Source organism: Micromonospora sp. WMMD1120 (assembly GCF_029626235.1).
In the GTDB taxonomy this organism is placed as follows: domain Bacteria; phylum Actinomycetota; class Actinomycetes; order Mycobacteriales; family Micromonosporaceae; genus Micromonospora.
Window position 1 is genome coordinate 5698285 of sequence record NZ_JARUBO010000005.1, and the last position, 115343, is coordinate 5813627.

General features: G+C 73.8%; 111 protein-coding genes and 1 riboswitch (2 of these 112 only partly in view). Of the genes, 60 read left to right on the top strand and 51 right to left on the bottom strand.

What is annotated here, in order from left to right:
* Positions 1-1389, top strand: partial view of an adenylate/guanylate cyclase domain-containing protein gene (locus O7634_RS26375; RefSeq protein ID WP_278152815.1) — the 3' portion only. It extends 582 nt beyond the left edge of the window; 1389 of the gene's 1971 nt are visible here — the last part of the coding sequence; its start codon lies off the left edge, out of view; it ends in the stop codon at positions 1387-1389.
* A 49-nt stretch (positions 1390-1438) separates the two neighbouring features.
* On the opposite strand, the gene O7634_RS26380 is transcribed toward O7634_RS26375, so the two are convergent.
* Entirely contained in the window at positions 1439-2005 is a 567-nt protein-coding gene (locus O7634_RS26380) for a dienelactone hydrolase family protein (RefSeq protein WP_278152816.1), read from the bottom strand.
* A gap of 357 nt (positions 2006-2362) precedes the next feature.
* Between O7634_RS26380 and O7634_RS26385 the strand changes: the two genes are divergently transcribed.
* The 6 genes from O7634_RS26385 (at position 2363) to O7634_RS26410 (ending at position 7499) form a co-directional block, all read left to right on the top strand.
* Positions 2363-3121, top strand: a complete 759-nt coding sequence (locus tag O7634_RS26385; protein WP_278152817.1) for a class I SAM-dependent methyltransferase — start codon at positions 2363-2365, stop codon at positions 3119-3121.
* Positions 3122-3207: 86 nt separating this feature from the next.
* Positions 3208-3681 carry a CrcB family protein gene (locus O7634_RS26390; RefSeq protein ID WP_278152818.1) on the top strand — a complete coding sequence of 158 codons (474 nt, stop codon included), beginning with the start codon at positions 3208-3210 and terminating at the stop codon, positions 3679-3681.
* Positions 3678-4040 (top strand): fluoride efflux transporter CrcB, encoded by a 363-nt coding sequence (gene crcB, locus O7634_RS26395; protein WP_278152819.1) that lies wholly within the window; start codon positions 3678-3680, stop codon positions 4038-4040. Before O7634_RS26390 ends, crcB begins: the two co-directional genes overlap by 4 nt.
* Positions 4041-4147: 107 nt before the next feature.
* A complete protein-coding gene (locus O7634_RS26400; protein ID WP_278152820.1) occupies positions 4148-4672 on the top strand; it encodes a PadR family transcriptional regulator in 525 nt (174 codons plus the stop codon).
* Entirely contained in the window at positions 4669-5349 is a 681-nt protein-coding gene (locus O7634_RS26405) for an ABC transporter ATP-binding protein (protein WP_278152821.1), read from the top strand. Before O7634_RS26400 ends, O7634_RS26405 begins: the two co-directional genes overlap by 4 nt.
* A complete protein-coding gene (locus tag O7634_RS26410) occupies positions 5346-7499 on the top strand; it encodes an FtsX-like permease family protein (RefSeq protein WP_278152822.1) in 2154 nt (717 codons plus the stop codon). Before O7634_RS26405 ends, O7634_RS26410 begins: the two co-directional genes overlap by 4 nt.
* Before the next feature lie 4 nt (positions 7500-7503).
* Here the strand turns inward: O7634_RS26410 and cobA are convergent, their stop codons facing one another.
* The 13 genes from cobA to O7634_RS26475 form a co-directional block, all read right to left on the bottom strand.
* On the bottom strand, positions 7504-9204 hold the full coding sequence (gene cobA, locus O7634_RS26415; protein WP_278152823.1) for a uroporphyrinogen-III C-methyltransferase: 1701 nt from the start codon (positions 9202-9204) through the stop codon (positions 7504-7506).
* Positions 9201-9797: a precorrin-8X methylmutase gene (locus tag O7634_RS26420; protein WP_278152824.1), complete on the bottom strand. Its 597-nt coding sequence runs from the start codon at positions 9795-9797 to the stop codon at positions 9201-9203. The genes cobA and O7634_RS26420 overlap by 4 nt, the downstream gene beginning before the upstream one ends.
* Positions 9794-9997 carry a 4Fe-4S binding protein gene (locus O7634_RS26425; protein WP_278152825.1) on the bottom strand — a complete coding sequence of 68 codons (204 nt, stop codon included), beginning with the start codon at positions 9995-9997 and terminating at the stop codon, positions 9794-9796. The genes O7634_RS26420 and O7634_RS26425 overlap by 4 nt, the downstream gene beginning before the upstream one ends.
* Positions 9985-11709, bottom strand: coding sequence for a precorrin-3B C(17)-methyltransferase (gene cobJ / locus O7634_RS26430; RefSeq protein ID WP_278152826.1), 1725 nt, complete (start codon positions 11707-11709; stop codon positions 9985-9987). The genes O7634_RS26425 and cobJ overlap by 13 nt, the downstream gene beginning before the upstream one ends.
* Positions 11697-12989: a precorrin-6y C5,15-methyltransferase (decarboxylating) subunit CbiE gene (gene cbiE / locus O7634_RS26435; protein ID WP_278152827.1), complete on the bottom strand. Its 1293-nt coding sequence runs from the start codon at positions 12987-12989 to the stop codon at positions 11697-11699. The genes cobJ and cbiE overlap by 13 nt, the downstream gene beginning before the upstream one ends.
* Positions 12977-14128, bottom strand: a complete 1152-nt coding sequence (locus O7634_RS26440) for a cobalt-precorrin-5B (C(1))-methyltransferase (protein ID WP_278152828.1) — start codon at positions 14126-14128, stop codon at positions 12977-12979. The genes cbiE and O7634_RS26440 overlap by 13 nt, the downstream gene beginning before the upstream one ends.
* Positions 14125-14970 (bottom strand): precorrin-4 C(11)-methyltransferase, encoded by an 846-nt coding sequence (cobM, locus tag O7634_RS26445; RefSeq protein ID WP_278152829.1) that lies wholly within the window; start codon positions 14968-14970, stop codon positions 14125-14127. The genes O7634_RS26440 and cobM overlap by 4 nt, the downstream gene beginning before the upstream one ends.
* On the bottom strand, positions 14967-15740 hold the full coding sequence (gene cobI, locus O7634_RS26450; protein ID WP_278152830.1) for a precorrin-2 C(20)-methyltransferase: 774 nt from the start codon (positions 15738-15740) through the stop codon (positions 14967-14969). Before cobI ends, cobM begins: the two co-directional genes overlap by 4 nt.
* The gene (locus O7634_RS26455; protein ID WP_278154086.1) at positions 15737-17110 is read right to left on the bottom strand and encodes a cobyrinate a,c-diamide synthase; all 1374 of its coding nucleotides are present in this window, start codon (positions 17108-17110) and stop codon (positions 15737-15739) included. The genes cobI and O7634_RS26455 overlap by 4 nt, the downstream gene beginning before the upstream one ends.
* Before the next feature lie 17 nt (positions 17111-17127).
* Entirely contained in the window at positions 17128-17739 is a 612-nt protein-coding gene (gene cobO, locus O7634_RS26460; protein ID WP_278152831.1) for a cob(I)yrinic acid a,c-diamide adenosyltransferase, read from the bottom strand.
* 100 nt (positions 17740-17839) lie between these two features.
* A complete protein-coding gene (locus O7634_RS26465) occupies positions 17840-20056 on the bottom strand; it encodes a magnesium chelatase subunit D family protein (protein WP_278152832.1) in 2217 nt (738 codons plus the stop codon).
* Positions 20053-23721 (bottom strand): cobaltochelatase subunit CobN, encoded by a 3669-nt coding sequence (gene cobN, locus O7634_RS26470; RefSeq protein WP_278152833.1) that lies wholly within the window; start codon positions 23719-23721, stop codon positions 20053-20055. Before cobN ends, O7634_RS26465 begins: the two co-directional genes overlap by 4 nt.
* A gap of 229 nt (positions 23722-23950) precedes the next feature.
* Positions 23951-24080: riboswitch (cobalamin riboswitch) on the bottom strand.
* A 549-nt stretch (positions 24081-24629) separates the two neighbouring features.
* Positions 24630-24965: a hypothetical protein gene (locus O7634_RS26475; protein WP_278152834.1), complete on the bottom strand. Its 336-nt coding sequence runs from the start codon at positions 24963-24965 to the stop codon at positions 24630-24632.
* A gap of 118 nt (positions 24966-25083) precedes the next feature.
* On the opposite strand from O7634_RS26475, the gene O7634_RS26480 reads away from it, so the two are divergent.
* From O7634_RS26480 to O7634_RS26490, 3 genes are all read left to right on the top strand, one after another.
* Complete coding sequence (locus tag O7634_RS26480) at positions 25084-25665, top strand: RNA polymerase sigma factor (RefSeq protein ID WP_278152835.1); 582 nt, start codon at positions 25084-25086, stop codon at positions 25663-25665.
* Positions 25658-26374: a hypothetical protein gene (locus tag O7634_RS26485; RefSeq protein ID WP_278152836.1), complete on the top strand. Its 717-nt coding sequence runs from the start codon at positions 25658-25660 to the stop codon at positions 26372-26374. Before O7634_RS26480 ends, O7634_RS26485 begins: the two co-directional genes overlap by 8 nt.
* Positions 26375-26441: 67 nt before the next feature.
* Positions 26442-26942: a hypothetical protein gene (locus O7634_RS26490; RefSeq protein WP_278152837.1), complete on the top strand. Its 501-nt coding sequence runs from the start codon at positions 26442-26444 to the stop codon at positions 26940-26942.
* Between the two features lie 194 nt (positions 26943-27136).
* On the opposite strand, the gene O7634_RS26495 is transcribed toward O7634_RS26490, so the two are convergent.
* Complete coding sequence (locus O7634_RS26495) at positions 27137-28036, bottom strand: aldo/keto reductase (RefSeq protein ID WP_278152838.1); 900 nt, start codon at positions 28034-28036, stop codon at positions 27137-27139.
* A gap of 73 nt (positions 28037-28109) precedes the next feature.
* A complete protein-coding gene (locus tag O7634_RS26500) occupies positions 28110-29354 on the bottom strand; it encodes an MFS transporter (RefSeq protein ID WP_278152839.1) in 1245 nt (414 codons plus the stop codon).
* A 159-nt stretch (positions 29355-29513) separates the two neighbouring features.
* Between O7634_RS26500 and O7634_RS26505 the strand changes: the two genes are divergently transcribed.
* Positions 29514-30503 (top strand): LacI family DNA-binding transcriptional regulator, encoded by a 990-nt coding sequence (locus O7634_RS26505; RefSeq protein WP_278152840.1) that lies wholly within the window; start codon positions 29514-29516, stop codon positions 30501-30503.
* A gap of 111 nt (positions 30504-30614) precedes the next feature.
* On the opposite strand, the gene O7634_RS26510 is transcribed toward O7634_RS26505, so the two are convergent.
* Together O7634_RS26510 and O7634_RS26515 are read right to left on the bottom strand one after the other, a co-directional pair.
* Positions 30615-31766: an FUSC family protein gene (locus O7634_RS26510; protein ID WP_278152841.1), complete on the bottom strand. Its 1152-nt coding sequence runs from the start codon at positions 31764-31766 to the stop codon at positions 30615-30617.
* Complete coding sequence (locus O7634_RS26515; RefSeq protein ID WP_278152842.1) at positions 31763-32392, bottom strand: TetR/AcrR family transcriptional regulator; 630 nt, start codon at positions 32390-32392, stop codon at positions 31763-31765. The genes O7634_RS26510 and O7634_RS26515 overlap by 4 nt, the downstream gene beginning before the upstream one ends.
* Before the next feature lie 68 nt (positions 32393-32460).
* On the opposite strand from O7634_RS26515, the gene O7634_RS26520 reads away from it, so the two are divergent.
* The gene (locus O7634_RS26520; protein ID WP_278152843.1) at positions 32461-33624 is read left to right on the top strand and encodes an FAD-dependent oxidoreductase; all 1164 of its coding nucleotides are present in this window, start codon (positions 32461-32463) and stop codon (positions 33622-33624) included.
* Here the strand turns inward: O7634_RS26520 and O7634_RS26525 are convergent.
* A complete protein-coding gene (locus tag O7634_RS26525; protein ID WP_278152844.1) occupies positions 33594-34058 on the bottom strand; it encodes an NUDIX domain-containing protein in 465 nt (154 codons plus the stop codon). The two genes, O7634_RS26520 and O7634_RS26525, sit on opposite strands and share 31 nt — an antisense overlap.
* A gap of 169 nt (positions 34059-34227) precedes the next feature.
* On the opposite strand from O7634_RS26525, the gene O7634_RS26530 reads away from it, so the two are divergent.
* From O7634_RS26530 to O7634_RS26605, 16 genes are all read left to right on the top strand, one after another.
* Entirely contained in the window at positions 34228-35019 is a 792-nt protein-coding gene (locus O7634_RS26530) for a DUF3153 domain-containing protein (RefSeq protein ID WP_278152845.1), read from the top strand.
* Positions 35020-35160: 141 nt separating this feature from the next.
* On the top strand, positions 35161-35505 hold the full coding sequence (locus tag O7634_RS26535; protein ID WP_278152846.1) for a hypothetical protein: 345 nt from the start codon (positions 35161-35163) through the stop codon (positions 35503-35505).
* Between the two features lie 13 nt (positions 35506-35518).
* On the top strand, positions 35519-36127 hold the full coding sequence (locus tag O7634_RS26540; RefSeq protein WP_278152847.1) for a glycine zipper family protein: 609 nt from the start codon (positions 35519-35521) through the stop codon (positions 36125-36127).
* Positions 36124-36822, top strand: a complete 699-nt coding sequence (locus O7634_RS26545; protein ID WP_278152848.1) for a carboxypeptidase-like regulatory domain-containing protein — start codon at positions 36124-36126, stop codon at positions 36820-36822. The genes O7634_RS26540 and O7634_RS26545 overlap by 4 nt, the downstream gene beginning before the upstream one ends.
* Positions 36823-36845: 23 nt before the next feature.
* Complete coding sequence (locus tag O7634_RS26550) at positions 36846-38084, top strand: phage tail sheath subtilisin-like domain-containing protein (protein ID WP_278152849.1); 1239 nt, start codon at positions 36846-36848, stop codon at positions 38082-38084.
* 1 nt (position 38085) lies between these two features.
* The gene (locus O7634_RS26555) at positions 38086-38571 is read left to right on the top strand and encodes a phage tail protein (RefSeq protein WP_278152850.1); all 486 of its coding nucleotides are present in this window, start codon (positions 38086-38088) and stop codon (positions 38569-38571) included.
* Positions 38546-39910 (top strand): hypothetical protein, encoded by a 1365-nt coding sequence (locus O7634_RS26560; protein WP_278152851.1) that lies wholly within the window; start codon positions 38546-38548, stop codon positions 39908-39910. The genes O7634_RS26555 and O7634_RS26560 overlap by 26 nt, the downstream gene beginning before the upstream one ends.
* Positions 39910-40752: a hypothetical protein gene (locus O7634_RS26565; protein ID WP_278152852.1), complete on the top strand. Its 843-nt coding sequence runs from the start codon at positions 39910-39912 to the stop codon at positions 40750-40752. The genes O7634_RS26560 and O7634_RS26565 overlap by 1 nt, the downstream gene beginning before the upstream one ends.
* On the top strand, positions 40749-42341 hold the full coding sequence (locus tag O7634_RS26570) for a phage baseplate assembly protein V (RefSeq protein ID WP_278152853.1): 1593 nt from the start codon (positions 40749-40751) through the stop codon (positions 42339-42341). Before O7634_RS26565 ends, O7634_RS26570 begins: the two co-directional genes overlap by 4 nt.
* Entirely contained in the window at positions 42341-42679 is a 339-nt protein-coding gene (locus tag O7634_RS26575) for a hypothetical protein (protein ID WP_278152854.1), read from the top strand. Before O7634_RS26570 ends, O7634_RS26575 begins: the two co-directional genes overlap by 1 nt.
* Positions 42676-43110: a GPW/gp25 family protein gene (locus O7634_RS26580; RefSeq protein ID WP_278152855.1), complete on the top strand. Its 435-nt coding sequence runs from the start codon at positions 42676-42678 to the stop codon at positions 43108-43110. The genes O7634_RS26575 and O7634_RS26580 overlap by 4 nt, the downstream gene beginning before the upstream one ends.
* Positions 43107-45785 carry a putative baseplate assembly protein gene (locus tag O7634_RS26585; RefSeq protein WP_278152856.1) on the top strand — a complete coding sequence of 893 codons (2679 nt, stop codon included), beginning with the start codon at positions 43107-43109 and terminating at the stop codon, positions 45783-45785. The genes O7634_RS26580 and O7634_RS26585 overlap by 4 nt, the downstream gene beginning before the upstream one ends.
* The gene (locus O7634_RS26590; protein WP_278152857.1) at positions 45766-46281 is read left to right on the top strand and encodes a phage tail protein; all 516 of its coding nucleotides are present in this window, start codon (positions 45766-45768) and stop codon (positions 46279-46281) included. The genes O7634_RS26585 and O7634_RS26590 overlap by 20 nt, the downstream gene beginning before the upstream one ends.
* Complete coding sequence (locus O7634_RS26595) at positions 46278-47207, top strand: hypothetical protein (protein WP_278152858.1); 930 nt, start codon at positions 46278-46280, stop codon at positions 47205-47207. Before O7634_RS26590 ends, O7634_RS26595 begins: the two co-directional genes overlap by 4 nt.
* The gene (locus O7634_RS26600; RefSeq protein WP_278152859.1) at positions 47204-47665 is read left to right on the top strand and encodes a hypothetical protein; all 462 of its coding nucleotides are present in this window, start codon (positions 47204-47206) and stop codon (positions 47663-47665) included. Before O7634_RS26595 ends, O7634_RS26600 begins: the two co-directional genes overlap by 4 nt.
* Before the next feature lie 30 nt (positions 47666-47695).
* On the top strand, positions 47696-48466 hold the full coding sequence (locus O7634_RS26605) for a hypothetical protein (protein ID WP_278152860.1): 771 nt from the start codon (positions 47696-47698) through the stop codon (positions 48464-48466).
* 65 nt (positions 48467-48531) lie between these two features.
* Here O7634_RS26605 and O7634_RS26610 read toward each other — a convergent pair whose 3' ends face one another.
* From O7634_RS26610 to O7634_RS26640, 7 genes are read right to left on the bottom strand one after another with little or no spacing between them, the layout of a single operon-like run.
* Positions 48532-49635, bottom strand: a complete 1104-nt coding sequence (locus O7634_RS26610; RefSeq protein WP_347404239.1) for an IS30 family transposase — start codon at positions 49633-49635, stop codon at positions 48532-48534.
* 45 nt (positions 49636-49680) lie between these two features.
* Positions 49681-50526: a PmoA family protein gene (locus tag O7634_RS26615; protein WP_278152861.1), complete on the bottom strand. Its 846-nt coding sequence runs from the start codon at positions 50524-50526 to the stop codon at positions 49681-49683.
* On the bottom strand, positions 50523-51227 hold the full coding sequence (locus O7634_RS26620) for a hypothetical protein (protein ID WP_278152862.1): 705 nt from the start codon (positions 51225-51227) through the stop codon (positions 50523-50525). The genes O7634_RS26615 and O7634_RS26620 overlap by 4 nt, the downstream gene beginning before the upstream one ends.
* Complete coding sequence (locus O7634_RS26625; protein WP_278154087.1) at positions 51211-52068, bottom strand: carbohydrate ABC transporter permease; 858 nt, start codon at positions 52066-52068, stop codon at positions 51211-51213. Before O7634_RS26625 ends, O7634_RS26620 begins: the two co-directional genes overlap by 17 nt.
* 14 nt (positions 52069-52082) lie before the next feature.
* On the bottom strand, positions 52083-53060 hold the full coding sequence (locus O7634_RS26630) for a sugar ABC transporter permease (protein WP_278152863.1): 978 nt from the start codon (positions 53058-53060) through the stop codon (positions 52083-52085).
* Positions 53061-53091: 31 nt separating this feature from the next.
* A complete protein-coding gene (locus O7634_RS26635) occupies positions 53092-54444 on the bottom strand; it encodes an extracellular solute-binding protein (RefSeq protein ID WP_278152864.1) in 1353 nt (450 codons plus the stop codon).
* A 19-nt stretch (positions 54445-54463) separates the two neighbouring features.
* A complete protein-coding gene (locus O7634_RS26640) occupies positions 54464-55594 on the bottom strand; it encodes a LacI family DNA-binding transcriptional regulator (RefSeq protein ID WP_278152865.1) in 1131 nt (376 codons plus the stop codon).
* Positions 55595-55830: 236 nt separating this feature from the next.
* Here O7634_RS26640 and O7634_RS26645 point away from each other — a divergent pair, with 236 nt between their 5' ends.
* The 7 genes from O7634_RS26645 (at position 55831) to O7634_RS26675 (ending at position 64084) form a co-directional block, all read left to right on the top strand.
* Entirely contained in the window at positions 55831-57162 is a 1332-nt protein-coding gene (locus O7634_RS26645; RefSeq protein WP_278152866.1) for a Gfo/Idh/MocA family oxidoreductase, read from the top strand.
* A gap of 25 nt (positions 57163-57187) precedes the next feature.
* Positions 57188-58621: a glucuronate isomerase gene (uxaC, locus tag O7634_RS26650; RefSeq protein WP_278152867.1), complete on the top strand. Its 1434-nt coding sequence runs from the start codon at positions 57188-57190 to the stop codon at positions 58619-58621.
* Positions 58618-59922: an enolase C-terminal domain-like protein gene (locus tag O7634_RS26655; protein ID WP_278152868.1), complete on the top strand. Its 1305-nt coding sequence runs from the start codon at positions 58618-58620 to the stop codon at positions 59920-59922. Before uxaC ends, O7634_RS26655 begins: the two co-directional genes overlap by 4 nt.
* A complete protein-coding gene (locus O7634_RS26660) occupies positions 59913-61409 on the top strand; it encodes a mannitol dehydrogenase family protein (protein ID WP_278152869.1) in 1497 nt (498 codons plus the stop codon). Before O7634_RS26655 ends, O7634_RS26660 begins: the two co-directional genes overlap by 10 nt.
* The gene (locus O7634_RS26665; RefSeq protein ID WP_278152870.1) at positions 61399-62667 is read left to right on the top strand and encodes a Gfo/Idh/MocA family oxidoreductase; all 1269 of its coding nucleotides are present in this window, start codon (positions 61399-61401) and stop codon (positions 62665-62667) included. Before O7634_RS26660 ends, O7634_RS26665 begins: the two co-directional genes overlap by 11 nt.
* A 7-nt stretch (positions 62668-62674) precedes the next feature.
* Positions 62675-63397, top strand: coding sequence for an HD domain-containing protein (locus tag O7634_RS26670; protein WP_278152871.1), 723 nt, complete (start codon positions 62675-62677; stop codon positions 63395-63397).
* A gap of 297 nt (positions 63398-63694) precedes the next feature.
* On the top strand, positions 63695-64084 hold the full coding sequence (locus tag O7634_RS26675; protein WP_278152872.1) for a BBE domain-containing protein: 390 nt from the start codon (positions 63695-63697) through the stop codon (positions 64082-64084).
* A 272-nt stretch (positions 64085-64356) separates the two neighbouring features.
* Here O7634_RS26675 and O7634_RS26680 read toward each other — a convergent pair whose 3' ends face one another.
* Positions 64357-64677: a barstar family protein gene (locus O7634_RS26680; protein ID WP_278152873.1), complete on the bottom strand. Its 321-nt coding sequence runs from the start codon at positions 64675-64677 to the stop codon at positions 64357-64359.
* A gap of 31 nt (positions 64678-64708) precedes the next feature.
* Positions 64709-65080: a ribonuclease domain-containing protein gene (locus tag O7634_RS26685; protein WP_278154088.1), complete on the bottom strand. Its 372-nt coding sequence runs from the start codon at positions 65078-65080 to the stop codon at positions 64709-64711.
* 294 nt (positions 65081-65374) lie between these two features.
* On the opposite strand from O7634_RS26685, the gene O7634_RS26690 reads away from it, so the two are divergent.
* On the top strand, positions 65375-66217 hold the full coding sequence (locus O7634_RS26690) for a hypothetical protein (RefSeq protein ID WP_278152874.1): 843 nt from the start codon (positions 65375-65377) through the stop codon (positions 66215-66217).
* Positions 66218-66255: 38 nt separating this feature from the next.
* Here the strand turns inward: O7634_RS26690 and O7634_RS26695 are convergent, their stop codons facing one another.
* Complete coding sequence (locus O7634_RS26695; RefSeq protein ID WP_278152875.1) at positions 66256-67206, bottom strand: DUF559 domain-containing protein; 951 nt, start codon at positions 67204-67206, stop codon at positions 66256-66258.
* 111 nt (positions 67207-67317) lie between these two features.
* Positions 67318-67461, bottom strand: coding sequence for a hypothetical protein (locus O7634_RS26700; RefSeq protein WP_278152876.1), 144 nt, complete (start codon positions 67459-67461; stop codon positions 67318-67320).
* A gap of 143 nt (positions 67462-67604) precedes the next feature.
* On the opposite strand from O7634_RS26700, the gene O7634_RS26705 reads away from it, so the two are divergent.
* A complete protein-coding gene (locus O7634_RS26705) occupies positions 67605-67844 on the top strand; it encodes a DivIVA domain-containing protein (protein WP_347404317.1) in 240 nt (79 codons plus the stop codon).
* Positions 67845-67890: 46 nt separating this feature from the next.
* Here O7634_RS26705 and O7634_RS26710 read toward each other — a convergent pair whose 3' ends face one another.
* The 6 genes from O7634_RS26710 to O7634_RS26735 all read right to left on the bottom strand — a co-directional run bounded on the left by O7634_RS26710 (position 67891) and on the right by O7634_RS26735 (position 73017).
* Entirely contained in the window at positions 67891-68457 is a 567-nt protein-coding gene (locus tag O7634_RS26710) for a hypothetical protein (RefSeq protein ID WP_278152878.1), read from the bottom strand.
* 44 nt (positions 68458-68501) lie between these two features.
* Positions 68502-69233, bottom strand: a complete 732-nt coding sequence (locus O7634_RS26715) for a restriction endonuclease (RefSeq protein ID WP_278152879.1) — start codon at positions 69231-69233, stop codon at positions 68502-68504.
* 100 nt (positions 69234-69333) lie between these two features.
* A complete protein-coding gene (locus tag O7634_RS26720; RefSeq protein ID WP_278152880.1) occupies positions 69334-69726 on the bottom strand; it encodes a DUF559 domain-containing protein in 393 nt (130 codons plus the stop codon).
* A gap of 12 nt (positions 69727-69738) precedes the next feature.
* Positions 69739-70287, bottom strand: coding sequence for a hypothetical protein (locus O7634_RS26725; RefSeq protein ID WP_278152881.1), 549 nt, complete (start codon positions 70285-70287; stop codon positions 69739-69741).
* Between the two features lie 184 nt (positions 70288-70471).
* On the bottom strand, positions 70472-72097 hold the full coding sequence (locus tag O7634_RS26730; RefSeq protein WP_278152882.1) for an anibiotic ABC transporter: 1626 nt from the start codon (positions 72095-72097) through the stop codon (positions 70472-70474).
* Positions 72094-73017, bottom strand: a complete 924-nt coding sequence (locus O7634_RS26735) for an ABC transporter ATP-binding protein (protein ID WP_278152883.1) — start codon at positions 73015-73017, stop codon at positions 72094-72096. The genes O7634_RS26730 and O7634_RS26735 overlap by 4 nt, the downstream gene beginning before the upstream one ends.
* 108 nt (positions 73018-73125) lie before the next feature.
* Here O7634_RS26735 and O7634_RS26740 point away from each other — a divergent pair, with 108 nt between their 5' ends.
* Positions 73126-73953, top strand: a complete 828-nt coding sequence (locus tag O7634_RS26740; RefSeq protein ID WP_278152884.1) for a TetR family transcriptional regulator — start codon at positions 73126-73128, stop codon at positions 73951-73953.
* 43 nt (positions 73954-73996) lie between these two features.
* On the opposite strand, the gene O7634_RS26745 is transcribed toward O7634_RS26740, so the two are convergent.
* A complete protein-coding gene (locus O7634_RS26745) occupies positions 73997-75790 on the bottom strand; it encodes an ABC transporter ATP-binding protein (protein WP_278152885.1) in 1794 nt (597 codons plus the stop codon).
* Positions 75791-75871: 81 nt separating this feature from the next.
* Here O7634_RS26745 and O7634_RS26750 point away from each other — a divergent pair, with 81 nt between their 5' ends.
* A complete protein-coding gene (locus O7634_RS26750) occupies positions 75872-76303 on the top strand; it encodes a MarR family winged helix-turn-helix transcriptional regulator (RefSeq protein WP_278152886.1) in 432 nt (143 codons plus the stop codon).
* Between the two features lie 111 nt (positions 76304-76414).
* Entirely contained in the window at positions 76415-78199 is a 1785-nt protein-coding gene (locus tag O7634_RS26755) for an N-acetylglutaminylglutamine amidotransferase (RefSeq protein ID WP_278152887.1), read from the top strand.
* Between the two features lie 12 nt (positions 78200-78211).
* On the opposite strand, the gene O7634_RS26760 is transcribed toward O7634_RS26755, so the two are convergent.
* Positions 78212-79348 (bottom strand): glutamate--cysteine ligase, encoded by a 1137-nt coding sequence (locus O7634_RS26760; RefSeq protein ID WP_278152888.1) that lies wholly within the window; start codon positions 79346-79348, stop codon positions 78212-78214.
* Positions 79349-79540: 192 nt separating this feature from the next.
* On the opposite strand from O7634_RS26760, the gene O7634_RS26765 reads away from it, so the two are divergent.
* Positions 79541-80269 (top strand): hypothetical protein, encoded by a 729-nt coding sequence (locus tag O7634_RS26765; RefSeq protein ID WP_278152889.1) that lies wholly within the window; start codon positions 79541-79543, stop codon positions 80267-80269.
* Positions 80270-80282: 13 nt separating this feature from the next.
* On the opposite strand, the gene O7634_RS26770 is transcribed toward O7634_RS26765, so the two are convergent.
* The 4 genes from O7634_RS26770 to O7634_RS26785 form a co-directional block, all read right to left on the bottom strand.
* The gene (locus O7634_RS26770) at positions 80283-81491 is read right to left on the bottom strand and encodes a sigma-70 family RNA polymerase sigma factor (protein ID WP_278152890.1); all 1209 of its coding nucleotides are present in this window, start codon (positions 81489-81491) and stop codon (positions 80283-80285) included.
* A gap of 2 nt (positions 81492-81493) precedes the next feature.
* Positions 81494-81853 (bottom strand): YciI family protein, encoded by a 360-nt coding sequence (locus O7634_RS26775; protein ID WP_278152891.1) that lies wholly within the window; start codon positions 81851-81853, stop codon positions 81494-81496.
* Between the two features lie 467 nt (positions 81854-82320).
* Entirely contained in the window at positions 82321-84546 is a 2226-nt protein-coding gene (locus tag O7634_RS26780; protein WP_278152892.1) for a discoidin domain-containing protein, read from the bottom strand.
* Between the two features lie 250 nt (positions 84547-84796).
* On the bottom strand, positions 84797-85996 hold the full coding sequence (locus O7634_RS26785; RefSeq protein ID WP_278152893.1) for an ROK family transcriptional regulator: 1200 nt from the start codon (positions 85994-85996) through the stop codon (positions 84797-84799).
* A gap of 235 nt (positions 85997-86231) precedes the next feature.
* Between O7634_RS26785 and O7634_RS26790 the strand changes: the two genes are divergently transcribed.
* The 5 genes from O7634_RS26790 to O7634_RS26810 all read left to right on the top strand — a co-directional run bounded on the left by O7634_RS26790 (position 86232) and on the right by O7634_RS26810 (position 91610).
* On the top strand, positions 86232-87530 hold the full coding sequence (locus O7634_RS26790) for a sugar ABC transporter substrate-binding protein (RefSeq protein WP_278152894.1): 1299 nt from the start codon (positions 86232-86234) through the stop codon (positions 87528-87530).
* Between the two features lie 70 nt (positions 87531-87600).
* Positions 87601-88593 carry a sugar ABC transporter permease gene (locus O7634_RS26795; protein ID WP_278152895.1) on the top strand — a complete coding sequence of 331 codons (993 nt, stop codon included), beginning with the start codon at positions 87601-87603 and terminating at the stop codon, positions 88591-88593.
* Positions 88586-89425, top strand: coding sequence for a carbohydrate ABC transporter permease (locus tag O7634_RS26800; RefSeq protein ID WP_278152896.1), 840 nt, complete (start codon positions 88586-88588; stop codon positions 89423-89425). The genes O7634_RS26795 and O7634_RS26800 overlap by 8 nt, the downstream gene beginning before the upstream one ends.
* 29 nt (positions 89426-89454) lie before the next feature.
* Positions 89455-90831: a GH1 family beta-glucosidase gene (locus O7634_RS26805; RefSeq protein WP_278152897.1), complete on the top strand. Its 1377-nt coding sequence runs from the start codon at positions 89455-89457 to the stop codon at positions 90829-90831.
* 110 nt (positions 90832-90941) lie between these two features.
* Positions 90942-91610, top strand: a complete 669-nt coding sequence (locus O7634_RS26810; RefSeq protein WP_278152898.1) for a TMEM175 family protein — start codon at positions 90942-90944, stop codon at positions 91608-91610.
* Here the strand turns inward: O7634_RS26810 and O7634_RS26815 are convergent.
* Positions 91597-92217, bottom strand: coding sequence for a nucleotidyltransferase family protein (locus tag O7634_RS26815; RefSeq protein WP_278152899.1), 621 nt, complete (start codon positions 92215-92217; stop codon positions 91597-91599). The genes O7634_RS26810 and O7634_RS26815 overlap by 14 nt on opposite strands.
* A gap of 115 nt (positions 92218-92332) precedes the next feature.
* Here O7634_RS26815 and O7634_RS26820 point away from each other — a divergent pair, with 115 nt between their 5' ends.
* The 6 genes from O7634_RS26820 to O7634_RS26845 are packed head-to-tail and all read left to right on the top strand — an operon-like array spanning position 92333 to position 97493.
* On the top strand, positions 92333-92848 hold the full coding sequence (locus tag O7634_RS26820; RefSeq protein ID WP_278154089.1) for a 2Fe-2S iron-sulfur cluster-binding protein: 516 nt from the start codon (positions 92333-92335) through the stop codon (positions 92846-92848).
* Positions 92845-93828, top strand: coding sequence for a xanthine dehydrogenase family protein subunit M (locus O7634_RS26825; protein ID WP_278152900.1), 984 nt, complete (start codon positions 92845-92847; stop codon positions 93826-93828). Before O7634_RS26820 ends, O7634_RS26825 begins: the two co-directional genes overlap by 4 nt.
* On the top strand, positions 93825-95906 hold the full coding sequence (locus tag O7634_RS26830) for a xanthine dehydrogenase family protein molybdopterin-binding subunit (RefSeq protein WP_278152901.1): 2082 nt from the start codon (positions 93825-93827) through the stop codon (positions 95904-95906). The genes O7634_RS26825 and O7634_RS26830 overlap by 4 nt, the downstream gene beginning before the upstream one ends.
* A 28-nt stretch (positions 95907-95934) precedes the next feature.
* On the top strand, positions 95935-96300 hold the full coding sequence (locus tag O7634_RS26835; RefSeq protein WP_278152902.1) for a metalloregulator ArsR/SmtB family transcription factor: 366 nt from the start codon (positions 95935-95937) through the stop codon (positions 96298-96300).
* Entirely contained in the window at positions 96300-96941 is a 642-nt protein-coding gene (locus O7634_RS26840) for an SRPBCC domain-containing protein (protein ID WP_278152903.1), read from the top strand. The genes O7634_RS26835 and O7634_RS26840 overlap by 1 nt, the downstream gene beginning before the upstream one ends.
* A gap of 36 nt (positions 96942-96977) precedes the next feature.
* On the top strand, positions 96978-97493 hold the full coding sequence (locus tag O7634_RS26845; RefSeq protein WP_278152904.1) for an NUDIX domain-containing protein: 516 nt from the start codon (positions 96978-96980) through the stop codon (positions 97491-97493).
* Positions 97494-97970: 477 nt separating this feature from the next.
* Here O7634_RS26845 and O7634_RS26850 read toward each other — a convergent pair whose 3' ends face one another.
* From O7634_RS26850 to O7634_RS26860, 3 genes are all read right to left on the bottom strand, one after another.
* A complete protein-coding gene (locus O7634_RS26850) occupies positions 97971-99914 on the bottom strand; it encodes an ABC transporter ATP-binding protein (protein WP_278154090.1) in 1944 nt (647 codons plus the stop codon).
* 75 nt (positions 99915-99989) lie between these two features.
* Positions 99990-101438, bottom strand: a complete 1449-nt coding sequence (locus O7634_RS26855) for an ATP-binding protein (RefSeq protein ID WP_278152905.1) — start codon at positions 101436-101438, stop codon at positions 99990-99992.
* Positions 101435-103093, bottom strand: a complete 1659-nt coding sequence (locus tag O7634_RS26860) for an FAD-dependent oxidoreductase (protein WP_278152906.1) — start codon at positions 103091-103093, stop codon at positions 101435-101437. Before O7634_RS26860 ends, O7634_RS26855 begins: the two co-directional genes overlap by 4 nt.
* Before the next feature lie 152 nt (positions 103094-103245).
* Between O7634_RS26860 and O7634_RS26865 the strand changes: the two genes are divergently transcribed.
* The 3 genes from O7634_RS26865 (at position 103246) to O7634_RS26875 (ending at position 106548) form a co-directional block, all read left to right on the top strand.
* On the top strand, positions 103246-105456 hold the full coding sequence (locus tag O7634_RS26865; protein WP_278152907.1) for a hypothetical protein: 2211 nt from the start codon (positions 103246-103248) through the stop codon (positions 105454-105456).
* 53 nt (positions 105457-105509) lie between these two features.
* Positions 105510-106001, top strand: a complete 492-nt coding sequence (gene smpB, locus O7634_RS26870; RefSeq protein WP_278152908.1) for an SsrA-binding protein SmpB — start codon at positions 105510-105512, stop codon at positions 105999-106001.
* A 154-nt stretch (positions 106002-106155) separates the two neighbouring features.
* Complete coding sequence (locus tag O7634_RS26875; protein ID WP_278154091.1) at positions 106156-106548, top strand: SCO5389 family protein; 393 nt, start codon at positions 106156-106158, stop codon at positions 106546-106548.
* A 190-nt stretch (positions 106549-106738) separates the two neighbouring features.
* On the opposite strand, the gene O7634_RS26880 is transcribed toward O7634_RS26875, so the two are convergent.
* Positions 106739-108145, bottom strand: coding sequence for an IS4 family transposase (locus O7634_RS26880; protein WP_278150502.1), 1407 nt, complete (start codon positions 108143-108145; stop codon positions 106739-106741).
* A gap of 370 nt (positions 108146-108515) precedes the next feature.
* Between O7634_RS26880 and O7634_RS26885 the strand changes: the two genes are divergently transcribed.
* From O7634_RS26885 to O7634_RS26900, 4 genes are read left to right on the top strand one after another with little or no spacing between them, the layout of a single operon-like run.
* On the top strand, positions 108516-108938 hold the full coding sequence (locus tag O7634_RS26885) for a TOBE domain-containing protein (protein WP_278152909.1): 423 nt from the start codon (positions 108516-108518) through the stop codon (positions 108936-108938).
* Positions 108935-109717 (top strand): molybdate ABC transporter substrate-binding protein, encoded by a 783-nt coding sequence (gene modA / locus O7634_RS26890; protein ID WP_278152910.1) that lies wholly within the window; start codon positions 108935-108937, stop codon positions 109715-109717. Before O7634_RS26885 ends, modA begins: the two co-directional genes overlap by 4 nt.
* Positions 109714-110529: an ABC transporter permease gene (locus O7634_RS26895; protein ID WP_278152911.1), complete on the top strand. Its 816-nt coding sequence runs from the start codon at positions 109714-109716 to the stop codon at positions 110527-110529. Before modA ends, O7634_RS26895 begins: the two co-directional genes overlap by 4 nt.
* Positions 110526-111593 carry an ABC transporter ATP-binding protein gene (locus tag O7634_RS26900; RefSeq protein ID WP_278152912.1) on the top strand — a complete coding sequence of 356 codons (1068 nt, stop codon included), beginning with the start codon at positions 110526-110528 and terminating at the stop codon, positions 111591-111593. The genes O7634_RS26895 and O7634_RS26900 overlap by 4 nt, the downstream gene beginning before the upstream one ends.
* Positions 111594-111653: 60 nt before the next feature.
* On the opposite strand, the gene O7634_RS26905 is transcribed toward O7634_RS26900, so the two are convergent.
* The 4 genes from O7634_RS26905 to O7634_RS26920 all read right to left on the bottom strand — a co-directional run bounded on the left by O7634_RS26905 (position 111654) and on the right by O7634_RS26920 (position 114188).
* Positions 111654-112067: a type II toxin-antitoxin system prevent-host-death family antitoxin gene (locus O7634_RS26905; RefSeq protein WP_278152913.1), complete on the bottom strand. Its 414-nt coding sequence runs from the start codon at positions 112065-112067 to the stop codon at positions 111654-111656.
* Between the two features lie 60 nt (positions 112068-112127).
* Positions 112128-112682 (bottom strand): GNAT family protein, encoded by a 555-nt coding sequence (locus O7634_RS26910; protein ID WP_278152914.1) that lies wholly within the window; start codon positions 112680-112682, stop codon positions 112128-112130.
* 81 nt (positions 112683-112763) lie between these two features.
* Complete coding sequence (locus O7634_RS26915) at positions 112764-112949, bottom strand: hypothetical protein (protein WP_278152915.1); 186 nt, start codon at positions 112947-112949, stop codon at positions 112764-112766.
* A 33-nt stretch (positions 112950-112982) separates the two neighbouring features.
* Positions 112983-114188, bottom strand: a complete 1206-nt coding sequence (locus tag O7634_RS26920) for a mannosyltransferase family protein (protein ID WP_278152916.1) — start codon at positions 114186-114188, stop codon at positions 112983-112985.
* Positions 114189-114347: 159 nt separating this feature from the next.
* On the opposite strand from O7634_RS26920, the gene O7634_RS26925 reads away from it, so the two are divergent.
* A protein-coding gene (locus O7634_RS26925) for an NAD(P)/FAD-dependent oxidoreductase (RefSeq protein ID WP_278152917.1) crosses the window boundary here: on the top strand, positions 114348-115343 show its 5' portion. It continues 552 nt past the right edge of the window; the window shows 996 of its 1548 coding nt (coding positions 1-996); its start codon is at positions 114348-114350; its stop codon lies off the right edge, out of view.

A 115343-nucleotide genomic window follows, 5' to 3' on the forward strand; every position in this document is an offset into this window, starting at 1 on the left:
CACGCCATCGGTCCGGTACGCCGGGACGCCGACCGGCACGACGGCCGGCTGATCGGTCGCCGCCGCGAGCTGGCCACCATCCGCGACCAGCTCGGCGCGGCCGTGCGGGAGCGCAGGCCCGGCTGGGTCTCCCTGGTCGGCCCCAGCGGCAGTGGCCGCAGCCGACTGCTGCACGAGGCGTCCGACGCGCTGACCACTGTGGATGGAGAGCCGGTCCGCTGGTGCGCGGCGGCCTGCCAGCCGTACCCCGATCAGGTGGTGGCGCCGGTCGCCGCGCTGCTGCGCGACGTCGCCGGGATTCGGCACGGCGACGGCCCGGCGGCGATCCACAGTCGGCTCGTCGACGCGCTGACGCCGCTGCTCCCGCCGGCCCGGGTCGCCACCGCCGTGCCGACGCTCGCGCGGATGCTGGCCACCCCGGACGGCTCGGCCCCGGCGCTGGCGGGCGCGGCCCTCTGCCGGGAGTTCCTGCTGCGGCTGGCCGCCGAGCGGCCGCTGGTCGTCGCCGTCGACGACGTGGACCGGGCCGCGCCGGCCGTGGGCCGGTTCCTGCACGCGCTGCTCGGCGCGGCGGCGGAGCGCGGGCTACCCCTGGCCGTGCTCACCGCGCACCAGCCGCGGTGGGCCGACAGCGCACCCCGGACGACCCGGCAGGTGCCGGTGCGACCGCTGACCGCGGTGCAGTCGGGGCGACTGCTCCGCCAGATGCTGCGCCGCGCCGGGCAGCCGGTGACCCTCGTCGACCGGCTGCTGCCCCTGGTGGGCGGCCGTCCCGGGCACGCGGCGGCCTACGTCACGTCGGTCGCGGACGGCGCCGACGCGGCCACGCTCGTCCTGCCCGAGGCCGTCCGCCGGGCGGTCGGCGCGGAACTGGACCACCTCGACGGAGAGCGGCGGGCGGTGCTGATGGCCGCCGGCACCCTCGGCGCTGTCTTCTCCGGCCCGTCCGTGGACCGGGCCCTCGGCTGGGCGCCCGGCCGGTCCGCGCCGGCCCTGCGTGGCCTGGTGGCCGCCGGGTTGCTGCTCCCCCACCGCAACGACGGGTACGCGTTCGCCGCGCCCGCGTTGCGACAGGTCGCCACCGAACGGCTGCCCCGCACGCTGCGGGCCGTCTTCAACCGGCGGGCGGCCGACGGCACGCGCCCGGACGCCGCCGATCCCACCGGCGGCACGGCGGCCGGAACCAACCACTCCCGCCGGCACCGGGCCGCCGCCGACGTGCCGCCGGGCCAGGCTCTGCCGTACCCCAACTCGGGCGGTCGCTGGTCGACGGACGCCAACCGGTCGGCGGCGGTGGCCCGTGCGACGCCGGCCGGGTCGCGGACGGCCGACCGTGTCCCGCTCCCCCGCGTCGTCGCCTGGACGCCGGGGCCAGCGGCGCCGCGGTGAGCAGGATTGGCCCGGTCATGCTGCTCCAGGCGACGCGTCGAGGGGTTGGTCAGCGGGCGGCCAGGAACGCCAGCACGCGGGGCCAGGCCGCCGCGCTGGCCTCCGGGGAGTGTTCGGCCAGGTCCGGATCGGTGAACAGGTGGCCCACGCCGGGGTAGCGGTGGACCGTCAGGTCGGCCCCGGCGTCGGTCATCGCCTGCCGCCACTCGTCGACCTCGTCCGGCGCGTCGTACGGGTCGGGGTCGGCGAGGTGCAGTTGCACGGGCAACCCCTGGCGGACCGCGTCCGGCGACCCACCGGTGCCGTGCAGCAGGAGCAGGCCGGCGGTGTCGGGGCGCTCGGCCAGCAGCGCCCCGGCCACGCCGGCGCCCATCGAGAAGCCGGCCAGCACCGTCTCGGGCGGCAGGTCACGCAGGGCGGCGCGGGCCCGGTCCAGCACCACCTCCTGGCCGATCTTGTCGAGCACCGCGAAGCCGTCCTCGACGGTGTCGGTGGGCGGGACACCGTACAGGTCGGGGGTGCTGACCCGGTGCCCGGCGGCGCGGAGCCGGTCGGCGGCGGCGCGCACGGCGGGCCGCAGGCCGTACACGGAGTGGAACAGCACGACGTGTCGCATCGGGTCATCCTGCCGCAGCCGAGCGTCGCCACGGTGCGGCCACGCGGGGAGCGTTCAGACCAGCGCCGTCAGCCGCGGGACGAGGTCGGCCGGTGGCGGCATCTCGGCGATCTCCCGGCTGACCTGCGCGGCGGCGGCGCGGAGACGGCCGTCGGTGAGCAACCGGGTCAACGCCCCCGGGGTGATGTCGCGGGGACTCGACGCCAGCCCACGATCGGCACCGGACGAGGACGCCGGGCCGGGCGGGAGCCCGACCCCGGCGTCACCCTGATCATCGCCCTGCCATCTTCTCGCAATTGCAAATTATGTGCAACAGGTTCTGGACAGCCCACCGCCGACGTAACTAGCCTGACTGCTATGAGTCCTTACATCGCGGATCCGTGGGCCTGGCAGGAGAGCTGGGACCGCCAGCAGGAGGCCTACCTCCCGGACCGGGAGCACCGGTTCGCCGCCATGCTCGACACCGTCGACGCGGTCCTCGACGGTCGACCGCCACGCGTGCTCGATCTGGCCGGCGGCACCGGCACCATCTCCCTGCGCGCGCTGGCGCGCTTCCCCGACGCCGAGGCGACACTCGTCGACCTCGACCCGGCGCTGCTCGCCATCGCCGGCGCCTCGCTGGCCGGCCGGGCCACCATCGTCACGGCCGACCTCAACACCCCCGACTGGCTCGCGACGCTCCCCCACCGGGAGTACGACGCGGTGCTCACCGCCACCGCCCTGCACTGGCTGCCGGCCGACCGGCTCACGCGGCTCTACGCCGAACTGCGCGACGTGCTCCGCCCGGGCGGGGTGTTCGTCAACGCCGACCACATGCCCGACGACACGGTGCCGGAGCTGACCAAACGACTGATGGACCGGGCGCGCGAGCGGCGCGACGCCCGGTACGCCACCGGCTCGGTGCTGTCCTGGTCGGACTGGTGGGAGCGGGCCGGGTCCGACCCCGCGCTCGCCCCGTTCGTCGCCGAGCGGCACGCCATCTACCCCACCGGGCACAGCCCCGAGTGGAACCCGCCGGTCTCCTGGCACCTGGCCACGCTCACCGCGGCCGGCTTCAGCGAGGTCGGCACGATCTGGCGAGGTGGCCCCGACGCCGCGGTCGCGGCGGTGCGCTGACGCCACCGTCACCGACAGCGCGTCAACGCCGGGGCCGTCGCCGGGCGCGGACGCCGCCGCCGTCGACGGCACTACGCTCGGAAGCCGTGCCAGAGCCGTTCGAGCCGCGTACCGATCCCGACGTCGACCTGCGCGTCCCCGCCGACCGCCGGGAGCTGACCGCGCGTCCGGCGACACTGCTCGCCGCGATCGCGGCCGGCGGGGTGGTCGGCGCGCTGGCCCGCGCCGGCCTGCAACACGTCGCACCGCACGGGCCCACCGACTTCCCGTGGGCGACGTTCGGCGTCAACCTGTCCGGCTGCCTGCTGATCGGCGTGCTGATGGCGACTCTCGGGCACCTCGGCGGCGGGCACCCGCTGGTCCGCCCGTTCCTCGGGGTCGGAGTGCTCGGCGGCTTCACCACCTTCTCCACCTACGCGGTCGACATCCAGCAGGCTCTCGTCAACGGCGCGCCGGGCACCGCGCTGGCCGGTCTGGCCGCCACGGTGCTCGGGGCGCTCGTCGCGGTCGGGCTGGGCGACGCGGTCACCGCCGGGCTGTTGCGGCGGGCGACCCGGTGACCGTCCTGCTCATCGCCCTGGGCGCGGCCGTCGGCGCGCCGCTGCGCTACCTCACCGACCGGGCCGTGCAGTCCCGACACGACTCGGCGTTCCCGTTCGGCACGCTCACCGTCAACGTGCTCGGGTCACTGCTGCTCGGTTTCCTCGTCGGGTGGCCGGTCGGCCCGGCGGTCAGCGCGCTGCTGGGCACCGGGTTCTGCGGCGCGCTGACCACCTACTCCACCTTCAGCTACGAGACGCTGCGGTTGACGCGGGGCGGCCATCGGCTCCTCGCGCTGGCCAACGTGCTGGTCAGCGTGGCCGCCGGGCTCGCCGCGGCCACCGCCGGGTACGCCCTGGCCCGCGTCCTCCCCGGCTGACCGCGTCCGCGCGCTACCACCCCTCGGAAGGTTCCGGAGCCATCCGGCGGCAGCGAACACACCGAGCGTATATACGCGAGGTATACACCCGGTGTAGCCTCGTCCACATGAGCGTTCCACTGACCCTCCTCGGCCTCCTCGAGCGGGAGCCCAGCCACGGGTACGACCTCAAGCGCGACTACGACACCTTCTTCGGGCGGGGCAAGCCGCTGCCGTTCGGCCAGGTCTACTCCACCCTCAGCCGGCTGGCCCGGGACGGCAAGGTGGTGATCAGCGACGTCGCGCCCGGCGCCGGCCCGGACCGCAAGCGCTACGTCATCACCGACGTCGGCGCGACCGAGGTGGAGCAGTGGTTGACCCAGCCGGTCGAACCGGAGCCGCACCTGCAGACGGTGCTCTTCGCCAAGGTGGTGCTCGCGCTGATGCTGGACCGTCCGGCGGCCGACTACCTCGACAGCCAGCGCGCCGCGCACCTGCGGCGGATGCGGGAACTCACCGAGATCAAGCGCGCCGGCAGCCTGGTCGACGCGCTGCTCGCCGACCACGGGCTGTACCACCTGGAGGCGGACCTCCGCTGGATCGAGATGACCGGTGCCCGGCTGGACGCCCTCCGGAAGGAGGTGCGGCCATGAGCGTCGTGATCGAGGCCCGCGACGTGGCGTTCGCCTTCGGCCAGACCCCCGCCCTGCGCGGCGCCAGCGTCGCCGTGGAGGCGGGCGAGATCCTCGCCATCATGGGCCCGAGCGGCTCGGGCAAGTCCACCCTGTTGCACTGCCTGGCCGGCATCCTGGTGCCCGACTCCGGTCAGGTCCTCTTCGACGGGGCGCGGATCGACACCATGGCCGAGACCCAGCGCAGCAGCCTGCGCCGGGACCGCTTCGGCTTCGTGTTCCAGTTCGGGCAACTCGTCCCCGAGCTGACCGCCGTGGAGAACGTGGCCCTACCGCTGCTGCTCAGCGGCGTACACCGCAAGCAGGCGCTGCCGAGGGCGCGGGGCTGGTTCGCGCGCCTCGGCCTCGACGGGTTGGAGCAGCGCCGCTCGGGTGAGCTGTCCGGCGGGCAGGCGCAGCGCGTCGCGCTGGCCCGCGGCCTGGTCGCCGAGCCACGGGTCCTCTTCGCCGACGAGCCGACCGGCGCGCTCGACTCGCTCACCGGTGAGCAGGTCATGGACCTGTTGGTGGGCGCCGCCCGCGAGCAGGGCACGACAGTCATCCTGGTCACCCACGAGGCCCGGATCGCCGCGTACGCCGATCGCGAGGTCATGGTCCGCGACGGGCGCGTCAACGCGCCGGAACGGATTCCCTCGTGATCCGCTTCGGGCTCCGCCTCGCGGTGGCCGGCGGCCGGGAGGCCCTCACCCGCCTGGTCGTCATCGCCGCCGCCGTGGCGGTCGGCAGCGGGGTGCTGCTGACCACCCTGGCCGGCGTCAACGCCACGAACGCGCAGCTCACCCGGTACGCGTCGATGTATCCCAACGCCTCGACCGGTGACGCCGACCCGCTGTGGTGGTCGACCCGGCAGGACTACTTCCAGGGTAGGCAGATCATCCGGATCGACGTCGCCGCGACCGGTCCGAGCGCGCCCACCCCGGTCGGTGTCCCGGCCATTCCGGGCCCGGGCGAGTACTACGCCTCGCCCGCGTTGCGGGACCTGCTGGCCGGCCACCCGGCCGACCAACTGGGTGACCGCTACCCGGGGCGGGACCTCGGCACCGTCGGCCCAGCCGCGCTGACCTCACCGGACACCCTGCTCGTCATCGCGGGCGGCTCCCCCGACCAGGTAGCCGAGCTCCCCGCCGCGAAGCAGGTCACCACCGTCGGCGACACCCCCGCCCTCCCCGAGACCACGGTGAACCTCATCCTGGGCGTGGTCGCCGGTGGGCTGCTCTTCCCGCTGCTGATCTTCATCGGCACCGCCACCCGGCTCAGCGCCGCCCGCCGGGAGCAGCGGTTCGCCGCGCTGCGGCTGGTCGGCGCGACACCGAGGCAGATCGCGGTGGTCGCCGCGGTGGAGGCGACCGCCGCCGCCGTCGCCGGGGTCGCCGTCGGCTTCGGCCTCTTCTACGCCTTCCGCGATCCGCTGGCCGGCATCCCGTTCACCGGCATGCCGTTCTTCCCCGGCGACATGTCGCTGGGTGTCCTGGACGTCCTGCTCGTCGCCCTCGGCGTTCCGGCCGGCGCGGCGGTGGCCGCCCAGGTATCGCTGCGCCGCGTGCGGATCTCGCCGCTGGGCGTCACCCGGCGGGTCACGCCCCGCCCGCCACGGGCGTACCGGCTGGTCCCGATGGCGCTCGGCGTGGCGGTGCTGTTCCTCGCGATCGGCTTCCGGCCACAGACGTCGGACGGGCAGACGGCGGTGTTCCTGCCCGCCCTGCTGCTCGTCATGGCCGGTCTGGTCTACGCCGGCCCGTGGTTGACGATGGTCGGCGCCCGGGTCATGGCCCGGTACGCCAGTCGCCCGGCCACGCTCATCGCCGCGCGCCGCCTGGCCGACAACCCGAAGGCCGGCTTCCGGGCGATCAGCGGGATCATGCTCGCGCTCTTCGTGACGAGCGTCGCCGTCGGGGTGATCACCACGATCGTGGCGAACCGCGGCCCGGCGCCGGTCGGGTCGACCGACGCGGGCACGGTGACCACCGTCTTCGACGAGAAGGCGGCCTCGGTGCCGGAGACGCTCTTCGCCGACCTGCGCGCCGTCAGCGGCGTCCGGTCCGCGACCGCGATCCGGGAGAACCCGCACGTCACCGCGTCGGGAGAGGTCGGGGTGATCGCGTGCGTCGAGCTTCCCGACGCGTACGGCAGGTGCGCCGACGGCGCGAGCGTCGTCGAGGTGCCGCTCGGCCTCAGCCGCTGGCGGGAGTCCGCGTCGTCGCAGACGGTCTGGCCCGCCTCGGCACTCACCCTCGACGAGCTCCACCGGCTGCCGGTGGTGTCGATCGTCGTCGGCACGGACGGCTCCGCCGCCGCCATCGAGCGCACCCGAACCGTGCTGGAGATCGCGTACCCGACCTTCTGGGTGGGGCCGAACGTGCCCGGCGACTTCGAGTCGGACTTCGCCGACACGCTGCGCGGCTGGGAACAACTCGCCAACGTCGTCATCATCGCCAGCCTGGCGCTCGGCGGATGCAGCCTGGCGGTGAGCGTGATCGGCGGCCTCACCGAACGCCGACGCCCGTTCAGCCTGCTGCGCCTCAGCGGCGCGCCGGTGCGGGTCCTGCGTCGGGTGGTGGCGTTGGAGAGCGCCGTACCGATGCTCACCGTCGCCGCCGTCGCCATCGGGATGGGTCTGCTCGCCGCGCACCTGTTCCTGCGGGCCCAGATGGATTACACGCTCGACGCTCCCGAGCCACGTTTCTACGTGATCGTCGTCCTGGGGTTGGTCACCTGCCTCGGCGTCATCGCCTCGACGCTGCCGCTGCTGGAACGCGTCACCGGTCCGGAGACGGCCCGCAGCGAGTAGTGGTTCAGTCCGCCGGCCCGGTGGTGGCGAGGGCGACCACCGGGCCGAGGACGAACACCGCCGGCGGACCGATGCCCTCCCGGGCGGCGAGCGCGCCGATCTCGTCCAGCCGGGCGGGCACCGCGCGTTGGTCGGGCAGCCCGGCGTCCTGCACGGCGAGCACCGGGGTCTCCGGCGCGCGGCCGTGCTCGATCAGCGCCGCGGCGATCTTGGCGATGGTGTCGACGGCCATCAGCAGGACGACGGTGCCCCGGGCCCGGGCCAGCGCCGCCCAGTCGACGAGCGAGTCGGGGTGCCCGGGCGGCAGGTGCCCGGAGACCACCGTGACGTCGTGCGCCACCCCCCGGTGGGTCACCGGGACGCCGGCCAGGGCCGGCGCGGCGATCGCGCTGCTCACCCCGGGCACCACGGTGACCGGCACACCGGCCGCCCGGCACGCCTGCACCTCCTCGTGGCCGCGTCCGAAGACGTACGGGTCGCCACCCTTGAGCCGGACCACCCGGCGGCCCGCCTTGGCGTGCGAGACCAGGGCCGCGTTGATCGCCTCCTGGGCCATCGACGGGCCACGGGGCACCTTGGCGGCGTCGACCACCAGCACGTCGGGCCGTAGATCGGCGAGCAGTCCCTGCGGGGCGAGCCGGTCGACCACCACCACGTCCGCGGCGTCGAGGAGCGCCCTCGCGCGTACCGTGATCAGGTCGTCGGGCCCCGGCCCGCCACCGACCACCGCCACCGAACCGGGCTCGGACCCGTGGTGGTGATGGTCGTGCCCGTGGTGGTGATGGTGGTGGTGGCCGACCGGGTCGTCGGGGTGGTCGTGTGGTTGTTGCGGGCGGCCGACCTTGTCGGCGAAGCCCGGCATCAGCACCCGGTACGCGCAGGTGTCGCAGTTCATCCGGATGTCCCCGCCCAGCGCCTCGGCGTAGCGCTCGCGCACCAGGTCGGCGAGGGCGTCGCAGTCGCCGATCACCTCGGCGACGCGGACGTCCAGCTCGGGGTGGGCGGCGGCGTACTCGGCCGACTGGGCCGCGATGCGGTCCGGCAGCACGCCGGCGAACAGGAAGTACGGCGCGACCACGATGCGTCGCGCGCCGAGGCGGCGCAACCGCTCCAGCACCGCCGGGACCGACGGTTCGGCGAGCGAGATGAACCCCGGCTCGACGCCGGCGTAGCCGCGTCCCTCCCAGAGCAGCCGGGCGACCTTGGCGACCTCGGCGTTGGCGTCCGGGTCGGTGGACCCCCGCCCGATCAACGCGACCCACGTGCCGGCCCGGCCGGCGTCCGCCAGCTCCGTGCCGGCTCGGTCGGCGTCCGCCAGCTCCGTGCCGGCCCGGTCGGCGCCGGCCAGGGCGGCGTCGATGCGCTCCTCCAGGGCCGTGTGCAGCAGCGGGTGCGGGCCGAGCGGGCGGCCGTAGCGGTAGGTCAGCCCGGGGTGGCGCTGCTGCTCCCGAGCCATCGCGGCGGGGATGTCGCCCTTGCCGTGCCCGGCGCCGGTGAGCACCAGCGGCAACGCCACCAGCGCCCGGTGTCCGCGTCCGACGAGCGCGCCGACCGCGTCGGTCAGCGGCGGACGGGACAGCTCGATGAAGCCGCCCTCGACGTCGCCGACGTCCGCGCGGCGGCGTACCCGGTCGACGAGGGCGGCGAACTGGTCGACCCCGGCCGCGCTGCGCGTGCCGTGCCCGACGATGACCAACGCGGTCATGACTTCTCCTCGACGTAGAGCAGGGCGTTGAGGGCGGCGGCGGCGACCGCCGAGCCACCCTTCTCCCCTACGTTGGACACGGCGGGCAGGCCGCTGGCCCGTAGCGCCGCCTTCGACTCGGCCGCGCCGACGAAACCGACCGGCAGACCGACGACGAGCGCCGGCGCGGCGTCGAGCGTGAGCAGTTCGACGAGCGCGGTCGGGGCGCAGCCGACGACCCAGACCGCGCCGGGACCGACCCGGTCCAGGGCGATCCGCACGGCCGCCGCCGAGCGGGTGATGCCGGCCGAGCGGCCCAGCTCGGCCGCGGCCGGCTCGGCGACCGGGCAGACCAGTTCCAGGCCGGCGCGGGTGATGCCGGCGGCCACCATCGCCACGTCGGTGACCACCGGCGCGCCGGCGCGCAGCGCGGCCAGCCCCGACTCCAGGGCGGCCTCGTCGCAGACGAGCTCGTCGACGTACGCGAGGTCGGCGCTGGCGTGCACCACCCGCTCGGTCACCGCCCGGCTCAGCGGCGGCAGGTGCGACAGGTCGACCCGCTCGCGCAGGATGCGGTACGACTCGACCTCGATCGGGTGCGCCACCCGGCTCATCGGTTTCCTCCACTGTCGACGTCGACGGGGTCGAGCACGCGGATCGCGTCGACCGGGCAGATCTCCAGGCACTCCAGGCAGCCGGTGCAGCGGTCGGCGCGCACGGTCAGGCCCCCGGCGACCGGCCGGATGGCGTGCGTGGGGCAGGTCCGCAGGCAGGCGCCGCAGCCCTGGCAGGCGTCGATCCTCACGAGCGCCACCGGTACCCCCGGGGTGTCACCATCCGGCCGGCGACCAACCGGGTGTCGCTGTTGCCGACCACCACGACGCTGTACATGTCGACCACCGCCGGGTCGAGGGTGGCCAGTGTCGCCAGGTGCACCCGCTCGCCGGGGCGGCTGGCGTTGCGCACCACCCCGACCGGGGTGTCCGGCGGCCGGTACGCGCCGAGGATGCCGAGCGCCTTGCCGAGCTGCCAGTCCCGGACCCGGCTGCGCGGGTTGTAGAACAGCGTCACGAAGTCGCCCTCGGCGGCGGCGGTCACCCGCCGCTCGATGACCTCCCACGGGGTGTGCAGGTCGGACAGGCTGACGTAGGCGTGGTCGTGCCCGAGCGGCGCGCCGAGCAGCGCCCCGGCCGCGAGGGCGGCGGTCACCCCGGGCACGCCCACCACGTCGATCCGGTCGTCGGCGTACTCCAGGGCGGGGCTGGCCATCGCGTACACCCCGGCGTCACCGGAGCCGATCAGCGCGACCGCCCGGCCGGCGGTGGCCTCGGCGACGGCGGCGCGGGCCCGCGCCTCCTCCGCGCCCAGTCCGCTGGCGAGCACCCGGGTGCCGGGGCGCAGCACGTCGCGCACCTGGTCGAGGTACTGGTCCAGGCCGACCACCACTGCGGCGCGGCGCAGCTCGGCCACCGCGCGGGGGGCGCGCAGGTCGGGGGCTCCCGGGCCGAGGCCGACCACGGCCAGCCGGCCGCGCGGCGCGTGCCGGGCCACGGCCACCGTGGCCATGGCCGTCGCGGTCTTGCCCACCAGCAGCGTCGCGTCGCCCGACCGGCCGTCCGGGCCGAGCAGCGCCGCGGCCTCCGCCACGCTCGGCGTGCCGACCGCGGCGCGGACCACCTCGCTGGGATGCGGCACGTCGACCGCCGCCAGCCGCGTCGCCGGCCAGGTCACCAGGGGTACGCCGAGCGCGTCGGCGGTGTCGCGGATGCCCTCCTCGTCGGCCTTGATGTCGGCGCTGGCCAGGCAGCGCAGGCTCGCCGGGTCGAGGCCGGCCTCGGCGAGCACCCGGTGCAGCAGCCCGGCCACCTCCTCGGCGGGTACGCCCCGACTCGCGCCCACCCCGGCCACCAGCGACGGCGGGCGCAGCACCGCGGTCCGCCCGTCGAGCGGCACCACCCGGTCGGTGACCAGCAGCCGGTACCCACCACCGGACCCGGCGGGCGTTGCGGGTCGGACGTTCGGTGGCAGGGCCGGCAGCGGCCAGTCGGCGTCCGCGACCAGCTCGACCGGCTCGCCGTCGAGGATGGCGCGGGAGACCGCGGCGACCGCGCCCCGCACCGGCCAGCCGAGGGTGTCCAGACCCGGCAGGCCCACGGCGTCGGTGGCGGTGGTGATCACCGGCCGGGCGTCCAGCAGGGCGCCGACCCGCTCGGCGAGGTCGTTGCCGCCGCCGGCGTGCCCGCCGAGCAGCGCCACCGCGTGCCGGGCCGCCTCGTCGACCACCACCACCGCCGGATCGGTGCGCTTGTCGTCGAGCAGCGGCGCGAGGACGCGTACCACAGCGCCGGTGGCCAGGAACGCGATCACCGCGTCGCAGCGCGCCCAGGCGGCGCGCAGCGCGTCGGCGGCGGTGTCCGCCTCGACCAGGCGGGCGTGCGGCCAGGCGCTGGCCACCGTGTCGGCGTGCCGCCGGCCGGCGGCGGTGGCCGCCACCAGGCCGATGCGGGTCGGGGTCAGGTCGGGCACTGGCGCTCCCCGGTCAGGACGACCACCGGGTTGGTGGCCGCGAGGCGAATGGAACCGCCGGGCAGGTCGGCGAGGCGCGCGGCGGAGAGTTGGCTGCCCTCGACGGTGTAGCCGGCGGCGCGCAGCAGCCCCACGGCCGGCGCGACCCGGTCCAGCGCGGCCAGGGTGAGCACCACCCGCTCGGGCCGGCGGGCCAGCACGGCGGCCAGGACGTCGGGCCCACCCCCGCCGACGAAGACCGCGTCCGGCTCGGGCAGGTCGGCCAGCGCCGCCGGGGCGCGCCCGACGACGAGCCGGACGGTGACCGCGTGCGCGGCGGCGTTGGCGCGGATGGTCGCGCCGGCCGCCGGGTCGTGGTCGACGGCGAGCACCGCCGCGCCGAGCAGCGCGCACTCGATGCCGACCGACCCGCTGCCCGCGCCGACGTCCCAGACCAGCCGGCCCAGCCGGGGGCGCAGCCGGGCGACGACGAGGGCGCGCACCTCCGACTTGGTGATCATGGAGTCGCGGTGGACGTACCGGTCCTCCGCCAGCGCCCAGCCGCCAGCCGGCGCGGCGGCGGGCTGGTTGTCCGCGCGCATTCCGCCGGGCGCGACCCGATCGGGCGCGGCGTCGTTGGACACCGCCCCGGCGGACCCGGCCTCCGTGGGCCCGGCGTCCGCGACGCTGAGCACGACGTGCGGGTCGGCCCAGGTCGCGGCGGCGGCCTGCGCGGCTGTCACCTCCCGGACCCGCTCGGCCTCGGTGCCCAGGTGCTCGGCGACCACGAGGCGGCGGGGCCAGCCGACCAGGCCGGCCCCCAGCTCGGCGGCGCCCACCCCGGGCGCGGTGAGCACCGCGACCAGCGGCAGCGCCCGGCAGGCGTTCACCGCCGGGCGCGGGTCGCGCCCGTGCGCGGTGACCACCGCGGCGCCGTCCCAGGGCAGACCGGCGCGGGCGAACGCGGCGGCCACACTGGACACCGCCGGCACCACCCGCAGCGGCAGCCCGGCCGCGCGCAGCCGCCGGACGATGCCGAACAGGCCGGGGTCCCCGCTGGCCAGCACCACGGCCGGCACTCCGGCGGCGACGGCCTCGGTCAGCCGGCGCAGGGCGGGGGCGAGCGGCCCGAGCGCGACGGTGTCCGCGCCCGCCGGCACCGCGACCGCGTTCAGGTGCCGGGCCGCACCCACCACCAGCCCGGCGGCGGCCAGCACCGGGGCGAGCGCGGGGTGCGGCGGCGCGCCTGCCGCGTCCAGGCCGACCACCGTCACCAGCTCGGCCCCGGTCACCCGGACCACCGGCCGGACGAGGCGACCACCTGGGAGCCGGCGAAGTCGACCATCGCCACGTCCACGGTGACGGTCGGCCCGGCGAAGCGGCGCAACACCTGGCGGACCCGCCGGCAGAGCAGGTCGCCGGCCGGGGCGAGCAGCCCGGCGGCCTCCCACAGCTCGTACGCGTGCCGCCCGGTGTTCGCCTCGGTCACGGCGGCGACGAGCGCCGGGTCACCGCCGGCCTCGGCGGTCACCGCGCCGAGCAGGGACAGGTCCACCTTCGAACGGGTGTAGTGGGTCATCAGGATGCCGGCGGCGAGTTTCGCCAGCTTGCCGGCCATGCCGACGAAGACCACACCGGTCATCGCGTCCTCGACGGCGGCGGTGACCGCCGCGCCGGTGAAGTCGCCGACCTCGACGAAGCACACCTCGGGCAGCTCGGGCAGCAGCGCGCGGGCGGCCCGCTCGGTACGCCCACCGGTGCACAGCACCACCGTCCGCTCGCCCTGGGCGGCCATGACGTGCACGGCCTGCACCACGCTGGCCCGCCAGGAGGCGGTGGAGAACGGTCGGACGATCCCTGTGGTGCCGAGGATCGAGATGCCGCCGAGGATGCCGAGCCGGCGGTTGGTGGTCTTGCGGGCCATGATCTCGCCCCGAGGCACGCTGATCACGACGCGGACGCCGACCTCGCCGAGGTCGACCACCTCGGCCACCGCCTCGCCGATCATCCGACGCGGGGTGTCGTTGATCGCCGGCCCGCCGACGGCGAGCCCGAGGCCGGGTTTGGTGACGGTGCCGACGCCGGCGCCGCCGGCCAGCCGCAGCCCGGGGGTGTCGGTCCAGTCCACCGTGGCGGTCAGCTCGGCGCCGTGGGTGACGTCCGGGTCGTCCCCGGCGTCCTTGACCACCACCGCCTCGGCGCGGCTCGGTGGGGTGCCGGTCACCTCGCAGCGTTCGACGGGGAAACGGACCCGCCGTCCGGCGGGCAGTCCGATCTCCACCTCCGGCTGGGTTTCCCCGGTGACCAGCGCGGTGACGGCGGCCTTCGCCGCCGCCGTCGCGCACGCGCCGGTGGTCCAGCCGGTACGCAGCGCGGTGGGCCGGACCTTCGCGGTCCGTGGCAGGTCCGGCTCGCGCAGCGGTGGCTCGGGGTACGTCATGGTGTGTGCCCCGGTGTGGCGGTCCCCCCGGTGCGGGCGCCGGTCTGGCGGCGCAGCTCGGCGCGGGCGGCCGGCTCGGCCCGGCGGAACGTGTGGAAGTGCCCGGGGTGGTAGAGGTGCGAGCGGGTGCCCTCGGCGGCGAGAGCCGGCCCGACCAGGAACAGGGTGTGCTTCCACAGTTTGTGCTGCTTGACGGTGGCCTCCAGGGTGCCGACCGTGCAGCGCGCCACCAGCTCGTCCGGCCAGGTCGCCTGGTACGCCACCACGGCCGGGGTGTCCTCGGGGTAGCCCCCGGCCAGCAGCTCGGCCTGCACCTGCCCGGAGCGGGCGGCGGAGAGGAACAGCGCCATCGTGGTGCCGTGCCGGGCGAAGTCGCGGACCCGCTCGCCGGGCGGCATCGGGGTCTTGCCGCCCTCCAGGCGGGTGAGGATCACCGACTGGGCCACCTCGGGCACCGTCAGCTCCCGTCCGACGATCGCCGCGACGGCGGTGAACGAGGAGACCCCGGGCACGATCTCGACGGCCAGGCCGAGCGCCCGGCACAGGTCCAGTTGCTCCTGCACCGCGCCCCACAGCGCCGGGTCGCCGGAGTGGATCCGGGCCACCGTCAGGCCCCGGGCGGCGGCCCGCCGGTAGAGCGGGAGCACCCCCTCGATGGGCAGTTGCGACGAGTCGACGACCTCCGCGTCCGGGCGGGCGTGGCCGAGCACGTCTTCGTGCACCAGGCTGGCCGCCCAGATCACGATGTCCGCGTCGGCGATCACCCTGGCGGCCCGCAGGGTCAGCAGGTCCGCCGCTCCCGGGCCGGCCCCGACGAACCACACCTTGCCGTCGCTGGTCACAGCTTTCCTCCTCGGTGTTCGCGGCGGGCCGGGACCAGCAGCGTCGACAGGTACGGCAGGTCGGCTCCGGTGTCGTCGACCGGGCCGATGTGTTCGCCGGGCAACCCCAGGGCGCGTCCGAGGACCGCGTCGGAGATCCGACCCTGCCGGCGCAGCTCGGCCAGCAGCTCCGGGTGCCGCCGCCACCCCTTGTAGACGACGACGGTGCCCGGCCCGGCGAGCGCGTCGGCGAACAGGGCCGGGCCGGCGGTGGCGGGCAGCAGGGTGAGCGGCTCGCGTCCCTCGCAGAGCGGGGTGCCGCTGCGCGCCGCCAGCTCCTGCATCGCGGTGACGCCGGGCACCGTCGCCACCCGTACCGCCGGGCGCAGCGCCCGCACGCTCTGCGCCAGGTAGCCGAAGGTGGAGTAGACGTTCGGGTCGCCGATGGTGGCGAACGCCAGGGACCGCGCGCCCGCGTCGACCGACTCGACGACCACCCGGGCCGCGTCGTCCCAGGCCGCCGTGCGTCGGGCGGTCACCCCACCCCTGTCGTCCAGGGCGAACGGCAGCCGGCGCAGCCGGTCCGCCGGGACGTGCGCGCGTACCGTCGCCTCGGCCCGCCCGGCGTCCGCGCCCGGCGGCGTCGGACCGGCGGTCGCCGGGGGTTCGGGCCGGTCCGCCATCACGGGTACGAAGACCAGGTCGGCCTCGCGCAGCAGCCGCACCGCCTTGACGGTGAGCAGTTCCGGGTCGCCGGGGCCGACCCCGATCCCGGTGAGCGTGGCGGTCATCGGCACGCCTCGACCAGGCGGCGGGCCGCGTCGGGGTGCCCGGCCCAGTGGGTGTGCAGGTAGGAGGCGTGCACCCGGCCGGCGACGAAGCCGTGCGCGGTGTCGTTCCAGCGCCACGCCGGCGCGTCGCCGTGCCCGGGGTCGGTGCTGGTGCGGTGGAACTCGTGGCCGCGTACCGCCTCACCGGCGTGGGCCACCGGTGAGCCGGTGACGGCCACCGCCTCCCGGTAGCCGAGGGTGAGCCGGTCGGTCATCCGGGCGGTCGAGGCCAGCCGGCCGCACATCGGCACGCCGTCCAGGGACCGCCCGAGATAGAGCAGCCCGGCGCACTCGGCGACGATCGGTCCGTCGAAGTCGGCCACCTCGGCGCGCAGCGTGGCGTTGTCGGCGAGCGCCTGCGCGTACGCCTCGGGGAAGCCGCCGCCGATCACCAGCGCGCGGGCGTCGGCGGGCAGCGTCGGGTCGCGCAGCGGGTCGACGGTGACGACGTCCGCGCCGGCGGCGGTGAGCAGTTCGGCGGTCTCGGCGTACGAGAAGGTGAAGGCCGGACCACCGGTGAGCGCGACGCGCGGTCGCCCGACGCCGGCCGGCCCGCCGACGGCCGCGACCGGGTCCCACGCGGGGGTGGTCAGCGGTCCGGCGGTGCGGGCCAGGTCGAGCACGGCGTCGAGATCCACGGTGGCCTCGACCAGTTCGGCGAGGGCGGTGACGATGGCCAGGGACTCGGGCGCCCGTTCGGCGACCGGCACCAGCCCGAGGTGCCGGGACGGCGCGGCCACCTCGGCGGCGCGGGTGACCGCCCCGAGCACCGGCACGCCCACCTCGGCGAGGGCGTCACGCAGCAGCGTCTCGTGTCGGGCCGAGCCGACCCGGTTGAGGATCACCCCGCCGACACGCACCGCCGGGTCGAACGCGGCCATACCCATCGTCAGCGCGGCGGCGGAGCGGCCCTGCGCGGTGGTGTCCAGCACCAGCAGCACGGGCGCCCCGACGAGCCGGGCGACGTGCGCGGTGGAGGCGAAGTCGCGCCGGCCCACCGCGCCGTCGTGCAGGCCCATGACGCCCTCCACCACGGCGATGTCGGCGGGCGTGGGAACGCTCGCGCCGTGCCGCAGCAGGGCGGCGATCCGGTCCGCGCCGACCAGGAACGGGTCGAGGTTGCGCCCGGGTCGCCCGGCGGCGAGGGCGTGGTAGCCGGGATCGATGTAGTCCGGCCCGACCTTGTGCGGGCTGACCGTCAGGCCCCGGCGACGCAGCGCGGCGAGCAGCCCGGTGGCCACCGTCGTCTTGCCGTGCCCGCTGGCCGGCGCGGCGACCACCACCCGGGGCAGCGCCCACGGCGCGGCGGGCTCGGCTGCCGCCCGGGGCAGCGCCCACGGCGCGGCGCTCACCACTCGATGCCCTTCTGGCCCTTCTGGCCGGCGTCCATCGGGTGCTTGACCTTGGTCAGCTCGGCGACCAGGTCGGCGGCGGCGACCAGGCGCGGGTCGGCGTCCCGGCCGGTGATCACGACGTGCTGGAAGCCGGGCCGGTCGGCGAGCGTGGCGACCACCTCGTCGACGTCCACCCAGCCCCACTTCATCGGGTAGGTGAACTCGTCCAACACGTACAGGCCGTAGCGCTCGGCGGCCAGGTCGCGCTGGATCTGCCGCCAACCCTCCAGGGCGTCGGCGGCGTGGTCGGCCTGGCCGCCGCGCTGGATCCAGGACCAGCCCTCGCCCATCTTGTGCCAGGCCACCGGCGCGCCCTGCCCGGTGCGCTCGTGCACCTCGCCGAGCGCCCGGAAGGCGTTCTCCTCGCCCACCCGCCACTTGGCGCTCTTGACGAACTGGAACACACCGACCGGCAGGCCGGCCGTCCAGGCCCGCAGCGCCAGGCCGAAGGCCGCCGTCGACTTGCCCTTCATCTGTCCGGTGTGGACCATCAGCAGTGGCCGGTGCCGCCGCTGCCGGGTGGTCAACCCGTCGGCGGGCACGTGGCTCGGCTGTCCCTGCGGCATCAGCCCTCCCCCGCCCCGGTCCCACCCACACCTACGCCTCCCGCGCCCACGCCTCCCGCGATCTTGCGGTTCCTGTTGCTCATTTGTGCTCTCACGTCCTTTATGCCGGGACAGAAACTGCAAGATCGCGGGGGTTTGGGTGGGGGGTCGGGTGGGTGAGGGTGGTCAGGGGGTGTACCGGGGCGTTCAGCTGGGTCGCCAGGCGGTTTGCCAGGTTCAGGCGGACCGGTCCGGTCTCGCAGTCGACGACCACGCAGGCCGCGCTCGTCGCGGCCAGGACCTGTGCCGCTGCCGCCGCCCGATCCAGGGGGCGGGGGCCGGCGGTGGCCCTACCGTCGGTGACGATCAGCACCAGGGGGCGGCGCTTCGGGTCGCGCAGCCGCTCCACCCGCAGCAGGTCGACGGCGGCGAGCAAACCCTCGGCCAGCGGCGTACGCCCGCCGGTGGGCAGTTCGGCCAGCCGGGTCGAGGCGGCCAGCACGGACGAGGTGGCCGGCAGCAGCGTCCGCGCGTCGGCGCCCCGGAACGCGATCACCGCGACCTTGTCCCGCCGCTGGTACGCGTCGGTGAGCAGGGCGAGCACGGCGTCCTTCACGGTGACCATCCGCTGCCGGGCGCCCATCGAGCCGCTGGCGTCCACCACGAACAGCACCAGGTTGCCCTCGCGCCCCTCCCGCACCGCCTCCCGGAGGTCCTCCGGGCGCAGCCACAGCGGGCCGGCGAGCCGACCCCGGGTCACCTGGTGCGGCGCGGCGGCGCGCACCGTCGCCGGCAGGTGCAGCGCGTCGACCCGCCCCGCCGGCAGCCGCGCTCCGGTGGTGCGGCCCCGCCCGGTCCGGGCCCGCGAGCGCCGGCCGGGCACCCCGTCACCCAGGCCGGGCGCGGTCAGCGTCCGCGCCCGCAACCCACCCCGGGGTACGGCCACCGGCTGCGACTCCCCGCCCCGGACCTGGTCGTCGGCGCCGTCCGCCTGGCCACCTGCCGTGCCCGCGTCCCGCCCGTCGCCCCGGTCGTCCACCGGACGCTGCGGACGGTTGTCGGCTGCGGCCGGGCCGTCGGGCGTCGTCGAGTGTTCGCCCGTCCCGGATTCACCCTGGTCCAGGCTGTCACCACCATCGCCGCCCCGCGGACCGCCGACCGGGCCGTCGTCACGGATCGGGCCACCACCGGTCGGGCCGCCACCGGTCGGACCACCGCCGTCGGGGCCACTGTCGTCCGGGCCGCCGTCGTCCGGGTCGTCGGGGTGGGCGTCCTCGGCGCGTCGCAACGCCTCGTCGAGGCGCTTCTCGTCCAACCCGGGGGTGTCGAACGGGTCACGACGGCGACGGTGCGGCAGGGCCAGCCGAGCGGCCACCCGGACGTCGTCGACGGTGACGCGGTCCCGGCCGTGCCAGGCCGCGTGCGCGAGGGCGGTACGGGCGGTGACGATGTCGGCGCGCATCCCGTCCACGTCGAACGCCGCGCACACCTCCGCGATCTGCCGCAGCGCGGCGTCCGGGAGCCGTACCCCGGGCAGCCGCTCGCGGGCGGCGGCCACCTGGGCGGCGATCTCCGCGTCGGCGTCCGCCCAGCGGGCGGCGAAGCCGACCGGATCGGCGTCGGCGGCGAGCCGGCGCCGGACCACCTCGACCCGGATCTCCGGGTCCCGGCTGGCGTTCACCTCGACTGTCAACCCGAACCGGTCGAGCAGCTGCGGGCGCAGCTCCCCCTCCTCCGGGTTCATCGTGCCGACCAGCAGGAACCGGGCCGCGTGGCTGACCGAGACGCCCTCACGCTCGACGTGGCTGCGACCCATCGCCGCGGCGTCGAGCAGCAGGTCGACGAGGTGGTCGTGCAGCAGGTTGACCTCGTCGACGTAGAGCACGCCCCGGTGCGCGGCGGCGAGCAGGCCCGGTTCGAAGGCGCGTACCCCCTCGCCAATCGCCTTCTCCAGGTCCAGCGCGCCGACCACCCGGTCCTCGGCGGCGCCGACCGGCAGCTCCACCAGCCGCGCCGGGCGGGTCTCGGCGGTCGCCCCGGCGGGATGAGGGCCGTCCGGGCAGGCCGGGTCGGGCTCGGCCGGGTCACAGCCGAAGCGGCAGTCGACCACCCGGCGCACCGGTGGCAGCAGCGCGGCGAGCGCCCGCACGGCGGTGGACTTGGCGGTGCCCTTCTCGCCCCGGACCAGCACCCCGCCGATCGCCGGCGAGACCGCGTTGAGCAGCAGCGCCAACCGCATGTCGGCCATGCCGAGCACCGCGCTGAAGGGGTACGTCACTGGGCCCTCTTTCGTTCGCGACTGCGGGGCTCGCAAGACCGGCTCACTCCTCGCGCTCACACCCGGTCCTCCAGGTCGCCCTCGCTGGCCAGGTACGTGTCGCGCAACCGGTCCAGGGTGGCCGGCTCGGGTTTGGCCCACAGCCCTCGGTCGGCGGCCTCCAACAGCCGTTCGGTGATGCCGCGCAGCGCCCACGGGTTGGACTGCTCCAGGAACTCCCGGGTGGTGTCGTCGAAGAGGTACGCGGCGGCCAGGTGCTCGTACATCCAGTCGTCCACGACACCGGCGGTGGCGTCGTAGCCGAACAGGTAGTCCACGGTGGCCGCCAGCTCGAACGCGCCCTTGTAACCGTGCCGGCGCATCGCGGCGATCCACTTGGGGTTGACCACCCGGGCGCGGAACACCCGCCGGGTCTCCTCGCCCAGCGTGCGGGTCCGCACGTCGTGCGGCATCGCCGAGTCGCCCACGTACGCCGCCGGTGACGTGCCGGTGAGGTGACGGACCATCGCCACCATTCCACCGTGGTACTGGAAGTAGTCGTCGGAGTCGACGATGTCGTGCTCGCGGGTGTCCTGGTTCTTCACCGCCACCGCGATCCGGGCGAAGGAGCGTTCCATGTCGGCGCGCGCCTCCCGCCCGTCCAGGCCCCGGCCGTAGGCGTAGCCGCCCCACACCGCGTACACCTCGGCGAGGTCGGCATCGCTGCGCCAGGTCCGGGCGTCGATCAGCGGCAGCAGGCCCGCGCCGTACGCCCCGGGCTTGGAGCCGAAGATCCGGGCGGTGGCCCGCCGCTCGTCGCCGTGCTCGGCGAGGTCGGCGGCGACGTGCGCGCGCAGGTAGTTCCGCTCGTCCGGCTCGTCGAGCGCGGCGACCCGCCGGACGGCGTCGTCGAGCAGCGCCACCACGTGCGGGAACGCGTCGCGGAAGAAGCCGGAGATGCGTACCGTGACGTCGACCCGGGGCCGGCCCAGCTCGGCGGTGGGCACCACCTCGATGCCGGTGACCCGGCGGGACCGGTCGTCCCAGACCGGCCGGCAGCCGAGCAGCGCCAGCACCTCGGCGATGTCGTCGCCCTGGGTCCGCATCGCGCTGGTGCCCCACACGGTCAACCCCACCGAGCGGGGGTACGCCCCGGTGTCGGCGAGGTGCCGGGCCAGCAGCGAGTCGGCCAGGGCCACCCCGACGTCCCACGCGTTGCGGCTGGGGATGGCCTTCGGGTCGACGGAGTAGAAGTTGCGCCCGGTGGGCAGCACGTTGACCAGGCCACGGGTGGGTGAGCCGGACGGGCCGGGCGGCACGAACCGCCCGTCCAGCGCGCCGAGGGTGTGGCGCAGCTCGTCGGTGGTCCGGTCCAGTCGGGGCACCAGTTCGGTGGCGGCGAAGCGCAGCACCGCTGCGGCGTCCGGGATCGGGCGGCCGGTCACCTCGAGCACCACGGCGTCGACCGCGTCCACCGCCCAGTTGAGGGTCTCCATGCCGACCACCAGCCGCCGGGCGACGGCCTCGATCAGGTCGATCGCGTCGGCGGCGGTGCCGGCCGGCCCGTCCACCACGTCGGTCAACGCGGCGGGCAGCGCGAGCCGCTGCCCCGGGGACGCCAGCAGTTCCTGCTCGTCGAGGGCGTACGCGGCGGCGAGGGCCTGCCGCAGGCCGGGCAGGGCGCGGGTCCCACCCCAGATCTGTGGGGCGCGCAGCACCGCGAGGACCAGGTTGACGCGCGGCTCGCCGGTGGGCGCGTCGGCGAGGATGTGCAGCCCGTCGCGGATCTGCACGTCCTTGACCTCGCAGAGGTAGCCGTCGAGGTGCAGCACGAAGTCGTCGAAGTCGTCGGCGTCGGGCATCGCCTCGGCGTGCAGGTCGTGGTGCAGCTCGGCGGCGCGCACCAGGTCCCAGATCTGCGCCCGCACGGTCGGCACCTTCGCCGGGTCGAGGGCCTGCACTGTCGCGTACTCGTCCAGCAGTTGCTCCAGTTTGGCCAGGTCGCCGTAGGTCTCGGCGCGGGCCATCGGTGGCACCAGGTGGTCGATCACCACGGCGTGCGCCCGGCGCTTGGCCTGGGTGCCCTCGCCGGGGTCGTTGACGATGAACGGGTAGACCAGCGGCAGGTCGGCCAGGACCGCGTCGGGCGCGCAGTCGGCGGCCAGGCCGAGCCCCTTGCCGGGCAGCCACTCCAGGGTGCCGTGCTTGCCCAGGTGCACCACGGCGTCCGCGCCGAAGCCGCCGTCGGCGACCGGGGCGGCCAGCCAGCGGTACGCGGCCAGGTAGTGGTGACTGGGCGGCAGGTCCGGGTCGTGGTAGATCGCGATCGGGTTCTCCCCGAATCCACGCGGCGGTTGGATCAGCAGCGCCACGTTGCCGAAGCGCAGCCCGGCGAGCACGATGTCCCCGTCGTCGGTGTACAGCTCGCCCGGCGGGTCACCCCAGTGCTCCCGCATCCGCTCGCGCAGCTCGGCCGGGACCTGCTCGAACCAGCGCCGGTACGTCGGACCCGGTATCCGGGCCTCGGCGGCGGCCAGTTGCTCCGGGGTGAGCCACTCCACGTCGTGACCACCGGCGGCGATCAGCGCGTGGATCAGCGCGTCGCCGTCCGCCGGTGGCGGCGCGTCGCCCAGGTCGTAGCCGGCCTCGGCGAGCGCGGCGAACAGCCGGACCGCCGAGACCGGGGTGTCCAGCCCGACCGCGTTGCCGACCCGGGAGTGCTTGGTGGGGTACGAGCTGAGCACCACGGCGACCCGCTTGTCGGCGTTGGGCACGTACCGCAGCCGGGCGTGGCGCACCGCGATCCCGGCGACCCGGGCGGCCCGCTCGGTGTCGGCGGCGTACACCGAGAGACCGTCCGGGTCGATCTGCTTGAACGAGAACGGCACGGTGACGATCCGGCCGTCGAACTCGGGGATCGCCACCTGCATCGCCGCGTCCAGTGGGGACAGGCCGGCGTCGCTGCCGGCCCACTGCGCGTGGGTGCTGGTCAGGCAGAGCGCCTGGATGACAGGCACGTCCAGGGCGGCCAGGGCGCCGACGTCCCAGGCGTCCTCGTCGCCGCCGCCGGAGGCGTCCGCGGCGACCGCGCCGCCGGCGGCCAGGACGGTGACCAGCAGCGCGTCGCAGCGGGCGAAGAGCCCGAGCGGGCCGGCCCCGGCGGTGAGCCCGCGCAGCGATCCGCAGAAGATCGGCAGCGGGTTGCCGCCGGCCGCGCGTACCGCGTCGGCGAGCACGTCGACGAAGGCGGTGTTGCCGGCCAGGGCGTGCGCCCGGTAGAAGACGATGCCCACCGTGGGCCGCTCCGGGTCGCTCGGGTGGTCGCCGTGCACGCCGTACGCCGGGGTCGGCGTGGGCGGGGTGAACCCCTCGCCGGTGAGCAGCACCGTGTCGGACAGGAACCGGGCGAGTTGCCGGAGGTTGTCCGGTCCGCCCTCGACGAGGTACGCCAGCGCCTGCGTGACCACTCCGGACGGCACCGTGGAGATGGCCATCAGCTCCGCGTCGGGCAGCGCCTCGCCGCCGAGCACCACCGTCGGCAGGCCGCTGGCGAGCACCGCGTCGAGGCCGTCCGGCCACGCCTGCCGACCGCCGAGCAGGCGTACGACGACGAGGGCGACCCCGTCGAGCAGGGCGGGCACCTCCTCGGCGGCGACCCGGGCGGGGTTGGCCAGCCGGTAGTCCGCGCCGCTGGCGCGGGCGGCGAGCAGGTCGGTGTCGGCGGTGGACAGTAGCAGGACGCGCACGGTGGGCTCCGGAGGGTGACGACCCGGCCGCCACGCGGGCGACAGGGACGATGCGGGTGGGTGCGACGAGCCGGGAGGGTGGCGGATTACCGCTGCCGGGCGCGCGCGTCCTCGGGTCCGCCGGAGCGGCGGCTGCGCTGATGACGACGATGTTCGTCGATGAATGAGACGCTGTGCGTCATCCGGTCCTCCTCGGGTGTCCACGCCCTGGGGCACATCCCGACGGCCGAAGTATCCTGGCTTCCGGATCGACGCTCTCCCCCGGCCTTCCAACCGCAGACACACGGTCGTGACTCACGAGGGGGGATCACTCCCCGGTGACAGTGGCGGGACCGCGTCGGAATCGCACCGACTTCCTTCACTGCCGTCAGGCCGCGAATGCTGCCACACCCGCGCGCCGCCGGTCAACGCCGGCCCGGGCCCTGCCAGGCGGGCGCCAACCATCGCCAGTTGTCGATCGGCCTGCGCGTCGACGCCTGCCACGCAGCGCCCCGGATCGATCCCCCACGCCCTTTGCTCTGCCTACCCGGACGCACCGGTGACCGACCGTCACCGGTGCGTCGGGATAAGCAGAGCAAAGGACGCGCATGGCTGTTCGGGGCCGCGCGAGCGCCCCTTCTGGCCTGCGCCGACGATCCCGCCGGGCGGGCGCGCGACGGCCCGGTCACCTCGGATCGGCGCGGGCCGGGCCACCGTCCGCCGTCGATCCCGGAGGTCGATCATCATCGTCGCCGTGCGAATCCGGCACCTCGCCGGTCGGGTCCGACGCTGTCCGGGCGACCCGGGCCGGGAGGCGGTTCCGACCGGCTCGCCATGGTCACCGACGGACCGGGCAGTGTGATGATCGACGCTGGGCAGAGCCCGCCGGTCCCGGTCAGCCGTCCAGGCCACCCCCGGGCCGTCCGGTCTCAGCGGGCGCGCCGCTCCGGGTGCGCGCGGTTCCACACCCGCATCCGCTCCGGATAGCCGGTGCGCGCCGCCTCGTACAGCGGCACCGCGTGCTTTCGGGCGATGCTCCCCGCCGCGCGCGGCGTGCCGGTCCGGCGACGGATCCACTCGCCGTCGTGGGCGATCGCCACCACGGTGGTGTCCGTGGCCGTCGTCTCCGGCTCCAGGTAGAACTCCACCCCACGCCGGGTGGTGACGAACGTCTCCAGCGCCGCGAGGTCGTCGCGGGTCGCCTCCCGATCCAGCTTCGTCGGGGTCGCCTCGACGCCCCGTGACCGGCGACTGAACCAGCCCATGACCCGCCCCTCTCCTCGACGCCCTCCAGTTCAGCACCGCAACCTGGCAATACGCTGCGTGCCGGATGGGAGCAGGCTGACCCACGGCGGATGGAACCACCGGCGGGTGACCGGTGTCATGAGGGTGCTGCGAACGGAGGTCGCCCTGGACGACGACGCGCTCGTCACCCGCGCTCAGGCCGGTGACCTGGAGGCCTACGACCTCCTGGTCGCTCGGCACACCGCGTCCGCGTACCGGACGGCGGTGCTGCTCGGTGCCGGCGCGGACTCCGAGGACGTCGTCCAGGAGGCGTTCGTGAAGGCGTACCGCACGCTGGCCCGGTATCGCGGCGACGGGTCCTTCCGGTCCTGGCTGCTCGCGATCGTCGCCAACGAGACCCGCAACCTGCACCGCTCCCGTGGCCGGCGCGACGGGCTCGTCCTACGGGCCGCGGCGGCGCGCCCGGACGCCGATGTCGCCGGGGACGGGGCCTTCGACGCCGTCCTGGCCGGGGAGCGCCGGGCCGCGCTGGTGGAGGCCCTGCGACAACTGCCGGTACGCGACCGCGAGGTGATCGTCTGCCGGTTCTTCCTCGACCTCACCGAGGAGGAGACAGCGCGGATGCTCGGCTGGCCCCGGGGCACCGTGAAGTCGCGCACCTCCCGGGCGCTGACGAAACTCCGCGGCCTGCTCGACCGGGAGGGGATCCGGCATGGGTGAGCTCGAACGGGAGCTGCGCGAGCTGGCCGGCTGGCTGGACACGCCCGATCCGCCCGACGTGCGGGCCCGGGTCCGCGTACGCCTCGGGAAGCCGGCGCCCCGGCGGCGGTGGCGTCCGGTGGCAGCGGCGGCGGTCGTCGCCCTGGTGGTGGCCGTGACGCCGCCGACCCGGGCGGCCGTCGCCGACGCCGTCACCGGGCTGCTGCGCTTCGCCGGCGTGCGCGTCGCCGTCGGGCCCGCCCCGACGCCACCCGACGCCACCCCGTCGCCGCTACCCGGGCAACGGGCCGTCACCCTGGACGAGGCGCGACGGATGGTGCGGTTCCCGATCCGGGTGCCGGCGGTGCTGGGCCCGCCCGAGCGGGTGCTGGTCGCCGACCCGGACGCCGACGGCCGCTACCGGGTGGCGACGCTGCTCTACGACCGGGGCGCGGTACGCGTCGACGCGTTCGACGGGCGTCTCGACCTGTCCTTCCACAAGAAGGTGTCGCCACCGGGGGTGGACTGGACCCAGGTCCACGGCGACTTCGCCATCTGGGTCGACGGCCCGCACGTGCTCTCCTACGTGGACCGGGCGGGTGACGTCCGCCGGGAGACCGCCCGGCTGGCCGGCTCGACGCTGATCTGGCAGGACGACGACGTCAGCTACCGGCTGGAGGGCGCCCTGACCAAGGCCGGGGCGATCGAGATCGCCCAATCGCTGCGGTGAGCGGGAACCCGGCCGCCCCGGGCGGTGTCGACAGAGCAGATTCGTCGACACGTACCGGAGGGGTGAGATGGGTTTGTGGAGCAGGGCGCTGGCCGCGTCCACGGCGGTCCTGATCGCGGGCTGCACCACCGCGAACAGCGACGCCGCGACGCCGTCGTCGGGCGCTACCGCCAGCCCGGCGGGCTGCGCGACCCGGGTGGAGACCGGCGCGCTGCCGGACTGGGCGGACGCCGGGTTCCACGGGGACACCCGCCCGCCGCACGTCTTCGGGGCGAAGGGTGACATCGTGGCGGTGCTGTTCGCCCATCCGCTGCGGGTGACCCGCACGGACGGGTCGAACAACAAGATCCTGTGGGTGGCCCGCGCCACCACGGCGTCGTCCGACCCGGCGGCACCGGCGACCCTGGTGATCACGGCGACGCGGGACGGCACCGACACCACGGTGACCCGGGAGGTGGCCGGCGGCCCCGGCCCCTCGATCATCGACCTACCCGAAGCCGGCTGCTGGCGCCTGAACCTACGCTGGTCCGGCCACACCGACACCATAAACCTGACCTACGCCCCATAACCCCCCACCCCGACCTCGCCACCCTGCCCGCGTCCCCCGCGCCCACCGTTGATCATGAAGTTATCGCCGCGACACGCCGACGTCCGTGGCAACAACTTCATGATCAACCGGGGACAGGGACAGGGACAGGGACAGGGACAGGGACAGGGACAGGCGCGGGACAGGGCCGGGGGTGGGGGCGGGGGGCGGGGGGGTTAGCTGAGGGTCGTCAGGTCTTTGGGGGTCAGGCGGAGGGAGGCGGCGGCGATGTTCTCGGTGAGGTGGGCCGGGTCGCCGGTGCCGGGGATGGCCAACACGTGCGGGCCCTGGTGCAGGGTCCAGGCCAGGCGTACCTGCTGCGGGGTGGCGTCGTGGGCGCGGGCGACCGCCTCGACCGCCGCGTTCCGCGCGGCGCCCGCGCCCGCCTCGCGGGCGGTGCCGGCCAGCGCGAAGAACGGCACGTACGCGATGCCCCGCGCGCCGCAGAGCCGGACGACGGCATCCTGCTGCTCCCGGTAGGCGTCCACGCCGTAGTTGTTCTGCACGCAGACCACCGGCGCGACGGCCGCCACCTCGTCCAGGTGCTCGGCGCGGACATTGGAGAGGCCGAGGTGCCGGATGAGGCCGGCGTCGCGCAGCTCGGCGAGCGCGCCGAACCGGTCGACGAGCGGCGCCGCGCCCGCTTCCCGGCCGAGGCGCAGGTTCACCACGTCGAGGTGGTCGCGGCCGAGCCGGCGCAGGTTCTCCTCGACCTGGGCCCGTAGTTGCGCGGGGGTGCGTGCCTCGGTGAAGCCCTGCTGTCGGTCGTACCCGAAACCGACCTTGGTGGCGATCACCAGATCCTCCGGGTACGGCCTGAGCGCCGCGCGGATCAGCTCGGTGGCGTAGCGGGCCGGGCCGGTGCCCACTCTCAGGGTGCCGCCGGGCGAGACGTAGAACGCGGCGGTGTCGATGTGGTTGACGCCCAGCTCGACGGCGCGCCGCAGCACCGCGACGGCCCGGTCGCGGTCCGGGTTCGCGGTGATCCGCATGGACCCGAAGCCCATCCGGCGCACGGTGCGGTCGCCCAGGGTCCAGGTGCCCGCCGCGGCGGCGGTGATCTCGTCGGTTGGCATCGGGCGACGGTAACGAGCCCTGGTGCGCGGCGCAGTCGGCCGCGCGCCCGATACCGCTCGGCACCGGTATGGGTTAGTTTTTCTCCGTAGACGCCACCGGGCGCAGCACCGGCACCAGCAGCAGGGTCGGCAGCAGCAGGACCGGCACGACCAGCAGGGCGCGCAGAGTGCCGACCTGGTCGCCGAGCAGACCCAGCAGCGGCGGGCCGCCCAGGAACGCGGTATAGCCGATGACCGCGACGACGCTCACCCGCACCGCCGCGTGCGCCTCCTCGTCGGCGGCCGCGCTCATCCCGACGGGGAAGCCCAGCGACGCGCCGAGCCCCCACAGCGCCACGCCGACGATGGCCACCGGCCCGGACCCGGCGAGCACGGCCAGGCCGGCGCCGACCACGGCGAGCCCGATGGTGGCGCTCAGCACCGGCACCCGGCCCCACCGGTCCAGCGCGACGGTGCCGACCGTGCGCCCGAGGGTCATGCCCACGACGAAGACACCGAAGACCGCCGCGCCGGCTGCCTCGCTCATCTCCCGGCCGTCCACGAACGCGACGGCCAGCCAGTCGTTCGCCGCGCCCTCGGTGAACGCCGCCACCAGCACGAACAGACCGATCAGCAGGGTACGGGGCTCGCGCCAGGCGGCGAGCTGGGCGCGGCGGCGGGCCGCCGGGGTGGCGTCTGCCGGGTCGCCGGTGTGGTCGCTCCCCTGTGGCAGGTACGTCCGGGCGGCGAGGACCGTGCCGGCGAGCACGACCACCGCCACCGCGACGAGGTGACCGCCGACCGGCACGTCGAGCCGTGCCGCGCCGGCGCCGAGTCCCGCTCCGGCGACCGAGCCGAGGCTCCACCCGGCGTGGAAGCGGGGCATGATCGTCCGGCCCAGCCGCCGCTCCACGGCCGCCGCCTCGACGTTCATGGCCACGTCGCACGCGCCGGAGCCGTACCCGAAGGTGACCAGGCCCAGGGCGACGACGGCGAACGACCCAGTCTGGGTCGCGCCCACCCCGGCCACGGTCAGGCCGAGCGCCACCAGGATGGTCGCCACAGTGACGGTGCGGGCCGCGCCGAGTCGTTGCGCGAGCAGACCGGAGGTGGGCATGGCGAGCAGCGCGCCGACGCTCATCGCCAGCAGGAGCAGCCCGAGCTGGCCGGCGGTGAGGTTCAACGCGTCGCGGACCGCCGGGACCCGGGAGAACCAGCTGCCGACGGCGAGCCCGTTGAGGGTGAAGGTGACGGCGACGGCGTTGCGGGCCAGCCGAACCGCGCGCGGGGACGGCGATTCGCCGTGCGGGGCTTCGGGCCGGGTGGTGGGGGCGCTCACTGGGGTGTTCCTCTTTCTCGGGGTGATCTCCTGGCACGATCGCACACCTGAGAGCGCTACCACCACAACCCGCGACCGCCCCTCACCGGCGCTGGTCCGGGCGGGGCATGATGGGCGCAGCGTTTTGTCCGACCGGACGGGCCGCGGCAGGAGGCGACGATGACGGCAGCGGCACACCGGCCGGCCACCCTCGAGGACGTGGCGCGGGTCGCCGGGGTGTCCCGGTCCACGGCGTCGCGGGTGATCGCCGGCACCGGTTTCGCCTCGCCGGCCGCGCGGCAACAGGTCACGGCCGCTGTCGACCAACTCGGCTACGTGCCCAACCCGGCCGCCCGGGCGCTGGTCCGGGGCAACGGCGTACGCCTGGTGGTGGCCGTCCTGGGCACCAGCGAGGCGGTGCTGGACGACCCGTACGTGCACCAGGTGGTCGGGTCGGCCGCCCGGGTCTGCACGCCGGCCGGCGTCGGGGTGGCGCTGCACTGGCTGCCGTTCGGCGACCCGCGTGCCCTCCACCAGCTCGACGGGGACCGCAGCGTGTGCGGGGTGATCCTGGTCAACACCACCGAGGAGCTGCTGGCGGCAGTGCCGAGGTCGCTGACCGGCCGGGTGGTGTCGATCGGCGTCGGCTCGGCGAGCGTGCCGTCGTTCGACGTGGACAACGCCGCCGGCGCGGAGGCGGTGCTGCGGCACCTGTACGCGACGGGTCGCCGCCGCATCGCCATGGTGACCGGCCCCCGGTGGCTGCCCTGCGCGCAGCGGCCGGTGCGGGCGTTCCGCCGGTTGATGAGCGAGGCCGGCCTGCCGGAGCGGGTGCTGACCGGCGACTTCACCGCGGCCCGTGGCCGGGTCGCGGCCGGCGAGGCGCTGCTCCGCTGGCCGGACCTCGACGCGATCTACGCGATCAGCGACGACACGGCGCTGGGGGTGATAGCGGGCCTGCGGGACGCCGGCGCGCGGGTGCCCGGGGATGTCGCGGTGGCCGGCTTCGACGACATCCCGTTGGCGGGGTTGACCACCCCGGCGCTGACCACGGCCAGTCACCCGGTGGGGCGGATCGCCATGGCCGCGGCCAGCGCGCTGCTCGACGGGCGTCCGGCCGCCCGGGTGACGCTCTTCCCGTCCACGCTGGTGGCGAGGGCCAGCGCCTGAGGCGGGGGCGACCGGCAGCCCGCCGTCCACCGCCGGGCGTGCGTCGTCGTGGGCGCGACGACGCGAACCGCGCGCCCGCCGCACGCCCGCCGCCCGCCGCGCCGCGCGGGATCAGAGCGGGGGCAGGCCGAGGGCGTCGTCGACGCGGGCGAGGACGGCGACGTCGTCCTCGGGGTTGACGCCGCGCAGCAGGTCGATGGCGGTGGCCCGGACCTGACCGATGATCATCGCCAGCGGCAGGGCCTGGGTGGCGCCGAAGAGCTGCCCGGCGGTGTGCACGGCGGCCAGCGCCGACTCGTCGGCCCGGCGGGCGTGCTCGTCGGCGGTCTCGTCGTGACCGTCGAGGTCGGCGGCGAGGGCGGCGCCGGCCTGCCGGACGGCCTCGGCCAGGCAGCGCAGCGCGACGCCCAGCTCGGGCGGTGTCGACGTGTGCAGCCGGCTGAGGGTGACGCCCGCGCGGGCCAGCACGCGCACGTTGCGCACCGCGTAGTCGATCTGGCGGATCGACTCGTCCACCGACCGCAGCCGGCCGATGTGCCGGCGTCGGCGCACGTGCAGGCGCAGCGCCTCACCGGCGGCGAGCACGCCGTCGCGCAGCCCGTCCACCCGGGCGTCCATCCCCCGGGCCTGCCGCAACGCGGCGAGCGCGGCCGCCTCGTCACCCTGGTCCAGGGCTGCGGCGATGCTTCCCAGCAACCCGGCCAACTCGTCGAACGTGCGGCGCACCTCGGCGACCAGCGGGGCGAGCGGGTGCCGGGCGTCGACGAGCAGGCTGACCGCCAGCGCGACAGCGCCGCCGACCAGCGCGTCGACGAACCGGAACGGCACCAGCGACCCGTCCGGCGGCGCGACCACGACCAGGTAGAGCGCGGAGACCGCGGCCTGCACCAGCGTCACGCCGGTGGCGCCGAACGCCACAGCGAGCAGGACGGTGAGCAGGATGACGGTGCCCACGGTCCAGGTGCTGCCCGGTCCGAGGGCCTGCACCACCAGGTCCGCGACGAGCACCCCGGCGGCGACGCCCAGGATGACCTCGACGGCGCGGTGGACCCGCTGCCCCCGCGCCTGACCGAGGACGATCAGCGCGGCGGCCGGCGCGAAGAACGGCTGGGGATGCCCGAGCAGCCGGGTGGCCAGCAGCCACGCCGCTGTCGCCGCGCCGGTCGCCTCCAGCACCGGCCGCCAACCGTGCCGCAGCCGCCCGGCGGCCGTGCGCAGGCCCCCGAACCGGGCCGTGCCGATCCTCCGCGGCATCCGGCTCATGTCCCGCTCAGGGCGCGCAGCAGGGTACGGACGGCGGCGCCCAGGTCGGCGCGGCTGGCCGCGCTGCCGGGCTCGGGGGCGGTGAGCGCGCCCGCGCCGACCAGCCGGTCGAAGAGCAGGCCGTCCACGAACGCGACGAACTGGTCGCCCTGCCGCTCGGGGTCGGTGGCGCCGGCCCGGCTCAGCAGGTCCCGCGCCTGCTCCCGCTGGCCGGTGCCGTGGTGCAGGATGCCCCGCAGCTCGGGCCGGTGCACCGCCTCCAGCAGGCACGCGTACCGGGCCAGGGTCCGGCTCCGGCCGACGGTCAGCCACCGGTCGAGCACCTCGGCCACGCCGGCCGCGAGCGCGTCGAGGGCGGCGCTGTCGAGCCGGGGTCCCGGCGTCGGGGGCGGCGGTTCGGTGGGCAGGTCGTACGCCTCCAGATCGGCCCGGTCCCGCTCGGCCAGCCGCCCCACCACCGCCTCGATCAGCGCCTGTCGCGTCCGCAGGTAGGCCGAGGTGGTGCCGGGTGGCATCCCGGCGCGGCTGTCGACCGCGCGGTGGGTCAACGCCCGCATGCCGCCGTCGGCGATCAGCTCGATGGCCGCGTCGGTGAGCAACGCGATCCGGTTGGTGCGGGCCGTCACAGTGCTTCTCCTTGCTCCTGGTCCGCAGGTAGTATCCCGCTTCTACAGGTGTAGAAGGGTGGATGGAGATGAACGACTCACACGCGGTCGTGGTGGGCGGCGGCATCGGTGGGCTGAGCGCGGCGCTCGCTCTGCACCGGCACGGGTGGCGGGTCACCGTGCTGGAGCGCGCCGCCGAGCTGCGCGAGGTGGGGGCGGGGCTGAGCCTGATGGCCAACGCGGTGCGCGCCCTTGACGCCCTCGGCCTCGGCCCGGCCCTGCGCGACGGCGGGCACGGCGAGGCGCCCGGCGGGATCCGCGACCGGCACGGGCGGTGGCTGTCCCGGGTGGACGCCGCCGACATGGTCCGGCAGCTCGGCACCACGGCGCTCGGCGTGCACCGGGCCACCCTGCACCGCACGCTGCGCGAGGCCCTGCCCGCCTCGTCGGTGCACACCGACGCCACCGTCGAGCACGTCGAGCCCGGCCCGGACCGGGCCGAGGTGCGCTACCGGGGGACCGACGGGGGCCACACCCTCGCCGCCGACCTGGTGGTCGGCGCCGACGGCCTGCGCAGCCGGGTCCGCGCCCAGCTCTGGCCGCGACACCCCGACCCGGTGTACGCGGGCTCGACGACGTGGCGGGCGGCCATCGCGTTTCCCGACCCGGTCCCGGCCGCCATCACCTGGGGACCGGGGGCCGAGTTCGGCATGGTGCCGATCGGCGCCGGCCAGCTCTACTGGTACGCCGCGGTGAACACCCCGCCCGGCGGGCACGCCCCGGACGAGCTGGCGGCCGTGCGCGAGCGCTTCGGCGACTGGCACGACCCGATCCCGGCGCTGCTCACGGCCACCCCACCGGAGGTCGTGCTCCGCCACGACATCTACCACCTGGCCGAGCCGCTGCCCTCGTACGTGCGGGGACGGGTGGCGCTGCTCGGCGACGCCGCGCACCCGATGACACCCAACCTCGGGCAGGGCGCCGGGCAGGCGATCGAGGACGCGGTGGTGCTCGGGGCGGTCTGCGCCGGCGGCGCCGCCGACGTGCCCGGCGCGCTGGCCGCGTACGACGCGCAGCGCCGACCGCGGAGCCAGTCCGTCGCCCGGGCCTCCTTCACCGCCGGGCGGTTCGGACAGCAGTTGCGCAACCCGGTCGCCCTCGCTCTGCGCGACATCGCGCTGCGGCTCACCCCGGGCCGGGCCACCCTGCGCGGCATGGCCCGCTACGCGGACTGGAGCCCCCCGGCGGGCTGAGTCGGCCCGCCGGCCGCCCGGCGCATCGACGCCGGATAGTCAGGCGAGGCGAGGAAACTGGTCAGCACCTCCACGGTGCCCGGCGTCCACGGACGGCCGTCGAGCACCTCGGCGCCGCTGACGAAGACCATCGCCGCGCCCTCACCGAGCACCACGTCCTCCTGCCGTGCCCGGGTGGTGCCGAGGAAGTAGTGCTTCACCCGGGCCACCTCGGGCAACTCCTGCACGGCGAGCGGACGCAGCGGGCCGTCGGGGCGCAGGCCGGTCTCCTCCCACAGCTCCCGCTCGGCGGCCTGCTCCGGCGTCTCCCCCGGCTCGCCGTGACCGCCCGGCAGCCCCCACATGTTCGGGTGGTACGTCGCCTGCGCGTCACGCAGTTGCAGCAGCAACCGGCCCTCGGGATCCACCAGCACCACGCACGCGATCATCTCCATCCGGTCAGCCTACGACCCGGGCAGAACCAGCGTGGCGGCAATATTCCAGCCTACTCATTTGGGTCCCACCGACAGTGAGCAGAGGGGACAGCCCGTCGGTACAATCGGCGACTTCGTTGTGACCGATCGCTGACTGCCGATGGTGAAATGGATCACACACACTGAGCGCATGAACAGGAGAGTCAACCGCGGTACGGCCCTCCGCGTCGCGGTGTGCCTCGTCCTTCTCGCCGCGCTGAGCGGCTGCATGCAACTCAACATGGGCCTCACCGTCAACGCCGACGACACTGTCGACGGACAGCTGCTGCTGACCGCCCAGAAGTCCGTGCTGACGTCGCAGAAGAAGACCGTCCCGGTGGCCTTCGCGGAGCTGCGGCAGAACATCCCGGCGCTGCCCGCCGGCGAGGAGACCCTTTATCAGGACGACACCTACTACGGTTCCCAGATCAGTTACCGGAAGGCGCCGCTCGCCGGTTTCGACACGGACAGCGTGAAACTCGTCCGGGACGGCGACCTCTACCGGTTCACCCTGCCTCTGGACCCGAAGAAATACGGCGGAAAGGTCGCCGAACAGAATCCGCAGAACCAGCAGAATTTCCTCAAGTTGATGTCGTTCGAGATCTCGGTGACATTTCCCGGCCGGGTGATCGACAGCAACGGCACCGTCAACGGCCGGTCGGTCAGCTGGAAGGTCGACGCCAACCAGGACAAGCCGGCCGAGTTGCGCGCCGTGGCCGAGGCGCCACCCCGGCCCTCCGCCCCGCCGGCCGCCGCCACCGACGACGCGGGCGGGTTCCCCTGGCTGCTCGTTGTCGGCGGTGTGCTCCTCCTGCTGCTGCTCGCCGCTGTGGGCGTACTCCTGGTGCGTCGCCGACACCCGGCGGCGCCGGCCGCGCCCGGCGCGACCCCGCCCGGCCCGACCGCGCCGGGCCCACCCGCCGGCGCCCCGGGGCCCGGCTGATCCACCCGGTGGCCGGCGCGGCCGGCCACGCCCGGCCCCGGCCGCCCCCGAGACGACGGCGACCGGCACCGGTGCTCCCCGTCGGGAGCGCCGCACCTCACCACCACATCCCGGTCGCACCATCGCAGAAGGGGGATCGCCGTGAACGATCTCTTCACCTGGGCCGCCCTGGGGACCATCGCCGGCGCGAGCGCCGCGACCCTGCTGGCCACCAACGTCATCGGCGGGCTGATCGGCCCGAGCGGCGACAAGCTCCGCAAGTGGATCGCCATCGCCATCGCGCTGCTGCTGTCCTACGGGACGGCGGCGTTCGCCGACGACGCCGGCGGCGAGAAGTGGGTCATCGCGTTCTTCAACGCGCTCGTCATCTTCTCCGCCGCGCTCGGCGTCAACCAGTTCCCGCCCGGCAACCGGCAGGCGACCCAGCCGTCGCCGACGCAGGTCGCCCAGGGGCGCGAGCCCCGCATCTTCCGCTCCTGGGTCTGAGGGGGGTGCCGTCATGGTCTTCGGAATCCTCAGCGCGGCGGTCCAGGTCGGCCTCGGCGCCCTGCTCGGCTTCCTCGTCGGCGGCCCGGTCGGCCTGCTGATCGGCGCCGCCGTGGGCCTGGTCGTCGGCGCGGTCTTCGGCTGGTCGGTGGCGTCCGCCGGGGTGTACGCCCCGGACGCCCGCGGCGTCTTCCTGTTCGTCGTCGACCACACCTGGAGCCTGCTCAACACGGTGGCCGGCGCGGTCTACCTGACCGTGCACCTCGTCTTCGGGCACTCGCTGGACCGGCCCACCTCGCTGGGCAGCGGCCGGGTCTGCGTGGTGGAGGGGGTCTCGCCCCGCTACGCCACCACCATCGGCACCGTCTGCGCCGGCGCCAGCTCGGGCATCCAGCGGCACGAGGACGTGCACATCTTCCAGGGTCGCCTGCTCGGCCCGCTCTACATCCCGCTGGTGCTGGCGAACTACGTGCTGTTCACCATCGCCCCGGTGTGGCTGCTCTACCACGACCACACCAACGCCCCGATCAACCGCTTCACCAGGTACTTCGAGATCGGGGTGTACCCGCACGTGTGGAACGAGGCCATCGCGTACCGGATCCAGGGAACGCCGCCGCGATGACCCACCCCGACAGCGGACCGATCGAGACGGCAACGACCGAGCTGGTCGCCTGGTTGACCGGCGCGGCGGGGGAAGCCGTCCCGATCGGTCCGCCCCGGGCATGCGACGACACGGGCGGACTCACCCTCTGGCCGATGGAGCTGCGCCCGACCCGACAGACCCGCTCCAGCGGGGCGGTCCGCGAACCGTACCGGTTCACCATCCGCTACCTGCTCTGCGTGACCGGACCGGCCGGACTGGCCCGGCTGGACCGGGTACTCACCGCCGCGACCCGCGAGGGCGTCTACCCGGTCACCCTGGACGCGGGCGACCCACCGCTGTGGACGGCCTTCGGCGCGACGCCCCGACCGGCGCTGCTGATCGACGTGCCCGCGCAGGTGGACCACCCGACCCCGGCCGCGCCGCCGGTGCTGCGACCGCTGCGGCTGCGGCACCTCACCGTCCGCAGCCTGAGTGGCCGGGTGGTCGGCCCCGAGGAGCAGCCCCTCGCCGCGATGCGGGTCGAGCTTCCCGCCACCGGCGCCGCCACCCGCACCGACCCGCAGGGCCGGTTCCGGATCGCCGGCGTCCCGGACGACCCCGAGCACCCGGGCCCGGTGCGGCTGCGGCTGACCGGGCGCGGGCTCGTCCTCACCGCCGACGTCGACCCCGCCGAGCCCGACATCGTCATCGTCTGCGCGCCCCCGAACCACTGACACCCACAGGCACAGGAGGCCCGATGCCCAGCTACTTCTCCCCCGGCATCTATGTCGAGGAGGTCCCCAGCGGCGCCCGACCGATCGGCCCGGTGAGCACCAGCATCGCCGCCTTCGTCGGCGTCGCGCCGAACCGCGGCGCCCACCTGGGCAGGGCGGTGCCGGTCAACAACTGGACGGAGTTCCTGCGGCTCTTCGCCGACGGCGAACGGGTGGAGAGCACCCCGCTGGCCCGGGCGGTGTTCGGCTTCCTGGACAACGGAGGCGCGCGCTGCTGGGTGGTGAACGTCGGCGAGGGCGGCGCGATCACCGGCACCGGGCAGCGCCGCGGCGGCCTGCAACTGCTGGAGGCGGTGGACGAGATCTCCATCCTCGCCGCCCCCGGCTTCCACGACCCGGTGTCGCACGAGGCGCTGCTCAGCATGGCCGAGCGCACCCGCACCATGGTCGCGATCTGCGACCCGGCGCCGGACATCGACGACATCTCCGCGTTGACCCGGGTCGCCACCCCGTCCTCCGGCAAACCCCCCAAACCCGCCGAGGGTACGGGCGGCGGTTCCGGGCAGCCGGGCGGCTCCGGCGGACACGAGGGGGCCGCGTACCGGCCGCGGCAGTCCGAGTTCGGCGCGTTCTACTACCCCTGGCTACGGGTCCGCGACCCGATCAGCGGCGAGTTGGAGCTGACCCCGCCGAGCGGGCACCTGGCCGGCATCTGGGCCCGCACCGACGCCCTGCGGGGCGTGCACAAGGCGCCGGCCAACGAGCCCGTGCGCGGCGCCGTCGACCTCGGCTACCTGGTCACCCGCCCGGAGCACGACGTGCTCAACCCCAAGGGCGTCAACGTGATCCGCTACTTCGCCGGCGAGGGCATCCGGGTCTGGGGCGCCCGTACGCTCGCCGCCGAGGCCAGCGAGTGGCGCTACCTCAACGTCCGGCGGCTGAGCATCGCCATCGAGCAGGCCATCGCCAACGGCACCCGGTGGATGGTCTTCGAGCCCAACGACTTCACCCTCTGGCGCTCGATCCGGCGTGACATCGGGGCGTTCCTGACCCGGGTGTGGCGCGACGGGGCGCTGCTCGGGCGCAGCCCGGAGGAGGCGTTCTTCGTCAAGTGCGACGAGGAGACCAACCCGCCCGACGTCCGCGACGCGGGCATGGTGATCGCCCACATCGGCATCGCCGTCGTCAAGCCCGCCGAGTTCGTGGTGTTCAAGCTCAGCCAGTGGGCCGGCGGCACCGAGACCGAGACGATCGGAGGCTGACATGACATCCCCAGCCACCCCGCAGCAGCCCGGCGCACCGGTCGACCCGTACCGGGCGTACAACTTCCGGCTGCTGATCAACGGCGTCACCAACGGCCACTTCACCGAGATGACCGGGTTGGAGGTGAACATCCCCGGGCAGCTGTACCGGGAGCACGGCCCCGGACCGACGCGGATCGTCCCCGGCCAGGCCGAGTACGAGCCGGTGACCCTGCACTTCGGCCTCACCGCGTCCCGCGAGGTGTGGGACTGGGTGAACGCCACCGCCCGCGGCACCCTCAACCGGCGCAACGTCTCGGTGGTGCTGCTCGACTCGGTGGGAACCGCCGAGGTGCTGCGCTGGAACCTGATCGACGCGTGGCCGACCCGGTGGCGCGGCGCGCACCTCAACACCCTCAGCCACGAGATCGCCATCGCGTCGTTGACCCTGCGCTACGAGGGCCTGGAGCTGGAGACCGGCGGTGCCGCCGCGCCGGCACCCGCGTAGCTGGCTGGCCGGCCGGCTACGCTCGGCGGCCGCGGCGGTGCAGCGCCTCGCCGGGCGGGTCGAACCCGCCGACCACCCCCTGCCAGCGCCGACCGACCCGCCCCCCGGCAGACCACGGCGCTTCGGGGAGCCGCCACAGCACTGGCTGGACCTGGTCGCCGCCCACGCGCCCGGTCTGCTCCGCGACCTGCGCCTCGACCAGGCGGCGGCCGACGCGGCGGACCCGCACGGCTGGCCGGACCCGGGCGGGCCGGCGGACCCGGGCGGTCACCGGCCGGCGCCCGGTGACGCAGTCGGGCCGACAGACCCGGCTGGGGACGGGTCGGCGGGTGCGGGCCGCACACCGCGGCACCCGGTCGACGCCCGCGACCAGGTCGGCGCGCCCACCGCCAGCGGATCGCACGCCGCCGACGCCGGCCGGCACGTCGGCGCGCCCGAGGGGGCGGCCGGGCCGGGCCGCTCCCCCGGGGTGAGCCGGCCGCCGGTCGCTCGGCCCACGCGACCGCGGGGCCGCCGGTTCGACAGCACCGGCGCGAGAGCCACGCCCACCGGCCCGGACGACCCGAGGCGGCCCGCCCCTTCCGGTTCGGCCGGCTCGCCCCGGCCACGGCCGCCGTCCGATCCGGACGGATCACACCATCCGAACCCGTCCTCCGGTACGGATGCCACACGCCGGCCGGGCCCTTTCAGCGCGCCGCACGAGCCCCCGCGCCCGAGCGGCTCGGCGACGTCGCGACCGGATACCGGTGACGCCGCCGTCGAGGGCGCGCCGGACCGGCCCGTGGTCCGCGCGATGGTCTTCGCGCCGTACGCCGTCCGGGCCGACCAGTCCCGGTCCCGGACGTCGTACTCCGGTGAGCTGGTGGTCGACGGCGGTCCGGCCCGCTCCGGGCCCACCGTCGACCCGGTTCCCGGCGGGCGGCACGGGTTCCGCGACGGCCCGGAGCGGGCAGCGGCCCGTCCGCACGATCCCGGCGACACCGCCGGTCGGCAGCGCAAACGGCCGCCCGACCGGCGCGGCGCTCCGTACCCGGACGGGGCCGACCCGCTGGCGGCTCTGCGGGCCGGACCGACCACCGGCCGGGGTGAGCTGACACGCCACCCGGCCGGACCCTGGCCGGCCCTGGCCGACGAACCGGCGGCGACCGGGCGGCGGGCCGGCGCGGCCGGCGCGGCCGAGCACGGGTGGTGGCACGGCGACACGCCACCGGCGGCCGAGGCACGGGCCGTGGACAGGTGGCCGGCGCTGCCCGACGACGCCATCCTCTGGACGACGCCGGGCAGCGTCCCGGACGCCGCCCGGTCGAGCCGGCTGGACGAGGAACAGGCGGCCGGCTGATGGAACGCGTCGCCTTCCTCATCGACACTTCCGGCGTGCGGGTGGACTGCCTGCTCAACCCGGAGACGGTGCAGGTGACCCGGCTGGCCGGCGTACGCCAGCGGGGTGCCGCCGGCGGTCAGCTCACCGGGGCCGGGCTGGCCGACGACCCGCTGGTCTTCACCGGCGGCGGCCGCACCGAACTGGTCCTCGACCTGCTCTTCGACGTCGACTTCGTGGAGGCGCAGATCCGACCGGCCGACGTCCGGGTGCTGACCCGTCCGCTGTGGATGCTGGCGGAGAACTCGACGGCCGAACACGGTTGGCTGCGCCCGCCACTGGTCCGGCTGGTCTGGGGCAAGACCTGGAACGTGCCCGGCGTGATCGTCGCGGTGGCGGAACGGTTCGACGCGTTCACCGGCACCGGGTCACCCCGGCGGTCCTGGCTGCGGCTCAAACTGGTCCGCGTCGCCGAGACGGCCGACCAGGCGGAGGCCGGCTTCGCCGAGGAGCTGGCGGCGGCGAACACCCCGACCGCCGCGCCGGGCAGCGCGGTGGTCGCCGCCGGGGACGGCGCGGCCGAGCCGGGCCGGTCCGGTGTGCGCTTCGACCTGCTGGCCAACGACGCGCTCGGTTCGCCGCTGCGCTGGCGGCTGCTGGCCGAACACAACCGGATCACCGATCCCCTGGCGGTGCCGGCGGGCACCACCCTCGCGGTCCCACCCGCCGCCGGTCCGACGGTCGCCGGAGCGGCGCGGGCGGTGGCCGGCGCGGTGAGCGCGTCGACATCGGCCGTCGGCGGGGTGTGGAGCGCCGTCGCCGCGAACCCGACCGGAGCCGGCGACCCGGCCGGTACGCCGTGACCGGCGTCGCGCCCCGGGCGCTGCTGGTCCAGCTCGACGGCGTCGAGCTGGACGGCGCGGCACGGGCACGGATCAGGTCGCTGCGGGTGGCGGCGCGCCTCGACCAGCCCACCCAGGCCGAGCTGGTGCTCGCCACCGCCGCCGGTCCCGGCGCGCTGGACCCGGCGGTACGCCCCGGCGCCACGCTCGACATCGCGCTCACCGATCACGCGGAGGCCCTGTTCACCGGTGAGGTCACCTGCGTGGAGGTGGAGTACGCCGCCGACGGCGCGGCGGTCCTGCGGCTGCGGGCGTACGACCTGCTGCACCGGTTGCGCAAGCGGCAGGGGCTCCGGGTCTTCACGTCGGTGACGACCGCCGAGCTGGCCCGGGAGCTGTGCGACGCGGTGGGGCTGGCGGTGACGGCGGAGGTGGACGGTCCCCGGATCGAGCGGCTGTCGCAGCACCGGCACAGCGACCTGGAGCTGCTGCGCGAGGTGGCCGGCCGGGCCGGGCTGCACATGGCCGCCGACGGCGCCGGGGTGCGGCTGGTCACCCTCGCCGGGTACGGGGAGCCGGTCGGGCTGACCCTCGGCGCGGATGTGCACAGCCTGCGGCTGTCCACGAACACCGACCGGGCCAGCGGGGCGAGCGCGGCGTTGGGCTGGCACCCGCAGCGGGCCGAGGTGATCAGTCAGCGGGCTGACGAGGCGCGTTGCGGCCGGCCGGCCGGTGACCGCCCGGACCCGGCCGACGTGGGCGCCGACGGGGTGCGCACCGCGGTGGACCAGCCCGGCCGCAGCGACGACGAGTTGGCGGCGTTGGCCCAGGCGCGGCTGGACACCCGGGCGGCGGCGCTGGTCACCGCCGAGGGGGTGGCCGAGGGCGACCCGGCGCTGCGGCCGGGCCGGCGGATCGACCTGGGCGGCGTGCCCGACCCGGTCTCCGGGGCGTACGTGTTGACCGAGGTCGTGCACACAGTGGACGGTGACGGGCACCTGACCCGCTTCTCCACGGTGCCGCCGCCCACCCCGCCCCCGGCGACCGCCGGCGCGGTGGTCACCCTGGGCACCGTCACCGACGTCGCCGACCCGGACGGGCTGGGCCGGGTCCGGCTGACCCTGCCCGCGTACGGGGACCTGGACGCCGGTTGGCTCGCCGTGCTCTGCCCCGGCGCGGGGCGGGGCAAGGGCCTGGTGGCGCTGCCCGACCCGGACGACACCGTGCTGGTGGCGCTGCCCGGCGGCGAACCGGCGGCGGGCGTCGTGCTCGGCTCGCTGTTCGGCGCTGTCGAGCCGTACGACGCGGGCATCGACGACGGCCGGGCGCGCCGCTGGACCATGCGCACCTCCGGCGGGCAGTCGATAGTCGTCGACGACGCGCGGCGCAGCCTGCGGTTGGCCACCGAGGGTGGCAGCTTCCTGGAGTTGACCCCCGACCTGGCCACCCTGCACGCGGCGTCCGACCTGGTGCTCTCCGCGCCCGGCCGGGCCCTCGTGGTCCGCGCCCGCAGCGTGGACTTCCTGCACGCCGAGGCGACCGAAGATCCGACGACAGCGGCGCGGCAGGCGGGTTCGCTCGCCCGCGCCGCGCACCAGGGAGGCGGCTGATGCGCTGGATCCATCGTGACTCCGTGATCACCTGCGACCACGACGGCCGGGTGGAGAACCGACCCGGGCAGCGGTGGGTGACAGTCACCGGGGTGCCGGTGCTCGTCGACGACGACCCGCAGGGCCGCTCCATCGTGGCCTGCCCGAACTACGGCCCGACCATCAAGCCGTGCACGAAGACGCTGACCGTGCGGGTGGGCTACAGCGACTGGGTCCGCGTCGACGGGCGCCGGGTGGTGCTGTCGCACCTGGAGGGGTTCACCAACGGCACCCCACCGGGCCTGGTGAAGCACCTCGTGCGCGACCCGGGGCAGGAGTTCCTGGGGGCGGACCGGTGAGGGCGTTCCGCTTCGTCGGGGCCGGTTTCGACGCCGGGCGTACCGGCGGGTTGGCGTTGACAGCGGCCGGCGGCCTGGCGATGACCGAGGGCGACGAGAGCGTACGGCAGGCGCTGTTTCTGCTGTTGTCCACCACCCCGGGCGAGCGGCTGATGCGACCCGGCTACGGCTCCCGGCTGCACCGGCTGGTCTTCGCGCCCAACGACGACACCACCGCCGGCCTGGCCATCCACTACGTCCGGCAGGCCATCGCCCGGTGGGAGCCCCGGGTCGAGGTGATCGACGTGGACGCCGGGCCGGACCCGGACGACGCGTGGCGGTTGGTGATCCGCCTGGACTACCGGGTCCGGGCCAGCCTGACCCCCGGGCAGTTGGTCTTCTCCGTGGACCTGCTCCCCGCCGACGAGCCCGCCGAGGAGGGACAGTCATGACCCTGCCCGTGCCGCATCTGGACGACCGCGGCTTTCTCGACCTGGTCACCGAGGCCCGGGAGCGGATCAGGCTGTCCTGCCCGGCGTGGACCGACCTGTCGGCGCACGACCCCGGGATGGCGTTGGTGGAGACGTTCGCGCACCTGACCGAGGTGATGATCTACCGGTTGAACCAGTTGCCGGACAAGGCGTACGTCTCGTTCCTGAACCTGCTCGGCGCGACCCGGCACGCCCCCACCGCGGCCTGGGCGGACGTCCGGTTCACCCGCACCGGCGCCGACCGGGCGGCGATCCGGATCCCGGCCGGGCTGCGGGTCGCGGCGGCCCGGGGCGCGGATCCCCGGCCGGTCGTCTTCGTCACCACCGAGCCGGCGTCGCTGCCCGCCGACGAGACGTCGGTGACGGTACGCCTGCACCACTGCGAACCGGTCGAGGCGGAGCTGCTCGGTGTCGGCACCGGCCAACCGGGGCAGGTGCTGCGGGCCGCCCACGCGCCGCTGACGCACACCGCCGAGGCGCTGGACCTGATGCTCGGGGTGGAGGTGCCGGCCGGCACCGTCGAGTTGGGAGCGGCGGCCCGGGAGCACGACGGCCGCACGTTCGAGATCTGGCAGCCGGTGCGCAGCTTCGCCAGGCTCGGCCCGCAGGCCAAGGCGTACCTCGTCGACCGCTGCTCGGGCACCGTCACGTTCGCCCCGGCCCTGGACCTGCGCTCCCCCACCGCGCCGGACGGAGCGGGCGCACTGGACGGAGCAGGCGCACTGGACGGAGCCCCGGCGAGCGGGCCGGGGCCGGTGACCGTGGCGGCAGTGCCTCCGGCCGGGCGGCAGATCCGGCTCTGGTACCGCACCGGTGGCGGGCCGGCCGGCAACGTGGCGGCGGGCACCCTGACCAGCCTGCGCGACCCGCTGCCCGGGGTCCGCGTCGACAACCCCGCCCCGGCGGCCGGGGGCCGGGACATGGAGGCGCTGGAGTCGGTGCTGCTGCGCGGCCCGTACGAGTTCTTCGCCCAGCAGCGGGCGGTCACCGCCCGCGACTTCGAGGTCCTCGCGACCAGCTCCGGCGCGGTGGCGAGAGCCCGCGCGTTCACCCGCGCCGCGGTGTACAGCTTCGCCCGTCCGGGCGAGGTCGAGGTGGTGCTGGTGCCGTACGTGCCAGAGTCGGCCCGACCGGGCGGCCGGCTGCCGGTGGCGGTGCTCCGTGAACACGAGGTGCCCGAGGCGCGCCGACGGGTCGAGGCGGACCTGGCGGAACGTCGGATGGTCGGCACCCGGTCGCGGGCCACCTGGGCCCGGTTCAAGGCGGTGTCGGTACGCGCCCGGGTGGTGGTACGGCGCGAGGAGGACGTGGACGCGGTCCGCCGCCGGATCCACGACCGGCTGCACCAGACGTTGAGCCCGCTGCCCACCGCGCTCAACCCGACCGGCTGGCCGTTCGGCGAGCCGCTGCGGGCGTCGAACGTGTACCGGCTGCTGGAACACGCCGAACCGGGGGTGCGCTACGTCGAGTCGGTGCGGTTCGTCGTCGACGAGGCGCCCGACGCCGACGTCCGCGCGCTCGCCGTCGACCAGTACCAGCCGCGCACCTGGTACGCCGGACGCGGGCCGGTGGTGTTCCGGTCCAGCAACGGCGGCGCGGGCTGGGAGCCGGCCGGACGTTTCGACGACGAGACGGTGCTGCGGGTGGCGCCCGCGCCCGCGCCGGCACGACCCGGCATCGTGGCACGTCCCGGCTCGGTGGCGGTGGTCACCCTGCGCGCCTCCGGCGGCTCACGGGTGCACCTCAGCACCGACCTGGGCGAGACGTGGTCGCTGCTCACCGACCTGGACTCTCGGATCTCCGACGTGGCGTGGCTGGACCGCGACGGCGCGGGCGCGCTGCTGGTCGCCACCGACACCGGCCTGTACGAGGTGTCGCTGCTGGCCGGGGCGGTGCCGCTGCCGATCCTGGTGGACCCGTCCGACGCCGACCGGGGCTTCTACGCGGTGCGCGCCTTCGTCAACGAGCGGGGCGCGCCGGGGGTGGCGGTGGCCGCGCAGGCCGGGTTCGGGGTGTACCTGTCGACGGCCGGTGGCCGGCCCGGCACGTTCACCCACGTCGGGCTGGCCAACGTGGACAACCGGGTGCTCGCCGTGCAGTACGACGGCCCGGCCACCCTGCTGTGGAGCGGCGCCGGCGAGCCCGACCCGAAGAAGCCCGGCCAGGGCTGCCACCGCACCCGGCTGTTCGAGTCCGACGTGAAGTGGCAGTCGGTGCAGGCCGGGTGGATCGGCGGCACCTGCCGAGGGCTGGCGTTCTCCGGCCAGCAGGCGCTGGCGGCCACGCAGAGCGGCGGGGTGCTGCGGCTGGACACCCTGGCCACCCAACCGCAGTGGCAGCCGGTGTCGGTCAACTGCGGGTTGCCGCTGCGGGACCGGACCCGGTTCGTGCCCGTCGACGCGATAGCGGTCAGCGCTCCGGCGGCCGGCGCGGGCGCGGCGGGTTCCGGCGCGGCGGAGCGGCTGGTCCTGGCCGGCGGCGAACGCGGCGTGCACCGCAGCGTCGACGCCGTCGACTGGACGCCGAGCGCGAATCAGGCCACCGCCGACGTCGTGACAGTCCCGGACACCTGGCTGCTCTGCTCCGGCGAGCACGACATCGAGGTGGTGCGCCAGGATGCGGCGCTCGGCGATTGAACGGCTGTTGCCCGCCGCGTACCAGCGGGCCTGCGTCCCGGGCAGCGTGCTCTGGGCGCTGCTGGACGTCATGGAGGGGCTGCACGCCCCCGACGAGGCGGTGCTGGCCGAGGTGGACGCCCTGTTCGACCCGTACCGCGCGCCGGACGGGCTGGTGGTGCGGCTGACCCGCTGGGTGGCGATGGACCACGTGGTGGCCTCGCCCCGACCGGACGCCCCGCTGCCCCTGCCGGTCGGGCGGTTGCGGGACCTGGTCGCCAACGCCGCGCTGCTGGCCCGCTGGCGCGGCACCCCGTACGGCCTGCGCACCGCGCTGGAACTGGCCACCGGGACGCCGGGCTTCACCATCGACGAACCCGCCGAGCAGCCCTTTCACGTCGTGGTGCGGGTGCCGGTCGCCGTCGCCGACCAGCTCGCCGTGATCACCCGCATCGTCGAGGCGGAGAAACCGGCCTCGACCACCGCCGAGATCGTCCTTCAGGAGGAGTCGTCATGACCACCGAGTGGGCGGTCGTCGCCGCCGCCGAGCAGTTCACCCTCGATCCGCGCAACAGCGGCGAGTTGACCTTCACCGTCTCCAACCCGGGCAACGCGCCGGACACCGTGGTGTTCGACGTCGCCCCCGGCGACGGCTCCCAGCGGGCCTGGTTCAGCGTCGCCGAGCCGCAGCGGGTGGTCCCCGGCCAGGGCTCGGTGTCGTTCCTGGTCAAGCTCGCCGTGCCGGCGGGCACCGCGCCCCGCCGGTACGACATGACGGGGTTCGCGTACTCGGCGAACACCGCGCCGGAGGAGAGTTCCCGCTCCAGCGGCCGGGTCACCTACGAGGTGCGGGCGGTGGCGCCGCCACGGCGTACCCCATGGTTGTGGATCGCCGCCGCGGCGGCGCTGGTGCTCGTGGTGGTCGCCGTGGGGGTGGTGTTGCTGACCCGCGACGGCGACCCGGGCCCCGGCGAGCCGCGGGTGGTCACCGTCGAGGCGGAGAGTCTGGTGCCGGGCGCGGTGGTGGAGTCTCCGCGCAAGAGCGCGGCGAAGGTGGAGGAGCAACCCGACTGCTGCGGGGTGACCTGGTCCGGGGGGAAGCAGCTGTTCTTCCAGGGGTTGGCCATCGGCGACAGGGTCACCGTGACGGTGCAGATCCCGGCCGACGGCACCTGGCGTTTCGCGGCGGTACGCACCACCTCCCTCGACTACGCCAACACCGTCTTCACCATCGACGGCGTCCAGGTCGGCGGCACGTTCCTCGGCTTCACGCCGACGGTGCGCAAGACGGAGTTCCTGGATGTCGGCACGGTTCAGCTGACCAAGGGCCCACACCAGGTGGCGTTGCTGGTGGTCGGCAAGACGCAGGGCACGAACCGCTACTTCGCCGGTGTCGACGAGATCCGGTTCACCGAGCTCGTGGCGCAGGCCGTGGCGCGATGAGTGGTCGGCAGAAGGCGCTGCTGGGGCTCCTCGCCGTCCTGCTGGTGGGGCTCTTCGTGGTCGCGGTCGGCGCGGGCCGCGACGACCGGGGCGACCCGGGTGCCCGGCACGGGTTCGTCGACAGGTTGGGCGCGCTCGGCGGGGAACGCTCGGCGGTGGACCCGGCGACGGTCAGCGCCGACTGCGCCGACGAGACGGGCCGGCTGGAGTTCAGCGGCACCTGCGTGCTGCGGGTCGCGGACCCCGGCGGGTTGCGCACCCTGGTGCTGCGCAGCGCGGCCCGGTTCACCGTCGTCGCCCCGGCGCCCGGCGACGCCGACCTCACCATCCGCGACGAGGTCGAGCCGGCCGAGGACGGCACCGGCGCGGTGGCGAAGGTCGCCGTGGACCAGGCCACCGAAGTCGGCCTCACCTGCCCCGGCCTGGGCGGCTGCACGGTCGTCGTGGCCACCTCCTGAATCGACGGGGACCGAGAGGAAGGTGCCGCCGTGGGGGATCTGCGCAAGCCGTTCCTGCTGCTGGCCATGCTGGCGATCGTCCTGGCGATCGGTGTGGAGCTGGGCGCCGGGCTGCTGCTGGGCGGCGCCGACGCCGGCGCGGCCCTCGCGGACAGCGCCGGGGCGCTCGACGTGGAGATCGACGACGTGTCCGGGGTCAGCGAGCCGTCCGGACGGGGCACCGGCTACCTGGCGTTGATCGACGCGGTGGCGGTCTGGAGCACAGGGCTGTTCTGCCTGGGGCTGCTGCTGCCCGAACGCGTGCAGGGCCGGGTCCAGGGCGTCGCCAGCCTGATCTTCTCGATCATCCTGCTCATCGTCGGGCTGGTGGCGCTCGTCGTGGCGTTCGTGGAGCTGATGATCATGGTGTCGCTGTTCCTGGCCGTCCCGTTCGGCACGCTGGCGTACCTGGCCCTGTGGGGTTTCTTCCCGGTCGGCGAGGCAGCCGTGCTGCTCGGGCTGGTGCTGCTGCTCAAGCTCGTGTGGGCGGGGCTGCTGGTGCTGGCCCAGCCCCGCTTCCTGCAGAACAAGGGCCTGGTCCTGCTGATCCTCACCACGCTGCTGTGCACCGTCGTGCTGGAGTTCCTGCACAACCTGGTGCCGGTGATCCTGGTCAGCATCGTCGACGAGATCGCGGCGCTGCTCTTCGCGGTGATCGCGATCATCTGGGGGCTGGTCCTGCTGGTCGGCTCGATCCCCGCGATAGTCAAGGCCGTCCGCGTAACCGCCACCCTCCCCACCACCCGCCGCAGCCCCCGCTGACGCCTTGTTGATCATGAAGTTGTTGCCGTGGCGCCCGGCTTGGGGTCAAGGGGTGAGTGCAATCGTTAGGCGGCGATGAGGTGGTCTAGGCGTTCGGCTGGGGTTGCCCAGTCGAGTGTTTGGCGGGGGCGGGTGTTCAGTTCGTGGGCGATCTCGTCGAGGCCGCTCTGGTTGATGCTGCGGAAGTCGTAGCTGCCTTTGGGGAAGTACTGGCGTAGCAGGCCGTTGGTGTTCTCGTTGCTGCCGCGTTGCCAGGGGCTGTGGGGGTCGCAGAAGTAGACCGGGCAGCCGGTGGCGACGGTGAAGACCGCGTGGGCGGCCATCTCGCTGCCTTGGTCCCAGGTCAGTGAGCGGCGTAGGTGCGTCGGTAGTCGGGCGGTGAGGTCGGTGAGCACGCCGATGACGGCTTCGGTGTCACGCCCGTGCGGCAGCGCGCCGAGCATCACGTAGCGGGTGGCGCGTTCGACCAGTGTCACGATCGCCGAGCGGCCGCCCTTGCCGATGACCAGATCACCTTCCCAGTGACCCGGCACGGCCCGGTCGGTGGCCTCGGCGGGCCGGTTACTGATGTGCAGGTCCCCGATCCAGGGGCGGCGGCCCCGATCCGCTGCCGCCAGCCGCGACTGGGCACGCCGGTCGGCGCGTCCCGAGCGCAGAGCGACCTGCCGAGTCAACTCCTCCCGCAGGCTGCCCCGCGACTGAACGTAGATCGCCTGGTAGATCGTCTCGTGAGACACCTGCAACTCCGGCCGGTCAGCGAACATGGCCCGCAGCCACGCGGCGATCTGCGTCGGAGACCACCTACGCGCCAGTCTGCCCCGCACCACCTGCCGCAGCCGCGTCCCGGCCCCCAACTTCGTCGCCTTCGGCCGACGCCGCGCCGCGTCAGCACGCCGCTGCGCCCACTGCGCCTGATACCCCCACCGATACGGCGCCCGAGCCCGCCCCGACGGCAACGACCGCCCCAACGGGTTCTTCGTCCCATGCCGGGCACTGTGATACCGGCCCACCTCCCGCGAGACCGTGCTCACCGACACCCCGAGCACACCCGCGATCTGCGAAATCGTCCGCCCTGCCCCCCACAGATGCTCCAACACCTGCCGATGCCCAAACGTCACCACACCCGGCCTCGCCACCAGCACCCCCAGCCCAACCAAGATCAGTTGCACTGAAGCCTAGAAACCACCCGGCGTGTCGTGACCACAACCTCATGATCAACCGGTGGCGGCGAGGGTGGCCGCCTGGGACCTGTCGAGGGCCCCGTCGGCCACCACCACCCGGTAGCGGCCGTGCCGGCTCCCGCCGGCCGGCACCACCGCCGGGCGTTCGAACGCGAACGCGACACCGACCCCCGGATACATCCCGGTCCGCACGAACCACCTGTCGTCCCGGCCGAGGCCCGTGAAGACCAGGGTGTACGCCCCACCGCCCGACCCGACGCCGCTCAGCGCGAGCCACGGCGCGGCGCTGCCGTTGACCGTCTCCTCCCCGTCGGCGTCGGCGGTGAACACCACCGGCTCACCGTCGGCGACGGCCCGCCAGAAGAACCCGCCGTAGCCGGCGCCCCCGGGACGGCCGTTGGTGGCCGGGCTGCCCAGGCGCACCTCCCGGTCGTTCGGGGCCACGAGGACGGATTCCAGGTCGAGCCGCCAGGCGTCCGGCGCGAGCATCGCCGCGGCGAGCCAGCGCCGTTCGCCCAGCAGCACCTCGCCGGCCGGAGAACGCCACTGGAGGTCGTGGACGTACCGGCCCGGGGACCGTTCGACCGCGCCGGTGTGCGCGATGACGCCGTGGTCGTCGCGCCAGGTGTAGCCGACGTCGCGTACGTAGGTGCGCCCGCCCCAGAGGTTGACGCCGTTGACGTCCTGCACGGCGAGCGAGACGCCGAGGTGCCACACGTGGTCGGCGGGGAACGCGTCGGTGACCACGGTGCCGCCGAGGGTGCGCACCGGGTGCAGGTACGGCCGGGGCCCGTGCCGCGCGTCCACCGCCGGGTCCACCTCGTACCGGGCCACCTCGGTCGCGCCGACCAGCAGCGCAGCGTGCTCCCCGCTGCTCACGACACCTCCGGACGGACAGCGGTCGACCGGGCACCGGCCGAGAGCGACAGCGAGCCGGCAGCACCGGCCGACACCGGCCCCGGCCCGGCAGCACCGGCCGGGCGGCGGTGGGTGACGGCGTGCAGGGCGGCCACCGTGTAGCCGGCGAGGATCGGCACCGCGACCGGGGTGACCAGCACGGCGAGCACGCCGGCCAGCGCGACGACGCCGGTGGGCGCGGCCCAGCGGGCGGGCGTGTCCAGGCCGCCACGGGCGGCGCGACGGGCCGCCGCCCGCCAGCGCGCTCCCCCGGTGCCGCCCACCTCGACGACGACCAGCCCGGCGTACCCGGCCAGGCCGGCGGCGACCAGGCCGGTCACCAGCAGCCCCACCGGGCCACCCGGCACCCGGCCGGTGGCCAGCGCCGCCAGGTCGGCGGCGAGCAGCCCGGCCACGGTGAACGCGAGCAGGCTGACCGGTACGCCGGGCAGCGCCCCACGACCGAACCGGCGCGCCGTCGTCCGCGCCGACGGCCAACTGCCGGTCCGCGTCCGGTCGTGCACCGCCGCGCTGGCCGTGCCGAGCGCGGCGGCGGCGGTGAGCAGCGGCGCCGCCGCGAGGGTCAGCAGGATGCCGAGCAGCGCCAGGTCGGCGGCGTCGCGGGCGACGTCGCGCCAGTCCCGTCGCCCGCCGACGTCGATCGGGTCAGCCCTTGATGCCACTGGTGTTGATCCCCTCGACGAGCATGCGCTGGAACGCGACGAAGAACAGGAAGACCGGCAGCAGCGACAGCACCGACATGGCGAACATCGGCCCGACGGCGCTCTGGCCGGTCGAGTCGATGAACAGGGTCAGCGCCACCGGCACCGTGTAGTCCTCCAGTTGGGACAGGAAGACCAACTGCCGGAAGAAGTCGTTCCAGGTCCAGATGAACGAGAAGATGGCGGTGGTGACCAGCGCGGGACGGCTCAGCGGCAGGATGATGTGCCGGAAGATGCCGTACGGGCCCGCCCCGTCGATCCGCGCCGCCTCGTCCAGCTCGCGTGGGACGCCCCGCATGAACTGCACCATCAGGAAGACGAAGAACGCCTCGGTGGCGAGGAACTGCGGGATGAGCAGCGGCAGGTAGGGCCAGTCCCCACCGACCAGGCCCAGCGTCCGGAACAGGATGTACTGCGGCACGATCAGCACGTGCGACGGCAGCAGCAGCGTGCCGATCATGACGGCGAACCACATCCCGCGCAGCCGGAACCGCAGCCGGGCGAAGGCGTACGCGGCCAGCAGGCAGGACAGCGCGTTGCCGACGACGGTGAGCAGGCTGACCAGGGCGCTGTTCAGGAAGAACCGGCCGAAGCCGACGTCGAAGTTGGACCATCCGGCGGTGTAGTTGCCCGGGGTGAACCGCTCGGGCAGCAGCCCGACGTTGTTGACGATCTCCTCCGGGGACTTCACCGACGTCCCGACCATCCAGACCAGCGGATAGAGCACCACGGCCACGATGACCAGCAGGATCAGCAGCCGCAGCACGGACCGGCCACCGGGGCGTCGGCGTGCGGTCGGCATGGCGGCCGTCGAGGTCACCGGTCCTCCCCGTCGGAATAGTGCACCCAGAACCGCCCGGTGCTGAAGAGAATCGCGGTGATGACCGCGATGGCGAGCAGGAACACCCAGGCCATCGCCGACGCGTAGCCCATCTCCAGGTCGGTGAAGCCGGTGATGTAGAGGTTGAGCGTGTACATCAGGGTGGAGTCGACCGGGCCGCCGGTGCCGTTGCTGAGCACGAACGCGGCGGTGAAGCCCTGGAACCCGTTGATCGTCTCCAGCACCAGGTTGAAGAAGATGACCGGGGAGAGCATCGGCAGGGTGACGTCGCGGAACTGCCGGAACCGGCCGGCCCCGTCCACCGAGGCGGCCTCGTACAGCTCGGTGGGCACCTGCTTGAGCCCGGCCAGGAAGATCACCATGGGCGCGCCGAACTGCCAGATCGCCAGCACCATGAGCGTCTGCAGGGCCCAGTCCGGGTCGTTGACCCACGGCCTGCCCTCGATGCCGAAGAGGCTCAGCAGCGAGTTGAACGCGCCGTCGCGGTTGAACATGTTGACCCAGACGATGGCCAGCGCGACGCTGCCGCCGAGCAGCGACGGCAGATAGAACAGCCCACGGAACAGCCCGACGCCGCGCCACGCGCGGTTGAGCAGCATCGCCACCCCGAGGGCGGCGGCCAGCTTCAACGGTACGGCGACGAGCGCGAAGGTCAGCGTCACCCGCACCGCGTGCCAGTACGACGGGTCGGCGGTGAGCATCCGCTCGTAGTTGGCCAGCCCCACCCACTCCACCTCGGAGAAGGGGGTGAGGACGTCGTAGTTGGTGAAGCTCAGGTAGAGCGACAGCAGCATCGGGACCGCCGTGACGCCCATCAGGCCGATGAGCCACGGCGACAGGAAGACGTACCCCGCCAGACCCTCGCGGTGCCGGATCCGTCCGGGACCGCGCCGCTCGGCACGGGCCCGGACGGGGCCGCGTCGGGTCGGGTCGGGCGCCGTGGTCAGTGCCACGAGCGGCTCCTCTCCTCGCCGGTCGGACAGGTCAGGCGATGGCCGACCGGCACGCCTCGACGAACTGGGCGGCGGCCTCGGCGGGGGTGGCGCGGCCGTACTGCGCGTTCTCGGCGGCCTTGATCAGCTCGGACTTGACCTTGCTGTGCCCCTTGATCGGCACCTGCGGCGACGGGCCGAACCTCTGGGTCAGCTCCGCCTCCACGGCGATGGACTGCTTCATCGCCGGGTCGGTGGTGTCGTCGCTGACCACCCGGCGCAGGTCCAGGTTGGACGGCAGCCCCCGGTCGGTGCCGAGCAGCGTGACCGCCTCCCGGTCGTTGGTCAGGAAGTTGATCACGTCGACCGCGACGTCCCGGTTCTTGCTGCCCCGGAAGACCGACCAGTACATCGACGCGCGGGCCCACTGGGCGCTGGGGTCACCGGGGTAGGCGACCACACCCAGCTCGTCCTTGGTGTTCTTCTTCAGGTCGGGCATCTGGTTGGCCCAGACCCAGGAGGTCGCCGACTTGCCGGTGACCACCAACTGCTTGGTGACGTCGCTGGAGTTGCCCTCGTGGATGACGTCGGCGGTCGGCGTGGCCTTGCGGTCCCGGGCGCCCTTCCACAGCTCGAACCACGCTGTCACGTCCTCGGCGGCGAAGCCCAGCTCCGTACCCTTGTAGAGGTCCTTGCCCTGCTGGCGCAACCAGACCCAGAACGCCTTGTAGTCGGCGCTCGGGTCCTGGGTGCCGGGCACGCCGGTCTTCTTCGACACCTCCTCGGCCCAGGCGATGTGCTGCTCCCAGCTCATCCCGGTGGTCGGCTCGGGCAGGTTGTGCTTGGTCAGCAGCGTCTTGTTGTAGACCAGGCCCTGGGTGTTCTCCCCGGCGGCGATGCCGGCGAGCTTGCCGTCGACCACGCCGTACTGCCACAGGCTCTCCGGGAACTTGGAGGTGTCCAGGTCGCCGGACTTCTGGTAGGAGCCCAGGTCCAGTGTGGTGTTGCGGGCCGCGTACTCGGCCAGGTAGTTGTCGTCGATCTGGAACAGGTCCGGCGGGTTGCCGCCGGCGGTGAGGGTGGCCAGCTTGTCGAAGTAGCCCTGGTTGGCCTGCCAGGTCTTCTCGAAGGTCACGTTCGGGTGTTTCTTCGTGTAGAGGGCCAGCGCGTCCTCGGTCAGCTTGGCCCGGGCGTCGCCGCCCCACCAGAAGACGGAGAGCTTGACCGGGGCGTTCGGGTCGGCGGAGCCGCTGCCCTCGTCGTCGCCGCAGGCGGCGGCGCCGAACAGCAGCGGCGCGGCGACCGTCACGGCGAGCAGGCCGCGCAGCAGGCGTCGCCGGGGCAGCGGGGTACGGTGGGCGCGCCCGACGGGCGCGGCGGCGGTGGGGGGCGTTGCGGGGTGCATGTGCGCTCACTCCTCGGCATTAGGAGGCGACGGCGTCACCGGTGGCCGTGGTCGGGTCGCCCGGGCCCGCAGGGCAGTGCGGGTCCGGGCCAGGCGGTGCGGCCGGGGGACGTGCCGGACGGGCGTACGGGCCCGGGCCGGTCGAGTCGCGGATGACCAGGTCGGTCTGGAGCATTACCTGTGCTGTGGTACGACGGATGCCGAGCGCCGTGCCGGCACCGGGCCCCCGCGCGCCGCGCGGTGACTCGATGTCCTGTTGCAGCAGCATGTCGACGGCCGTCCGGCCGGCGGCCCCGGTGGGCGTGGCCACCGTCGTCAGTTTGGGGCGGGTGAGCCGGCTCAGGGTGATGTCGTCGACCCCGACGACGCTCACCTCCCCCGGCACCCGGACCCCGAGCGCGTCCAGCCCCTCGATGAGGCCGATCGCCATCAGGTCGTTGTAGGCGAGCACCGCCGACACCCCGCTGCGCCGCACCTGCTCGGCGACGGCGGAGCCGCCGATCTCGGTGGGCGCGTTCGGCCCGAGCACCGTCAACTCCGCCGCCGCGGCACGGGCGGCGGCGCCGGCGGCCCGGCGCATCTCCCGGTTGGTCCACGAGGCGCGCGGGCCACCGAGCAACGCGATGCGGCGGTGACCCAGGCCGACCAGGTGCTCGACGGCCGACCGGGCGCCCTGCCCGACGTCCATCAGCACGCAGGGCAGCCCGGTCACCTGGCGGTTCACCACCACCAGCGGCACCTCGCGGCTGAGCTGCTCGATCAGGCTGTTGCTCATCCGGGGGCTGCACAGCAGCACCCCGTCGACCTGCTTGGCCAGCGCGTGGACCAGTTCTTCCTCGGCGGTCGGGTCCTCGTTGGTGTCGGCCACGAAGACGTGGTAGTCGCGGTGCCGCGCCTGGCTCTCCGCCGCCTTGATCAGGGGCGGGAAGAACGGGTTCGCGATGTCCGCGATGATCAGCCCGATGTTGTGCGTCCGCCCGGTGATCAGAGCCCGCGCGGCGCGGTTCGGGCGGTAGCCCAGGTCCTCCGCGCAGGCCAGCACCCGTACCCGGGTCTCCGGGTTGACCAGGTGCGGGGCGGAGAAGGTGCGGGACACGGTCGAGATGTGCACACCGGACGCCCGGGCGACGTCCCGGATGGTGACTGGCACGGCGGCCCCTTCGTCCGATGTGGCGGCGGTCACGCGGGTGTGGCCCATTAATGCAAACGGTTGCGCCAGTGTCAACGGTCAATGGCTACAGCCTTGTGTCCGACAGACTTCCCCTGGTGATCGGAGGCCCGACAAAGACGGACATTCACCGCCGCTTGTGTCGTCGTCGTTGACGTAAACACATCGATCGTGATTACTTCATTGCAAACCTTTGCAGGAGCACGGGAGGCGACCGCATGGCACCGAGAGCCACCGGCCGGGCCCGCTACGCCGTCGTGGGCACCGGCGCGCGGGCGGAGATGTTCGTCCGGGCGCTGGTGCGCGACCACCCCGACACCGCCGAGCTGGTCGCCTTCGCCGACGTCAACCAGGCTCGGATGGACGCGCACAACCGCTGGCTGGTCGAGTTGGGTCACCGCCCGGTGCCCACCTACCCGGCCGGCGACTTCACCGCGATGCTCGACAAGGAACACGTCGACGTCGTCCTGGTCACCAGCGTGGACGTCACCCACGACGAGTACGTGGTGGCCGCGCTGCGCGCCGGCCGGGAGGTGGTCACCGAGAAGCCGATGACGGTCGACGCGCCCCGCTGCCGGCGGATCCTGGACGCGGTGGCGGAGACCGGCGGCCGGGTGACGGTGGCCTTCAACTACCGCTACAACCCGCTGCACGAACAGGTCCGCCGGCTGCTCGCCGAGGGCGCGGTCGGCGAGATCGGCTCGGTGCACTTCGAGTGGCTGCTCGACGTCCGGCACGGCGCCGACTACTTCCGCCGCTGGCACCGCGACAAGGCCACCTCCGGCGGGCTCATGGTGCACAAGGCCAGCCACCACTTCGACCTGGTCAACTGGTGGCTGGACGCCACCCCGATCGAGGTGTACGCGGCCGGGCGGCTCTTCTTCTACGGCGCGGAGAACGGCCGCCGGCACGGGTACGCCCGCGACTACGACCGGGCACACGGCGCCCCCGCCGCCGCCGACGACCCGTTCGCCCTGCGGCTCGACGCGCACCCCCGGCTGCGGGAGCTGTATCTCGACGCCGAGGCCGAGGACGGCTACCAGCGCGACCGCAACGTCTTCGCGCCCGGCGTGAGCATCGAGGACGACATGGCGGTGCTCGCCCGCTACTCCACCGGCGCGACGATGACCTACCACCTCACCGCGTACGCCCCCTGGGAGGGTTACCGGGTGATGGTCAACGGCAGCCGGGGCCGGCTGGAGTTGGAGGTCACCGAGAACGACTTCGTCGACCGGGGCGCCGCCGGCGCGGTCAAGGGCGCCGCCCTGCACGGCGCCGAGGCCCCGGACGAGGGTGGCGGCGCGACGCTCACCGTGCGCCCGTTCTGGGCCCCACCCCGGCAGATCCCCGTCGAGGGTCGCAGCCGGCACGGGCACGGCGGCGCGGACGCCCGGATGACAGCCGTGCTCCTCGGCGGGCAACCGGACCCGTTGGGCCGCGCCGCGACCGCCGACGACGGCGCGTCGGCCCTGCTCACCGGCCTGGCCGCGAACCGGTCCTTCGCGACCGGTCAGCCCGTCCGCGTCGCCGACCTGCTCACCCCCCGCTGACACCGCAGACGAGGAGCCCCACCCCGTGCCGACGCCCGACCAGTCCGACCTTCTCCTGCCTGCCGAACCGGGACAGCGCGCGCTGGCCCGGGAGCTGTACGCCCTCGCGGCGGCGCAACCCATCATCTCGCCGCACGGGCACGTCGACCCGGCCCTGCTCGCCGAGGACAACCCCTTCCCGGACCCGGCGCGGCTGCTCATCGTCCCCGACCACTACCTGACCCGGATGCTGCTCAGTCAGGGCGTACCCCCGGCGGATCTGGGGGTGCCCACCCGCGACGGCAGCCCGGTGGAGACCGACGGGCGGGTGATCTGGCGGCGCTTCGCCGCGCACTGGCACCTGTTCCGGGGCACCCCGTCGCGACTCTGGCTGGAGCAGACCTTCCGCACCGTGTTCGGGGTGCGCACACCGTTCGGCCCGGCCACCGCCGACGCCGTGTACGACGAGATCGCGGCCCGGCTCGCCGAGCCGGAGTTCCGGCCCCGGGCGCTGTTCGAGCGGTTCGGCATCGAGGTGCTCGCCACCACCGAGTCACCGCTGGACGACCTCGGCCGGCACGCCAAGCTCGCCGCCGACGGGTGGGGCGGACCGGGCGGCCGGGTGGTCACCACGTTCCGCCCGGACGACGTGGTGGACATGGAGTTCGAGGGCTGGTCGACGAACCTGGACCGGCTCGGCGAGCGGGCCGGCGAGGACACCAGCACGTACACCGGTTATCTGGCCGCCCTGCGGGCGCGGAGGGCGGCGTTCGTCGCCGCCGGGGCCACCTCCTCCGACCACGGCCATCCCACCGCGCGCACGCTCGACCTCAGCCCGGCGGAGGCCGGGCGGCTGTACGACAGGGGCCGGCGCGGCGTGGCCGACCCCGCCGACGCGGAGGCGTTCCGGGCGCACATGCTCGTGGAGTTCGCCCGGATGTCGCTCGACGACGGCCTGGTGATGCAGCTGCACGCGGGCGCGGTGCGCAACCACAACCGCTGGCTGCACACCCGGCACGGCCGCGACGTCGGCGGCGACGTCCCGCAGGCCACCGAGTACGTGCACGCGCTCGCCCCGCTGCTGGAGCGCTACGGCAACGACAGTCGGCTGACCGTCGTGCTCTACACACTCGACGAGGACACCTTCACCCGCGAGCTGGCGCCCCTCGCGGGCGGGTACGCCGCGCTGCTGCTCGGCGCGCCCTGGTGGTTCCTGGACTCCCCGGAGGTGCTGCGCCGCTTCCGGGAGACCGTCACCGAGAGCGCCGGCTTCTACAACACCGCCGGGTTCGTCGACGACACCCGGGCGTTCTGCTCGATCCCGGTCCGCCACGACGTGGCCCGCCGGGTGGACGCCGGCTTCCTGGCCCGGTTGGTCGCCGAGCACCGGCTGCCCCTGGACGAGGCCGCCGAGACCATCGTCGACCTGGCGTACCGGCTGCCCAAGCGGGTCTTCAAGTTCGGAGGCGACAACCAGTGAGCGTCACCATCACCTCGGTCGAGGTGCACGACGTACGGTTCCCGACCGCGGCGCGGGGCGACGGCTCCGACGCGATCAACCGCGGCGACTACTCGGCGACGTACGTCGAGCTGGGCACCGACGCCGGGCCGGTCGGCGCGGGGTTCACCTTCACCAACGGCCGGGGCAACGAGATCACCTGCGCGGCGGTCCGGGCGCTGGCCCACCACGTGCGGGGACGGACGATCGAGGAGATCGTGGCCGAGCCGGTGGCGTTCTGGCGCTCGCTCAGCGCCGACGCACAGCTGCGCTGGCTGGGCCCGGAGAAGGGCGTCATCCACATGGCGACCGGCGCGCTGGTCAACGCGGTGTGGGACCTGCGGGCCACCCTCGCCGGCAAGCCGATGTGGCGCTTCCTCGCCGAGCTGCCCAGCGCCGAGCTGGTCGCCAGCGTCGACTTCCGGCACATCCGCGACGCGCTCACGCCGGACGAGGCGGTGACCATCCTCGACAAGGGACGTGACGGCCTGACCGACCGGTTGGCGACGCTCGAGCGCGACGGCTTCCCGTCGTACACCACCTCGGTCGGGTGGCTCGGCTACCCCGACGACAAGGTGCGGGCGCTGACCCGCCAGGCGTACGCCGACGGGTGGCGGGCGATGAAGATGAAGGTCGGCGGCCCGCTCGACGACGACCTGCGCCGGGCCCGGATCATCCGGTCCGAGATCGGCCCGGACGCGCTGCTGATGATGGACGCCAACCAGGTCTGGGACGTCGACGAGGCGATCACCGCGATGACCGTGTTGGCCGAGGTCGACCCGTACTGGATCGAGGAGCCCACGCACGCCGACGACATCCTCGGGCACGCCCGGATCGCGCGCGCGGTGGCCGGGGTGACCGGCGGCCGGTGCCGGGTGGCCACCGGTGAGGTGGCCGCCAACCGGGTCATCTTCAAGCAGTTGTTGCAGGCCGAGGCGATCGGGGTGATGCAGATCGACGCGTGCCGGGTCGGCGGCGTCAACGAGGTTCTCGCCGAGCTGCTGCTGGCGGCGAAGTTCGGGGTGCCGGTCTGCCCACACGCCGGCGGCGTCGGTCTCTGCGAGTACGTCCAGCACCTGGCGATCTTCGACTACCTGCGGGTCGGCACGAGCCTGGACGGCCGGATGATCGAATACGTCGACCATCTGCACGAGCACTTCGTCGACCCGGTGCGCACCCGCGACGGCCGCTACCTGCTGCCCGAGCGGCCCGGCTACAGCGCCACGATGAGGTCGGCGTCGATCGCCGAGTACCGGTTCCCGGACGGCCCGGCATGGCGGTGACCGTGAGCGCCGCCTCCCGGCTCGGCCTGGGCATGCTGCGCCGGCTGCCCGCCGACGCCCGTCCGCTGATCCGGCCGGGCACCGTGCCGACCGGCGTCGTACACCTCGGGTTGGGCGCCTTCCACCGGGCCCACCAGGCCGTCTACACCGAGGCGGCGGTCGGCGCGGCCGGCGGTGACTGGGGCATCGTCGGCGTCGCCCCGCGCAGCACCGCCGTCGTCGACGCGCTCGCCGCGCAGGACAACCTGTTCAGCGTCAGCACGCTCTGCGCCGACGGCAGCGCCACCCGGGTGGTGGGGGCGCTGAGCGGCGTCCGGCACGCCCCGCGCGACCCGGACGCCGTGGTGGCGCTGCTCGCCGATCCGGCCGTGCGGGTGGTGACCCTGACCGTCACCGAGAAGGCGTACCAGCTCGACCCGGTGACCGGCGAGCTGTCCCCGGACGCGGCGCTCGCCGCGGACCTGGCCGGCGGCGCGCCACCGCGCACGGTGCCGGGGTTGCTGCTGCGCGGGCTGGCCGCGCGGGCCGCCGCGGACGCCGGCCCGGTGGCGGTGGTGAGCTGCGACAACCTGCCGGCGAACGGCCGTCGGCTGCGCGGCATGCTGGACCAGGCGGTCGGCCGGGCCGGTCAGGTGCCCGCCGGGCTCGTCGACTGGGTGGCCGCCAACGTCACCTGCCCGGGGACCATGGTGGACCGGATCGTGCCGGCCAGCACCCCGGAGACGATCGAGGCGGCCCGCCGGGCGCTCGGGGTGACCGACCTGGCCGCGGTGGCCGCCGAACCGTACGCCCAGTGGGTGATCGAGGACGACTTCCCCGGCGGCCGGCCGGGCTGGGAACACGCCGGGGCGGTGCTCACCGACGACGCCGGCCCGTGGGAGCGGTTGAAGCTGCGCACCCTCAACGGGGTGCACTCGGCCATCGCGTACCTGGGGGCGTTGGCCGGCCGGGACACCATCGCCGACGCGCTGGAGATCCCGCACCTGGCGACCGTGCTGCGCCGCCTGATCGCCGAGGACGTGGCAGCCAGCTTCACCCCGCCGGACGGGGTGCGGGTGGTCGACTACGGCGAGCAGGCGCTCGCCCGGTTCGGCAACCCGGCGATGCGCCACCGTACCCTCCAGGTGGCGTTGGACGGTTCGCAGAAGTTGCCCCAGCGGGTGCTGCACACCATCACCGACCTGCGCGCGGGCGGCCGGTCCGCGCGCTGGGGCGCGCTGGTCGTGGCGTCCTGGTTGCGCTTCGCGCTGGGGTACGCCGACGACGGCCGGCCGTTGCCGTTGCAGGACCCCCTCGCCGGGCCGATCCGGGCCGCGCTGGAGCAGGGCGCGCAGACCCCGGCCGGCGCGGTCGACGCGGTGTTCGCGCTACGCGAGATCATCCCGGCGGAGGTGGCCGAGGACGAGGAGGTCCGGGCCGACGTCGTCGCCTGGTTGACGGCGCTGCAACGGCACGGCGTCGAGGCCACGTTGGCCGGTGCCCGGTGAGCGGGTCGACAGCGGCCGGCCTGCGGTGACCGGGGCGACCGCGCCGCCGCGGGTGGCGGTGATCGGCGCGAACGGGCACGGTCGCTGGCACCGGCGGGTGATCGCGCCGCTGCACGCCGCCGGCCGGGTGCGACTGGTCGCCCTGGTCGACGTACGCCCGGTGGAGGACGACCCGGCCGCGCCGGTGCCGCCCGGCGTCGAGGTGTTCACCGACCACCGGGCGATGCTCGCCGCCACCCGCCCGGACGTGGTGGTGATCTGCACGCCGCCGCACACCCACCTGACGATCGCCCGCGACGCCCTGGCCACCGGCGCCGACCTGCTGCTGGAGAAGCCGCCGGTGCTGTCGCTGGCCGAACACGAGGAGCTGACCTGGGCGCTGGCCGCCGCCGGCCGGGTGGCCCAGGTCGGCTTCCAGGCGCTCGGTTCGGCGGCGCTCACCGCGCTGACCGACGCGCTGGCCGCGGGCCGGCTCGGCACCGTCACCGCGATCACCACAGTGGCCGCCTGGCAGCGGCCGGACGCCTACTACGCCCGCTCCCCCTGGGCGGGGCGACGGAGTCTGCACGGCCGGCCGGTGCTGGACGGGGCACTGGCCAACCCGCTCGCGCACGCGGTGATGCAGTGCCTGGCCGTCGTCGAGGCGCTGGGCGGCGCGCCGCCCTGGCCGGTGTCGATCGACGTCGAGCGCTACCGGGTCCGGCCGATCGAGGTGGAGGACACGGCGGTGCTGCGGGTCCGCTTCCGGGCCGGCCCGCCAGTGCTGGTGGCGGTGACCCTCGCCGCCGAGGAGTTCGTCGCCGGTGAGGTCGTGGTGACCGGGACGACCGGGCAGGCGGTGCTGGAGTACCCGACCGACCGGCTGCGGCTGCCCGGGGACGTGGTGACCCGCCGGGTCCCGGGGCGGCAGGGACTGCTCGAGAACCTGCTCGCCCACCGGCAGGACCCGGGCGGCGTGCCGTTGCTCGCGCCGCTGGCCCGGACCGCGCCGTTCACCGCGCTACTGGACGCGCTGCGCTACGCGCCGGAGCCCCGGCTGATCGACGGCGACCTGGTGACCGCCGTGGGCACGGGCGGGGAACGGGTCCGTCACCTGCGGGGGGTCGTCGACGTGCTGCGTCGGGCGGCCGAGCGGGTCGCGCTGCCGAGCGAGCTGGCGGTGCCGTGGGCGGTCGCCGCCTACCGCGCCGAGGTGACCGAAACTCGCCGTCGGGTCGGCGACGCTAAGGCTCATCGATGCGGGGAAGATCGGCTATAAGTGACGCATGGACTTCCCACCGCACCTGGGCAGCATGCCGATGCACGCGATCACCGAGATCCACGGTGAGCCGGGGCTGCTGGAACGCTTCCGGCTGGAGGTCCAGCGGTTCGACGACGAGGCGCGGGCCCGGTTGACCGCCGCGCTCGATCTCGCCGCCGAGCTGCACCGCGACGATCGGCGGGTTCGCGAGCCGTACCTCAACCACCTGCTGCGGGTCGCGATCCGGCTGATGCACCACTATCAGGTGCGGGACGTGGACGTGGTCGTCGCCGGCCTGCTGCACGACGCGGTCGAGGACCACCCCGCCGAGTTGGCCGGCGACACCGACGGCGATCGCACCGACGCCGCGCTCGCCGTGCTGGCGGCGCGGTTCGGGCCGCGCGTCGCCAGGCTCGTCGCGGCCGTCACCAATCCGGTGTACGACCCGCGGCGCGACCGCAACGAGCAGTACCGGGAGCACCTGGCGGTCAGCCTGGAGCGGGAGCCCTGGGCGCGGGTGATCAAGGTGTCGGACTTCACCGACAACGGCGTGGGCGTGATCCACACGGTCGGTTCGAAGGTCGTCTCGTCGGCCCGCAAGTACCGACCGCTGGTGCCGCTGTTCCGGGAGTTGGTCGGCCGGCCGGACACTCCGCTGTCGGCGGAGGTGAAGCGGCACATCTTCGGCCAGCTCGACCTCGCCGAGGAGCGCTTCAGCGCCATCCTGGACGTGCCCGCCCCGAACTGACCCGTCCCCCGGATCACCCGACCGGGTTCCGTGACAGGTTCTCGGATTCGCGTCACATATCGGGCACTTACGGTGGGTTTGCGCCAAATGAGATCCGAGTCCCCTTCTTGGTTCATTTTCAGGGCGCCCCACCAATCGAGAGGACTCGGATGGCACGGCGGGCCTGTCCGGGGCGACCCTCGGCGGTGGCTTCGGCTTCTTCACCCGCTACCTCGGGATGGCCTGCGACAATCTGATCGGCGCGGGGATCGTCGTCGCGGCGGGCGCCGACGGCGCGAAGGTGCTCGAGGTGGACCAGTGGGACCACCCGGACCTGCTCTGTGCGCTTGGGGCGACGTCTACGCCGGTTTCCAGATCCCGAACGAGGACGAGCCCGCGAACTGGAAGTTCTTCTCCCAGTTCACCCGCGAGCCGTTCCTGGCGAAGGCGGTCAGCATCGTCCGCGGGTTCATGGAGAAGGCCCCCTCGCCCGACAGCAACTTCTTCACCCAGGCGTTCGGCAGGGGCGCGCAACAACAGGAGCCGTTCGGTGGCTCGGCCTTCCGCAACGTGCCGAACATCGGCACGGCCGAGTGGGAGACCGCCTACCGGGGACGCAGTGTCCCACGACTGCGCAGGATCAAGGCGAGGTACGACCCGCGCAACGTCTTCCAGTACGAGCAGAGCATCCCGCCCGCGACGGTCTGATCCGGCGAGGCCCGACAGAGGCACCCACCCCCCTTTGCTCTGCACCTGCGGAGGCACCGGCCACCGACGGTGACTGTCGCCTCCGTGGGTGCAGAGCAAAGGGGCCCAGGGAGGGGTTGGGGGTGGGGTGGTGGGCCGGTCCGCGCGGGGAGGGCGGGCCGGTCCACCGCCCAGGTCGGTGCGGAACAGCCCGAAGCGCCGTACCGCCTCGGCGAACGCCTTCAACGCCTCCAGCGCGTACAGCCTGGTCTGCCGCCTTCGGCGGGACGGGTTCAGGACGGCGGAGTGTCGCGCGAGACCACGCGCAACGGGTGCGGGGCGGTGGCGGCGAGATCGTCGAGCAGGGCGCGCAGCAGAGCCCGCTGGTCGGCCGGCTCGTCGGCGAGCAGCTGCCCGGCGTCGCTGACCAGCACTGTGAGCGGGCCGGCGTCCAGCCGGTCCCGGAGCACGTCGGCGAGGGCGTCCCAGGTGCCGCCCAGGTATTCCGGCAGCGCCAACGCCTCGGTCAACGCGGCGAACAGCGCGGCCCGGGTCCGGGTCGTCGCCCCGGCCAGCACCACCGCGCCGGTCCCACCCGCGTCATCGACCATCATGTGCCTCCCGGGCCGGCCGGCCACCCGTCGTTCAGAGCCGGTAGAAGTCGGTGTAGTGGTTGGGTGAGAACCAGGTGACCCCGGTGCTGCGGTTCACCACGATCCGGTACGCGTCGCGGGCCGCCCCCTGGGTGCGCGGGTAGACGTCGTACTCATAGTAGGTGGCGTTGGCGGGCAGTTGACCCTCGTAGTTGTAGAACCGGCCGCCGGCGAAGTTGGACAGGCCGCCGCTCCAGGAATACCACCCGCGGCTGGTCGGGAAGCCCTTGGCGGACCATCCCGAGCGGGCGGTACGCGCGTCGGCACAGCGGCTGATGGTGCACGAGCCGTAGACCGCCGCCGACGCCGGGTCGGTCAACCGGGGAGCCACCACGGACGGGCCGACCAGCGCGGCGGCGACCATGGCGACGAGCAGGGCGAGGGTGGTGGTACGCCGGCGGATCGCGCCGAGCGTGGCCAGCGGGGACACGAGGGTGGACACAGGCTGCCTCCAGACCATCCGATCCATCGATCCGAATCGTTGTCGGATCGGACCCAGTCTCACCGCTGCGGCCCGGCGGCGACACCCCTCGGCACCTCAACTGCTCCACAATGCTCGGTTAACCCCGGATGATCCGCTTCGGCGACGGCGTGGCTACGGGCATATCGGGCACTGGTTGTTAGCGTGGGACGCCGATCCGTGACCGTGGAGGGTGCCATGACGGACGCCCCCGACGGGAGGCCGACACCCGCGGACCAGTGGCGGCACCGGGGCATCCGCGGGCTGACCGTCGCCTGGGAGGTGAGTGTCCGCGGCTGGCGGTGGTGGGCGCGCAGCTGGGATCGGCTGGTCGCCGCGCTGCAGGACGAGGCGCCGGTCGGCGCCGGTGCCGCGCCGTCGCCGTCCGGTCCGCTCGTCGAACAACGCGACGCGCCCCGACTGATCGCCGTCCCCGCCCGGGGTTACGTGTACTCGTTCTACATCCGCGCCACCTTCGCCTGGTCGTCGCCGGCGAGCCTCCGATCCGAGGTGCTGAGCTGGTACGTGCAGTACTTCCAGGCCAACGCCGTCCAACGACTGACCCGCCTCGCGGCCGACGCCGCCCGCAACCTGCCGCCGCACCGGGCCGGGGACCTGGAGGTGGCGTTGCAGCAGGCGCTGGCCGAGGACCCAATGTGGCACTACCAGCGGGGCGAGGTCACCCTCACCTGCCGCCCCGACGCCGCCGTACGCCTCGACGAGCGGATCATGCCGGCCCTGCAACCGCACGTCGACCGGCTGGTGCAGCTCGAATACCAGTTCGAGGAGCAGATCCGCAGAGCCCGGTACGCCGAGGAGCTGTGCCGACGCTGGGTGGCCCTGCTCGGCGACGACGCCGACGACCAGGAGATAGCCGACGCCCGCGACCAACTCCTGACGGCGCAGAAGGAAGCCACCCGCTGGATCACCGACCTCCTCCACCGCCACGGCAACTCCGCCGCCAACCCCCCACCCACTCCCCCGCCCGCGCCGTCCCCCCGCCCCGCACCCCGCCCCTCGAGATCACTTGATGGTGAGTAGCGATCAACGCCCACAGACAGCTACAGAGCATCAAGTGATCATGGGCGTTGGCGGCGACTGGCGAGGATGGTCAGGGTCTCCTGGCGGACCTGGGCCGGATCGGCGATGAGACGGCGATGGCTGAAGCGCACGACGACGATGCCGGCGGTGGCGAGCAGCGCGTCGCGGCGGAGATCGATCTCGCGTTCGGCCGGGTCACCGTGGCTGGTCGCGCCGTCCAACTCGATGTTGACGCGTTCCGCCTCGGCGAACATGTCGAGGTAGATGGTCCGGGTGCCGACGCGTACCCGCGCCTGCCGGGCGAAGATCGGCATGCCCGGACCGGTGAAGACGTGATCGTGGCCCCAGATCTCCAGAGGGCTGCGGCAGCCAGCCGCAAGTCGAGCCACCAGCCGGCGTAGCGCCCAGCGGTCGGGCAACCTGGGCACCTCGTGGAGAGCGGCGACCAACCGCTGCGGGGTGGTACGCCGATCGTTGACCGCGCGGATGAGCACGCTCGGCCGGTCGCCCATCGGCAGCAGCGGCCAACAGTCCACCAGAGTCCGATCGAGTCGAGTGACACGTGACCCGCCTCGGATCACGACGTGTGGAGCCTCGGCCACGAAGCCGGCTCGGTGCCGCACGACGAGATGCGGCCAGGCACGCCGGCCCGAGTTGGCGGGCAGGTCGAGATGGACCGGCTCACCGGGTGGTTGACGCCGCAGGCCCCACACGTCGAGCGCGGTCAGGCGGCTGAGCGCGGCACGGTCACCTCCGTACGCCAGCGCGGCTCGGCGAGCCAGTTCCGGCTCCATCCGCGCGAGAACCGGCAGTTCGGGTGGGGTGCCCCGAAGGAGCGCGGTGTCGACGTACACCTCCGGCAGGACCCGGGCCAGCCGACCGGTTCGGCAGGCACCCTGGAGCGTCCAGGGCGGCGCCACGCTGAGCACCTCGTGCCGGGTGGCCAGGCCACCACGTCGATCGAGCAGGGCTCGCAGGCGCGCGTCCACCAGCCCACAGTGCCCCCGATCGCCGCTGGGGCGCGGGGCGCTGTGGACAGTGAACGCACCTGTGGACACCCACCCAGGCCGGCGTCGGTTGTGGTAAGGGGCCCGCGCCGGCTACGGCTCCCGCATCCAGGTCTTCGGGTCGGTCACGAAGACACCCTTGCCCTGCTGCCGCCGAATCACCCGCAGCGCTTCGAGTCGGACATAGGCCAGTTGGACAGTGCCGATGTTGAACCGGAGCTGCTGCTCGCGTGGCAACGAGTTCGGCTCATCCCCTGGTCGGGGCGGGCGCGTGTGCCCGTCCCGACCCACTCGCACTCCTCTGACCCAGCCCGGGAGGGATCGTCGTGGCTCAGGTGTATCGAGGTGGTCAGCCCCGTCCCGCCGGCTATCCGGCGCGGTTGACGCCGCACGAGGTGCGGACCCGCGAGTTCGCCGCGCGACGGCGCGGCGTCGACCTCGATGAGGTACGCGACTTCCAGGCCCGGGTGGCCGACGAGCTGGCCATGCTCAACGAGACGGTACGGCTGCTCAGCCAGGAGAACGATCGGATTCGACGGGCGCTGCGCGACTGGCAGACCATGCACGCGCGCCGGTGCTCGTCGGCGCAGGAGCAGGACCGAAATGCCGGCCACTGGTGACCGCGCGTGCTCACCGGGACGCGCCGCCCGGGGTGCCGTTCCCCGTTCACCGGCTGCCCGGCGCGGAGGCGGGACGGTCGAGCAGCGCCTGCCGCAACACCGCTGACTGCTCCACCGACCCGCCCCGCACGCCGAGACTCTGCCGGGCCGCCCGGTAGTAGCCGTCGCGGGCCTCGTTGACCCGCATCAACACCTCGGCGATGTCCGGCGGCGCGGGCACCACCCGTCGGGCGAGCCGTTCCACCTGCCAGACCCCGTCGCGCCAGGCTGCGGCGGCGGCGACCGTCGCCTCGTCGCCGAGCAGCAGCAGGTTCTCCCAGGCGATGGTGCGGCGGGCGTCCGCCTCGGCCAGCCGGGTCAGCCCCTCGTCGTGGTCGATGGGGTGGCTGTGCGATCCCGGTCGCAGGTCGGCCGTCATCCGTAACGCCACCGCGTGGCTCTCCTTCAGGGCGTGCGCGTAGTCGACGTACGCGTCGAGCCGCCGCTCGTCCCAGCGGACGTTCTGGCCGCGCCGCCACCGGGCGCGGTCGGCGAGGGATGTGGCGAGGATGGTGCCCAGGGTGCCGAGCAACACGCCGAGGAGTGCCGGAAGCTGCGTCAGAAGGGTCCCCACGCCGCCGAGATTGCCAGCACCGGGCAAGCGACGCCAAGGACGACTCAGCGCGTGACGCCGCTTCTGACGCCCAGCGCCGGCGGCTGCCCCGTCGACGCCCACATCTCCAACGCCTCCCGGTCCACGAGCGTGATGCCGAGTTGCCGCGCCAACCGCACGCCGTCGCCAGCGGTGAAGGAGCTGTTCGTCACGAGCAGGCAGATCTCGCCACGATGGATGTCCCGGCAGGTGCCGGCGAACCGCTGGATCGCGGCGCTGCCCACCCGGTTGCCGATGCTCTGCCGCTTGCACTGCACCACGACGCGTCGACCGTCGGGAGCCACTGCCAGAACGTCCGCTCCCCGGTCCCGGGCGCCCCCGCACACAGTGACGTCGCGGAAGCCGGACCCGATGAGGATGCGTGCGAACCACTGCTCGAACTCGGCCCCGCTCATCGTGTCGGTGACCGCGATCAACCTGTCCCGTTGGACCTGGTCGAACCGCTCGCGGGCGCGCTGCCGCGACACGAGGATCGCCACCGTGACCGCCCCGCCGACGACGAGGAGCACCACGAAACTGGACCAGTAGGGATGCCGCCGCACGACGTCGACGACCGTGCGCAGGAGCACGAAGCCGATGACCGCGCCCAGCGCCAGCAACCAGCCGTTGGCCGAGCTGCCGCCTGCGGACACCCGGCGGACCGTCGACCTACGGCGCACGCGTCCGGAGCGCCGCCTGCGGTAGTGCGCCCGCACCCGCGCGCCGTTCCTCCTGGTGTGCGCTCTGACGAACGGCACGAGTCGCCTCCCCGGTCGCGAAAGCCCAGTGTCGCGCCCCCGGTCAACACATCGGCCGATCGCGGTGGCCCAGCTCGCAGCGGCGTGCGCCGGCACCGCGTCAGGTCCGGCGGGCGGCGAGAATGGCCAGGGTTTCGCGGCGTACCTCGTCAGCCTCGTGCGTCAGGCGCCGGTGGGCGAAGCGAACTACAACGATTCCCATGGTCGCGAGCAGGGCGTCCCGCCGCAGGTCGATCTCGCGCCGACGTGGGTCGCCGTGGGTGGTGGCGCCGTCGAGTTCGATGTTGACCCGCTCGCGCTCGGCGAACATGTCGAGGTAAACCGTTCGACGCCCGACGGAGATCGGCACCTGCCGACGAAACCTCGGCATTCCGGCACCGACGAAGACGTGCTCGTGCCCCCAAATTTCCAGAGGGCTGCGGCAGCCGTCGGCGAGCCGGCTCAGCAGCGTTCGCAGAGCGGCGCGGTCCGTCAGCTTGGGCACCTTCTCCACGGCCTCGGTCAGTCACTCGACGGTTGTCAGCCGCTCGTTGACGGCCCGGATCACGGGAACGCGTCGCTCGGCGGGTGGCAACGCCGGCCATGAATCGACAAGTGCTTGCTCCAGGCGGCTGATCCTGAGCCCTCGCCGGACGACGACGTGCGGTGGTTCGATGAGCAGGTTGCGGCGGCGATGCACGACCAGCCCAGGTCGCGAACGCAGACCCGTGCTCGCCGGTGTGCTCAGGTGCAGCAGGTCACCGCTACTCTGCGCGCGCAGTCCCCACGCGTGCAGCGCACTGAGGTGGCTGAGCGCGCCGCCGCCGTCCGCCCAGGTGAGCGCGGCTCGGTGGCCCAGCGCCGGGTCCAGTCGACTGATCACCGGAGCACCCGGCCGCTCACCGACCAGGTGCGCCGCCACGAACACCTCGGGCAGAACCCGTAGCAGCTCACCCGTACGGCAGGCCTGCTGAAGCGTCCACGACGGCACGACCTGCGTGGCCGTCGGGAGGGTCACCAGCCCTCCGCCGAGCGCCACCAGTTTCCCGAGCACCGCGTTCACACCGGGAACCATGGCGTCCCACCCGAGCCCTCGCAAGCAGCTGCGCGAGCTCCTGTGGACAACAGCCGCGCTGTGGATGACGCCCGCCGCGCTGTGCTTCCTGGTATGCGCTCCGATCGGTGGCAACTGAGCAGTTCGACACGCCGACGTCTGCGCTGCTCAGCTGCCACCGATCGGCGAGTCGGCTGCGGGAGCCTCAGCTCGGCACGTCGCGGCGGCGGAACGCCACCGCGCCGGCGGCCAGCAGCAGCGCGGCCACAGTGGTCAGCACGACCACCGGCAGCGCCGCCGGGTCCGTCGCGGGCACCGCGGGCACATGGGTGTACGGCGACAGGTCCAGCGCGGCCTGCGGCAGCTCCAGCACAGCGCCGAGTTGCCCGAGCAGGAGGAAGACCAGCAGAGCCGTCCAGGACAGCACCACCGAGAGGCGGGGCAGCAGTCCGAACAGGGCGGTGACCACCCCGGCCACCACCAGCAGGGCGGGCAGGCGCAGCAGCGCGGCGCCGCCCAGCGCGACGGTCTGGCCGAGCGGGTCGCCGGTGACCAGGCCGTACCCGAGCCCGGTGGTCAGGCCGGCGAGCAGCAGCAGGGCGGCAGCGCCGAGGATCGCGGCGAGCACCTGGGTGCCGAGCCAACGGGTACGACTCACGGCGGTGGCCAGGGCGGCCTCCAGCACCCCGTCGGCCTCGTCGGCGCGGACGCGCAGCAGGGCCTGCACCACGTACGCGCCGAGGGTCAGCGCGAAGAGGCCGAGCATCGCGGAGAGGTAGGCGTCGATCAGCTCGCCACCGCCACCCATCGCGTTGATCGCCTCGGCGGCGGCCGGGTTCTGGTCGATCATCGCGTTGAACTCGTCACCGGCGACGCCCATGCAGAGGCCGAACACCGCCACCCCGACGGCCCAGCCGAGCAGCGTGCCGCGTTGCGTACGCCAGGCCAGCCCGGCGGGGCTGAGCAGCCGTGGCGTCCCGGTCGCCGGCCCGCGCCGGGGGGCGATCAGCCCGGCGCCGAGGTCGCGTCGCTCGGCGAGGGCGTACGCCACGGCCACCCCGACGAGCAGCAGCGCGACGGGGAGGGCGAGCACCCACCAGCGGTCGCCGGCGTAGGCGTGCACCTGGTTGCCCCAGCCGAGCGGGGAGAGCCAGGACGGCCAGGCGCTGCGGACCCGGGTCCCGTCGGCGCTCTGCTCACCGAGCACGTCCCCGGCGGCGCGCAGGGCGAAGAAGAGCCCGACGGCGGCGGCGGCGAGCGCGTTGGCGCCACGCGCGGTGACGGAGAGCTGGGCGGTGACCGCGGCGACCGCCGTGCAGGAGATGCCGACGCCACCGATCGCGGCGGCTGCCGCCACCGACCCGGCGACCGGCAGGTCGGCGCCGATCAGGGCGAGCGCGAGCAGCGCGGCGGCCAACACGTTCGCCGCGACGATGACGGTCAGCGCGGCGGTCAGCGGCGCGTACCGGCCGACGACGGAGGCACCGAGCAGTTCGGCCCGGCCGGTCTCCTCGTTCTGCCGGGTGTGCCGGACCACAGCGAAGGTGCTCAGCAGCGCGACGATCAGCGCCAGCGTCACGTACGTCTCGGCGACCACCACCGCGCCGAGGTCGGTGCCGGCGATCGGGCCGTTGAACGCCCGGGCGACCAGGCTGGACGCCGACGTGGTGGCGTACACCTGGCGGGCCGCCTGGTCGGGGTAGACGCCGGTGACGCTGCCGGCGAGGGCGTAGCCGAGCAGTGGCGTGCCGAGAATCCAGATCGCGAGGCGGACCCGGTCGCGGCGCAGCACCAGCCGGGCGAGCCGGGGCGCGCCGGTGAGGGCGCTCATCGGACGCCCGCCCGCGGGCTCCGCGCGCTCGGGGCGGCGGGGTCGTCGCCGTAGTGACGCAGGAAGAGCTGCTCCAGGGTGGGTGGCGTGCTGGTCAGCGCGCGCACGCCGAAGCGGACGAGCTGCCCGAGCAGCTCGTCGAGGTGGGCGGGCTCGACCTCCAGGTGGGTGCGCCCGTCGGCCGCGTGCACGTCGTGCACCCCGGGCAGCGTTTCCAGCCCGGCGACCGGCCGGACGGTTTCGACGGTCACCGCCGTGCGGGTGAGGTGGCGCAGCTCGGCGAGGGTGCCGGTCTCGACGGTGCGGCCCTCGCGGATGATGCTGACCCGGTCGCAGAGCGCCTCGACCTCGGCGAGCACGTGGCTGGAGAGCAGCACCGTGGCGCCGGCCTGCTTGATCCGCCGGACCTCGTCCTGGAACACCGCCTCCATCAGCGGGTCGAGGCCGGAGGTCGGCTCGTCGAGCACGTACAGCTCGACCGGGGAGGCGAACGCGGCGACGATGGCGACCTTCTGCCGGTTGCCCTTGGAGTAGGTGCGGCAGCGGCGGGTCGGGTCCAGGTCGAAGCGGCGCAGCAGCTCGTCGCGACGCTTCGGGTCGAGGCCGCCGCGCAGCTGGCCGAGCAGGTCGATGGCCTCTCCGCCGGTGAGGTTGGGCCAGAGGTTGACGTCACCCGGCACGTACGCCAGGCGGCGGTGCAGGCGGACGGCGTCACGCCACGGGTCGGCGCCGAGCAGGTCGACGTCGCCCGAGTCGCGGCGGAGCAGGCCGAGCAGGACCCGGATGGTGGTGGACTTGCCGGAGCCGTTGGGACCGAGGAAGCCGTGCACCTCCCCCTGGTCCACGCGCAGATCGAGCCCGTCGAGGGCGCGGATCGTCCCGAACGTCTTGACCAGGTTGTCGATGGAGATGACGGGCATGGCCCCTCCTGCGTTGACGGTGTCGACCGACCTCACTGTACTGACCGCTGGTCAGCACAATCAACGGTGATTGTGCCCACTGGTCAGGACGTGGCTAGGCTGGCCGGCATGACCGCCGATCCCGCGGACGACACCCGCACCCGGATCCTGCGCGCCGCCCTCGACCTCTTCGCCGAACACGGCTACCAGCGCACCTCGCTGCGGCAGATCGGTGAACGTCTGCGGCTGACCAAGACCGCGGTCCTCTATCACTTCCCAGCCAAGGAACACCTGCTCGCCGCCCTGGTCGAGCCGTTCGTCGCCGACCTCGAGGCGCTGCTCGACTCGGCCCGGACGCAGCCCACCGAGGTGGCCCGGTGGACCGTGCTGGAGGGCTGGGTCGACGTCATGCTCGCCCACCGTCGACCGCTCGGCATGCTGTTCCACGACATCGCGTTGATCGGGCGGGGCGACACGTACCACCGCCTGATGCAGATCGCGATGCGGGCCAACGATCTGATCGCCGGGCCGGACGCCGGTCGTCGGGAACGGGTACGCGCGCTGCAGGCGGTCGCCGCGTGCAGCGACGCGGTGGTCTTCTTCACCGACGTGCCCGACGAGGTGCTGCGCGAGGACATGCTCGACGGCGTACGTCGGCTGCTGGCCCCGGCCGGGGCGTCCTCAGGCACGGGCGCACCCGCCGGGTCGCCGCCGGGCACCGGCGCGGCGGCGGCGCCGGGCGCGGCCACGGCGGGCCCGGCGCTGCGCGGGACCCCGACGGAGTCGGCCCTGAGCGGCGCGGGCCGGCGGCGGCCGGGACGACCCCGGGCGTTGGGCAGCGATCAAATCGAGGCGGCCCGGCGGATGCACGCGGCGGGCACCCATTCGGTGGACGCCATCGCCGCCGCCCTGGGCGTCTCCCGGGCGACCGTCTACCGCCACCTGGGCACGCCGTAACGAGATAGTTCTGCGACAGTTCCGCGACGGTTTTGATCCGCAGTCAGGCGGCGAGCGTGGCGTAGCGGCCGTTGCGGTCCAGCAGGCTGTGGTGGGTGCCGGCCTCGACGATCCGGCCGTGGTCGAGCACCGCGATCTGGTCGGCGTCGCGGACGGTGGAGAGCCGGTGCGCGATGGTGATCGTCGTGCGGCCCCGGGCGAGCACGTCGAACGCCCGCTGCACGGCCCGTTCGGTCTCGGTGTCCAGCGCGCTGGTGGCCTCGTCGAGGACCAGGATGCGCGGGTCGCGCAGCAGCGTACGGGCGATGGCGAGGCGCTGCTTCTCGCCGCCGGAGAACCGGTGGCCACGGGAGCCGACGACGGTGTCGTACCCGTCGGGCAGCCCGGCGATCAGGTCGTGGATCTGCGCGGCGCGGGCGGCGGCCTCGATCTCGGCGTCGGTGGCCCCCGGCCGGGCGTAGCGCAGGTTCTCCCGGACGGTGGTGTGCAGCAGGTAGGTTTCCTGGCTGACCACGCCGACGATCGCCGCCAGGTCGGCCAGGCGCAGGTCGCGCAGGTCGACGCCGTCGATGGTGACCCGGCCGGCGGTCGGGTCGTGCAGTCGGCTGACCAGCCCGGCGAGGGTGCTCTTGCCCGAGCCGGTCTCGCCGACCAGGGCGAGGCTGGTGCCGGCGGGCACGTCCAGCGTGATCCCGGCGAGGGCCGCGGTGTCGCTGCCCGGGTAGCCGAAGGTGACGTCCTCCAGGCGCAGGTGGCCCCGGACCCGGGCCGGGTCGAGGTGGACCGGTTCGGCGGGGTCCGCCACGTCGACGGGCAGGTCGAGGTACTCGAAGATCCGGGCGAACAGCGCCAGCGACGAGGTGAGCGAGACGCCCACGTTGAGCAGCCCCATCAGCGGCCGGAACAGGCCGCCCTGCAGGGCGGTGAAGGCGACCAGGGTGCCGATGCTCAGCGTGCCGGCCGTTCCGGGCAGCCCGGCGGCGAGGTAGATGACCGCCGGTACGGCGGCGAAGATGATGCTCATCGAGGCCATCCGCCAGCGGCCGGCCAGCTCGCTGCGCAGCTCCAGGTCGACCAGGCGCTCGGAGGAGGCGGTGAACCTGTCGATCAGCGCGGGGCCGGTGCCGAGGGTCTTGGCCAGTTGCACGCCGCTGACCGACAGGCCCTCCTCGACGGTGACGTTGAGGTCGGCGAGTTCGCGTTGCCGCTGGGCGGTGATCTCGCGGCGCATCCGGGCCACCCGGCGGGTCAGCCAGATCGCCGGCGGCAGCACCACGAGCGAGACCAGGGAGAGTTGCCAGGAGAGCGCGACCATCGCGACCGCCGTGGCGACGACTGTGGTGAGGTTGGCCGCGACGGCGGTGGCGGTGGAGGTGACCACCGACTGCATGCCGCCGATGTCGTTGGTGATCCGGGACTGCACCTCGCCGGTGCGGGTGCGGGTGAAGAAGCCGAGCGACTGGCGCTGGAGATGGCGGAACACGTCGGTGCGCAGCTGGTGCATGACCCGCTGGCCGACCTGGGTGGAGAGCCAGGTCTGCACGACGCCGAGCGCGGAGGTCACCGCCGCGACGGCGACCATGCCGAGGACCAGCCAGACCAACAGGGTCACGTCACCCTGCGGCAGGGCCGTGTCGATCACCGCGCGGAGCAGGAACGGTGAGGCCATCGCGATGATCGAGGAGAGCACGATGATCGCGGTGACGGTGGCCAGCGCGGGCCGGTGCGGGGTGAACAGGCGGCCGATGCGGCGCAGCGACACCTGCCGGGCCTGGGCCTTCTCTTCGGCGCTGACGGTGCGGTGGCCGCGGTCGCGGCCCGTCGGGGTGGATTCCAAGGGTTGCTGCCTCTCGTCGGAAACAATGCTGAGGTTACCTCATCATGAGGGAGCAACCACGTTTGCTGCTACGGTATTCCGGTGATCGCGCACACCGCCGAGGGCGCCGACGACGAGAGCCTGGCCGAGACGTTCTGGGCCGTCGCGTCCCGGTTGCGCCGGCAGACCCGCGACGCCCTGGCCCCGTGGGAGATCACCCCGAGCCAGTCCCGGGCCCTCGGCGTGCTGGCCCGGCACGGCGAGGTACGCCCCGGCACCCTGGCCGAGCACCTACGCATCGCGCCCCGCTCGGCGACCGAGGTGATCGACGACCTACAGACCCGCGGGCTGGTCGAGCGCCGGGCAGACCCGACCGACCGCCGCGCGACACTGGTCGCGCTGACCGCCGAGGGCGAACGGCTCGCCGCCGCCATCCGGACCGCCCGGCGGGCCGAGGCCGACCGCTTCTTCGGTCACCTCGGCGACGGCGACCGCGCCGAGCTGGCCCGGATATTGCGTACCCTGCGCGGCTGACCGGCGGGGTTTGCCCGCGCCGCCCCCGGGTAGCCAGCGGCCCCGTCCCGGGGTGAGGCGACAGGAGACGCTCGTGCCGCTGGTGTCACACCGCAACCACCGCCCCCGCTGATGTGTGGCATCAGCGGGGAGGCGCGCTTCGACGGCCGGCCGCCCGACGCCGCGGCGGTCACCCGGATGACCGAGGCGATGCGCTCACGCGGCCCGGACGGCGAGGGCCTGTGCACCGACGGCTGGGTGACCCTCGGGCACCGCCGGCTGACCATCATCGACCTGTCCGACGCCGGCGGGCAGCCGATGGTCCGCGACGACCTGGGGCTGGCGCTGGTCTTCAACGGCTGCGTCTACAACTATCCGGAGCTGCGCGAGGAGCTGCGCAACGCCGGGTACGCGTTCGCCTCCACCAGCGACACCGAGGTGATCCTGGTGGCGTACGCGCACTGGGGTGAGCGTTTCGTCGACCATTTGGTCGGCATGTTCGCGATCGGGCTGGTCGACCGGGTCCGGCGGCGGCTGGTGCTGGCCCGCGACCGGCTCGGCATCAAACCGCTCTACCTCGCCGAGACACCCGGGCGGCTCCGGTTCGCCTCCACCCTGCCCGCGCTGCTGGCCGCCGGCGACGTCGACACCGCCATCGACCCGGTGGCGCTGCACCACTACCTGTCCTGGCACTCCATCGTGCCCGCGCCGCGCACCGTGCTGCGCGGCGTGCGCAAGCTGCCACCGGCGACGCTGCGGGTGATCGAGGCGGACGGGCGCAGCCGCGAGGAGGTCTACTGGCGGCCCGACTACGTACGGGAGCCTGCCGACGCGGGGATGGACGCCGCCGACTGGCGGGCCGCCGTCGGTGACGCGCTGCGCACGGCGGTACGCCGACGGCTGGTCGCCGACGTGCCGGTCGGGGTGCTGCTCTCCGGTGGACTGGACTCCAGCCTCATCGTGGCGCTGCTCGCCGAGGCGGGCCAGCAGCACCTGCGTACGTTCAGCATCGGTTTCGACAGCCGGGGCGGCGAGACCGGCGACGAGTTCCACTACTCCGACCTGGTGGCCCGCGCGTACGACACCGACCACCAGCGGATCCGGCTGGCCGACGACGACCTGGTGCCGGCGGTGCGCGACGCCGTAGGGGCGATGACCGAGCCGATGGGCAGTCACGACGTGGTCGCCTTCCACCTGCTCTCGCAACAGGTGGCCCGGCACGTGAAGGTGGCCCAGTCCGGGCAGGGCGCCGACGAGGTGTTCGCCGGCTACGGCTACCACCAGCCGCTCATCGAGGCGCCCCGACACGGCGCCACCGAGACGTTCGCCGCCGCGTTCTTCGACCGCGACCACGACGAGCTGCGCGACCTGGTCGGCCCGGCGTACGCGCTGGGGCACGACGCCAGCCGGGACCTGCTCACCGACCATCTCGCCGCCCCCGGGGCGCAGACCGCGCTGGACGCCGTGCTGCGCCTGGACACCCACCTGATGCTGCCCGACGATCCGGTCAAGCGGGTGGACAGCATGAGCATGGCGTGGGGCCTGGAGGTGCGCACCCCCTTCCTCGACCAGGACCTGGTCACCCTCGCCGCGCACTGCCCGCCCGAGCACAAGGTCGCCCAGGGCGGCAAGGGCGTGCTCAAGGAGGTGGCCCGGGAGGTGCTGCCTGCCGAGGTGATCGACCGACCCAAGGGCTACTTCCCGGTGCCGGCGCTGCGCAACGTCGACGGCCCGGTGCGGGAGCTGGTCGCCGAGGCGTTGCAGGCGCCGCCCGCCCGCGAGCGCGAGCTGTTCCGCCCGGAGTACGTGGCCCGCCTGCTCGCCGAGCCGGACCGGGCCGAGGCGGCGGCCGGCAGCAACAAACTGTGGCAGCTCGGCCTGCTGGAGCTGTGGCTCCAGACGCACGACATCCGGTGAGCGCCCCGACGGTCAGGCCGCGCTGGTGCGGGCGACCAGGTCGTCGATGACGGCGCGCAGGTCACCCGTGCGCTGCAGGACCCGCCGCTGCCGGGTCGCGCCGGTGCCGTCGCGCCGCAGCCGGGCCAGTTGCGCCACCACGTACCCCAGGTCGCCGTGGCGCAGCAGGGCCGGGGCGATCAGCGCCACCAGCTCGTCGACGAGCGACCAGGCGTCCCGGGTGCCGCCGGCGCGCAGGTCGATCAACTCACCGTCGAGACCGTCGTGGGCGGCCCGCCAGTGCGCGGCGGCGACCAGACAGTCCCGCAGGGGCGGGGCGGTCACCCCGGCCCGCACGTCCTCGGCGAGGGTGGCCACGAGCGAGCGGGCCAGCGCGGCGACGAGCACCGCGTCGTCCACCTCCGGGCAGACGTCACCCACCCGGATCTCCACCGTCGGGTACGCCGACGACGGCCGGGCGTACCAGTAGACCATCGCCGCGTCGAGCATGATGCCGGCGGCGATCAGCTCGTCCACGGTCCGGTCGTAGTCGGCCACCGAGTCGAAGTACGGGGTCGGACCGATGCTCGGCCAGCGTTCCAGCTGCATCGACCGCCAACTGGCGTGCCCGGTGTCCCGCCCGTCGTGCAACGGTGAGTTGGTGGTGACCGCCTGCACCACCGGCAGCCACGCCCGCAGGTGGTTGCAGACCTGCACGGCCAGCTCCCGGTCGGGCAGTCCGACGTGCACGTGGCAACCGCACACCGCCGGGTCGTGCGCCACCGGCCCGTACCGGCGCGACATGGCGTGGTAGCGCGGCTCGTCGGGCACCGTCCGGTGCGGTTCGGCCAGCGGCGTGGCGCCGACCGCCACCAGTCGGGCCCCGGCCGCCGTCGCGGCCCCGGCGGCGGAGCGGCGCAGCGCCACCAGGTGGGCGCGCAGCTCGGCGAGGTCGGCGCAGACCGGCGTGACCATCTCCACCATGCTGTGCCGGAACTCCTGGCGGCTCTGGTTCCGCGCGGCGCCGCGGAGCGCGGCCAGCACCTCGTCGGCGACCGGCAGGTTCCGCCCGGTGTCCGGGTCGAGCAGCAGGAACTCCTCCTCCACGCCGAGCGTGAGGAGGGACAGGTCGGGCGCGGTGGCCGTGGCCACCGCCGGACGGTACGCCATGGCCACCTCCGTCCACCGCCGCGACCACGGATGGACCCGTGCCGCGGCGGTTCGGGTTCCCGGCTCGTCCCGGGGCAAACGCCCCGCCCGGAACGGGACGCGGTGTCCGATGACGGACGATCGACGCCGCACGGCCGACGTGTCGCGGGGCTGCGCGGCTCCCCAGTGGAGGTTGTCTGGGACCATGCAGGAATGCTGATGCGTTGGCGCGGTTCGCGGTGGCTCCACATCACCCTGGGTCTGGTGGCCGGCGCCGCCGCGGGGCTGGCGGTCTACCTGGCGAGCCGGCTGACCGGGCCGGCCCTCTTCGCGCTCTGCGGCACGACGGCGGGCGGCGTGGCGGCGCTGGTGGTGTCGGCGTACTCGCGGTTCTTCCAGTTGGCGGAGGTGACCGTCGCGGTTCCGCAGTTCAGCGAGCTGCGGTTCGTCGTCACCCGGGACAACAAGCAGACCGCGTGGCGGCTGTTCGTGGAGGCGGTCACCCGGGTGTCCGGGCAGCCGCTGGGGACCGGCACCGGCCTGGTCCGGGAGGCCCTGACCTCGCTGTACCAGCTCTTCGGGATCACCCGTGAGGTGCTGAGCCAGGCCGCGCCGACGATCCGGACCACCGGACGTCCCACGGTGGAGCACCTCGGCATCGCCATGCTCAACAACGAGCTTCGACCGTTCCTCTCCCGCTGGCACCCGCGTCTGCGGGCGTGGGAGCAGGCGCACCCGGACGAGCCCGAGTCGTCCTGGCCGGACGACGCGCAGTGCCGTGCCGAGCTGGAGGCCATGCAGCTACGGCTGTTGCGCTACGTCGAGGGTCTGGGCGAGCTGGCCCAGGTGCCCAACGTGGAGGACGTGATGCGGGGCATCCTCGCCGACGCACCGGCCGTCCCCGGCCAGCCGATTCGGCGGTCCGCCGTCACCGACCTGTAACCGCCCCGGCGGGTCAACCCGCCGCGACCTCCGCCGCGCGGGCGCTGAGGAAGGCCCGTTCGGCAGCGTTGTCCGTCAGGGCGACGGCGCTGCGGTACGCGTCGACGGCCTCAGGGGTGCGTCCGAGTCGTGCCAGCAGGTCGGCGCGGACCACGTGGTGCGGGTGGTAGCCGTCCAGGTCGAGCCGGTCCACCTCGGCGAGCGCGACCGCCGGTCCGGCCACCTCGGCGAGCGCGACAGCCCGGTTCACCGCGACCACCGGGCTGGGAGCGAGCGCCGTCAGGTGGTCGTACAGCTGGAGGATCTGCGCCCAGTCGGTGTCGGCGGGGCGCCGGGCGGCGCTGTGCACGGCGGCGATCGCGGCCTGGATCTGGTACGGACCGGGCCGGTCGCGGCGCAGGCAGCGGCGGACCAGCGCCTGTCCCTCGACGATCAGCGCGGCGTCCCAGCGGCTCCGGTCCTGCCGGGGCAGCGGAACGAGGTCACCGTCGCCGGTGGTTCGCGCGGCGCGCCGGGAGTCGGTCAGCAGCATCAGCGCGAGCAGACCGAGCGCCTCGGCCTCGTCCGGCATCAGGTCGACCAGGAGCCGGGTCAGCCGAATCGACTCGGCGCACAGGTCGGCGCGGGCCAGGCGGGTGCCGCTGCTGGCCGTGTACCCCTCGTTGAAGATCAGGTAGAGCACCGCGAGCACGGCGTGCAGCCGGTCGGGCAGGTCGGCGTCGCGCGGAATCCGGTACGGGATGCGGGCGTGCCGGATCTTCGACTTGGCCCGGACCAGCCGTTGCGCCATCGTCGGCTCGGACACCAGAAAGGCGCGGGCGATCTCGGCGGTGGTCAGTCCGCCGAGCAGGCGCAGGGTGAGAGCGACCCGCGCGGTCGGGGCGAGCGCCGGGTGACAGCAGGTGAAGATGAGCCGAAGTCGGTCGTCGCGCACCGGTCCCTCCTCGACGGGTCCGTCGGTGGCGTACAGGAGCGCCGCCTGGGCGTGCCGGTCGGCCCGGGAAGCGTCGCGGCGCGCATTGTCGATCGCCCGGTTCCGGGCCGTGGTGATGATCCAGCCGGCCGGGCTGGGCGGTGGGCCCGTCCTCGGCCACCGTTGCACCGCGACGGCGAAGGCATCCTGGACGGCCTCCTCGGCGAGGTCGATGTCGCCGAGGAGGCGGACCAGGACGGCGACCGCGCGCCCGTACTCCGCGCGGAACACCGCCTCCACGTCCGGCACTATCAGTCCCCGGACCCGTCGTGGAAGGGGCGGACCTCGATCGGCAACGTGGTGGCCAGCGCGTAGCGGCGGCCCCAGTCCAGGGCGGCGTCCAGGTCCGGCACGTCGATGATGGTGATGCCGCCCAGGTACTCCTTGCCCTCGGCGAACGGGCCGTCGGTGACCAGCACCTCGCCGTCGCGGACGCGCAGCACGGTCGCGGTCTCCGGGCCGTGCAGCCCCTGACCGAAGACCCACGAGCCGGTGGACGCCAGCTCGTCGCGCAGCTCGCCGAGTTGGCGCATCACGTCGGCGAGGAAGTCCGGCGCCGGCGGCGGCCCGCCCTGCGGCGGATGCTGGATGCTGAGCAGGTACTGCGTCATCGTTCCTCCTCGCGGCGGTGGCCGGCGCGTTACCGGCCTCTCCCCCTCCACACGATCGGCGACCATCCGGATCGACGGTCCGGAGGGAAATTCTCGCCGCGCTGTTCCACTGCCGCCTCGTCCAGGCGGACCCAACGCTGTCGTGTCCCTTTGCTCTGCACCCACGGATGCGACAGGTGCGTATGCCCGAATTGCGAGCGTGCCCGCCCGAACCGCAACCCGCGAACATGAGGACCGCGCGTGCTTCGCCGCGGATTCAGGGTGGTGCCTCCGGGGGTGCAGAGCAAAGGATGGAGATGGCTTCGGTTCGTGGCGGAGGAAGACCTGCTTGCGACCCGGAGCCACGGCCGGGGCGGAGGGCGCACGACCGAGGCCGGCCCGGTCTCGGCGGGACCGGGCCGGCTCGGCCCACGGTGCGACCCGGCCGGTCCGGTCGGCGAACGACCGGCCCGGCGCGGACGCCCGGGTCAGGGGTAGGTGGTCAGGTACACCGTCTGGTTGGCCGCGTTCGCGGTGCCACCGGCATTGTTGATCACCCGGTTGATGGTGCCGACGCCACCGAGGGAGACGGTGACCATGTTGGTGAAGCGCACGTTCGGGTTGACCGGCACCTCGAAGGAGCGCTCCTCGACGACCGAGGGGTTCACGTTGAAGTAGCTGTAGCTACCCAGCCCGAACGCCTGGTGACTGGTCACCGAGTCGGCCACCTTGTACGCGGCGTAGCCCCGGGTCGACCCGTTCATCCAGGCCGCCTGGTTCGGCGGGTCGTACGGCAGCTCGTTCTGGTAGAAGTAGGTCCGCCCACCGTTGCCGTTCCAGATGGTCTGGTACTTCTGGTAGTGCTCGACGAAGAGGCCGTACATGGTGACGTTGTCGCCGTTGACGGTGAGCCCGGTGTCGGCGGTGTTCAGCGTCCACCCGGTCGGCACGCCGCTGGCGGCGTGGTCGGCCCGCCACAGCCACATGTGGTCACCGATCACGTTGTCGCTGTTGACTGTCAACGTGTTGGTGGCCTTGCCGACGTGTGGACCGCCGATGCGGAAGAACACGTCGTGCAGCGAGGTCGGGTTCGAGGCGTGGCTCGCGGACGAGCCGGACGGCCCGACCTCCATCAGCACCGGCGAGTTGGTGGTGCCGGCCTCGAACATGATGCCGGCGACCTTGACGCCGTCCACGTCGGCCACCCGCATGCCCACCGTGCCGTTGTCGGCCTGGATGGTGGCCAGGCCCAGCCCGAGGATCACCGTGTCGGCCCGGTTGACCTGGATCGGCTCGGTGATCCGGTGCACGCCCGGGGTGAAGAGCAGGTGCTTGCCCTGGGCGAGAGCCGCGTTGATGGTGGCGGCGCTGGTGCCGGGCTGGACGACGAAGAACTGCGACAGCGACAGTGACGAGCCGGCCGGGGTCTTGTTGTACCAGCTGGTGCCGGTCGAGTTGGCGCGCAGCGCGGGCACGAAGACCCGGTACTCGCCGCTGCTCGTCACGTACAGGAACGGCTTCTCCCGGACCTGCGGGGTCTGGGCGATGACGGTGTGCGACGGGTTGGGGAAGCTCGGCGCCGGCGCGCCGACGACGCCCTGGAAGACCATGTTCCACACCGAGCCGGTCCAGCCGTTGCCGAACTCGCTGTTGCGGGAGTACCACTGCTGCTGCGAGCCGGAGACCACCAGCCCGTCGATGCGGGTGTCGGCCAGCAGGCCGCCGCTGGACCAGCCGTCGCCACCGTTCCAGAGCTGGATCTGGTTCTGCGCGCCGCGCAGGTGCATCCGCCGGTACGGCGCGGCCTGGGACACCGCCCACCGCTCCACCGTCTGGCCGGCCGGCAGGGTGACCGAGAGGTTCTCGGCGGCCCGCCAGAAGTTCTGGGTGGCGTTGCCGCCGAACCAGAACGCCTCGGTGCGGACGTGACCGTTGAGGTTGACGTCGTCGGGGCTCATGCCGAGACCGGCGACCTGGGTGAAGAAGCCGAGGTTGACGTCGGCGGTGTAGGTGCCGGGCTTGAACAGCACGGCGTAGCGCTGCGGGCCGAACTGGTTGGTCTCCTGCTGCGTGAACAGGGTGTTGAGTCGACTCTGGATCGTCGACGTGGGCGTGCTCGGGTCGAAGACGAACGTGTTCGGCCCGAGGTTGGGGTTGTACGGGTCGGTGGGCGTGACCGGGGGCTGGTTGGTGCCGCCGTCGGTCTCGCCGTAGACCTGGAACTCCCAGAGCGAGTAGCCGTAGCCGGTGCCCCGGGCGGTGCCGTACATCCGGACGTAGCGGCCGGCGCCGGAGACGGTGAGGTTCTGGGTGCCGCCGGTGCCGGTGGTGGTGGAGTAGATCGTGGTCCAGGTGGACCCGTTGTCGGAGGTCTGGAGCTGGAAGGCCCGGCCGTAGGCGGCCTCCCAGAGCAGGTTGACCTGGGTGATGGTGGCGCGGGCGCCCAGGTCGACCTGGAGCCACTGCGGGTCGCTGAACGCGCTGGACCAGCGGGTGCCGGTGTTGCCGTCGACGGCGGCGGCGGCCGGGGTGCCACCGTTCTCGCTGGACGAGGCGGTGGCGGTGCGGCCCTGGGACAGCAGGACGGGGGCGGCCTGCGCGGAGGGCGTGGCTCCGGTCGGGGTGAGCGTCGCGACCAGCGCCACGGTGAGCCCGACCAGCAGATGCCGCACGACCCGGGGACGCGGGCGTACGGATGTAGCACGAGATGTCATGACATCGCCTGTCGATAGGGGGTTACGGACTGCCGAACGGATGGGGGGACGGCGCGCCCGTGACGTCGGGGGTGGTGCCGCCGAGGCGACGCCAACGGGATGGAGAGCGCTCTCGTAGGAGTGTTGCGGCGAGATTGCGGCGGCGTCAAGACATCGATCTATAACACCGTTATTTATCCTGAGAATCAGTTTTTGTGTAATTCGCCGTCGCTCGGGACGGTCGCTGAGCCCACCGCGAGGGTCGCCGCGGTCAGCGGCGGACGCCGCCGTCGGTGAGGAAGCGCGCGATCGGAAGGGTGGCCGCGCCGAGCGCCACCGCGTCCACACCGAGGCGGCACAGCTCGATGGACGCCTGGTCGTACGGCTGGCGCAGCGCCTGCCGGCCGGCCGCGTCCCGGACCGCCGGCAGCAGGTCGCCCAGCGCCATCGCGGCCCAGCCGCCGAGCACCACCCGCTCCGGGTTGAACAGGTTGATCAGGTTGGCCACCCCGGCGCCGAGGTAGCCGGCGGTGTCGTCCAGCACCCGACGGGCGGTGGCCGAGGTGTCGGCGGCGGCGACCAGGGCCGCGAGCTGGGACTCCTCGTCCTCGCCGGGCACCGGTCGACCTCGGCGCGCCTCCCGGTAGCGGTCGATGATCGCCTCCGCCCCGACGTACGCCTCCAGGCAGCCGCGCGCGCCGCACCGGCAGGGCCGCCCGCCGTACACCAGGGTGGTGTGCCCCCACTCCCCCGCGCTGCTGGACGCGCCCCGGTAGGTGGCGCCGTTGGTGACCACCGACGCGCCGACGCCGGAGCCGACCAGCGCGAAGACGGCGTGCCGGGCCCCTCGACCGGCGCCGAACCACATCTCGGCCTGGCCGAGGGTCTTCGCGCCGTTGTCGATGTGCAGCGGCAGGTCGGTGCGGGAGCCGATCAGGCGCTCCAACGGCACCCGGTCCCAGCCGAGGGCCTGGGCGTGCACGACCGCCTCGGCGCCCTGCTCGACCACGCCGGAGACGCCGATGCCGACGCCGAGCACGTCGGCGGCGGCCACCCCGGCCGAGGTGGTCACCGCGTCGATGCCGGCCAGCACGTGCCCGGCCACCAGGTCCGGCTCGGTGCGGGCCGGGTCGAGCGGGTACTCGACGCTGGCCAGCAGTGTCATCGCGAAGTCGAACAGCTCCACCCGCACCCGGGTCTCGCCGACGTCCACGCCGACCAGGAAGGCGAAGCGCGGCGCGATCCGCAGCAGCATGCTGGGCCGACCGCCGTCGGACTCGGCGGCGCCGGCCTCGGCGACCAGCCCCTCGTCGATCAGGTCGGCCACCACGTTGCTCACCGCGGGCTGGCTGAGCCCCGTGCTGCGGACCAGGTCCTGCCGGGTGAGCGGGCCGTCGAGGAAGAGCTTGGTCAGCAGGGCGGACCTGTTGCGCAGCCGCACGCTGCGGTTGGTGGCACGCGCCAGCTCCACTCGTCACCTCGTTCCCGTCGGCCGTCCGTGGCGACTGTAACCGCCCCGTGCTTGACGACCCACCAGCCAACAACTTTAATGACGACATAAATTAAGCCGTGATGTAACTCCCGGGAAACGCCGACGGACCCCGACGGCGCACCCCCGAACCCTGTCCGCAGCCGGCCTCCGTCGCCCCGACCCCTATCGGTGACGGAGGCCGGAGGACCCCCACCACGCACCGGAAGGGCTGACCGTGTCGAGACGACACCTCGGGATATTCACCGCCGCCGTACTGGCCGCCGCCTCGTTGACGGCCTGTGGCGGCTCCGGCGACGACTCCGCCGCATCGCCGAAGACGCTCACCTACTGGGCCAGCAACCAGGGCGCCAGCCTGGAGGCCGACAAGACGATCCTCCAGCCGGAGCTGGACAAGTTCGAGAAGCAGACCGGGATCAAGGTCACCGTCGAGGTGGTCCCCTGGTCGGACCTGCTCAACCGGCTGCTGGCCGCCGCCACCTCGGGCAAGGGCCCGGACGTGGTGAACATCGGCAACACCTGGTCGGCGTCGTTGCAGGCCACCGGCGCGCTGGTCGAGTTCGACGACGCCACCCTGCAGGCCGTCGGCGGCAAGGACCGGATCGTGCCCGCCGCGCTCGCCGCCGCCGGCGCGCCCGGCAAGCCGCCGGCCGCCGTGCCGCTCTACTCCATGGCGTACAGCCTCTACTACAACAAGAAGATGTTCGCCGACGCCGGCATCACCGCGCCGCCGACCACCTGGGAGCAGGTCGTCGAGTACGGCAAGAAGCTGAGCACCGGCGGCAGGTGGGGCCTGGCGATCGAGGGGGCCAACCCGTCGGAGAACGCCCACCACGCCTTCACCTTCAGCCAGCAGTACGGCGGCGAGTGGTTCGACTCGGCCGGCAAGCCGACCTTCGACACCCCGCAGAACGTCTCGGCGATCAAGCGGTACGTCGACTTCATGGCCGCCGACAAGATCACCAACCCGAGCAACGCCGAGTACGCGCAGAACCAGTCGGTGTCCGACTTCGCCAACGGCAAGGCCGCCATGCTGCTCTGGCAGTCCGCCGGCTCGAACCTGAAGACGCAGAACATGGCTGCCGACGCGTACGGGGTCGCGCCGGTGCCGTTCCTGGCCAACCCGCCGGCCGGCGGCAAGAAGGTCAACAGCATGGTCGCCGGCATCAACATGGCGGTCTTCAAGCACACCAAGAACAAGGACGGCGCGCTGAGCTTCGTCAAGTTCATGACCAGCGACGAGGAGCAGACGATCCTCAACAAGACGTACGGGTCGCTGCCGGCGGTGAAGACCGCCGCCACCGACCCGGCGTTCAGCGCCCCGGAGCAGAAGACCATCCAGGAGACCCTGGTCAGCACCGCGGCCCCGCTTCCGCAGGTGCCCGAGGAGAGCACCTTCGAGACCCTGGTCGGCACCGCGATGAAGGAGTTGTTCGCCGACGCGGCGAGCGGCAAGCCGGTCACCGAGGAGTCGGTGAAGGCCAAGCTGACCGACGCGCAGCAGAAGATGCGCTGACCCAGGCGTCACCGGTGGCCGTGGTCGGGCGCTGAGCCCGGCCACGGCCACCGCCTCCGAGAGGACCCCGATGGCAACCAGCACCACCGCGCCGGACGCCGACCGGCGCGAACCCCGGGCGGGGTCGCCGGCCCGGGGGCCGGTCCGCCGGCCCCGCGGCCCGCGCCGCTCGCTCCTGCCGTACCTGCTGCTCGTACCGGCCGTCGTGCTGGAACTCGCCATCCACGTGATCCCCATGGTGGTCGGGGTGTGGATGAGCCTGCTGGAGCTGACCCAGTTCCACATCCGTGACTGGTCCACCGCCCCGTTCGTCGGGCTGGAGAACTACCGGGCGACGCTCGACCTGAACAGCGCCGCCGGCAAGGAACTGCTGCACTCGTTCTGGATCACCCTGGCCTACAGCCTGCTCTCGGTCGGGTTCGCCTGGCTGCTGGGCATCTCGGCGGCGGTCGTCCTGCAACGGCCGTTCCGGGGCCGGGCGATCCTGCGGGCGCTGTTCCTCACCCCGTACGCGCTGCCGGTCTACGCCGCCGTGATCACCTGGAGCTTCCTGCTGCAACGCGACACCGGCCTGGTCAACCACGTGCTCGTCGACCAGCTCGGCCTGCTCGGCGAGCGGCCGTTCTGGCTGATCGGCGACAACAGCTTCTGGTCGCTGCTGGTGGTGTCGGTCTGGCGCAACTGGCCGTTCGCGTTCCTCTGCCTGATGGCCGGGTTGCAGAACGTGCCCGGGGAGCTGTACGAGGCCGCCGCCATCGACGGCGCCGGGTTCTGGCGTCGGCTGCGCTCGGTCACCCTGCCGATGCTGCGGCCGGTCAACCTGGTGCTGCTGCTGGTGCTGTTCCTCTGGACGTTCAACGACTTCAACACCCCGTATGTGCTCTTCGGCGGTTCCGCGCCGGCGCAGGCGGACCTGATCTCCATCCACATCTACCGCAGCTCCTTCAAGACCTGGGACTTCGGCTCGGGCTCGGCGATGTCCGTGGCGCTGCTGCTGTTCCTGCTGGTCGTCTCGGCCCTGTACCTGCTGATCACCAACCGTCGGAGGAGCGAGAATGCGTGAGACCGCCGGTGAGCGCTGGGGTCGGCGCATCGTGCTGACCTTCCTCGCCCTCTTCGTCCTCGTCCCGCTCTACGTCATGGTCACCTCGGCGGCGAAGCCGTTGCAGGACGTGCAGAACGGCTTCACCTGGTGGCCCAGCCGGCCCACCCTGCAACCGTTCGTCGACATGTGGAGCACCGTCCCGCTGGCCCGGTACCTGGTGAACAGCCTGGTGGTGTCGAGCATCGCGGCGGTCTGCTCGGTGGCCGTGGCGATCTTCGCCGCGTTCGCGGTCAGTCGCTACCGGTTCCGGGGCCGGGGCGTCTTCTCGGTGACGGTGCTGTCCACGCAGATGTTCCCCGGCATCCTGTTCCTGCTGCCGCTGTTCCTCATCTACGTCAACCTGGGCAACGCCACCGGCATCGAGCTGTACGCCAGTCGTACCGGCCTGGTGATCACGTACCTGACCTTCTCGCTGCCGTTCTCGATCTGGATGCTGGTCGGCTACTTCGACTCGATCCCCCGGGGCCTGGACGAGGCGGCGCAGGTCGACGGTGCCGGCGCGCTGCGCACCCTGTTCCAGGTCATCCTGCCGGCCGCCGTGCCCGGGGTCGTCGCGGTCACCGTGTACGCGTTCATGACCGCCTGGGGTGAGGTGCTGTTCGCGTCGGTGATGACCGACGAGGGCAGCCGCACCCTGGCGGTCGGCCTCCAGGGCTACTCCACGCAGTTCAACGTCTACTGGAACCAGATCATGGCCGCCTCGCTGGTGGTCAGCGTTCCGGTCGTCGTCGGGTTCCTGGCGTTGCAGCGCTACTTCGTCGCCGGCCTCACCGCCGGCGCGGTCAAGTGAGTCACCCGATCCCAGAGGAGAACCATCCCGTGCCCGACCTGTCCAAGCTGCCACCCGACTTCCTCTGGGGTGTCGCCACGGCGGCGTACCAGATCGAGGGGGCCGTCGACGTCGACGGCCGGGCGCCGTCCATCTGGGACACCTTCTCGGCGACTCCCGGCGCCGTCGACAACGGCGACACCGGCGCGGTGGCCTGCGACCACTACCACCGCTGGCCGGAGGACGTGGCGCTGCTGCGCCGGCTCGGCGTGGACGCGTACCGCTTCTCGGTGGCCTGGCCCCGGGTGATGCCGGAGGGGACCGGGGCTGTCAACGCCGCCGGGTTGGACTTCTACGACCGGCTGGTCGACGCGCTGCTCGCCGAGGGCATCCGGCCGTTCACCACCCTTTACCACTGGGATCTGCCGCAGGTGCTCCAGGACGCCGGCGGCTGGCCGGAGCGGGCCACCGCCGAGGCGTTCGCCGACTACGCGGCGGTGGTCGCCGCCCGCCTCGGTGACCGGGTCGCCGACTGGAACACCGTCAACGAGCCGCTCTGCGTGTGCTGGATCGGGCACCTGGAGGGCAACATGGCCCCCGGCGAGCGGGATCTCACCCGCGCGGTGCACGCCTCGCACCACGTGCTGCTCGGGCACGGCCTGGCCACCCAGGCGATCCGGGCCAACGCCGCCCGGCCCGCCTCGGTGGGCCTGGTCGTCAACCTCAGCCCGATCGAGGCGGCGACCGACCGGCCCGAGGACGTCGCGGCGGCCCGCCGGGCGGACGGGCACGTCAACAGGTGGTGGCTGGACCCGGTCCACGGGCGCGGCTACCCGGCCGACATGATCGACACCTACGGGGTCGAGCCGCCGGTGCGCGGCGACGACCTGGCGGTGATCGCCACGCCCACCGACTTCCTCGGGGTGAACTACTACTTCCGGCAACTGGTGGTCGACGACCCGACCGGGCCGGCGCCGTACGCGAAGCAGGTGCCGGTGCCCGGCTCGGTGGAGACCGCGATGGGCTGGGAGATGTACCCGGCGGGCCTGGAGCGGCTGCTCGTCGACGTGCACGAGGAGTACCGGCCGGGTCGGATCATCGTCACCGAGAGCGGCTCGGCCTGGCCGGACGAGGTCACCGCGGACGGCACGGTGGAGGACAAGGAGCGCACCGACTACCTGGAGCAGCACCTTGCGGCGTGCGCGGCGGCGGTGGCCCGGGGCGTGCCGCTGGACGGTTACTTCGTCTGGTCGCTGCTGGACAACTTCGAGTGGGCGTACGGCTACGACAAGCGCTTCGGGCTGGTGCACGTCGACTACGCCACCCAGCGGCGGACGATGAAGGCGAGCGGGCTGCGCTACGCCGAGCTGATCCGCGCCCACCGGCGGGCCGGCCGTGCGGTCGACACGGCCACGCCGGTGGCCTGACAGGCGGGCGGTACGCGACGGCCGCTCGGGGGTGACCCCGGGCGGCCGTTTCGCGTCCGGGTCGGACGAAACCGCCACCAGAGGGCTCGCCGAGTGGCTAGCCTGCGGCAATGTCCGCAGCACCCGACGAGGTCGAGCAGCCCGAGCCCACCGGGCGGGTGTCCGGCACCGACCGGATGACGGCCTTCAGCGATGGTGTCTTCGCCATCGTCATCACGCTGCTCGTCATCGACCTGCGGGTGCCGGAGTACCACGAGGGCGAGCTGCTGACCGGTCTGCTCGACGAGGGCCCCTCGTACCTCGCCTTCGTGGTGTCCTTCGTCTACGTCGGGGTGCTCTGGCTCAACCACCACGCGCTGCTGCGGCTGATCCGCCGGACCACCCTGGCGCTGAGCTGGATCAACCTCGGCATCCTCTTCGGCACGGTGATCATCCCGTTCCCCACCGCGGTGCTGGCGTCGGCGTTCACCCGGGGCGACACCAACGACCAGCGCGCCGCGGTCGCCCTGTACGCCCTCTCCGCGGCCCTCATGTCGGCGCCCTGGCTGGTGTTCTTCGCCTACCTGCGCCGGCACCCGGCGTTGCTGGAGAACCGGGTCAGCCCGGGGTACGTGCGGGCACAGCGGCTGCGACCGATCACCGGCATCGTGCTGTACGGTCTCGGCGGCCTGCTCGGCTGGTTCGTCAACCCGCTGCTGGGCCTGATCGCCGTCATCGTGATGATCACCTATCACGCGGTGACCAGCCAGGGACTGCACGGGTGGCTCACCCGCCGCTGACCGGCCGAGCGGGGGGCCACGGCGCTACGGCTCCGCGCAGCCGGAGCAGGTCGGCAGGGGTGTCCACGTCGACCGGGGCGCCGACGTCGTCGCAGGGCACCTCGACGACCAGGTCCGGCCGGTCGCGCAGCAGGTCGCGGGCGCCCCGCTCGCCGACGGCGTACTCGTTCAGCAGCGGCCAGGTCGGCCGGCCGAGCACCATCGGGTGCCCGCGCCGACCGGCGTAGGTGGCCACCGCGACCACCGCCCCGCCGGTGTACGCCAGGCGCACCCGGCGCACCGCGACCGGGCTGAGCAGCGGCTGGTCGACGAGGACCACGAGCGCGGCCGGGGTGTCGGCCGGCAGCGAGGCCAGCCCGCGCAGCAACGACGAGCCCAACCCGTCGGCCCAACGGTCGTGGAACACCGGCACCGCGCCGGGCAGGTCGGGTGACTCGTCGGCGCCCGCGCCGAGCACCACGTGCACCGGGTCGCAGCCGCCGTCGCCGAGCAGCCGGACGCCGCGCCGGACCAGCGGTTCGCCGTCCAGCTCGACGAGCGCCTTCGGTCGGCCGAAGCGCCGTCCCGCGCCGGCGGCCAGCAGCAGCCCGGCGACCACCGGCGTCACCCCCGTACGACAGGTTCGCGTTATTCGCCCCGGAATATACCGACAAAGCTACTCTGGGCCGGTGCAGGGCGGACCAGAGAACGTGACGACCACCGATGCGGCGCACTCGTCCCGGGTGGCATTCGAGGTCAACGGCGCGTCCCGGGCGCTCACCCTGGACAACCGCACCACGTTGCTCGACGCGCTGCGCGAGCACCTCGACCTGACCGGGGCGAAGAAGGGCTGCGACCACGGCCAGTGCGGCTCCTGCACGGTGCTGCTCGACGGCCGCCGGGTGAAGAGCTGCCTGGTCCTCGCGGTCACGGTGGACGGTCGGTCGGTGGTGACCGTCGAAGGGCTGGCCGGGTCCGACGAGCTGTCCCCGTTGCAGGCCGCCTTCATCGCGCACGACGCTTTCCAGTGCGGCTACTGCACCCCCGGGCAGCTCTGCTCCGCCCGGGGGATGCTCGACGAGGTCGCGAAGGGCTGGCCCAGCGCGGTCACCGACGACCTCGACGCGCCCGCCGAGCTGACCGACGCGGAGATCCGCGAGCGGATGGCCGGCAACCTGTGCCGCTGCGCCGCGTACCCGCACATCGTCGCGGCCGTGCGGGAGACGGCGAACGCCGGTGCGACGGCGGTGGCGCGGTGAGGGCCTTCCGCTACCACCGGCCCGCCGACGTGGCCGACGCGGTCGCCGTGCTGGCGGCCGAGCCGCAGGCCGCCTACCTGGGTGGCGGCACCAACCTGGTGGACCTCATGAAGCTCGGGGTGCAACGCCCCGAGGTGCTGGTGGACGTGACCCGGCTCCCGCTGGACACCGTGGAGGAGCTGCCCGACGGCGGCCTGCGGATCGGCGCGACAGTCCGCAACAGCGACCTCGCCGCCCACCCGGTGGTGCGCCGCGTCTACCCGGTGCTGGCCCGAGCGCTGCTCGCCGCCGCCTCCGGACAATTGCGCAACATGGCCACCACCGGCGGCAACCTGTTGCAGCGCACCCGCTGCGTCTACTTCCAGGACACCGGCACGGCGTGCAACAAGCGGGACCCGGGCAGCGGTTGCGCCGCCCGGCACGGCCACAACCGCGACCTGGCGGTGCTGGACTGGTCCGAGCAGTGCGTCGCCACCCACCCGTCCGACCTGGCCGTCGCGCTGGCCGCCCTGGACACCGTGGTGGAGGTGCACGGGGCGGACGGCCCGCGCGACGTCCCGATCGCCGACCTCTACCGCTCCCCCGGCACCCACCCGGAACGGGAGACCACCCTCGCCCGGGGCACCCTGATCACCGCCGTCCGGCTGCCGCCACTGCCGGCCGCGCGCCGCTCGACGTACCTCAAGGTGCGCGACCGGGCCTCGTTCGCCTTCGCCGCCGGTTCGGTGGCGGCGGTGCTCGACCTCGACGGCGACGTGGTCCGCGACGTGCGGTTGGCGTACGGGGCGGTGGCGCACCGGCCGTGGCGGGCGTACCGGGCCGAGGAGGAGCTGCGCGGCCAACGGTTCAGCCCCGAGCTGGTGGCCCGGGCCGCCGACGCGGAGCTGGCCGAGGCGCGCCCGCTGCGGCACAACGGCTTCAAGCTGCCGCTGACCCGGGCCATCACCGTGCGGGCGCTCACCGACCTGGCGTCGTCGTGAGCACCGGGGCGGTCGGGCGGGCGCACAGCCGGCTGGAGGGACCGGAGAAGGTCACCGGCGCGGCCCGGTACGCGGTGGAGTACCCGGTGGACGGGGTCACCTACGGCTGGGCGGTGCCGTCGGCGGTGGTGCGCGGCCGGATCACCCGGATCGACACGGCGGAGGCGCTGGCGTCGCCCGGCGTGCTGGCCGTGGTGCACCACGGCAACGCGCCCCGGCTCACGCCCGGCGACCAGCCGGAGCTGTGGCTGTTGCAGGAGCCGGCGGTGCACTACCGGGGGCAGTACGTCGCGGTGGTGGTGGCCACCAGCCTGGAGGCGGCCCGCGAGGGCGCCCGCCTGGTCCGGATCGACTACGACGCAGGCCCACACAGCACGGTGCTGACCGACGACCACCCGGGTCTGTACCGGCCCGACCACGTCAACCCCAGCTATCCGACCGACACCGCCGAGGGCGACTTCGACGCCGGGTACGCCGCCGCGCCGGTGCGGGTGGACGCCACCTACCGGACGCCGGCGTACCACAACAACCCGATGGAGCCGCACGCCACCACGGCGCACTGGCGGGACGGGCGGCTGCTGGTGCACGACTCCACCCAGGGCACGTCGTCGGTGCGCGCCACCCTGGCGCAGATGTTCGCGCTGCCGCCGGAGTCGGTCCGGGTCGTCGCCGAGCACGTCGGCGGCGGCTTCGGCAGCAAGGGGTACGCAAAAGCCTCGGTGGTGCTGGCCGTTCTCGCCGCCCGGCACGTGGACCGCCCGGTCAAGCTGGCGCTGACCCGTCAGCAACTGTTCGGGCCGGTCGGTTACCGCACCCCCACCATCCAGCGGGTCCGGCTCGCCGCCGACACCGACGGGCGGCTCACCGCGATCTGCCACGACGCGATCAGCCAGACCTCCACCGTCCGGGAGTTCGCCGAGCAGACCGCCGTCTACACCCGCAGCATGTACGCCGCGCCGCACCGCCGCACCACCCACCGGCTGGTCCGCCTCGACGTGCCCACGCCGTTCTGGATGCGCGCCCCCGGCGAGTGCCCCGGCGCGTACGCCCTGGAGTCGGCGGTGGACGAGCTGGCCATCGCCGCCGGCGTCGACCCGGTGGAGCTGCGCATCCGCAACGACACCTCGGTCGACCCCGACCAGGGGCACCCGTTCACCAGCCGGAACCTGGTGGCCTGCCTGCGCGAGGGCGCGCAGCGGTTCGGCTGGGCCGGACGTGACCCGTCACCCCGATCCCGGCGGGACGGGCGTTGGCTGATCGGGACGGGTGTGGCCGGGTCGAGCTACCCGGCCCGGGCACGGCCCTCCTCGGCGAGGGCTACGGCCCGGCCCGACGGAAGCTTCCTGGTGCAGGTCAACGCCACCGACATCGGCACCGGCGCCCGGACCGCGATCTGGCAGGTGGCCGCCGACGCCCTCGGGGTGCCGCCGGAGCGGGTGGAGATCCGCGTCGGCGACAGCGACCTGCCGACCGCGCCGCTGGCCGGCGGGTCGATGGGCACCGCGAGCTGGAGCTGGGCGGTGATCCGGGCCTGCCAGGCGTTGCGGGAGAAGCGGCGCGACAACCCCGGCGAGGTGACCGCGGAGGCGGACACCACCGACGAGGTGGGCAACCAACCCACCCGACCCCGGTACGCGTACGGGGCGCAGTTCGTCGAGGTGCGGGTGGACGCGGACACCGGCGAGGTACGCCTGAACCGGATGCTCGGGGTGTTCGCGGCGGGGCGTGTGGTGAACCCGACGACGGCACGCAGCCAGCTCATCGGTGGCATGACGATGGGGTTGTCGATGGCGCTGCACGAGGAGGGTCTGCTCGACGAGCGCTACGGCGACTGGGTCAACCACGACCTCGCCACGTACCACATCACCGGCTGCGCGGACGTGGAGTCCATCGAGGCGTACTGGTTGGACGAGCACGACGACGAGCTGAACCCGGCGGGGGTGAAGGGCATCGGCGAGATCGGCATCGTCGGCGCCGCCGCAGCGGTGGCCAACGCGGTGCACCACGCCACCGGCGTACGGGTCCGCGAGCTACCGATCCGCTTGGACAAGCTCATCGGAGTTTCCGGCTTTGCTTAAATAAGCCGACAGTGATACAACTGTCGCCGTGCACGCCTTCGACGTGCTGGGCGATCCGGTCCGGCGCCGCATCCTGGAGCTGCTCGCCAGTGGCGAGCAGACCGCCGGTGCGCTCAGCGCGGTCATCCGCGACGAGTTCGGCATCTCCCAGCCCGCCGTGTCCCAACACCTGAAAGTGTTGCGCGACAACGGTTTCGCCACAGTGCGGCCGGAGGGCACCCGGCGGCTGTACGCGGTCGACCCCCGCCCGCTGCGCGAGGTCGACGGCTGGCTGGACCACTTTCGCCGGTTCTGGACTCCACCCCTGGCGGCACTCGCCACCGAACTGGCCCGGGGCCGACGCGAGCGTCGACTCCAGGGGCCCTCCGATGTCACCGATGAGAGGAACACCTGATGTTCGACGCCACCGAGCAGATCAACGCCGTGCAGCGCCGGGTCGGCAGCCGCACCCTGGAGGCCGGCGAGGCCCGGGTGAGCACGGTCAGCCAGACCTACCGGGCGACGGCCGAGGACCTGTGGGACGCCTGCACCAACGCCGAGCGCATCCCGCGCTGGTTCCTGCCGATCTCCGGCGACCTGCGGCTGCACGGCACGTACCAGCTCGAGGGCAACGCGCACGGCACCGTCGAGACGTGCGAGCCGCCGCGCCGATTCACCGCCACCTGGGAGTTCGGCGACGAGGTGAGCTGGATCGAGGTGACCGTCACCCCTGTCGACGACGAGCACAGCCGCCTCGACCTGGACCACATCGCGCACGTCGACCAGGACCGGTGGGCCCAGTTCGGGCCGGGCGCGGTCGGCGTCGGCTGGGACCTGGGGCTGCTCGGCCTCGCCGCCCACCTGGCCAGCGACGGCAGCGGCATCACCCCGGACCAGGCCGCCGAGTGGACCGCCTCCGAGCAGGGACGACGGGCCATCGAGCTGAGCAGCCAGCTGTGGTGCGAGGCGAGCATCGCCGCCGGCACCGACGCCGACGAGGCGAAGGCCGCCGCCGAGCGGACGACCGCCTTCTACACCGGCGCCCCGGAGGCCTGAGCCGCCCCGCCGGCCGGCGGGGTAACGTGCTGCGGCATGACCCGCACGCCGTACGCGCACTGCTCCTACTGCGGCGCGGCCTACCCGCCGGCCGCCGGCTGGCCCCGATTCTGTGCCGTGTGCGGCGAGACCGTGTGGCGCAACCCGCTGCCCGTGGCGGTCGCGGTGCTGCCGGTCCGCACCGGCGGGGGCGTGGGCGTGGTGGTCGTCCGCCGGGACATCGAGCCGGCCCGCGGCCTGCTCGCGCTGCCCGGCGGCTTCATCGAGTACGGCGAGGAGTGGTCCGACGCGCTCGTCCGTGAGCTGCGGGAGGAGACCGGCCTGATCGCGGCGGCCGAGGACGCCCGGCTGTTCGCGGTGCACGGCGCACCGGCCGGCGGCACGATGATGGTCTTCGGGGTGCTGCCCGAGCGGGCGGCCGAGGACCTGCCGCCGTCGGCGCCCACCGAGGAGGCGACCGAGTGGCTGGTGCTCACCGACCCGGTCGAGCTGGCCTTCTCCACCCACACCCGGGTGCTGGCCGATTTCCTCACCCACCACCGCCCCGCCTGACCCTCGGACAGCACCTCGCCGTCCCCGGAGCCCGCCCTCCAACCGCCCCCTCGGCCCGTCCGCCCTGGGCCCTGGTTGAGCCCGCCCCCGCCCGACCAGCAAGATCGTGCTCGATCCATGTTGTAGTGGCCTCGCGAGATGGCGAGGCCACTACTTCCCGGTTCGAGCACGATCTTGCGGGGCGCGGGGCGCGGGCGCGGGGCGCGGGCGCGGGGCGCGGGCGCGGGGCGCGGGCGCGGGGCGCGGGCGCGGGGCGCGGGCGCGGGGCGCGGGCGCGGGGCGCGGGCGCGGGGCGCGGGCGCGGGGCGCGGGCGCGGGGCGCGGGCGCGGGGCGCGGGCGCGGGGCGCGGGCGCGGGGCGCGGGCGCGGGGCGCGGGCGCGGGGCGCGGGCGCGGGGCGCGGGCGCGGGGCGCGGGCGCGGGGCGCGGGCGCGGGGCGCGGGCGCGGGGCGCGGGTGCAGGAGGGCGGGGCGCGGAGTCAGCGGGGCAGGGCGTCGTCGGTGCCGGTCAGGTAGCCGCTGGCCTGCAGGTCGAACAGCTCCCGGTAGAGGCCGCCGGCGGCCATCAGCTCGTCGTGGTTACCGTGCTGAACGAGCCGGCCCCGCTCCAGCACGAAGATCCGATCGGCGTGCCGGACGTTGGCCAGTCGATGGGTGATCAGGACGACCGCCCGGTCGGGGCTGCGGCGTAGGTGTTGGAACAGCGCGTGTTCGGCGCGGGCGTCCAGGGCCGCCGAGGGTTCGTCGCAGATCAGCAGGGCGGCGTCCCGGTACAGGCCACGGGCGGCGACCAACCGTTGCCACTGCCCGCCGGACAACTCGTGACCGTCCTTGAACTCGCGGTCGAGCAGCGTGTCGTAGCCGTTCGGCAGGCCGCTGATCATGTCGTGCGCGGCGGCGGCGCCGGCCGCCTCCTGCACGCTCGGCCCGATCCGGTCCGGGGCGCGGTCGTGCCGTCCCACCCGGATGTTCTGCCCGGCGGTGAACGGGAACTTCCAGTACTCCTGGGTCAGCACGGCCACCTGGCCGCCGAGGGCGCGCGGGTCCAGCTCGACGGCGTCGACGCCGTCCCAGCGGATCGTCCCTCCGGTCGGCCGGTACAGCCCGGCGATCAGCTTGGCCAGGGTGGTCTTGCCGGAGCCGTTCTCGCCGACCAGTGCGATCACCTCTCCCCGGCGGACGGTCAGGCTCACCCGGTCCACGGCCGGCCTGTCGGTGTCCGGGTACCGAAGGCTCACCTCGTCCAGCTCGATCACCCCGACGGCGTCGACGAGGCGGTCGCCGCCGATCGGCACCCGGGCGTGGGCGCGGGCCAGGAAGTCCCGGTAGTCCTGGTAGTAGAGGGCGTCCTCGTAGAGCGAGTTCGTGGCGACGACCGCCACGCCGAGGCTGTTGCGCGCCGACTGCAGGGCGAGCAGGGCGGTGGCCGCGGCGGCGAGGGCCACCATCCCGGCCAGCAACAGGCCGCCGAGCACCGCGTACACCCCGAAGGTGGCCAGGCCCGCGACGGTCGCGCCGGCGACCCGCGTGCCGGTCTGCGCGCGGACCAACCGCAGTTGGGCGCGGGTCTCGACGGCCATCACGCCGCGGTACTCGCTGAGCAGGAAGTCGCGCATCTGGTACGCGCGCACCTCGGCGGCGGTGTGCCGGTTGGCCATCAGGTGGGCCAGCATCCACATCCGACGCTGACGGGTGATCCGGGCCAGCATCGCCAGGTACTCACGGCGGGCCATCCGCACCGCGGTGACCGCCTCGGGCACCGCGGCGAGCAGCAGACACGGCAGCAGCAGCGGCTGGATGACGGTCACCGCCACCGCGGTGGCCAGCATGCCGACCACACCGGTGACCAGGTTGACCGTGTGGTCGACGATGTACGCGGCCTCGGTTATCCCCCGGTCCCGGGCCCGGTCCATCTCCTCGGCGAAGCCGGCGTCGTCGAACGCGGCCAACTCCACGGCTGTGGTCGCCTCGAACAGCCGCAACTCCACCTGGTAGTTGATCTGCGGGGTGAGCCGGGCCTGCGCCCAGCCGGCCGCGATCGCCAGGCCGCCGCGTGCCGAGACCGCCACCGCCGCGACGACCAGCGCCGGCAGGGCCGCTCGGACCCGGTCCGGGGTGGGACCGGCGGCGAACAACTCGCTCAGCACGCTGGTCGTGGCCAGCAGGCCGAACGTGGTCATCACGCCGGCGGCGACGTTCAGGCCGACCGAGGCGACGGTGTCCCGACGACTGGTGCTCCAGGCCAGGCCGACCGCCTCGCGGACCAACCGGGGCAGCCGGCGGGCCACCGCCCAGAAGCCGGTGTGGGCGAACTCGTGCGCGTGGTGCAGCCAGTCGGGGTCCTCCAGCTCCGGCAGCATCGTGCCGGTCGGCGGATCGCCCGGTTGGTCGTCGTCCTCGGCGGGGGTGCGCTGGCGGGCCATCGACTCCACGGACCCTCCTCGGGACGGGATTCACCGACGCTGCCCGAGACTACTGGCGGCGACCACCCACTGTCTCTAGGTAGCCGGCGCGTCGCCCGGCGCCGCCTCCGCGATCGGTAGCAGGACCCGGAAGGTGGTCCGGCCGGGCGCGGTCTCCACCCGGATGTCGCCGTGGTGCTTGTGCACCACGATCCGGTACGAGATGTCCAGCCCCAACCCGGTGCCCGCGCCCACCGGCTTGGTGGTGAAGAACGGCTCGAAGATGCGCGGGCGCACCTCCGGCGGGATACCGGGACCGGTGTCGGTGATCTCCACCGCCAGCAGGTCGTCGACGCGGGTGGTGCGGACCGTCAGCACACCCTTCTCGCCCATCGCGCCCAACGCGTTGTCGATCAGGTTGGTCCACACCTGGTTCAACTCGGCCGCGTACGCAGGCACCGGCGGCAGGCTCCGGTCGTACTCGCGGACCATCTTGACCTCGGCGGGGATCTTCCCCTTGAACATCACCAGCGTGGCGTCGAGCAGGTCGTGCACGTCCACCACCCGGTGCGGCGCGCGGTCCAGCTGCGAGTACTGCTTGGCCGCGCCCACCAGCCCGGAGATCCGGGTGACCGCGTCGTCGATCTCCTTCATCAGCAGCTCGGTGTCGACGGTGTAGGTCAGCCAGCGCACCGCCGCCTCCAGGTCGGCCGCGCCGACCGCCGCCTTCACCCGCGCCAGCCAGGCCGCGTCGAGACCACCGCCGACCAGGATCGGCGCCAGGTCCCACGCCCCGGAGACCCCGTGCTCCTCCAGCCAGTCGGTGAGGGCGTCCTCGGCGTCGGCGGTCTCCAGCGGCGTCAGCTTGGGCGCGGTGGCGACGGTGGCCACGGCCTCCTCCTGCAACGCGACGAGGCCGTGCAGGGCGCGTCCGTCGAGCCGGCCGTCGGCGATCATGGCGAGTTTGTGCCGCATCCCGGCGACCCGGTCCCGCAGCACCGATGTCGCCCGCACCGCCGCGGCTGCCGGATTGTTCAGCTCGTGGGTCAGCCCCGCCGAGAGCGAGCCCAGCGCCAGCAGCCGCTCCCGCTCACCGACGATGGCCTGGCTGTCCCGCATGCCGAAGAACAGGCCCTCCAACAGGTGCATGGGCATCGGGAACCACGACCGCAGGGCGTACGCGAAGTCCTCCGCCGGCAGCACGAAGAAGTCCGCGTCGGTCACCGCGCGCAGGCTGTTGCGGTAGATCTGGTCGACCTGCTCCCCCAGGTACGCCTGGGTGGCCCCGCCGTACACGCCCCGCTGCTCGGTCCGGCTGACCTCGACGTCGTCGCCGTGCACCAGGCGGCTCAACGCCACCGTCCCGCGCAGCAGCACGAAGAAACAGGTGGCCGGCTCCCCCTCGGCGTACACCAGCGTGCCCCCGGCGCGCTGCTCCACCCGGCCACGCGCGGCCAGCCAGTCGAGCTGCGCGTCGTCGAGCGCCTCGAACAGGAACAGGTCCCGAAGTTGTGCCGGCGTCAGCCGATCCGACGACGTGGTCATTGCGCCTCCAGGTAGCGGTGCACGAGCGAGACGGCCATCGCGCCCTCGCCGACGGCCGAGGCGACCCGTTTGACCGACTCGGCCCGGACGTCCCCGGCGGCGAAGACCCCCGGCAGGCTGGTCTCCAGGTGGTACGGGTCGCGCGGCAGCGACCACCCGGCCGGCCGCCGCCCACCGGCGAGCAGGTCCGGGCCGGTGACGATAAAGCCGCGCCGGTCGCGGACCAGCACCCCGTCCAGCCAGTCGGTACGCGGCTCCGCGCCGATGAAGATGAACAGCCAGGAGGTGTCGACCGAGCGGGACTCCCCGGTGCGGGTGTCACAGAGGGTGAGCCGTTGCAGGTGGCCCTCCCCCGCCGCGCCGACCACGGCGGTGTGCGGGTGCACGGTGATCCGGTCGATCCGCTCCAGCTGGTCGATCAGGTACCGCGACATCGAGGCGGTCAGGTCCGCGCCCCGGATCAGCAGGTGCACCCGCGACGCGTACCGGGAGAAGTGCACCGCCGCCTGACCGGCGGAGTTGGCCCCGCCGACGATGTAGACGTCCTGCTCGACGCAGCTCGGCGCCTCGGTCGCGGCGGCGCCGTAGAACACCCCCCGACCGGTGAAATCGGCCAGCCCGGGGGCGTCCAGCACCCGGTACGACACGCCGGTGGCCAGCACCACCGTGTGCGCGGCGATCTCGCTGCCGTCGCCGAAGCGCAGCAGCCGGGCCCCACCGGCCTCGCTGAGACCGACCACCTCCCGGGCGCTGAGCAGCTCCGCGCCGAACTTGACCGCCTGCCGCCGCGCCCGATCGGTCAGCTGCGCGCCGGAGACGCCGTCCGGAAAGCCCAGGTAGTTCTCGATCCGGCTGCTCTGCCCGGCCTGACCGCCGGTCGCCCGTCGTTCGACGAGCACGGTCCGCAGCCCCTCCGACGCGCCGTACACCGCCGAGCCGAGCCCGGCGGGCCCACCGCCGATCACCACCAGGTCGTAGAAGTCGCATGCCGGCGCCACCGTCAACCCGGCGAGCGCGGCCAGCTCGGCCTCGCTGGGGGCGACCAGCGCCTTGCCCTCGGGCGTCACCACCAGGGGTACGTCCGCCTCGGTCGCGCCGGCCGCGTCGAGCAGCCGGGCACCCTCCGGGTCGTCGGTCAACAACCAGCGGTACGGCACCAGGTTGCGGGCCAGGAAGTCACGGACCTTGAACGACGGGGCCGACCAGCGGTGCCCGACCACCCGGATCTCGACGCTGGCGGCGTCAGGGGTGGCCGCCCACGCCTCCAGCAGCCCGTCCACCACCGGGTACAGCTTCTCCTCCGGCGGATGCCACGGCTTGAGCAGGTAGTGGTCCAGGTCGACAACGTTGATGGCCTCGATCGCGGCGTCGGTGTCGGCGTACGCGGTCAGCAGCACCCGACGGGCGGCCGGGAAGATGTCCATCGCCGCCTCGAGGAACTCGACACCTGTCATCTCCGGCATCCGGTGGTCGGCCAGCAGCAACGCCACCTGTTCGCCGCGCAGCTTGACCTCCCGCAGCGCGTCCAGCGCCTCCGGCCCGGAGGACGCCCGCAGCACCCGGTAGCGGTCGCCGTAGCGGCGCCGGATGTCGCGGGCCACCGCCCGGGACACCACGGGATCGTCGTCGACGGTCAGGATCACCGGGTTCGCCATGGCGCCATGAAACCACCTGATGTGGGTCGACCGCACCGGCGCGTGAGTTCCGCCGCACGGTTGACCGGGCTCCGGGTGGGTAAGCCGGGAAGCCGCGTGGGTGGCCGGACCTGGACGACCCGCCCGGCTGCCGCGTACACCTCGGGGGGCCCATGGCGGACGGAGCGACCAGGCCGGACGGCATCGTGGAGCTGCGGGTGCACGGTGTCTCCGGCGCCGGGGCGGACCAGGTGCTGGACTGCCCGCACGTGCGCCAGGTCGCCGGGGACCGCAGCGGCGGCTTCTACCGCCCACGTCCCGGCTACCCGGACTCGGCCGGGACCGACGGGGTGACGCTGGAGGCGTACCGCTGGGGCGACCTGCCGTCCGGCACCGCCGTGCGGACGCTGTCGCTGGTGTTCCTGTTGCCGTTCATGCTCTGCAACGTGGCGCTCTGGATGGTGCCGACCAACCCCGCCTCGAAAAAGGGCTTCATGGCGCTGTGCCGGGTGCTCGCCCTCACGCTCACCATGCTGTACGTGCTCTCCATCGTCGGCTCGACGTTGGACCTGCTCGCCTGGCGCTGCATGGGCGAACCGTCGTGCCTGGCCGGCCGGACCTGGCTGTCCTGGCTCGGCGGGCGTCCGCCCGGGCTGCGCCTCGGTCTCCTGGCGCTGGTGCCGGTCGCCGCCATCGGCCTCCTCTGGTGGCTGAGCGCCCGCCAGAGCCACTCGTTCGACGCGTTCCGGACCCCGTCCACCGCAGCGTCGAAGCACCGGTTGAGCGCCGTCGGCCAGTGGGACGGCGCCCCACTGGTGGGCCGGCTGCGCTCGGTCCACGTCGCCGCCGCGTTCGCCACCCTGGACGGCACTCTGCTGGCGGCACGGGCCAGCCAGCACTCCTCCGGGACGATGGTCATCCTGCTGGTGGCCACCGTGGCGGTGCTGGTGACCTGCCTGACTTTGATCACCGTGGTCCCGAGCATCGACCGGTCCGACCCGTCGCCCCGGGTGGACGCTGTCTTCCGCGCCGTGCGCACCCTCGCCTGCGGCCTGACCGTCCTGGTGATCGTGCACATCGTCATCAGCCCGGCGCCCTGGCCGCAGGTCGACGTGCTGCCCGGTTACAGCGCGATCGTGGCCTGGCTGTTCGTCAGTCAGACCGTGCTGGTCGCCGGCCTCGGCGCGCTGGTGCTGCGACGCCGCGGGGGTAGGCGGCGATCACCGCTGCGCGCCCTGGGGGCGCCGGTCTTCATCACGCTTGCCGCCGAGTTGGCAGTGGCCTTCTCCGCCGAGCTGGTCTACCGGGTCTCCGACCTGCTGGACCGGGGCGGAACGACGGCGGACAGTCTGGAGACCAGCCCGCCCCTGGCGTACAAATGGGCGATCTTCGGGTTTCTCCTGGCGATGGTGACCGCGCTGCTGGTCGCCGCCGTGGTCACCAGGCTGACCAGACGCGGACGGCGACGGGCCGCGCGGGCGATCGTGTCCGCCGACTTTCCGGACGCGCCGCCGACGACGGCGGACCGGATGCGCCGGGTCGAGCACGCGGTGGCCCGGGCGCGCTTCACCGAGCGGCTGGAACCGCTCTCCGTGGTGTACGCCTGCCTGGCCGCGATCAGCCTGTCCACCAGCCTGCTCGGCCTGCTCCAACTGCTCCCCGGCGTCGTGGCGCAGCGCTACCTCGGGGTGCCCCAGGGCCTTGTCGACTTCCTGATCGGCGTCGGCAGCTACCTCATCGCCGCCGTCGTGCTCGGGCTGGTGATCGGCGGCCTCTTCGCGTACCGCACGGCCGGGTTCCGCCGGTACGTGGGTGTGCTGTGGGACCTGGGCACCTTCTGGCCGCGGGCCGCGCACCCCTTCGCCCCACCCTGCTACGCGGAGCGGGCCGTGCCCGAGTTGGCCAAACGGATCAGCTACCTGGTCGACCAGGGGCACGGCGTGCTGCTCGCCGGACACAGCCACGGCTCGGTGCTGCTCGCGGCGACGGTGCTGCAACTGCCCGCCCGGATCACCGACCGGGTCGCCCTGCTGACCTACGGATCGCCGCTGGGACGGTTGTACTCGCGGCTGTTCCCCGCGTACACCGACGACCCGGCGCTGCGCGAGGTCGGCGAGCGGGTCGGCTGGCGGTGGCTCAACCTGTGGCGGGACACCGACCCGATCGGCGGCTGGATCTTCGCCGCGCATCGGCCCGGGGAGGCGCAGACCCTGACCGGGCCGGCGGCGCTGGTGGATCGCCGGCTCAGGGACCCGGAGGACGTGGTGGCCCCGCCCTGGGACAGCGTGCCGCCACCGATCCTCGCGCACTGGCCGTGCGAGTCGCAGCAGGCGTTCACCGAGGCCGAGCGGGACCTGATCGTGCGGCTCCGGGCGGGCCGCTGAGCCGTGCCGGGTCGCCTCGACCGGTCCTCGTGCCCGGCGGATATCGTCGTCGGGTGAGCCCGTCCAAGCAGCCCGAGCGCCGGTTGATCGCCTCGAACAAGAGGGCCCGGCACGAGTACACGGTGCTGCGCACCTACGAGGCGGGCATCGTGCTGGTCGGCACCGAGGTGAAGTCGCTGCGCGAGGGCCGGGCGTCGCTGGTGGACGCGTTCGCCCACGAGCGCGACGGCGAGATCATGCTGTACGGCCTGCACATCGCCGAGTACGCCTACGGCACGTGGACCAACCACGCCCCGCGCCGCAACCGCAAGCTGCTGCTGCACCGGGCCGAGATCGACCGGATCCTGGACAGGGTACGCGAGGGCGGGGTCACCATGGTCCCGCTCTCGATGTACTTCGAGAACGGGTACGCCAAGGTCGAGTTGGCCCTGGCGAAGGGCAAGCGCTCCTACGACAAGCGGCAGGCGATGGCCGAGCGGGACGCCAACCGGGAGATCGCCCGCGAACTCGGCCGACACCTCAAGGGTCACCCCCGCCGCCACTGACCGGCGCGGTGGCGCGGGACCGCGGCTTCCGGCGCGGTGGCGCGGCTTCCGGCGCGGCGCGCCGGGACATCGTTGACGTCGTTCCCGGGACGTGGTCTGCTCAGTCGACGCCGTTATTGGAAACGGTAATCGTTAGCTGATGCGGAGGAGAACCATGTCGCTCACCGTCCCACCCGCCCTGCTCGACGCCGCCGAACGCGGTCCGGTCGACGACGAGGCGTTCATCGCCTGCGTCCGTGAATCACTCCCGTACGCCTGGGCCACAGTGAGTCGGGTGGTGGCCGAGCTGGAGGCCGGCGATGCCGAGCTGGCCGACAACGTCGTCCCGCCCCCCACCGACGACGATCGGGGACAACTGCTGCGGGCGCTGGCGAGCGACGCCATCCGCGGCGGCCTGGAGCGGCACTTCGGCGTACGGCTGGCCTTCCAGAACTGCCACCGCGTGGCCGCGTTCCGTCCGTCGGCGGTCGACGGTGAGCGGTACCGCCGGTTCGTGTCGACCCGCGGCCAACTGCTCAACCAGTCCCCCGAACTGCGTAACTGCTGATCCGGGACGCCCGCCCGCTTGCCGCCCACCGACGGGAAGAGTGCTGCCTCAGCGCCCCGGGGCAGCACTCTTCCCCGCACTGCGCGGAATCCCGGCGGGCGCCCCGGCTGTCGGCACGTCTCACCTCGGGCTCCGATCGTGCCGAAACCGCGAAGATCGTGCTCAAACATGGAAACCAACGCCGTTGCGTTTAGCGCTGTGAGCGGGAGGCAAGTCCTTTCTCGAAGACTGTGATGTCGGCGTGGAAGCTGTAGGTCTGTGCGGTTGGGGGGTGTTGTCGCGTGTTCGGGCCGTACTTGCTGGTCGGGTTCTTGCGGGTGCGGGCTTTGACGCGGGGGCGGCGCTGTGTGGGTAGGAGGTTGGCCAGCGCGGCCTGGCCTATCGCGCCGAGGAGATCGGCGGGGCCGTCGGGGTGGATCGCGCTGGCGGTGGTGATCGTGTTGACGGCGGTGTCGATGAGGATGGTGAAGCTGAGCCGGTCCATGTCCAGGCCCGGTTGGGTTGACGCGGCGTCTGCGGCGGCGCGGATGAGGGCTTGGTAGGTGGTGAGGAGGGCATATACCTCTTGCTCGATGCCGGGGATGCTGTGAGAGCGCAGGACGCGGCCGTTGAGCATGGTCGCTTTGATCGAGTAGTAGGTGGTCTCGGCCTGCCAGCGTTCGTGGTAGAGGTTGATGAGTTCTCGGGCGGGGTAGCGGGCGTGATCGGTCAGGCTGGTGATCAGGCGCCACTGCTCGCGGCGCACCGTGCCGTCGGCCAGGGTGATGGTGACCTGCGCTTCGATGACTCGTATCAGGATGAGGGCGGGTAGGGTGCCGTAGCCGATGCGGGTCAGGTAGGAGCCATCGGGCAGGCGTTGCGCGATGGTCGGGCGGCGGCAGGCGGTGGAGCGGACGAGGAACTGCGCGCCGGTGGCGGCCACGTCGTGCAGGAATCGCGCGGCGTCGAAGCCGGCGTCGGCCAGCAGCAGCATCGCGCGGTCCAGTGCGCCTACCAGGCGGTGGGCATAGGGCAGTTCGCCTCCTGCATCGGGGCCGAAGTCCGCGGCGAGCAGGGCGCGGGTCCCGCACTCGATCACCACGAGCAGTCGCAGCAGCGGGTAGCCGAACTCCCGCCGGTCTCCTACCCGTTTGCGGTAGCGCCAGGTGACCTGTTCCCGGTCGGGCACGTGCAGGTGAGTGCCGTCGATGGCTACGGTGCGCAGGCCCCGGTAGAACACGCCGGGCTGGCTGGGCAGGCCGACGACACCAGCCAACGTCTCGAACAGCCGCCGTAGCGGCGCCGCTCCGATCCGGCGGCGGGCGCGGGCAAGTGAGGAGACGCTCGGGCGCGTCAGGCGCAGGTCCGTCAGTGCGGCGGTCAGCTTCCCCCAGGTCGCCAGATAGGAACAGCGCTCGAACAGAGCGAGCGCGAGGACGAAATACACCACGACCCGAGACGGCAGCAGCCGCAGCCGCTTCTCCCGTGTCCCGGTCTCCTCCAACACCGCGTCTACCAGGTCAAAATCGATGATCTGCGTCAACTCACCCAGATGACCGGGCGCGTACACACCCCCGGCCACCCCGAACGACCGGCTGATGACAGACTTCTCCTGCAACGGGACTCCTGACAACGATCACCTTGCTCGACACAAGCTGATCTATCAGAAGTCCCGTTCGCGTCTTCAAAGCCTTGACTCAAGCCCCGATCGCCAAACGCAACGGCGTTGACATGGAAACAGTGGCCACCACGTCGCCCGATACCACTCGATCCTGGAAACAGCACGATCTTGGCGGGCGGAAGCGGCCGACGGGGCGGGTGCGGGACGGGCGGGACGGGACGGGCGGCGGACGGCAGGGGCACACCTGGCGTGCCGCGAGCCGCGCCCAAGGCGAACGCACCTGCGATCCTCCGAAGCCCGCCGCCTAGCGCGAATGCCAACAGCCGCCGACTTTTGCCCTCGCATGTGCGGGGTCTACCCTGAGCCGGTGACGAGGTTCCGGATCGGGGAGGCAGCCGACCTGCTCGGGGTCAGCGCCGACACGGTCCGTCGCTGGGTCGACGCCGGCCGGCTGGCGGCGGGGCGTGACGAGCACGGTCACCGGTTCGTCGACGGTGTGGACCTGGCGGCGTTCGCGCGCGCCCAGGCCGCCGGCCCGGACGCGGGCGCGGAGTTCTCCTCGGCCCGCAACCGGCTGCGGGGCATCGTGGTCGACGTCCGCAAGGACACCGTGATGGCTCAGGTCGACATCCAGGCCGGCCCGTTCCGGGTGGTGTCGCTGATGAGCCGGGAGGCGGTCGACGAGCTCGACCTGCGGGCCGGGTCGGTGGCCGTCGCGGTGATCAAGTCGACCACCGTGGTGGTGGAGCGGGCCACGCCCACCCCCGGCCGGGCAAGGCCGGGCGGATGAGCACGCGGGTGCGGCGTACCGTGGCGGCTGTCCTGGTCGCGGTGGCCGGGTTGGCGTTCGCCGGCTGCGGGGCGGACGGGGAGCCGACGCGGGGCGACGCCGGAGGCGGCCGGGTCACGGTCTTCGCCGCCGCCTCGCTGACCGAGTCGTTCACCCGGATCGCTCGGGCCTTCGAGGCCGCCACCCCCGGCAGCACGATTGTCCTCAGCTTCGCCGGCAGCTCTGCCCTGGCCAATCAGATCAACCAGGGCGCGCCGGCGGACGTGTTCGCCTCGGCCGCCCCCGCGCCGATGGTCACCGTCACCGACGCCGGCAACGCCGACGGCGCGCCGAGCACGTTCGCCCGCAACCAGCTGGTGATCGCCGTACCCCGGGGTAATCCGGCCGGGGTGGCCGGGCTGGCCGACCTGGCCCGGCCCGGCGTGAAGGTGGCGCTCTGCGCCAACCAGGTGCCGTGCGGGGCGGCGGCCCGCACGGCGCTCGATGCGGCCGGCGTCGCGCTGACCCCGGTCACCCTCGAACAGGACGTGAAGGCGGCGCTCGCCAAGGTCAAGCTCGGCGAGGTCGACGCGGCGCTGGTCTACCGCTCCGACGCGCGGGCGGCGAGCGCCGACGTGTCCGGCGTGGAGTTTCCCGAGTCCGCGCGGGCGGTCAACGACTACCCGATCGTCGCGGTGAAGGGCGCGCCGAACCCGGCGGGCGCGCGGGCCTTCGTCGCGTACGTCCGCTCGGCGCCGGCGCAGGCGGTCCTCGCCGAGGCCGGGTTCCAGGCGCCGTGAGCCGGACGCGCGACCGCGCGCCGGCGCGGCGGCGGGGGCGGGTGCCGGCGGCGCTCCTGATCCCCGCCGGTCTGGGGCTGCTGTTCCTGGTGTTGCCGCTGGCCGGGCTGGTGGTCCGCGCACCGTGGTCGACGTTGCCGGAGCGGCTCACCACGCCGGGCGCGCTGACCGCGCTGCGCCTGTCGGTGCAGACCGCGACGGCGGCCACGGTGCTCTGCCTGCTGCTCGGGGTGCCGCTCGCCTGGCTGCTGGCCCGCGTCGAGTTCCCCGGCCGCCGACTGGTACGCGCGCTGGTCACCGTGCCGCTGGTGCTGCCGCCGGTGGTCGGCGGGGTGGCGCTGTTGCTGGTGTTCGGCCGGCGCGGGCTGCTCGGCGGCTGGCTCGACGCCACGTTCGGTGTCACGCTGCCGTTCACCACCGCGGGCGTCGTGCTCGCCGAGTCGTTCGTCGCCATGCCGTTCCTGGTCATCGCCGTGGAGGGCGCGCTGCGCGCGGCCGACCACCGCTACGAGGAGGCCGCCGCGACGCTGGGCGCGAGCCGGTGGACCACCTTCACCCGCGTCACGCTGCCGATGGTGGCGCCCGGCCTGGCCGCCGGCGCGGTGCTCTGCTGGGCTCGGGCGCTCGGCGAGTTCGGGGCCACCATCACCTTCGCCGGCAACTACCCCGGCCGGACCCAGACCATGCCGCTCGCCGTCTACCTGGCCCTGGAGACCGACCTGGAGGCGGCGATCGTGCTGAGCCTGGTGCTGCTCGTCGTGTCGGTGGGCATCCTGGTCGCCCTGCGGGACCGCTGGATGACGACATCGTGACCGCCGCGCTGCTGGACGCCCGACTCGTCGTCGACCGGGGCGCCTTCCGGCTCGACGTGCCGTTGCGGGTCGCGCCGGGCGAGGTGGTCGCGGTGCTCGGCCCGAACGGCGCCGGCAAGACGACGGCGCTGCGCGCGCTGGCCGGGCTGCACCCGCTCAGCGACGGGCACGTCACCCTCGACGGCGTCGACCTGGACCGCCCGGCGACCCGGAGCTGGGTGCCCACCGAACGTCGGTCGATCGGCGTGGTCTTCCAGGACTACCTGCTCTTTCCCCACCTCAGCGCCCTGGACAACGTGGCCTTCGGACCGCGCCGGCACGGCGTCGACCGGTGGACGGCGACGGCCACCGCCCGGGACTGGCTGGCCCGGGTGGGGCTCGACGGGCAGGCGCGGCGCCGGCCGCGGCAGTTGTCCGGTGGTCAGGCGCAGCGGGTGGCGCTGGCCCGCGCGCTGGCCGTCGCCCCGGCGCTGTTGCTGCTGGACGAGCCTCTCGCCGCGCTGGACGCCCGTACCCGACTGGACACCCGCGCGGAACTGCACCGGCACCTGTCGTCGCACCCGGGTGCGACGGTGCTGGTCACCCATGACCCGCTGGACGCCCTCGCGCTCGCCGACCGGCTGGTCATCGTGGAGGGCGGTCGGGTGGTGCAGGAGGGGGACGGGCCGAGTGTCACCGCCCGGCCGCGCACGGACTACGTCGCCCGGCTGGTCGGGTTGAACCTCTACCGGGGGCGGGCGGAGGGGCACCTCGTACGGGTCGCGCCGGAGCTGACCCTCACCGTCGCCGACGGGTTGGCCGGTGAGGCGTTCGTGGCGTTCCGTCCAGCGGCGGTGGCGCTGCACCCGACCCGACCGGAGGGCAGCCCGCGCAACGCCTGGGAGGGCACCGTGGCCGGTGTGCAACGCCACGGCGACAACGTGCGGGTGCAGGTGGACGGGCCGGTCGGCGTGGCCGCCGACGTCACGCCGGCCGCCGCGGCCCAGTTGCGGCTGATCCCCGGCCAACGGGTCTGGGTGGCGGTCAAGGCCACCGAGACGCACGCCTATCCCGCGACCGGCTGACCCGGCGACACCTGCGGCACGGCGACGTCGACGAGCGCACCGGGCGCGCCGCGCGACCGGTCAGCCGGCGAGCAGGTCAGCGTGGGCGGCGCGCAACCGCGCCAACGACGGATCGCTGCCGGGAGCGACCCGCCGATCCACCTCGGCCCACACCTCGGCCAGCGCGGCGCGGATCGCGGCCAGCTCGGCGGCGTGCCGCTGGGCGCCGCGCCGGTGCTGCTCCTCCAGGCGACGGGCCCAGCCGGCGGTGACAGTGGCGAGCCGGTCGGCGTCGGCGCGGGCCTGCGCGGCGCTGCGGGCGGCAGCGGCGGGGACGATCGCGGCGACCGGGCGGGGGTCGCCGTCGCGGGTGACGACGGTGACGGCGTCGGTCAGCTCGGCCAGCGCGACGAGCTGGCTGAAGCGGGTGCGCGCCTCACGCAGCGGCACGGAACGCGGCGGGTCGGGGCGAGGGGTGAGCGCGGGGACGGCCATGAATGCATGGTGCCGCGCGGGTACGACAACAATGCGCCGTCGTCAGTGGACGGTACGTGTTCACTCGCCCGGCGCCGCCAGCCACTCGTCGGCCAGCACCGACCAGACCTCGAGGTTGATCCGACCGTGCGGGCCGGGCCGGAGCTGGCGGAGTGTGCCGTCGAGGCGCAGACCGAGCCGCTGGGCGAGGGCCTTGCTGCGGGTGTTGTCGGCGTTGGTCCGCCACTCCACCCGCTGGATGCCGCGCTCGCGTACCGCCCAGTCGACGATGCGGCGGACCGCCGGTGCGACCATCCCCCGGCCCTGCGCGGCCGGCTCCACCCAGCAGCCGACCTCGCAGACGCCGGTGGTCGCGTCGAACGACACGAAGATGACCCCGCCGACCAGCGTGCCCCGCCACCACAGACCCCAGATGCCGCCGCTGTCGCTGGCCCACTTGTCGGCGTAGCGCTGCAACACCGCGCGTGCCGACGGCAGGTCGGTGGCCGCGAAGGACGACGACACCCAGGGCGTGATGTGCTCGCGGGCCCGCTCCATGTGGGCGAGGAACTCCTCGGCCCGCCACGGCTCCAGCGGGCGCAGCTCGACATCCTCGGTCAGCGGCAGGGCGAACACCGGGCCTCCACGACAGTCAGGGACGAACGTCGGTAGCAGGCTCGCACAGGGCCGTCCGCCCGTGCCGCGCCGGGACCAGGTTCAGACCGACAGATGGGTACGCAGGGCGGCGAACTGGACCACCGTCAGGTACGAGGGGTTGGCCGCCTGCGGCTGGCGGAAGACCAGCGGGTCCCGGGCGAACCGGCCGGCCAGGTCGACGGCGTCGGCGTTGCCCTTGAGCAGCCAGGCGCCCAGGTCGTCGAGGCGTACCCGTGGCTCGGTCATCCGGCTAATCTGCCCCGCCGACGGCCGGGCCAATCAGATGATCGTGTGCGTCCAGTAACTGAGCCAGAGGGTGAACAGCACCCCCTGCACCAGGGCGAGCGCCGCGGTGAGCCACACGTCCACGCTGGCGTGCCGGGCCCAGCGGGCCAGCACCAGCGCCACCGGGAAAGCGGCAAGCAGATAGCGCAGCAGGCTCTTGTAGACAGGTGGGCCGATGGACGCGGGCGCGAGCACCATGAGGACGCCGTACACCAGGTAGGGCAGTTCCCGGCGGCGGAAGCCGGCGGCCAGGACGACCAGCACGACCACCGCGAACCACACCCGCGCGGCGTCGAGGGGCGCACCGGCCAACCCGTCGAGGAGCACCGGCACCGGGTTCTGCACCTCGATCCCCCATCCGGTCCGCTGGGCGTGCTGGTAGGCGAACCAGTCCCCGCCGCGCCACCGGCAGTACGCCATGAAGGTGAGCCAACCGGCGGGTAGCAGCAGCAACGGCCAGCCGATCCGTAGGTAGCCGAGCAGAGCGCGTGGACCCAGCCGCCACTCGTGCTGCCGGAGCAGCACCAGGGCCAGCGGCAGCGCGACGAGCAGACCGACCGACCGGCTCATCGCCAGGAAGTAGCCGAGCACACCGACAAGCACCCACCGGCCTCGCTCGGCGTGGTAAAAGGCGGCCAGCGCGAGACAGACGAAGAGCGACTCGGTCAGCGCCGCCTGGAAGAGGAATGCCGTCGGCAGCAGCACCAGGTACCTGGTGAACCGGCGGGCCGCCGACGCGTCGCCGAGCAGCAGTTCGGCCAGGCGGTAGCCGTAGGAGAGGGCCACCAGGAACGCGACGTTGCTGATCAGCAGCAGGGCGAGGGCGTTGTTCCCGCCGAGCAGCGCGCCGACCGGCCGGGCCAGGAACGGATAGAGCAGCGGGAATCCGAAGTCGTGCCACGGCCCGGTCAGCGGAAGTTGGCTCAACCGCAGGTAGAGCATCGAGTCCCAGGCGAACCAGAGGGAGATCCACCGGTGCCCGGAGATGTCCCGCTGCTGCGCCCACATCAACGCCTCGTCGGCCGGCGGCGCACCGGGGACGCCGTCCCAGGCGTGCAGGACCAGCAGCCCGAGCAGCGTCAGCAGCACCTTCGCGCCGAGGAACAGCCCGAGGGCGTACGCCCAGGGTGCCGGCACCCGACGAGCCACGCGGCGGCCGGAGGCGGCCAGCTCCACCGCGCCGCTTCGCCACCGGTGCATCAACCCCCGCCCCGCTCCCCGACCCCCGGGGTGTCGTCGCCGTCGTCGTCCGCCGCCACGATCGCGAAGCGCGAACCATCCGCCTCCAAGTATGACATTCTGCGCTTAATGGGTATACGCCGCGCCTCGACCAGGGCGTGAGCAGGGAGCGCGGGCACCATGAACGAGCGACACGGCACCGTGATCATCGGCGCGGGTCCGGCGGGGCTCACCGCCGCGTACGAGTTGCTCCGGCACGGCCTGTCGGTCCAGGTGTTCGAGGCCGACGAGGTGGTCGGCGGGATCAGCCGGACCGTCGAACGCGACGGGTGGCGATTCGACATCGGCGGGCACCGGTTCTTCACCAAGGTGCCCCGGGTGGAGGCGTTCTGGCACGAGATCCTGCCGGACGAGGACTTCCTGACCCGACCCCGGATGAGCCGGATCTTCTACCGGGGAGCGCTGTACAACTACCCGCTCAACGCCGTGAACGCGCTGCGCAACCTCGGCCTGGCGGAGGCCGCCCGCTGTCTCGGCTCGTACGCACGGGCCCGCCTACGGCCACCACGGGACCAGTCGCACTTCGAGGGTTGGGTGTCGGCCCGCTTCGGCTGGCGGCTGTACTCGATCTTCTTCAAGACGTACACCGAGAAGGTCTGGGGGATGCCCGCGGACCGGATGCGGGCCGACTGGGCCGCCCAGCGGATCAAGAACCTGTCGCTGGCGACGGCGATCCGCAACGCGCTGCTCCCCCGGCGTCGCCGCACCGACGTGACGAGCCTGATCGAGGAGTTCCAGTACCCGAAGTACGGCCCGGGGATGATGTGGGAACGCTGCGCCGAGCGGGTCCGCGAGCGGGGCGGGCAGGTGTGGACAGGTAGCTGGGTGACCGCCGTGCACCACGACCCGGCACGACGGCGGGCGATCAGCGTGACGGTCGACGGGGTGGGCGGGCGAAGGACCACGGCCGCCGACCACGTGATCTCGTCGATGCCGATCTCGGAGCTGGTGGCCGCGCTGCACCCGCCGGCGCCCCCGCAGGTGTTGGACTGCGCCGCCGACCTGCGCTACCGCGACTTCCTGACCGTCGCCCTGGTGGTGCCGGCGGAGTTCTCGTTCCCGGACAACTGGATCTACGTGCACGACCCCGGGGTTCGGGTGGGACGCATCCAGAAC

Bases quoted from the DNA above. Each gene is read 5' to 3' on its own strand.
- O7634_RS26380 (WP_278152816.1), bottom strand. From the start codon at position 2,005: ATGCGACACGTCGTGCTGTTCCACTCCGTGTACGGCCTGCGGCCCGCC.
- O7634_RS26385 (WP_278152817.1), top strand. From the start codon at position 2,363: ATGAGTCCTTACATCGCGGATCCGTGGGCCTGGCAGGAGAGCTGGGAC.
- O7634_RS26400 (WP_278152820.1), top strand. From the start codon at position 4,148: ATGAGCGTTCCACTGACCCTCCTCGGCCTCCTCGAGCGGGAGCCCAGC.
- O7634_RS26405 (WP_278152821.1), top strand. From the start codon at position 4,669: ATGAGCGTCGTGATCGAGGCCCGCGACGTGGCGTTCGCCTTCGGCCAG.
- cobA (WP_278152823.1), bottom strand. From the start codon at position 9,204: ATGACCGCGTTGGTCATCGTCGGGCACGGCACGCGCAGCGCGGCCGGG.
- O7634_RS26420 (WP_278152824.1), bottom strand. From the start codon at position 9,797: ATGAGCCGGGTGGCGCACCCGATCGAGGTCGAGTCGTACCGCATCCTG.
- O7634_RS26440 (WP_278152828.1), bottom strand. From the start codon at position 14,128: ATGACGTACCCCGAGCCACCGCTGCGCGAGCCGGACCTGCCACGGACC.
- cobI (WP_278152830.1), bottom strand. From the start codon at position 15,740: ATGACCGCCACGCTCACCGGGATCGGGGTCGGCCCCGGCGACCCGGAA.
- cobO (WP_278152831.1), bottom strand. From the start codon at position 17,739: ATGCCGCAGGGACAGCCGAGCCACGTGCCCGCCGACGGGTTGACCACC.
- O7634_RS26475 (WP_278152834.1), bottom strand. From the start codon at position 24,965: ATGGGCTGGTTCAGTCGCCGGTCACGGGGCGTCGAGGCGACCCCGACG.
- O7634_RS26480 (WP_278152835.1), top strand. From the start codon at position 25,084: ATGAGGGTGCTGCGAACGGAGGTCGCCCTGGACGACGACGCGCTCGTC.
- O7634_RS26485 (WP_278152836.1), top strand. From the start codon at position 25,658: ATGGGTGAGCTCGAACGGGAGCTGCGCGAGCTGGCCGGCTGGCTGGAC.
- O7634_RS26490 (WP_278152837.1), top strand. From the start codon at position 26,442: ATGGGTTTGTGGAGCAGGGCGCTGGCCGCGTCCACGGCGGTCCTGATC.
- O7634_RS26495 (WP_278152838.1), bottom strand. From the start codon at position 28,036: ATGCCAACCGACGAGATCACCGCCGCCGCGGCGGGCACCTGGACCCTG.
- O7634_RS26505 (WP_278152840.1), top strand. From the start codon at position 29,514: ATGACGGCAGCGGCACACCGGCCGGCCACCCTCGAGGACGTGGCGCGG.
- O7634_RS26510 (WP_278152841.1), bottom strand. From the start codon at position 31,766: ATGAGCCGGATGCCGCGGAGGATCGGCACGGCCCGGTTCGGGGGCCTG.
- O7634_RS26520 (WP_278152843.1), top strand. From the start codon at position 32,461: ATGAACGACTCACACGCGGTCGTGGTGGGCGGCGGCATCGGTGGGCTG.
- O7634_RS26525 (WP_278152844.1), bottom strand. From the start codon at position 34,058: ATGGAGATGATCGCGTGCGTGGTGCTGGTGGATCCCGAGGGCCGGTTG.
- O7634_RS26530 (WP_278152845.1), top strand. From the start codon at position 34,228: ATGAACAGGAGAGTCAACCGCGGTACGGCCCTCCGCGTCGCGGTGTGC.
- O7634_RS26540 (WP_278152847.1), top strand. From the start codon at position 35,519: ATGGTCTTCGGAATCCTCAGCGCGGCGGTCCAGGTCGGCCTCGGCGCC.
- O7634_RS26545 (WP_278152848.1), top strand. From the start codon at position 36,124: ATGACCCACCCCGACAGCGGACCGATCGAGACGGCAACGACCGAGCTG.
- O7634_RS26550 (WP_278152849.1), top strand. From the start codon at position 36,846: ATGCCCAGCTACTTCTCCCCCGGCATCTATGTCGAGGAGGTCCCCAGC.
- O7634_RS26555 (WP_278152850.1), top strand. From the start codon at position 38,086: ATGACATCCCCAGCCACCCCGCAGCAGCCCGGCGCACCGGTCGACCCG.
- O7634_RS26565 (WP_278152852.1), top strand. From the start codon at position 39,910: ATGGAACGCGTCGCCTTCCTCATCGACACTTCCGGCGTGCGGGTGGAC.
- O7634_RS26575 (WP_278152854.1), top strand. From the start codon at position 42,341: ATGCGCTGGATCCATCGTGACTCCGTGATCACCTGCGACCACGACGGC.
- O7634_RS26585 (WP_278152856.1), top strand. From the start codon at position 43,107: ATGACCCTGCCCGTGCCGCATCTGGACGACCGCGGCTTTCTCGACCTG.
- O7634_RS26590 (WP_278152857.1), top strand. From the start codon at position 45,766: ATGCGGCGCTCGGCGATTGAACGGCTGTTGCCCGCCGCGTACCAGCGG.
- O7634_RS26595 (WP_278152858.1), top strand. From the start codon at position 46,278: ATGACCACCGAGTGGGCGGTCGTCGCCGCCGCCGAGCAGTTCACCCTC.
- O7634_RS26600 (WP_278152859.1), top strand. From the start codon at position 47,204: ATGAGTGGTCGGCAGAAGGCGCTGCTGGGGCTCCTCGCCGTCCTGCTG.
- O7634_RS26625 (WP_278154087.1), bottom strand. From the start codon at position 52,068: ATGCCGACCGCACGCCGACGCCCCGGTGGCCGGTCCGTGCTGCGGCTG.
- O7634_RS26635 (WP_278152864.1), bottom strand. From the start codon at position 54,444: ATGCACCCCGCAACGCCCCCCACCGCCGCCGCGCCCGTCGGGCGCGCC.
- O7634_RS26645 (WP_278152866.1), top strand. From the start codon at position 55,831: ATGGCACCGAGAGCCACCGGCCGGGCCCGCTACGCCGTCGTGGGCACC.
- O7634_RS26660 (WP_278152869.1), top strand. From the start codon at position 59,913: ATGGCGGTGACCGTGAGCGCCGCCTCCCGGCTCGGCCTGGGCATGCTG.
- O7634_RS26670 (WP_278152871.1), top strand. From the start codon at position 62,675: ATGGACTTCCCACCGCACCTGGGCAGCATGCCGATGCACGCGATCACC.
- O7634_RS26680 (WP_278152873.1), bottom strand. From the start codon at position 64,677: ATGATGGTCGATGACGCGGGTGGGACCGGCGCGGTGGTGCTGGCCGGG.
- O7634_RS26685 (WP_278154088.1), bottom strand. From the start codon at position 65,080: ATGGTCGCCGCCGCGCTGGTCGGCCCGTCCGTGGTGGCTCCCCGGTTG.
- O7634_RS26690 (WP_278152874.1), top strand. From the start codon at position 65,375: ATGACGGACGCCCCCGACGGGAGGCCGACACCCGCGGACCAGTGGCGG.
- O7634_RS26725 (WP_278152881.1), bottom strand. From the start codon at position 70,287: ATGGTTCCCGGTGTGAACGCGGTGCTCGGGAAACTGGTGGCGCTCGGC.
- O7634_RS26730 (WP_278152882.1), bottom strand. From the start codon at position 72,097: ATGAGCGCCCTCACCGGCGCGCCCCGGCTCGCCCGGCTGGTGCTGCGC.
- O7634_RS26735 (WP_278152883.1), bottom strand. From the start codon at position 73,017: ATGCCCGTCATCTCCATCGACAACCTGGTCAAGACGTTCGGGACGATC.
- O7634_RS26740 (WP_278152884.1), top strand. From the start codon at position 73,126: ATGACCGCCGATCCCGCGGACGACACCCGCACCCGGATCCTGCGCGCC.
- O7634_RS26755 (WP_278152887.1), top strand. From the start codon at position 76,415: ATGTGTGGCATCAGCGGGGAGGCGCGCTTCGACGGCCGGCCGCCCGAC.
- O7634_RS26760 (WP_278152888.1), bottom strand. From the start codon at position 79,348: ATGGCGTACCGTCCGGCGGTGGCCACGGCCACCGCGCCCGACCTGTCC.
- O7634_RS26765 (WP_278152889.1), top strand. From the start codon at position 79,541: ATGCTGATGCGTTGGCGCGGTTCGCGGTGGCTCCACATCACCCTGGGT.
- O7634_RS26775 (WP_278152891.1), bottom strand. From the start codon at position 81,853: ATGACGCAGTACCTGCTCAGCATCCAGCATCCGCCGCAGGGCGGGCCG.
- O7634_RS26780 (WP_278152892.1), bottom strand. From the start codon at position 84,546: ATGACATCTCGTGCTACATCCGTACGCCCGCGTCCCCGGGTCGTGCGG.
- O7634_RS26795 (WP_278152895.1), top strand. From the start codon at position 87,601: ATGGCAACCAGCACCACCGCGCCGGACGCCGACCGGCGCGAACCCCGG.
- O7634_RS26800 (WP_278152896.1), top strand. From the start codon at position 88,586: ATGCGTGAGACCGCCGGTGAGCGCTGGGGTCGGCGCATCGTGCTGACC.
- O7634_RS26810 (WP_278152898.1), top strand. From the start codon at position 90,942: ATGTCCGCAGCACCCGACGAGGTCGAGCAGCCCGAGCCCACCGGGCGG.
- O7634_RS26840 (WP_278152903.1), top strand. From the start codon at position 96,300: ATGTTCGACGCCACCGAGCAGATCAACGCCGTGCAGCGCCGGGTCGGC.
- O7634_RS26845 (WP_278152904.1), top strand. From the start codon at position 96,978: ATGACCCGCACGCCGTACGCGCACTGCTCCTACTGCGGCGCGGCCTAC.
- O7634_RS26850 (WP_278154090.1), bottom strand. From the start codon at position 99,914: ATGGCCCGCCAGCGCACCCCCGCCGAGGACGACGACCAACCGGGCGAT.
- O7634_RS26855 (WP_278152905.1), bottom strand. From the start codon at position 101,438: ATGACCACGTCGTCGGATCGGCTGACGCCGGCACAACTTCGGGACCTG.
- O7634_RS26860 (WP_278152906.1), bottom strand. From the start codon at position 103,093: ATGGCGAACCCGGTGATCCTGACCGTCGACGACGATCCCGTGGTGTCC.
- O7634_RS26865 (WP_278152907.1), top strand. From the start codon at position 103,246: ATGGCGGACGGAGCGACCAGGCCGGACGGCATCGTGGAGCTGCGGGTG.
- O7634_RS26875 (WP_278154091.1), top strand. From the start codon at position 106,156: ATGTCGCTCACCGTCCCACCCGCCCTGCTCGACGCCGCCGAACGCGGT.
- modA (WP_278152910.1), top strand. From the start codon at position 108,935: ATGAGCACGCGGGTGCGGCGTACCGTGGCGGCTGTCCTGGTCGCGGTG.
- O7634_RS26905 (WP_278152913.1), bottom strand. From the start codon at position 112,067: ATGGCCGTCCCCGCGCTCACCCCTCGCCCCGACCCGCCGCGTTCCGTG.
- O7634_RS26915 (WP_278152915.1), bottom strand. From the start codon at position 112,949: ATGACCGAGCCACGGGTACGCCTCGACGACCTGGGCGCCTGGCTGCTC.
- O7634_RS26920 (WP_278152916.1), bottom strand. From the start codon at position 114,188: ATGCACCGGTGGCGAAGCGGCGCGGTGGAGCTGGCCGCCTCCGGCCGC.